The sequence below is a fragment of the Achromobacter sp. DH1f genome, from assembly GCF_000633435.1.
GTDB classification, from domain to species: domain Bacteria; phylum Pseudomonadota; class Gammaproteobacteria; order Burkholderiales; family Burkholderiaceae_B; genus Achromobacter; species Achromobacter deleyi.
Genome location: NZ_AYMF01000029.1, coordinates 279434 through 381132, shown reverse-complemented (window position 1 = coordinate 381132; position 101699 = coordinate 279434). Strand labels below are relative to the sequence as shown.

Genomic DNA, 101699 nt, shown 5'->3' with positions numbered 1-101699 from the left:
GGTCATGAACGTGGCGCTGGTCCTGTGGCTGGGCGAACGCGCCTTCAACGGGTGGCTGATCCTGGGCGGGCCGGGCCTGGTCAGCCTGTTCGTGGCGGGGTTGAACCTGCTCATGCTGCTGGGCTGGGAAATCGCCGCCCGCCGCTGGCGCGCCAGCACACTCGTCGGGCCGCGGGTCCTGGCCGCACTGGTGATCGGCGTGCTGGTCTCGGCGCGGATGGTCGGCGATTTCATCTTCGGCGGTTCCAACGCCACCAACGGCATCGCCTGGCTGGCCGTCACGCTGGGCCTGGGCTTCTACTATCAGCGCGGTCGGCGCGACCTGGTCATCCTGGCCATGCTGGCCGCCGGCGTCATCTGCGTGACACTGCCGATCGTGGGCGAATGGCTGATGCGCCTGGAACCCGGCGTCTGGGCCGCCCTGCCCCTGGCGGCGCTGCTGATCGCCGAAGCCGTCTTGGCGGCCCGCTGGCTGCGTGGCCTGGCCGCCCAGTCGCCACAAGCTGACGTGGCGCCCGCGGACGCCGAGCCTGCCGCCGCCTCGGCCGGCAACGCGGTCGACCCCGCCGAGGCGGGCGAACCCGTCGCCCAAGTGACCCCGCCCGCCGTGCCGCATACCGAACCGCCCTGGTACGTGCAGTGCCTGCTGGGCCTGAGCGCGTGGCTGGCGACGCTGCTGTTGCTGGTGTTCGTGGCGTTCTCCGGCATCATCAATTCAGAGGAAGGCGCGCTGATCGCCGGGCTGGTGCTGTGCGCGGCTGGCGTGGCGGTGCTGCGCAGCGACGCCGGGCCGTTCTGGCGCCAGTGCGGCACGGCCATGGCCTTTGCCGGGCAGATCCTCATCATCTACGGCATGTCCAGCTCGGCCTCGTTCGTCAATGCGTGCCTGTTCGTGTTGCTGCTGGCCACCGCGGTCTACGTGCTGGGACCGGACGTGATCCTGCGCTTTCTCAGCGGCCTGCTCATCGCCATGGCTGGCGCCGGCCTGATCTGGCGCGGCCTGGCGCCGGAACTGATACGCCGCGACATGCTGGACGCCCTGCTGGACTTCGACATGGCGCACGCCGCCTTCGTCTGGCTGCCCATCGCGGTGACCGGCGCCTGGGCCACGGCGGTGCTGCTGACCGTCAGCCATCGCCTGGGCGGCAAGCGCAGCCACGCGCTGCAACCGCTGGCCTGGGCTTTCCTGCTGTCGGTGCAAGGCATGGTCTGGCTGGCCAGCGGCCTGTCGGTGCTGCAGCTGCCGGCCATGTGGCAGGTCAATGCGCCGACCGCGGTGCTGGTGTGCGCGGGCGCGTTGCTGCCCGCGGCCGCGGCCCTGGCGGTGCTGTGGCCGCGTCGCCGCGTGCTGACGGCCGGCGTGACCGTTGGCGTGCCCATTGCCCTGTTGCTCCTGGCGCTGTTCTGGCTGCCCAGCCCTGGCGTGGGTTTCGCGCTGGCCTGGCTGCTGTTGGGCTTTGGCCTTAACCAGCCGCGGGTGGCGCTGTTCGGGGTGCTGAGCCTGCTGGCCTACCTGGGTATCTATTATTACCAGCTGGATGTGCCGCTCTTGCAAAAGGCCCTGTGGCTGGGCGGCGCGGCCGTGCTGCTGTTCGTGCTGCGCGGCCTGGTGTGGCTGGTGCCGCGCCTGATGCGCACCCAGGCGCCGTCGCATCGCGCGCCCCTGCCGCCGGTGTCCGGCGCCCTGCGCTGGCGCACCCTGGCCATCCTGGGCGGCCTGGCGCTGGTGCTGGTGGTGGCCAACGGCGGCATCTGGCAGCGTGAAAAGCTGCTGGCCACCGGCAAGGTCGTGATCCTGGAGCTCGCCCCGGTCGACCCCCGGTCCCTGATGCAGGGGGACTACATGGCGCTCAATTTCGCCGCGGGCCGCGAAGTCACCCGGATGCGGCTGGGCGGCGAGCGCAAAGACGACGACTCGGTCATGGGCTTCGAGCCCGACGGCTACGTGATGCTGACCGCCGATGCGCGCGGCGTGTCGCAGGCCGTGCGCATCCAGCCTGATGCGCAGCCGCACGCCGATATCGAAGTGCCGCTGCGCTACCGCGTGCGCGACAACGGCGTGCGCATCGTCACCAACGCCTACTTCTTCCCCGAAGGCCAGGCCGAACGCTACCAGGTCGCCAAATTCGGTGAACTGCGCGTGGCCGAAAACGGCGAAGCGCTGCTGGTGCGGATGCTGGGCGAAGACTTGCAGCCGCTGTAGCAGACGGGCCGCGGCGACGCGGTCGCCACCGCGCAAACCCGAGTCGGCACGCACGGCGCGTGTGGGTGCCGACAGGGCCTAGGGAAAGCGCGCCGCCCAGCCCGCCGTGGCCTCGCGCAGAAAGGCCGCCACGTTGTCGGCCTCCAAGGGCGCAAAGCCCAAGGCGCGCCAGGCGGCCTGTAGCGACGCCAGGGGCGCGTCGATGTCGATGGGCGGGGCCCCATTCTGCTTGGACAGTTTCAAGCCGCTGGCGGGGTCCAGAATCAGCGGCACGTGCAGGTAGCGCACCGGGGGCAGCCCCAGCAGCCGGCCCAGCACGCGCTGGCGCGCCGTGGAACTGAGCAGATCCGCGCCGCGCACCACGTCGGTCACGCCCTGGAAGCCATCATCCACCACCACCGCCAGCTGGTAGGCCCACAGGCCGTCCGCGCGTTTCAGGGCGATGTCGCCCACCGCCTGGGCCACGTCCTGCTCTTGCGGGCCCAGCCAGCGGTCGTCGAAGCGTTCCAGCCCGTCCGGCATCACCAGGCGCCAGGCGCGAGCCTCGCGGCCGGGCGGCAGGCCATGGCGGCAGGTGCCGGGATACGGGCGTTCGCCGTCCGCGCCGGGGGCGGTCTGGCCGCGCAGGGCGGAATCGGCGATTTCGCGGCGGGTGCAGCCGCAGCCGTACACCAGGCCGCGGGCCGCCAGCGCATCGAAGGCCGCCTGGTAGACGGCGCCGCGCTGCGATTGCCAGATGACGTCGCCATCCCAGTGCAGGCCCAGCGCCTGCAGCTGCTGCATGATGAATTCGGCCGCGCCCGGCACCGTGCGCGGCGTGTCCACGTCTTCGATGCGCAAAAGCCAACGGCCGTCATGGGCGCGGGCGTCCAGCCAACTGGCCAGGGCGGCGACCAGCGACCCCGCGTGCAGCGGGCCGCTGGGGCTGGGGGCGAAGCGGCCGGTGTAGGTCACGGTGCGGCGATGGGGATCAACGGGGTTGAGACGTGAAGGCGCCGCGTGCAAAGGCACGCGGCGCCTTCGAAATACAGAACCAGGCGCGGGCCGGCGCCTGTCGTTCAGTGCAGCAAGCGCACGCCGTCTTCGTCGAGCAGCTCTTCCAGGACCAGGTTGTCGATCTCGGCTTCCTGGCTCCAGAGAACCATGAGGGCGATGATCTTGATCTTGGACAGCGGCACCGGCGATTCCGGCGAAGCCAGGCCCCGGTCGATGACGATCTCGCGCAGCGGCGCGGGCAGCACGCCGGCCGATTCCAGGAAGGCGATGAAGCCGATGGATTCGGAACCCAGCTGCTGGTATTCGTTATCGGTGTAGATCCGGGTGCCGGTGGTGGGCGCCTGGGCGAGATCGACGCAACGTTCGGTGGTTTCGGCCAAGCCGTAAAGCCACCCGAGCGCATCGTCGATGTCTTCGTGCTCGAACCCGGCAGCGGCCAGCCGTTTGGCCAGCACGTCAGCGGCGGGACAGGCTTGCGGCGTGTAGTAATTCTCGTACAGATAAACCAGGATATCGAACATATGGCGCAGTTTTGTGCCTGTTTGCACAGTCGGCCCGCATATCGGCAGACCAGCAAACATGAATTTTACTTTACGCTGATTTATTTAGCCGGGCAACCGGCGAAAAGGCGGAATGGCGCGGGCCGTCGCCGGCCCGCTACAGTCACACATTCTGCGCCCCGATGCTGACAAAATAAGCGATTCCCCTACGCCAGGGGCAGCCTTTGAGGGTCTGCCCCTTTTTAACGCTCGGGCCCCTGGCGTCCCCCCTCAAGGGCCCACCCCTTCGGCCGCCTTGGGGGCGGCCTGCAGCTTGAGCTGGGCAAGCTGGCGGATGAACACCGGTATGCAGATGACCAGGCCGACCAGCCCGCTTGCCAGGCCCGGAATGATGGTCAGCAGCGCGCCCACCGTGCACAGCCAGCGTTCCCAGCTTTTCATGCCCACCAGCATGTAGCGCGAGAACGCCGCCGACAGCAGCACCAGGCCGACCATGCAGCCGAACAGCGTCACGAAGAAGTCGTACCAGGTGAAGCCCTGCACCGAAATCAGCAGCGATGGCGAAAACACGAACACGAACGGCACGATCAGTTTGGTGATGCCCAGCCTGAACGCGGTGTTGCCGGTCTTGAATGGATCGCTGCCTGCCATGCCCGCCGCCGCGTAGGCCGCCAGCGCCACGGGGGGCGTGATGTCGGCCAGGATGCCGAAATAGAACACGAAGAAGTGCGCGGCAATCGGCTGCACGCCCAGCTGCACCAGCGTGGGCGCGGCCACCGCGACCATGATCAGGTAGTTGGCCGTGGTGGGCACGCCGCAGCCCATCAGGATGCACACCACGCCCGTCATGATCAGCGCGGCGACCAGCGTCAGCGACTGCAGGTCGGCTATGGCCTCGGGAAGCACCATTGCGGCCCCGCTGGCCAGCACCTGCGACGCCGCGATCACGATGTACGAGATCTTGAAGCCCACGCCCGTCAGTGTCACCACGCCGATCACGATGCCCACCGTGCCCGCCGCGGCGCCCACGGCCAGCGCGTATTTCGCGCCGGTCTCGAAGGCTTCGTACAGGTCGCGCCAGCGCAGCCGCTGGAACGGATTGAGCAGGCCCACCACGATGCAGCCTGAAATGCCGGCGAACGCCGCCAGGTACGGTGTGCGGCCGCTGGCCAGCACCCCGATCAACAGGAACAGCGGAATCAGCGTGGGCCAGCGCATCTTGAACGATTGCTTGAGCTTGGGCATTTCGGCTTCGGTCAGCCCGCGCAGGCCTTCGCGCTTGGCCTCGAAGTGCACCTGCATGAACATGCCGAAGAAATACAGAAACGCCGGGAAGATGCCCGCGATGGCAATCTGCTGATACGGAATGCCCAGGAATTCGATCATCAGGAACGCGGCCGCGCCCATGATGGGCGGCGTGATCTGGCCGCCGGTGCTGCTGGCCGCTTCGACCCCCGCCGCAAAATGCCGTGGATACCCGACGCGGATCATCGCCGGAATCGTCAGCGAGCCCACGGTCACGGCGTTGGCCACCGACGAACCCGACAGCATGCCGAACATGGCCGAACCGAACACCGATACCTTGGCCGGGCCGCCGGCATAACGCCCCGCAATGGTCGAGGCCACGTCCAGGAACAGCTGCCCCAGCCCGATGCGCGTGGCCAGCACACCGAACAGCACGAAGTGAAAGACGTATGTCGCCACCACGCCGACCGCCACGCCGTACACACCCTGGCTGGTCAGGTACATGTGGTTGACGATCTGGGACCAGTTGTTGCCCGCATGCTTGAGCAGCCCGGGGAAATACGGCCCGAACATCGCGTAGGCCATGAACACGATCGCAATGATGGGCAGCGGCCAGCCCATGGCGCGGCGCGTGGCTTCCAGCAGCCCGATCAGCAGGATCGACCCCATGAATACATCGATCGGCAGCGGATTGCCGACCCGGAAGGCCAGGTCTTCGAAGATGTACGGGATGTACAGCACCGACAGCGACAGCGCCGCGGCAATGATCCAGTCGTACAGCGGAATGCCGCCCGGCGCGTACCAGGTCGAACGCGGCTCGCGCTGGTAGTGCGATTTGGAAAACCCGAACACCAGGAAGATCAGGCTCAGCACGAAGGCCAGGTGCACGCCGCGGTGCGTGGCTTCGCGCAGCAGGCCGAAGCCCGCCGTGTAGTAGTGGAACAGGGACAGCGTGACGAGCAGGCCCGACACGATCCACGTGGCGGTCTTGTCCAGCGGCCGAAAGCGAATTTCCGAATCGTACTTTTCCGCCAACTGCTGGGTCTTCTGGTGGTCGATTTCCATGGCCAGGGTTCTCGGCAAGGGCTGCGCGGGCAGGGCCGCATGGCCCTGCCCAGACGCCGCGCGGCAATGCGCGCGGGGTATTGCGGTCCGGTCTCAGGCCTGCTGGTCGCGGCCTGCGGTGCGCGGACTGCGCTCGCGGACTACCGCGGACTACTTCAGCAGACCCACTTCCTTGTAGAACTTCTCGGCGCCCGGATGAAACGGAATGCCTGCGCCCTTGACCGCGTTGTCACGCGTGATGAGCTTGCCCTTGGCGTGGCCCGAATCCAGCGTCTTGCGGGTGGCGTCGCTGTACAGCGCCTTGGTGACTTCGTACACCGTCTGCTCGGGGATCTTGGCCGACGTGACCATCTGCGCGTTGACCGAGATGGTCTTCACCTCGGGCACGTTCTGGTACGTGTTGGCGGCAATCACGTCAGGCGTGAAGAATTCCTGCTTGGCCCGCAGCGCGTCGATTTCAGGCCCCACCAACGGCACCAATTCGATGCCGCCGGTGGACGCCAGTTCGGCAATGGCGCCGGCGGGGGCGCCGCCCACGAAGAAGAACGCGTCCAGCCCGCCGTCCTTGAGCTTGTCGCCCGCCTGGTTGGGCTTGAGGTATTCGGCCTTGATGTCCTTGTCGGTCAGGCCGTAGGCGCCCAGGATCAGGCGCACGTCGACCAGCGTGCCCGAACCGGGCTCGTCCATCGACACGCGCTTGCCCTTCAGGTCGGCCACGCCCTTGATGCCCGCGCCCTTGCGCGTCACCAGGTGGATGCTTTCCGGATACAGCGTGGAGATCAGGCGCAGGTCTTGCGCCTTGGGCTTGCCTTCGAACGTGCCGGTGCCGCTATAGGCCCAGAACGCCACGTCGGATTGCGTGAAGCCGGCTTCAAACGAGCCGCCGATGATGCCGTTGATGTTGGCGACCGACCCGTTGGACGCCACCGCGGTGGCGATCAGCTTGCCAGGCTGCGATACCGCGTTGCCGATGATGCCGCCGATGGGGTAGTAGGTACCAGCGGTGCCGCCGGTGCCGATGCGGAAGAACTGCTGCGCCTGCGCCGTGCCGGCCGCGGCCGTCAGGGACAACGCCAGGGCCAGGGTGGTGATCCAGCTTTTTGATTTCATGCGAGCTTCTCCAGGGTTCGATAAGGGGCATGCTTTGCGCTGCGTTGCCGTTTCGTGACCTGGCCCCTCTATCGAGCAAAAGGCCCGCTTGTCGCGGGCCCGCCGTGAGGGGCTCTATTTGTGGTGAAATTCTGGCATGGCGGCACCCCCCAGCCAATGCTTGCAGGGCTATCGTTTACCTGGGGGTGGCGACTTCTCTCGCACAGCAGAAAACGGAGTTTCCAGATGTCCCAGGAAGTCATACGCGGCATCGCGCTGCCCCCGCCCGCCCAGGTGGGCGACCCCTTGGCCAGCGTCGATACGCCCAGCCTGGTGCTCGACCTGGCCGCGTTCGAGGCCAACCTGCGCGCCATGCAGGCCTGGGCCGACCGCCACGAGGTCGCGCTGCGCCCGCATGCCAAGGCCCACAAATGCCCCGAAATCGCCCTGCGCCAACTGGCGCTGGGCGCGCGCGGCATCTGCTGCCAGAAAGTCAGCGAGGCCCTGCCCTTCGTGGCTGCCGGCATCCGCGACATCCACATCAGCAACGAAGTCGTCGGCCCCGCCAAGCTGAAACTGCTGGTCCAGTTGGCGCGCGTGGCCAAGATCAGCGTCTGTGTCGACAACGCCGCCAACCTGGCGCAGATCTCGCAAGCCATGGCCGCGGCCGGCGCCCAGGTCGACGTGCTGGTGGAAGTGGACGTCGGCCAGGGCCGCTGCGGTGTCGCGGACGACGCCACCGTACTGGCGCTGGCGCAACAGGCGCGGGCGCTGCCGGGCGTGGAATTCGCCGGCCTGCAGGCCTATCACGGGTCGGTGCAGCATTTCCGCACCCGCCAGGAACGCGCCGAGGTCTGCCGCCAGGCCGCGCGCATCGCCGCGTCGTACCAGCTGCTGCTGCGTGAAAGCGGCATCGCCTGCGACACCATCACGGGCGGCGGCACCGGCAGCGCCGAATTCGACGCCGCCAGCGGCGTCTTCACCGAATTGCAGGCCGGGTCGTACGCGTTCATGGACGGCGACTACGGCGCCAATGAATGGGACGGCCCGCTCACCTTCAAGAACAGCCTGTTCGTGCTGTCCACCGTGATGAGCACGCCCGCGCCCGACCGCGTCATCCTGGACGCGGGCTTGAAATCCACCACTGCCGAATGCGGCCCGCCTGCAATCCACGGCACGCCGGGCCTGAAGTACGCGGCCATCAACGACGAGCACGGCGTGGTGCGCGTCGCCGAAGGCACGCAGCCCCCCGCGCTGGGCGACACACTGCTGCTGGTGCCGTCGCACGTCGACCCCACCTTCAACCTGCACGACGGCCTGGTGGTGGTTCGCGACGGCATCGTGCAAGACATCTGGGAAATCTCGGCGCGCGGCTTATCGCGCTGATGCCAGGTTGCCTGGGGCCGGCGCCGCGATGCGTCGGCGCCGGGCGACTGGCTATCGCACCAGATCCGTCATCCCCAGAAACTGCCTCAGTTCCGGCGTGGCCGGCGACGTGAACAGTTCCTCGGGCGGCCCGATCTCGTGCACCTTGCCCTGGTGCATGAACACCACGCGGTCGCAGACCTCGCGCGCAAAGCGCATTTCGTGCGTCACCATCAGCAGCGTCATGCCGTCGGCGGCCAGCTCGCGCACTACCGCCAGCACCTCGTTGACCAACTCCGGGTCCAGCGCCGACGTGATTTCATCGCACAGCAGCGCCAGCGGCTGCATCGCCAGCGCGCGGGCAATCGCCACGCGTTGCTGCTGCCCGCCCGACAATTCCTCGGGCCAGGCATCGAACTTGTGGCCCAGTCCCACGCGCGTCAGCATGGCGCGCGCCAGGTCCGCCGCCTGCGCTTCCGGCAGCCGCTTGGCCACCATCGGCGACAGCATCACGTTGCGTCCCACCGTCAGGTGCGGAAACAGGTTGAACTGCTGGAAGATCATGCCCACCTTGAGCCGCAAGGCGCGCAACCGCAATTCGTCATCGCCCAGCTGCGCGTCGGCCACCATGATGGCGCCGCTGTCGATCTGTTCCAGCCCGTTCACGCAGCGCAGCAGCGTGCTCTTGCCCGAGCCGCTCTTGCCGATGATGGCGATCACCTCGCCAGGCTCTACGCGCAACGTCACCCCTTTCAGGACTTCGTTGTCGCCGAACTTCTTGCGGACGTCTTCAAGGGCGATGAGGGGCATGCAACTTCCTTTCCAGCAAAAGGCTGAGGCGCGACAGGGGCCAGCACAGCGCAAAGTAGATGAGCGCGGCGCAGGCATAGACGGTGAAGGGGCTGAAGGTGGCGTTGGTGATCACCGTGCTGGCCTTGGACAGCTCGGTGAAACCGATGATCGAGGTCAGCGCCGTGCTCTTGACGATCTGCACGGCAAAGCCGACGGTGGGTGCCACGCCAATGCGCAGCGCCTGCGGCAGCACCACGTAGCGCATCTGCTGCACGTAGCCCAGCGCCAGGCTGGCCGAGGCCTCCCACTGCCCTTTCGGAATCGCCTCGACGCAGCCGCGCCAGATCTCGGCCAGAAAGGCGCCTGACCACAGCGTCAGCGCCGCGCCGGCGGCCAGCCACGGCGGCACCTCGAGGCCCGCCAGCGACAGCCCGAAGAACGCCAGGAACAGCTGCATCAATAGCGGCGTGCCCTGAAAAAGCTCGATGTAGGCGCAGCTCACGCGCCGCATCAGCGCCACGCGCGACGTGCGCATCATCAGCGCCAGCGACCCCATCAGCGCACCGCCCACGAACGCCACCAGCGACAGCACGACGGTCCAGCGCGCGGCCAGGAGCAGGTTGCGGACGATGTCCCAGGTAGAGAATTCGATCATCGCACCGCCTTGCGGAACAGCCGCTTGCCCGTCATGCGCAGCAATTGGCGCAGCAGCACCGACAGCGCCAGATAGATGCCGGTGGTCACGAAATACACCTCGAACGCGCGGAAATTGCGCGACTGGATGAAGTTGGCCGCAAACGTCAGGTCCTCGGCCGCGATCTGCGAACACACCGCCGAGCCCAGCATCACGATCACGATCTGCGACGACAACGCCGGCCAGATGCGCGCCAGCGCGGGTTTCAGCACGATGTGCCGGAACACCTGCCCGCGCGTTAGCGCCAGGCTGGCGCCGGCCTCGTATTGGCCCTTGGGCGTGGCGTCGATGCCGGCGCGGATGATCTCGGCGCTGTAGGCGCCCAGGTTCAGCGCCATCGCCAGGCAAGCCGCCTGCATCTCGCCCAGCTGGATGCCCAATGACGGCAGGCCGAAGAACACGAAGAACAGCTGGATCAGGAAAGGCGTGTTGCGCACCGCCTCCACATACGCGGCGACCGGCGCGCGCAGCCAGCGCGGGCCATGCGTGCGCACCCAGGCGCAGCCGATGCCCAGCGCCACGCCGGCCACGGCGCCAAAGGCGATCAGCTCGACCGTCACGCCGATGCCCTTGATGAGCACCGGCGTGTAGTCGAACACGGAAGCGAAGTCGAATTGGTAAGCCATCAGGACGCCCCGGCGCTCGCGCCTGCCTTACAGGTCCTTGGGCAGGTCGGCGCCCAGCCATTTCTTGGAGATCGCCGCCAGCGAACCGTCGCGCTTGGCGCCCGCCAGAATCTCGTTGACCTTGGCGCGCAGCTTCGGCTCGTCCTTGTTCAGGCCGATGTAGCAAGGCGAATCCTTGATCAGGAACTTGGTCTCGGGCTTCTTGGGCGGATTGCGCGCCAGGATGGCCGCGGCCACCACGTTGCCCGTCGCAATCAGCGGCACCTGGCCCGACAGGAAAGCGGTGATGGTGCCGTTGTTGTCTTCATAGCGCTTGAGCGTGGCCGTGGGCGGCGCGATCTTGGAGAGCTCGATGTCTTCCACCGCGCCGCGTGTCACGCCGATGGTCTTGCCTGCCAGGTCGGCGGCCGACGCCACCTTCAGGTCGGCCGGGCCGAACACGCCGTTGAAGAACGGCGCATACGCGTCCGAGAAGTCGATCGCCTTCTCGCGTTCCGGGTTCTTGCCCAGGCTGGAAATCACCAGGTCCACCTTGCGGGTCTGCAGGTACGGCACCCGGTTGGCGCTGGTCACCGGCACCAGTTCCAGCTTCACGCCCAGCTGCTTGGCGATCAGCGCGGCGGTATCGATGTCGTAGCCCAGCGGCTTCATGTCCGCGCCCACCGACCCGAACGGCGGGAAGTCCTGCGGCACGGCGATCTTGATGGTGCCGCTCTTGACGATGTCGTCCAGCGTGTCGGCATGCGAAAGCGGCGCGGCCAACAGGCTGGCGGCGGCGCAAAGGGACAGCAACAGGGTTCTACGCTTCATGAGGAACTCTCCAGGGCGCGCCGTCCCCGGACGGGGATCGGCGTTGCACACCAATTCGGTATACAAAACTGGAAAAGCAAGTTCCGTGCCATTTCGGCGCTGCCGTGGGCGGGATGAAGCAGGCTCCCGGATACGCACCAGTGTGGTGCCCGCTGCGTCGTCACGGCGCATCGTGCGCACCGCAATGGCACCGGCGCCAGGCAGCCCTGGTTTCAGCATAAACCAACCATTATGGTTGGAAAAATACCAATTTGGTTTAATATGGCCATGCACACCCCGTTCTGGGAATGTGCCTGGCCCGGGATGCAGACCGCGGGCCGGATTGTTCGAACGACCAGGAACCCGCATTGACCCGCTTTCGTATCCCGTCCGCCCGGCAGCGCCCTGCCCGCAGGCCTGGCACGGCCCGTCACCCTGGATCCTTGAAGATGGCCCTGGCGCTGGCGCTGCTCATCGGCCTGGCCGCCTATCTGTGCCTGGCAGAGCCGCCGCCCCGCGTGGTGCCCTTCGTCGGCATCATGTCCGCCCTGCCCCGCGCAGCGCTATAGGGCCGCATCAGGCAAAATGCGCCGTACCGGAAGAATCGACCATGCCCAAACCCACCAAATCCGAAATAGACGCCGAGATCCTCGACCGTGCCGCCGGCCTCTTCGCCCGCCACGGTTTTGCGCACACCTCGCTGCAGCAGATCGCCGACGCCGTGAACTACTCCAAGGCCGGCCTGCTGCACCACTACCCCAGCAAACAGGCCATCTACGAAGCGGCGCTCAAGACCGGTTCCGACCACATGCAGGCCCTGCTGGAAAGCGTCCAGGACATCCCCGTCGGCATCGAACGCGACCGCGCGGTGGTCGAAGCCTCGGTCGACTTCACCTACGACTGGCCCGGCCTGTCCGCCCTGGCCAACCGCTTGTCCGACCAAGGCGCCGATGTCGAACCCGAACTGATCAAGATCGGCGTCACCTTGTACGCCGCGCTGGGCATCGACATGGCCAACCTGGAACTGGAACGCGTGGTCCGCGTCACCAGCGCCTTCTGTGGCCTGGGCATCGCCGCCCTCACGGCCGCGCGCATGGACGTCAAACGCGAATGGCGCGGCCATATCATCGCGTCCGCCATGGATGCGCTGGGGCACACAGTAAAAAGCGCCCGCAAGGGGCGCTGATCATCTAGCGGGTCGGTGGGGTTGGGATTGCATGCCAGACCCGCGACGCTGGCGGGCCTGTCATCACCGAGATTCAGCGGCCGATCAATCCACCTGCGCGCCGGATTGTTTCACCGCCTTGCCCCACTTGTCGACCTCGCCGGCAATGAACGTGCCGGTGGCCTCGGGCGTCAGCGGCATCGGTTCTGCACCGCGGTCACGGAAGAACTTCTGCATCTCCGGCGTGCTCAGCACATGGCCGATCTGCTGGCTGAGATAGCCCGTCACCGCCGGCGGCGTGCCGCGCGGGGCCAGCACCGACGCCCAGCCAATCGCCTCAAAACCCGGATAACCGCTTTCCGCCACCGTCGGCACGTCCGGCAGCTGCGGCAGGCGCTTGGCCGTCGTCACCGCCAACGCCACCGCCTTCTTGCTTTGCACGTGCGGCAGGCCCGCCGTCACCGAGTCCACCATCAGCGGCACCTGGTGCCCCAGGAAATCCGCCTGCGCCGGGCCGCTGCCCTTGTACGGAATGTGGCGGATATCGATATTGGCCGCCGCCTTGAACATTTCGGCCGACAGATGCTGCGTGCCGCCGATACCCGCGCTGGCGTAGGCCAGCTCACCCGGGCTGGCGCGCGCCTGCGTCACCAGTTGCTTGAGCGACGTAATGCCCGAAGCCGGCGTCGCCAGGAACATCAGCGGTACCGAAAACACCCCCGACACCGGCGCGAAATCGTTCGTCAGGCTGTAGTTGATGGTCTTGTACAGCGTCTGGTTCACCGCCGCGGCCGAGCCCGCGATCACCAGCGTGTAGCCGTCCGGCGTCGCGCGCGCGGCCTGCTCCATGCCGATATTGCTGCCGGCGCCCGCGCGGTTTTCCACCACGATGGGCTGCTTCAGCGCCGTGCCCAGCTTTTCGGCCAGGGCGCGGGCAAAAATGTCGGTGGCCTGCCCCGGCGGGAAAGGCACGATCAGGCGGATGGGACGGTCGGGATACTCGGCATGCGCCGCGGTCGCGGCCGCGGCCAGCACCAGGCCGGCAGCGAGACTGGAAAGAATTCTTGTCATGATCGGTCAGTAAAAAGCGACAGAAGGCGCCGCGCAGGGCCGCGCCTGTTGCATAAAATAGAGAGCCCCGCGCTGGCGGCCCTTTTGGGGCGGCCCTGGGGCGGATCGGCTGGGGGTGCGTCACGATAGCATTCCCCCGCCGGTGCTAAATTCACCTTTTAGCGTTTCCCACCCTTTTTCAACCCCTGTTCTCTCATTCCGCAGGAACCGCCATGGAATTCAGCCAGTTCAACGTCAACGCCCTCATGGAGATCACCTCCCGCCCGGACCTCGTGTTCGTGCGAGGCCAGGGATCCTGGCTGGAGGATCACGCGGGCAAGCGATACCTGGACTTCGTCCAGGGCTGGGCCGTCAACACCCTGGGCCACAGCGCCCCGGAAATGCAGAAAGCCCTGCTCGAGCAGTCCAAGCTGCTGATGAACCCGTCCCCGGCGTTCTACAACCTGCCGTCCATCGAGCTGGCCCAGCGCCTGACTGGCGCATCCGTCTTCGACCGCGTCTTCTTCGCCAACAGCGGTGGCGAAGCCAACGAAGGCGCCATCAAGCTCGCCCGCAAATGGGGCCAGGTCAACAAGAAAGGCGCCTACAAGATCATCACCATGAACCACGGCTTCCACGGCCGCACGCTGGCGACTATGTCCGCGTCGGGCAAGCCGGGCTGGGACAAGATGTTCGCGCCGCAGGTGGAGGGTTTCCCCAAGGCCGAGATCAATGATCTGGAATCGGTGCGCGCGTTGATCGACGACCAGACCGTCGCGATCATGCTGGAACCCGTTCAGGGCGAAGCCGGCGTCATTCCCGCCACGAAGGAATTCATGCAAGGCCTGCGCAAGCTGGCTGATGAGCACAAGCTGCTGTTCATTGTGGATGAAGTGCAGACGGGTATGGGCCGTACGGGCACGATGTTCGCTTATCAGCAGTCGGATGTGGTGCCGGACATCATGACGCTGGCCAAGGGGATTGGTGGTGGTGTGCCGCTGGCTGCGCTGTTGGCTCGTCAGGAAGTCTGCGTGTTCTCGCACGGCGACCAGGGCGGTACGTATAACGGCAATCCGTTGATGGCGGCTGTGGGTGTGGCGGTGTTTGATGCGCTGGCTGCGCCGGGTTTCATGGAGTCGGTTAATGCGCGTGCCAAGCAGCTGTCGGAAGGGTTGCTGGCCTTGTCGGCTAAGTACGGCATGAAGGGCGAGCGTGGGATGGGTCTGCTGCGCGCGCTGGTGATGGATCGCGATGATGGTCCGGCGATTGTTGAGGCTGCGCGGAATCTGGCTCCGGCGGGGTTGCTGTTGAATGCGCCGCGTCCGAATTTGCTGCGCTTTATGCCTGCGTTGAATGTGACGGGTGAGGAGATTGAGACGATGCTCACGCAGCTGGATGGGTTGATTGCACAGGTGCATAAGGGCTGACTCGCATTGGTTTCTGAATAATCGTGAACAAGGGCCGCTATATGCGGCTCTTGTTTTTGGGCAACAGTTAGGCAGGATGCCCCCGCTGAAATTAACAGAATATCTGTAGGCGCAACCCGTGCGGTAAATGGGCAGCACTGCGTTTAAATTTCTGTACTTGAAGCCCGGGCGCTCGCACTTATCGAGGTTTCCCTACATATTTACAGACATATAAAAACAACAACTGTGCTTACGATCAGATGGAAGATCCTCGGTACATCTGCAAATTCCCCTAGATAGGTTACGATGCTATACAAATAAATACTAATGGAGGCGTCTGTGGCAAAGAAAAGGAACGTGTTTATTAGCCATGTGCATGAGGATGACCATGGGCTACAAAAGCTGAAAGATTTGTTGGATCCAAAAGGATTAGAGATTCGAGACTCCTCTATCCATAAAGGAAAGTTCAACAAGGCTACAGACGAGCACTACATCAAGACGCAGATCTTGGCCCCGGCAATAGCTTGGGCTGGTGTGTTTATTTGCTATGTATCTCCGCAAACAAAAAATAGCGAGTGGGTGAACTGGGAGATTGAATATGCGGCGAAGCAAGGCAAACGTATTGTTGGCGTTTGGGAGCACGGCGAGAAGGAATGTGAGCTTCCGCAGGCTTTAAAGGAATATGCTGATGCTCTAGTCGGCTGGAACGGTGATGCAATCATCGATGCAATCAATGGGAAAGACACATGGGAAAAGCCTGATGGCGAGGAGTGTGCTTCGGTCCCGTTAAAAAGGCACCCATGCTAATGGCACGCATCCATTCCTACGTGGTGAGATATGACAGTGGCTTCGCGCCCAACCCCTTCTATGGCTACTGCACACTCGCGACCTGCAAGCCAAGTATCCGCCGGGGCGCTAATCTTGGCGATTGGATTGTAGGGAGCGGTAGCGCTAGTAGTCGCGTTAGGCGTGGTGGCTGTTTAGTCTTTGCAATGCGAGTTACCGAGACGCTGACAATTGATGAATATTCAACCGATTCACGGTTTGAATTAAAAAAGCCTTATCGCACCGGTTCCCGAAAGCAGAGTTGCGGGGACAATATTTACTTTAGGGCTACGCCAAAAGAGGCTTGGCAACAACGTGATTCTTTTCATTCCAGTGAGCTCGGTACAAACCATCCTGAACACGTAGCTCGCGATACAGGTCCAAATCGTATTCTCGTAAGTAACCAATTTGTGTACTTTGGTGGAGAGGGGCCGAAATTTCCTGCAAATCTCAGGGATTCTCAGGGACGTTCTCTTTGCAAAAATGGAATTGGTTTGACAATTTTCGATGATCCTCAATTGATTGCGGACTTCGAGTTGTGGATTGGTAGCCTTGGAGTGAGTGGATATCAAGGTGCACCGCATGAATGGCTTAGTCTCCGGAGATAGTCTATGCAGAAAGATGGCTCCCTTTTGTTTTCGGAATATTCTTCGGAGATTGCGGCTACAGATGTGCTCGGAGCAGATATTAGTCCCGTTCTTCAAGGGCTCTATGGAGAAGTTGGCGGGATAATGGCCACTGCGAAGAAGCACGTACGCGAAGAGTCTGCGTATCCAGGCTTCAGACGGGCGGCAGAAGAAGAATTTGGTGATACGCTTTGGTATCTGGCTGCAGTCTGCCGGCGCATACGAGTTCCACTTGAGGATATATTTTCGGAAGCAGCCAATCACGGAAATTTCAAAAATGTCGGCGCTGCAAGTGATATTTCTACGGGTGTATTGGCATATATTGCCATGCCGATAGCGGCACCGAGCTCAATTGACGTAACATTGGTACACCTCGGAAAAGCCGCTGCTGCACTTTTAGGAAGTGAACCTACAAGGGACGGAGTAGTGGCATTTGCCAGAGCTTATCTGGATGCTATCCATGCCGCCAAATTAGTATTCTCCGATGTCGCTCGCTCGAATTTACGTAAGGCCCGTGGGGCATTCTTAGATCCGCAACCCACGGATTTAAAAGATATTGATTTCGATAGTTGCTTTGGTGTTGAAGAACAGATTCCCAGAAGATTCAATATTAGGATTAATCAACGGGGAAGTGGTAAAAGTTATCTTCAGTGGAATGGTGTATTTATCGGTGATCCATTGACGGATAATATTGCGGATAGAGATGGTTACCGGTTTCATGATGTATTTCATTTTGCCTATGCAGCTATCTTGCACTGGTCGCCCGTTACTCGTGCATTGATTAAGCACAAACGGAAAAGCAGTCCGCTATATGACGAAGAGCAGGACAGTGGGCGAGCTATTGTCGTCGAGGAAGGGTTGACTGCTTGGATTTTCTCCCGGGCGAAAGAGTTGAACTTTTTTGAGGATCAAAAGAAAGTATCTTTGGGAATTTTGAAAACTATTAGTGAATTCGTGAGTGGATATGAAGTGGAAAAGTGCCCTCTTAAGTTGTGGGAGAAAGCAATTCTGGATGGTTATGCTGTATTTCGCCAACTCAAAGCTAATCAGGGTGGATGGATAGTGGGAGATAGAGAGGCGCGTACTATTGCTTACTTACCACTTGAATAAAAAATGAAGATTCATCCTTTTGTTAAAGCAGTTGCATCATTGCGGTTTGAGGACTGCTTTAATCCATATTCGGATCGTTGCGCGGTTCATGACTGCTTCGATGCTCCGCGGCGACGGACCATAAACCTCTCTGAAATGTTGCGCTGTGCCTTGGAGGAGCCAGTTGATGCGATATGGATCGGCCGAGATCTGGGATACCGCGGCGGACGTCGAACAGGCTTGGCTTTGACCGACGATGTCCACATGTCAAACCATGCAAAGCGTTGGAATCTAGAATTGGCGGCAGGACGGCCTACAATAGGCAATGCAGTCGCAGAACGCACTGCTGCTGTCATTTGGAATATGCTGGAGCATATTGATGCCCGAATTTTCTTGTGGAACGTCTTTCCGCTGCACCCGCACGAGTCTGGTGACCCATTTACCAACCGGCAACATAATGCACGCGAACGTCGGGCCGGAGAAGAGATATTAAGTATGCTAATCGAGCTTCTGAGGCCATCCCGTATCGTTGCCATTGGAAATGATGCTGCGGTTGCCGCACATAGAATAATTAGTACGGTACCTATTGTGTGTGTGAGACATCCAAGCTACGGTGGTCAGACTCAATTTCAGAATCAGATTTCCGAGCTTTATGGATATAGATCGGGATCCCTTTCATTATTTTGATTGGGTGTTTTACGAGTTGGGTTTCAGTCCCCTCATTCGACGCCAATCTGGCGCACGGAATTTCTAAGAAATGACTTTCCAATTGTCAAAAGAGGTTGACTCTTTCATAAAAGCATACGTGAAAGATTTGGAGGAAGGCGTTGCTGCGGTGTTTGCCGGCGCCGGACTTTCGCGTACTTGCGGATTTGTAAATTGGAAAGAGTTGCTGAGTGAGATCGCTGAAGAGTTAGGTCTGTCGACTGAAAAAGAAAGCGACTTAATCTCAGTCGCACAATATCACGTCAATAAAAAAAATAGCCCCACTGGACTGGCAAGAAAAATTCTCGAGGAATTTTCCGAGCAGGCGGAGCCATCCGACTCTCACAGGATTCTCGCGCGCCTCCCGATTAAGACTTATTGGACAACCAACTATGACACCTTGATTGAGGATAGCCTTAAGTCGAGCTATCGAGTCGCGGATGTCAAACGCAAAGTCGATGACCTTATCACCACTCGTCCGAAGCGGGATGCTGTTGTATATAAAATGCATGGGGACGTGGAGTCGCCAGGGGCCGCCATTCTATATAAATCACAGTATGAGCAATATTATAAAACCCATGAGTCTTTTGTTACGGCTTTGAGTGGGGATCTGATATCAAAGACTTTTCTTTTCATCGGATTTAGCTTCTCTGATCCTAACCTTGATTACGTGTTGAGCCGTCTTCATGTTCCAGAGCAACATCGAAGAACACATTATTGTTTCTTGCGAAAAGAGTCGGCCGAGGTTCAAGGGGATGAAGATGCGAGTTCTGCAATATACCGAAAATGTCGACAAGAACATCATGTACGCGATTTGCTAAGATTCGGCATTCAGGCGGTGTTGGTTGATGAGTACGATGACATACCTCTTATCTTGAGTGAAATTGAAACTCGATTTCTTAAGAAGACAATATTTATATCTGGTAGTGCTGAAGAGTATGGGGATTGGGGTAAGCAAAGTGCTTTAGATTTTGTCCATTCTCTTTCTGCGGGGCTAATTAAGGCGGGTTATCGGGTTGTTAATGGATTTGGATGGGGCATCGGGAGTGCGGTGATTAACGGTGCCTTAGATGCCATTTATGGGAAGCCGGAAAAATACTCTGAAGATCAACTCGTTATTCGGCCCTTTCCACAAGTTGCGACGGATAATAAGGATCTGCCCGCTTTATGGGAAGAATATCGAAGACGCATGATCGGGCTCTCTGGCATCGCTCTTTTTCTCTTTGGAAACAAATTGGAGTCTGGCGATATTGTTAATGCTACAGGGGTGCGTAGAGAGTTTGAGATTGCTCGGGAAACGGGAGCTACTGTGCTTCCACTTGGTGCTACGGGGTATATGGCTAAGGAACTGGCCGACGAAATGCTCGCAGATCCGACTAAGTATTTTGCACAGTATCGTTGGCTGGAGAAGGAGGTGAGCCATCTCTCGGAGACTACTGATGATCATAAAAAAATAGAAAAGCAGATTCTTGCTGTTATAAAAAGAATAGCGAATTGATTGTCATTTTCCATGCGACAGAATGCTGGTCCAAGCGGGGAACTATCAGCGTTTTACAGAAGGATTGGCGCCCGGCTGGGCGGTAGCAGAGGGCGAATGCTGCCCCATGTGGGCTGATTAGTTCTGCAGACGATCTGGTCTAGTGTCCACGACCGAGTCTGTCGCCGTATACTCCCTCCACTACCGCACCACCGGTAGCCCGGTTTGGAAGCCGGCAATGTCTTTGGCGGACTGCCGCCGCTCTGGCGGCTTTTTCATGTCCGAGCGCCTTTGCACGTCCCTATGGGCGGGCCTTGGCGAGGGTGCGTTCGCGCACGCCGGTTTCCAAAGACGCCGGTCTTCCAACCTTGCCTCGTGCCCGCCCACCCCATTTGGAAGTGGGGAGCGGGCTTCATCAGTCTTTGGAGCCTTTCATGCAATCCCACCCCCTCACCCAAAACCCGTGGCTAATCGACACCGATCCTGAACACGGCCTGGTTCCCCTTGCCCCGCTCTACAACATCGAACGCGCCCGCTTCGCGATCGAGACCATTGCGCGTCTTATCGGCAACAGCGCCTCTGAGCCTGACGCGACCGGTGCACAGCCGCTGGATGCATGGGCCGTCGCCGCCTTGATGGGAGGTGTAGAAGGCTTGTGTGCTCATGTGGGCACGTTGACCGATGCCCTGCTGGAATCGGCGCGAGCCTGCGCGGATGATGCAAGTTTCAGCTGCCCTACCCACGACGCGCCCAGGTCGATGCAATAGGCCTGCGATGACGGCTTGGGCCTGACAAGGCAACACGCATCAAGCCCCAGTCGTCATCCTCGAGTCGTCATCCCGGCCGCCACCCAGCCCTCACCCAACCCCTCACCCCACCCTTCGAAACGCCCGTCGATACATCATCGGGCTCGTCCCCACGATCCCCAAGAAATGCTCCCGCAGCGACACCGCTGACCCAAACCCCACCTCCATCGCGACCCGCTCCACCGGCAGGTCGGTCGTCTCCAGCATCCCCCGCGCACGATTCACTCTGGCCTGAATCACCCACTGCAGCGGACTCACCCCCAGCAATTCCTGAAACCGCCGATTCAAAGTCCTGACGCTGACCGCAGCCTGGTCGGCCAGCGTGCGCACGGTCAGGTTCTCGTCCAGCCGGCCCTCTATCCAATGCAGCAACTGCGTCAGATCCGTATGCGATGCGGGCGTCGGCCTGACGATGAACTGCGCCTGCCCGCCCGCGCGTTCCAACGGCACTACCGCCAACCGCGCACTATTGGCCGCGACGGTCGCGCCGTGATCGCGCTTGATCATGTGCAGGCACAGATCCATGCCGGCCGCCGCGCCCGCGGACGTAAGCACCTTGCCGTTGTCGACGAACAGCACGTTGGGGTTCACCTGAATCTTCGGATAGCGCTGTGCCAGCAGGTCGGCGGCCTTCCAGTGTGTGGTGGCCTTCAGGCCGTCCAGGATGCCGCTGGCGGCCAGGACAAACGCGCCGGTGCAGATGGAGGCAATCCGCGCGCCCGCGGCATGGGCGTGCCGCACGACGTCCACGATGTCTTTCGGTATGTCTTGCCTGGGGTCTGCCAATCCGGGAATGACGACGGTGTCCGCCGTGCGCGCCACGTCCAGACGCACGCGAACGTGCAAGTCGTAGGCATGCGTCTTGACCCGTGGCCGGCTGGCGCAGACGTCGACCTGGTACGGCAAACGTCCGTCCAGCGTTTCGGCTAGCTGGAAGATCTCGCAAGGCATGGCGAGGTCGCCCGCGACCAGGCCGTCAAAGGCGAGGACGGCGACGCGGTGGGGGGCTGGCTTGGGCATGCATCAAGTTCCGAGGGGTTGCGCTGGAGGGCCAGTTGGGACGGCAGGGGCCGGCAGAGCAGAGGGCCAGACCCGCTTGGGATGGCAGGGACAGGCGAATCTGGGCGCCAGGCCCCCTTGGGGCGGCAATAGCCGCCGGATAAGGACGCCAGACCCACTTTGGACGACAGAGGCCGACGCATCCAACGATAAAACCCACTTGGCCGATTTCTTTCGAAGATTGGCATTTTGGACAATGGCCGTCAATGCCGCCACCCCCGACAATGCGGCTGATCCCATCTCAAGCCACAACCGCCATGCCCCTGAAAGACGCTGACCCCTCAACCCCTGCCCTGTTCAAGTGGGCCGCCATGCTGGAAGGCGTGACGCTGCTGGTGCTGCTGGGCATCGCGGTGCCGCTCAAGCACCTGGCCGGTGTGCCCAATGTGGTGTCGTGGGTGGGGCCGGTGCATGGGGTGGCGTTCATGGTCTACCTCGCGCTGGCCTGCAATGTGGCGGCGGCGCAGGGCTGGCCGCGCAAGCGCTTGGTGTGGACGCTGGTGGCGACGGTGGTGCCGTTTGGTGGATTCGTGATTGCGCGGTCGCTGGGCCGCACGGTGCGGGGGTAGGCGATGGCGTATCTGCTGATCAAGTCGCTGCACCTGGTGCTGGTGCTGTTCTGGGTGTCGGGGATGGTGGTGCAGGCGTTCGTGCTGGCGGCGGCCGACAAGCTGCCGGGGCCGGCGTTGCCGCAGGAACTGGCGCGGCTGCGTTTGCTGCGCACGTGGGAGCGCATGCTGACGACGCCGGCGATGGTGGGCGCGCTGGCCAGCGGGGTGTATCTGGCGACCAGCGCGGGGTGGTTTGGCAGCGCGTGGCTGTCGGTGAAGCTGGCGCTGGTGCTGGTCTTGGCAGCAGTGCATGGCATGCAGGCGGGGCGGCTGCGGCGTTTGGCGGAAGCGGCGGGGGATGCGGGCGAGGTGGGACGCGGACGGCTGTTGCCGGTGGTGCTGACGGCGCCGGTGTTGATCATTCTGCTGGTGGTGGTGAAGCCGTTCTGATGCAGGGATGGGACGCCGGGGCGGCAGTTCCTCGGACAGCAACGAGCAAGGGCAAGGCCGCCCTTCGCCTGTAGCCCATCAATCCCCCTATAATGTGAACAATTCCCATTCACATTCCCTGCCCCCATGCCAGTCAAGCCCAGCGCCCGCCCCGACGCCGGTATCGCGACGCTTTACCGTGACCATCACGCCTGGCTGCACGGCTGGCTGCGCCTGAAACTGGGTGATGCGCACCGCGCGGCGGATTTGGCGCAGGACACCTTTGTGCGCTTGCTGTCGGCCAATCCGTCCGACGCGAAAGCCTTATCCAGACCGACCCCCGACACCGCCCTGCGTGAACCGCGCGCCTATCTGCGCACCATCGCCAACCGGTTGCTGGTAGACCACTGGCGCCGGCTCGAGATCGAACGCAGCTATCTGGCGGTGTTGCAGACCTATCCGCAGCAGCACTGGCCATCCGAGGAATCGCGGCTGCTGATCCTGGAATCGCTGGAGCAGGTGGCGCAGATGCTGGGCCGCCTCAAGCCCGAGGTGCGCGACGTGTTTCTGCTGGCCCAGATGGACGGCTATACCTGCCCGCAGATTGCGCGACAGGTGGGCAGGTCGGTGGCGACGGTCGAGCGCTACCTGGCGCAGGCGCTGGGGCATTGCTATCGGCTGGTCTATGAGTCTTGAAAGGACGGGCGTGCGAGACGCAGGCCAGGCCCACGCCAGCGCAGGAAGCGATGGCGCGGCAGACCCGGCGGTGCTGGACGCGGCTATTCAATGGCGCATCAAGCTGCAATACAACACGGCCGACGCGGGCGCCTGGCAGGCGTTTGACGCATGGCTGCACGCCATGCCCGCGCACGCCGTGGTGTGGGAACGCCTGCAGGCGTTGGGGGCGCGCTTGCAGCGCCCCGCGGACGGTATGCCGCCGCAGGCCGCCACGCGCATTCTGCGGCAGACCGGCGCGGCGCAGGTGCGGCGCTCGCGTCGCAAGGTGCTGGCATCGTTGGGCGCGTTGGCGGCGGGCGGCTGGATGGCGTGGCGGCTGGGCGAGGCGCCTGCGGTGCAACAGATGCTGGCGGACGTGTCCACGGCGCGGGGCGAGCGGCGCGAGGTCCGCCTGCCCGATGGTGGCACGCTGGTGCTCAACAGCGATACGGCGGTGGATATCGACTATGGCGGTACGGAGCGCCGCATACGGTTGCTGGCCGGCGAGGTCTATCTGATCTCCGGGCACGAACCGCTGTCGCGTCCGTTGTTCGTGGAAACGCGCGATGGCCGGGCACAGGCGCTGGGTACGCGCTACCGGGTACGTCAGCGGGACGACTACAGCGAGGTCGCGGTGGATGACGGCGCGGTGGCGCTGTTGCCGCGCGACGCGCACATCAGCACGGCGGCGCTGACGTTGCGCCCGGGCGAGTCCGCACGCCTGACGCCGACGGGCGCCGAGCCGATTGCGCCCGAGGCCGCTCGCATGATGGATGGCGGTGCGTGGATCGAGGGCGCGCTGTCGGTGCACGACATGCCGCTGGACGCGTTTCTGCGCGAACTGGCGCGCTATCACGGGCCGATCGAATGCGATCCGGCGGTGGCGCGGTTGAAGGTGTCTGGCGTGTTCCAGCTGGACGACACGCGCAATGTGCTGGCGCTGCTGCGCCAGATTCTGCCGGTGGAGCCGCAGGCCGGGCGCCTGTGGTGGGGCGGGCGGGTGACGCGGGTGCGGGCGCGCGGTTGAGTCCGCGTGCCGGTTACAAAGAATTTGAGGGGATGGGCGAAGTCGTTCGTCATACCGGGTGCAGCAGTGCGCACTGCCCCGCATCGACCGACCCTCAATGGAGTATCTCTTGTGAAGACCCACAGCCTCCGGGCCGCGGCCACGCCGCCCGGCGACCGGGCTTGCTTGCGCGCCTGCCCCTCCCTTCCCTACGTTGCGCTGCTGCCGTTGATGGTGGCGTTGGGTGCGTTGACGACGGCCGCCCCTGCCCGCGCCCAGGCCGCACCTGCCGCGGCAGCGCAGCCGGCCGCCGCGCGCGTCTACGCGATTGCGCCGGGCCCTTTGAATGATGCGTTGTCGGCGTTTGCGCGGCAGGCGGGTATCTCGTTGGCCTATTCTTCGGCGCAGTTGGCGGGGGCGCGCAGCGCCGGGCTGAACGGCGCGTTCGACACGGCGGACGGTTTGCGTGCGCTGCTGGCAGGCACCGGTTATCGCGCGGTCCAGGTGGACGGTGGTATCCGTATCGAGGCCGAGCCGCGCACGGGCACGAGCACGCTGGCGCCGGTGTTGGTGACCGGAACGTACCACGCGCAGACCGAGGGGTCGCAGTCATACGCCGCCAGTGCGGCGACCATCGGCAAGACCGAGCAGGCCCTCAAGGATATTCCGCAGTCGGTGACGGTGGTGACGCGCAAGCGCATCGACGACCAGAATCTGGCGACCATCAGCGAGGTGCTGGAGAACACGACCGGCGTGACGATCAGCGAAGTGGCGGACGGCGGGCGCAATTTCTATTCTCGCGGTTTCAAGATCAGCAATATCCAGTACGACGGCGTGCCGCTGTCGCGCAGCTTCTATGCGGTGGGCAACAGCTTTACCGGCAGTACGGCCTATCTGGATCGCGTCGAAGTGTTCCGCGGCGCGCAGGGCCTGTTCGAAGGCGCGGGCCAGCCGGGTGGTTCGGTCAACCTGGTGCGCAAGCGCCCCACGGCCGAGACGCAGGTGCTGATGGAAGCGCGCGCCGGCTCGTGGGATCACTACGGCGGGATGCTGGATGCGGGCGGGGCGCTGAACGCCGACGGCAGCCTGCGGGGCCGCGCGGTGCTGGACTACGACACGAAGGGGTCGTTCATCGACGTCGTCAAGGAACGCGATACCAATCTATATGCCGCGCTGGACTACGACCTGTCGCCACGCACGACGGTGGGCGCAGGCGTGCTGGTGTCGCGGTTGCGATCCACGCCTTTCTTCGGCGGCCTGCCGCGCTACAGCGACGGCAGTTCATTGGGCCTGAAGCGGTCGACCTACCTGGGGGCGGACTGGAACAAGTGGGACCGCGACGAGACGCAGTGGTTTGCGGATCTGACGCATCGCTTCAACGACAACTGGCGCCTGAAGATCGCCGCGACCTACGTGAAGGAGGAAAGCCTCACCACAGCGCTGGACGCGACGGGCGCGGTGGACCCGGTGACGTTGATGGGGCCGATGCGCAATGCCTGGAACTACGACAAGTCGGCCCGGCACGTAGGCTTTGATGCCAACGTGAATGGCCGCTTCACCACGTTCGGCATGCAGCAGGACCTGGTGGTGGGCGTGAGCCTGTCGCGGCTGAAATCCACCGACCGCATCGAGTACGCGTCCAACTATCTGCCGCTGGATGTGTTTCACCCGAATTCACGCGTGCCCAAGCCCGACAGCTTTCCGGATTCTCAGCGCACGTCACGCTACGAGCCGCATGTGCAGAAAGGCATTTACGCGCAGTTGCGCAGCAGCCTGACGGATGACCTGACGCTGGTGTCGGGCGGCCGCTTCAGCTGGTTCGAAAGCCGCTACACGACGCAGGCGGCCACCTGGAGCGATGTCAGCACCAGCAAGGCCAGCGCCGAGTTCACGCCTTTCCTGGGGCTGGTGTACGCGTTGACGCCGAACTGGTCGGTCTACACCAGCTATGCCGACATCTTCGAGCCGCAGACGGCCACCACGCTGGACGGCAGCATCCTCAAGCCGATCGTCGGCGCCAACTACGAGGCCGGTATCAAAGGTGAGTTGATGGATGGCAGGCTCAACACGTCATTCGCCGTCTACCGCATCGATCAGAAGAACCGCGCGGTGCAGAATTACGAAGCGGGTCCGGTCTGCAACGGCGGCTATTGCTCGCGCGCGGCGGGCAAGGTACGTAGCCAGGGCTTCGAGGCCGAAGTGAGCGGCGAGGTGATGGCGGGCTTGCAACTGGCAGCCGGCTATACCTTCAACAGCAATAAGTTCCTGAGCGACCCCGACCGCGAAGGCCAGACGTTCAGCGAGGAAACGCCGCGCCACCTGCTGCGCGTCTGGAGCGAATACCGTCTGCCTGGCGACTGGAGCCGCGTGAGCCTGGGCGCTGGCGTCAACTGGCAGAGCGCGTTGACCAACAGCGTGTCGAAGGTACGCCGGGCGTCGTACAGCGTGTGGAATACACGGGTGGCGGTCGACCTGACGTCGCACTGGACGGCAGCGGTGAACGTCAACAACCTGTTCGACAAGGTGTACTACGAGTATCCGGGGTACGCCGAGAACCGGAACAACTACGGTGCGCCGCGTAGTGTGCTGTTGACGCTGCGGGGGCGGTTCTAAAAAGAACGGCCTCGGCTGGATGAGGAACCGTAGCGCTCATCCAGCCGGCGGGCACGAAAAAGGATGGCGAATCGGACCTGTGAAAAATCGGACGATATACCGGAAAAATAACCGGCAATTTCCATTGCAATAAGATTGTCGATTTAAGATAAAAATCGTTTGTATTCAATAATTTATATGAATATAAAGCTATAAAGTAAACCGGCAAAATCTAGATGGCCGCTTGCACGACTCACCGCATCAATTCCTTCCGCTGCTGGCTTGCGCACATCAGCGCATGGCCTGGATGCACCCGTTCGTCGATGGCAATGGGCGGGCGACGCGCTTGCAGACCCATGCCGCCATGCTGCCGATCACGGAGGGACTTTGGTCCGTCAACCGCGGTTTGGCGCGTGACGCCCCACGCTACTACAGCAGCCTCGCTTGCGCGGATGCACCGCGTCAAGGTGCGTTGGATGGGCGCGGCAATCTTACCGAGCGCGGCTTGGTGGACTGGATCAATTACTTCCTGGACATATGTGACGACCAGGTGCAGTACATGTCCGAGATGCTTGATCTGGACGCGATGAAGGGCAGAATCGCGGCCTTGATCCTGGCCGAAGTGCATGGCAGCAAAAAGCGATTCCGCCAGGAAGCGATTTTGCCGCTCTATCATTTGTTCGCAGCGGGTCCAGCGTCGCGCGGTGAATTTGTCCAGATGACAGGCTTGGGCGAACGCACAGGCAGAAACTTGCTGTCCGAGCTTGTGAAGTCGGGTCTGGTGGCGTCAAGCTCGTCCCATGCTCCCGTGCAGTTCGCGTTCCCACTCTTCGCGCAACCTACCCTCTTTCCGGCCCTTTACGGGCAAGCGGTGTGAGGGGATGCTGGCATGTTTGGGCGTACAGGGGCGCCTCGCGATTCCGACGCGACTACCCCAGCCTGAAGCCCCGTCGATCTGGCCGCGCACAGTATTCCTGCGTAAACTCCCCGCATGCTACGCATCGAAAACCTCACCAAGCGCTACGGCGACTATCTTGTCTTCCAGGGCCTGACGCACACGTTCCCGCCGGGCTGCGTGGCGCTGTGCGAAGAAGACAGCACGGGCAAGTCCAGCCTGCTGGGCATCATCGCGGGCGTGATCGCCCCGGATGCCGGCGACGTCTGGATCGACGGCCATTCGTTGACCCATGCGCCGCAAGCAGCCCGTGCCCGGCTGGCCTATGTGCCCGACAACTGCCTGACGGCGCCGATGCAGACGGGCCGCGGCTTGCTTGAGCAGGTGGCCGCCGAAAAAGGCGTGCCGCTGGACGACGCCACGCTCGACCTGGCCCGCCGCCTGGGCCTGGAGCCACACCTGGACAAGCGCTTCGAGCAGATGTCGACGGGCACGCGCCGCAAGGTCTACCTGACGGCGGCCAACCTGGGGCATCCGGCGGTGGTGATTGCCGATGGCGCGAGCAACGGGTTGGATACGGCGGCACGCAATGTGCTGGCCGATGTGTTCAAGACCTGGGCCAAGGACCGCGTGGTGCTGTTCGCCAGCCATGATCCCGAACTGGTGCAGGCGTGCGGCGCCCGCTCGGTTGAAGTTGCGGCGCTGCGCTAGCGTCAGGCGTCTTCCAGAAACCCCAACGTTCGCAGCTCGGCAATCGCGCCCAGCTCTTCGTCGCGCCGCTTCTTGGGCGCGGCCAGCGACGCGGCCATCAGCATGGCGGGGCGGTCGGATTCGTCGAATCCCCTGAGTACGCTGTCGGCGACGGGAAAGGCCTGGGCAAAGCGTTTGTCCAAGGCCTGGTGGCCGGGATAGCGGCCGCGCTTGTCCAGAATGACCTGGGTCTGCGGATCGCGCTTGATCAGGTGCAGGGGCACGCCTTCGCAGCGCAGGCCCAGCAGCTTGGCGTCGCTGATGTCCAGGGCCCAGTCGGTGTCGGCGTAGAACGCGGCGCGGGCGGCGTCGAACTGCGCCAGGCGCGGGGCGTCTGTGCAGAAGGCTTCGGGCGTCAAGTTGAGGTTGATCTTGCCGATCTTGCCGACCAGTTTCACGCGCCGAAAGAACGAGGCCCATACGAGCAGGATGGGGTTGGTGGTCAGGTCCTGCACCACCACGTCTTCGAACACGCAGGGCATGATCATCGAATTGACGGCGCGGCAGCCGGACAGGTGCACGTGCTGCACCCGCGACATGCGTGCGGGAATCTTCACCATCGACAGGCTGCAGTTGTCGAACGTGCAGTCGTGCAGATGCAGGTCTTGAAAGTGGGATTGGCCCTTGTCGTGGGCCATCTGGAATGTCGCGCCTTCGATTTTCTGCATCGTTCGCTCGCGCTTTGATTCGCATGGCGGCCGGGCATGGCCGGCTGCCTGCTTGCAGGGCCCGTCTGTGGATGCTTACTTCTCGGCGTACTTCTTCGTGGCCGCGTCGTAGACGTACGTGACCGTATCGGCCGCGCCCAGCTGACGCGTCTTGCCCGGCCCGGTGATCATGGTGCCGCTGGGCGTGACGGTCAGGCGGGGCATGTCGCCGCCGGCCTGTGCAGCAAAGCCCAGTTTGCCGCTGCGGGTGGCGCAGGGCATGACGTCGCCGCCGTCGCAGGCCGCAGCGTTGTCGTCGCCGGTGAGAATGCTGCCGACGTAGGTCCAGACGTTTTCCTTGATCTCGTCGCGCGGGCCGATGTTGAAGACGAACAGGGCGTAGCCTTCGAAGCTGACGCCGTTCTCGAAGCCTTCGGTGGGCACGGCCAGCACCAGTTTGCCGGCGGGCGTGCGGTATTCAAGGGGCTTGCGGCGGGTGTCGACGTTTTCGGGGCGCTCGTAGGCGCCGAATTGGCCGATCGTGTGCTCCATGCCGCGGAACTTCCAGGGGCGTTCGGGCGACGAGCCGGTCAGGGTGAAGGTGGCCTCGGCCAGGTTGACCTGGGTGTCGGGGCCGACGTCGTCTTCGCCGGGCTTGCCGTATTTTTCACGGGTGTCCCAGGCAAAGCCGGTGAAGTAACGGGTGCCGTCCAGGTCGAAGGCGTGGCCGAACCAGTAGGTGGCGACGCTGCCGTTGGCGACCTCATAGGAATCGGCGCCTTTGCCGTCGATCTGGTAGATGAAGTACAGGACGGTGGGGCCGTCGGGCGGCGTCACGGCGGCGGCCTGGGCGACGTCCAGCTTGGGGGCGGCCGGTTCGGCGGCGTGAGCGGCAGGGGCGAATGCGGCGGCCAGCGTGGCGGCGCACAGGCCGGCCACGGCGGTGCGCAGGCGGGCGGAAAAGCGGGCGTTCAGACGGGTGTACATGTTGGATATCTTCTTGTCGGACTCGTGAAAAGCGCCTTGTGCTTGCCTGCCCTTGCATTGGGTTGCAAGAGGGTGCCCCTCCCGGGAGACGGCCTGGATCGTCAGGGCCGCCAGCGGCTTGGCGCAATCTGCGGCGCCATGTTAGTGGGCCGCCCGGTTACGCGTCGGACAGCAGTTTGCCAATTGTGTCGGACTGCAATAGCTGGGCATGGCTTACGGATCGCCGGGCCGGTGCCGGCCGTTGATATCGGCCTGCGCCGCTGCGTGGTCAGGCCAGCAACGACAAGGCGTGATCCAGCGACAGCACGTGCGTGCGCGAGGCAAAGGCCGTGGCAAACAGATGTTCGTGCACGACCGGGTCCGGATCGTAGCAACAGTCCTTGACGGTGTAGAGCTGGAAGTCCGCGTCGCTGGCGTAGGCGATGGACGACAGCATGACGCCGGTGGACGCGATGCCGACCATGATGAGGGTATCCACGCCCTGGGCGGACAGGCGCAGTTCCAGGTCGGTGCCGAAGAACACGCTGGCGCGGTGGGCAATGATGACGGGTTCGCTGATCTGCCGACCCAGTTCGTGGGAGATTTCGTCGTCGGTGAACAGACCCATCTGTTTGATGCCCTGCCCGTTCTTGTTCAGCGGGCTGACCTCGGGGTAGTCGGGGCTGAAGTGGATCTTGGCGAAATAGACGGGTATGCCGGCGCGCCGCGCAGCATCGCAGAGCTGGCGCGTGTTGGCGAGCAAGGTGGGGGCAACCGACGGGAACAGCGTGGTGATGTCGGTCTGGTAGTGCATGACCAGCAAGGCGGTTTTTGCCGGCACGAGGGTATGGCCGGATTCAACGCGTGAGGACATGGCGGGTATCCGATAGGAAGGTCCTGGGAACGGGGATGACGTTCTGGCGGCCGGCCGCGGGTGGCAGGGCCGGCGCGTTATTGATCATAAGGGGGAAACGGGGCGGTGGCACAGCAGGCCGCCTACGGGTTTTACCCGGGTGCTACCGGTCGGTCTGGTCTGCGATCAACGCTTGGAAATGACCTGACAGTGGCTTGTTGTGTTGCTTGGTCTGATATCAGCAGTGTCAGGGCAAATTGTGGGGAGATGGCTTGCACAATGATCGGCTGAAGACGTTCTGGATCGCTCGCTGAGCTCGGCGGCGAGCGATCGATCTGTAAATGGCTCGCATGCCGCAACGGTGCGGGAGCGTCTTAACCCTATCAATAAATTGTTAGTACAATAAATTATGCTGACCGTGATCGAAACCGATGAATTCAGCACGTGGGCGGCCAAGGTTTGGAGCGATACCGAACGGGAAGCCTTTGTGGATTGGATCGCGGTTAACCCAGAGGCCGGTGATGTCGTGCCAGGCTCCGGGGGGTGCAGAAAAGTTCGATGGTCGCGCGCTGGCATGGGAAAGCGCGGTGGTGTCCGTGTGATCTACTACTTGCGACTAGCGAGCGGTGAGGTGGTGCTTCTGGTCGTATACGCCAAAGCCAACGCCGATAGCATTTCTGCCTCCGTACTCGCCAAACTCAAGGAGTGCTTTGATGCCCAAGAAACGCGATGAGATATCTGAGTTGGAAGCCGCGTTGTTGCGTAGTGCCAAGCAAGCCGTCAATGGTCAGTATGCGCGTGTGCACACGCCTGAGGAGATCGTGCGGCGGCGCGGTCGGCCGATAGGCAGTACCGCGGCTGTCCGCAAAGCGGCCACTACCATTCGTCTTGATGAGGAAGTCCTTGCCGCGTTCAAAGCAACGGGGCAAGGCTGGCAGACGCGCATCAACAATGCGTTGAAAGACTGGCTGAAATCTCATCAGCCCATTTGATTGCCAACCGCGTATCGAGCTACCGGTCGGTCTGGTCCGCGATGACGCGTGCCACAGCCGTCAATGACCGTCGCAGGTCATCCAGCCCCACCGACCCCAACGCCAGGCGGATGGCGTGCGGCACGTGCGTGACGGCGAAGGGATGCGCGGTAGAGACCGAGATCCGCTCTCGCATCAAGGCCATCGCGATGGCGTCGGCACGCACTTCTTGCGCCAGCGGCAGCCAGACGAAGTAGGACGTGGGGTGGCTGACGGGGCCGAGTCCACCCAGGATCTCGGCGGCGATGCGTTGGCGCTGCGCTGCGTCGCGTCGCTTCTCGGCTTCCAACCGCGCGACCGTGCCGTCTTCGATCCAGCCGCAGACGATGACCGTCATGGTGGCAGGCGTGTTCCAGGTGGTGGCGCGGATGGCGCGTTCCAACTTGGGCACCCAGGCGGGCGGCGCGCTGATGGCGCCCACGCGCAGGCCCGTGGCCACGCTCTTGGACAGGCTGGATACGTAGACGGTGGCTTCTGGCACTCTTGCCGCGAGGGGCGGCGGCGCGTGTTCCGCCAGAAAGGCATAGGCGCCGTCTTCGATCAGGATCAGCGCGTGCCGGCGAATGATGGCCGCCAAGGTTTCGCGCCACGCGTCGCTGGCGACCCAGCCCAGCGGATTGTGCAGGGTGGGCATGGTGTAGACCGCCCGCACGCGCCGACGACGGCACAGGTCCGCCAGGGCATCCAGATCCATGCCGTCTGGCGTTGCCGGCACGGGCGCCAGTTCCAATCGCGAGAATTCCGCCGCCAGCTTGAAGCCGGGGTACGTCAACGCGTCGACGGCCACCACATCGCCCGGTTCGAACAAGGCCATGGCGGCGATGGTCAAGCCATGCTGCGCGCCGCTGACCAGCAAGGTTGAGTCCGCGGATGCCGGTACGCCTCGGGCCGCCATATGGGCTGCGGCGACCGCCCGTTCGGCATCGCTGCCGCCGTGGGGCCGATAGCGCAGCAGCGCATCGGCATCGCCCTTGGCGGCCAGTCGGCGCAGCGCGGTGCGGTACAGGTTGGACTGGCCCGGCAGGGTCGGGGAATTGAAGGTGAGTTCGGTGGTGTCGTCATTCCAGGCGCGCAGGTCGATGCCGTGGCCGCGTGGCAGTGCTTCCTTGACGAAGGTGCCGCGGCCGGACTCGCCGCTGACCAGTCCCATCACCTGCAGTTCGGCGTAGACGCGCGTGGCGGTGGCCAGCGCCAGCCCTTCGCGGGCAGCCAGGTCGCGGTGCGTCGGCAGGCGTGTGCCAGGCCGCAGGCGGCCGGCGCGGATGTCGGACGCCAGGCGATCCACCACTTCTTTGTAGCGGGACAGAGGCACGGAAAGCGTATCCATGACGATTATTTGGATGTGCCGATTATCGGGCCTAGGATGGCGTCGCACAACGCACCGGGCGGTGCGTATCCGATCTTCAGTGTCAGCGGTTCTCAATCATGGATTTCAGTTTTCAGGTCATCGCGGTATCCGTCGCCGCGGTCGGTGTTATCGGCTTCATGAAGGGGGCGTTCGGCGGTGGCTTCGCCATCATCGGCATTCCCTTGCTGGCGTTGGTGATGGACCCGATCAAGGCAGGCAGCCTGCTGGCGCCGATCTTCGTGGCGACCGATTTCTACGCGTTCAGGTACTGGCGTCCGCGCACGTGGTCGCGGCCGGATCTGGCGTACCTGGTGCCAGGGCTGCTGGTGGGGGTGGTGGCCGGCTATGTCGTGCTGCGCCACGTGAACCGGCACGTGGTCGAGATATTGATGGCCGTCACCACCCTGCTCTTCGCCTGGCTGTGGTGGCGCGGCGGCGCGGTGGCGGGCCAACGCCCACGCTCGAAGAACAAGGCGCTGCTGGCCGGCAGCGCGTCCGGCATCACGACGATGGTGGCGCATTCGGGCGGGCCGCCGCTGGCCATGTATCTGCTGCCATTGGGCCTGTCCAAGGAAATGTACGGCGGCACGACCAGCATGTTCTTCACCATCGGCAACTTGCTCAAGGCGGGGCCTTGGCTGGCGGTGCGGGAACTGACGGCGGGGTTCTGGGGGCTGGTGGCGATCTGCCTGCCGGCGGCGTTTTTTGGGGTGTGGGCGGGGTGGCGGCTGCACCATCGGCTGAATCAGGCGCAGATGGTGCGAGCTTGCTATGGCTTGCTGGTGGTGACGGCAGTGAAGCTGTTGTGGGATGGGGTGGCGGGGGCCATTCAATAGACATCGGTTTCGCTACGCGGGTCGACCCGCGTCGATCCATCGCTGCACTTGCTCCATCGGCAGCCTGTAGCGGGCGCAGTTGTGCAGACCCAGCACGCGCAGCTCTTGCGCCAGCAGCGGGCGGAAGGCTTGTGCATCGTCTTCGGACAAGGCCAGCGCTGCGATGGCTGCGTCAATCGTGTCGCGTTCACGGATTACGCGGCTGATCGCTTCGTTCAGTTGTTCCCGAAAGCGTAGCCGTACGGGATCGGGCACGCCCACGGCGTCCAGCTGTATGGCGTACTTGCGGATCGAGCGCCGATACGCCCAGGTGAAAAGATCGGCGGCGAGCGACACGTCGCAGTCTTCGTAGACGCCCACCATGGCGTAGGCATAGTCTTGCGCCTCTACGTCCAGAAAGGACAGTGGCGCGCAGTTGTAGAGCATCAGCGGAATGTTGGCCGACAGACGACTCGTGCGCTTATTGCCATCCTCGAACGGTTGCAGATAGGCGAGGTTCACCCAGAGAAAGAACGCCGCCTCTACCGGGTTCTTGATCAGTTGCGCCTTTTCGACAATGAGGTCGAACATTTCCTGCAGCAGCATCGGCGCCTGCAAAGGCACGTAGGTGGTATCGCCGATGTTGACGACGGTCTGGCGGATGCGGCCCAGGCCTTCGGCATCGGCCAGCAGATCCTGCATCAGCAGTGCGTGCAGATTGCCGATCACGGCCGGCGTCAGGCCGTATTGGGGCGCGGCATCGACCATGAATTCGATTGCCGCCTTGTGGTTGAGCAGCATCACCGCATCGGGGTCGTCGCCAGCGGTTCCTCGTTTGAAGAGTTCTTGCGTGGCCAGCAGTGAATAGCGGTTGCCTTCCAGGCGTGACGATGACCAGGAAAGGTCGAGCAGCAACGGCTCAAGTACCTTGCGCGCGTAGGTGCCGGCTGGTTGCCGACCACGCATCCTGCCTTCATCGGCCAGCGCCTGGGCCACGGCCGGGGATAACAGCGCGCTCTGGTTCGGAACATAGTCTTCGACGAATGCGCGTTGGTATCCGGCGGGTGCACGGGCGGCCAGGGGTTGCTGGAGCCGAGCCAACAACGCTTGGCCATTGTTTGACCAACGGACTGTGTCGACCGCGGATGCGGGACTGGCGGGTGAGGCCTCAGCGCCGGTTGCCGAGGTCGAAGGCGCGTCCACGATCCGATAGCGTGTCGCGCGGGTCTGGCCGTCGCGAAACACCAAGCCCGCCTTGATCAGAGCATTCAGTTGCCGCTTGGCGGTGGACCAACTGACGTTGATCTTGTCGGCGATCTCGCGCGAACCGAGCCCTGGCGAGGCCGCCTGCCGCTGGTCACGGAGAAGCTTGAGGATGTCTTCGCGGTCGGTCATGGCAAGGGCCTGGGATTGGAGTCAGCCCAATTTAGCTCAACTTAGCTCATTTCAGCTCATAATTTGAGCTGAAATGAGCTGAAAGGGGTAGGATTGGGCTGATTCGAACCGACTTGCCCCTCACTTCCCCCCCGTCGCATCCAAAAACGTCCCCGTCACAAACGATGCTTCCGCGCCCGCCAGCCACAGGATCGCGCGCGCCACTTCCTCGGGCTGACCGCCGCGCCCCATCGGGATCGAATCCTTCACTCGGTCCACCCTGCCCGGCTCGCCGCCGCTGGCGTGCATCTCGGTGTAGATGTGGCCGGGGCGCACGCAGTTCACGCGGATGCCTTCGCGCGCCACTTCCTTGGCCAGGCCGATGGTGAAGGTTTCCAGCGCGCCCTTGGACGCGGCGTAGTCGACGTATTCGTTGGGGCTGCCCAGCCGCGCCGCGCCCGATGACACGTTGACGATGGCGCCGCCGCGGCCGCCGTGGCGCTGGGACATGCGCTTGATGGCCTGCTGGGCGCACAGGATGGGGCCGATGGCGTTGACGGCGAAGATGCGTTGCATGCGCTCGTAACCCAGGTCTTCCAGCCGCGATTGCTGCGCGATGATGCCGGCGTTGTTGACCAGCACGTCGATGCGGCCGAATTCGCGGTCGATGGCGGCGAACAGCTCGGTGACCTGGCCGGGGTCGGCGCTGTCGGCGCGCACGGCCAGCGCGCGGCGGCCATGGGCTTCGACGTGTGCGGCGACGTCATACGCGGCAGACTCGTTCGAGACAAAGCTGATGGCGACGTCGTAGCCCTGCTCGGCGGCCAGGCGCGCGGTAGCGGCGCCCACGCCGCGGCTGCCACCTGTGATCAGGATCAACGGGGCTTGGGAAGAAGCGGTCATGGCAAGAACCTCCAGGTGATGATGAAGCAATGGCGAGGCGCCGTAACGGGCCGCCCGCAGCCCGCCGCGCAATCCAGGGATCGGATGCTCGGGCATAGAATAATGCGTTCGATGCAGTGCCTTCGCTCCGGCAGCGGGTTAGCGGGGGCAATGGGCCGAACGATCCACGCCGGAGCGCACCATGTTCAACCCCGAAGAGATCCTTGTCCTTACAGGCCCGCCCGGCTCGGGCAAGACAACGGCTGCACGCCGCATTGCGCAGTTGCCGGGGTGCCCCAAGGTGCATCTGCATGCGGATGATTTCTGGCGTGTCATCAAGGCCGGCGCGATTCCTCCGTGGCAGGTGGATGCGCATGACCAGAACGCGGTCGTGATCGACGTGCTGGCGGGAGCTGCGGCGCGCTACGCACAGGGTGGCTACTTCGTGTTGGTCGATGGCATCGTCGGGCCGTGGTTTCTTGATGCGTTTCGTCGTTTGCGGTGCGCGGTGCATTACGTCGTGCTGCGTCCTACGCTGGACGAGGCGATCCGGCGTTGCCGCGACCGCGGGGGTGATGAGTTGTCCGACCCCGGGCCCATTACGGCCCTGCATCAGCAGTTTGCGCAGTTGGGCGAGCTGGAAAAGCACGTGTTGCCGGTGGCGGGCCTGGATGCCGCGCAGACGAGCCAGGCGATCTGTCGGGCGGCACAGGGCGGCCATTTCCGGCTGGCGTAGCCAGCATTCGGAAAGTCGCAACGGATGGGCCGCGCTAGACCGGCGCCGAATCCCCATGCAGGCTCTTGAGTTTTCTCAGTTCAGGAAACAGCCGCATCCACAGCCCCGCCACCGCCATGGTGCCGACGCCGCCGATCACCACCGCCGGTACTGCGCCGAACAGCGCGGCCATGACGCCGGATTCAAATTCCCCCAGCTGGTTCGACGCGCCGATGAACAGCGTGTTCACGGCGCTGACGCGGCCCAGCATGTGGTCGGGGGTGTTCAGCTGCACCAGGGACGAGCGCACCACCACGCTGATGGCGTCGGCCGCGCCCAGCACGACCAGCGCGCCGATCGACAGCGGAATGGACGTGGACAGGCCGAACACGGTGGTGGCCAGTCCGAACAGCATCAGCGCGCCGAACAGCAGGCGGCCCACGTGTTCGCCCAGGCTCAGGCGGGCCAGCGTCAGCGACATCAGCATGGCGCCGCAGGCGGGGGCGCCGCGCAGCGCGCCCAGCGCCCAGGGGCCGGCATCCAGGATGTCTTTGGCAAAGATCGGCAGCAAGGCCGTGGCGCCGCCCAGCAGCACGGCGAACAGGTCCAGCGACAGCGTGCCCAGCAGCAGGCGCCGCTGGAAGATGAAGGTGATGCCGGCGAACAGGGTGCGCCAGGTGGTGGGTTCCTTGCGCGGGGGCGCGCGGTCGATCGACATGCTGGCGATAGAAGCGAAGCCGCACAGGTACAGCGCCGCGGCGACACAGTAGATCCAGCCGGCGCCCAGGCCGTAGCCGATGCCGCCCAGCGCCGGGCCGGCGATCTGCGCGATCTGGCCGGCGGACGAGGACAGCGCGGTGGCGCGCGGCAGCCATTCGCGTGGCACCACGGCGGGGATCAGGGTGGACAGGGTGGGCGATTCGAAGGCGCGGGCCGAGCTCATGATGATGAGCGTGGCGTAGATCAGCGGCTTGCCGCCAAAGCCATGCAGGGCGGCAATGGCCAGCAGCAGGGTGGCCAGGGTTTCGATGGCCATGCAGATGGCGACGATCTTGCGGCGGTCGTAGCGGTCGGCCACGTGGCCGACCACCAGGGTCAAGGCCGCCATGGGCAGGAACTGCGCCAGGCCGATCAGGCCCAGGTCGAGGGCGCTGCCGGACAGGGCGTAGATCTGCCAGCCCACCGCCACCGAGACGATCTGGAAGGCCAGCGACGCGCCGATGCGCGCGGACAGGAAATGCAGGAATGCGGGACGGTACAGCGGACTGGGGGAGTCTGGGGCAGGCATTGGCAAAGCACGCGCGGCAGGCGCGCGGGCGGCGCCGGAAAGCGCATTCTAGGCAGAACACGCTGACGGGAAACTAAGAGGGCCGGGCAGACGGCTGCAACCGTCCCCTGCCCGGCCGATCCTAGACTTTGGGCCAGTAGGTGCCGAAGCTCCACAGGTTGCCTTCCGGGTCGCGGCAGGCGAACTCGCGGCTGCCGTACGGCGTGTCGTAGAGCTCGGTCTCGATGGGGGCCCCGGCGGCCTTCACCGTTGCGTGCAGCGCATCCGGATCGTCCACGGCCAGGTACAACGCATCGGTGCGCCGGCCCTGCGGCGAACCGACCAGCTTGCCGTAGGCGTCGTCGCGGTCCTGGCCCAGCATCAGGATGGACGAGCCATAGGCAAGTTCGGCGTGCTGGATGGTGGTGCCATCGCGATAGACCGAGACTTCGGCAAAGCCCAGTATGTCGATCAGCCAGCGGACCATTGCGTTCGCGTCGCGACAGCGCAGGGTGGGGAAAAGACGGGGGGCGGATTGGGGCGTGGTCATGGCAGGAACTCCAGAAAGAGAGGGAGTGCTGATGGTGCGCGCCACGGGGCCATGGGTCTTGAAGATTTGTTACCTGGGGTCGTGCGGTTCGGATTCCCGGCTGGGCGGCCCCGGCGCCAGGCTCAGCCGCCTGGCCCAGGCTTGCGGCGCATCGCCGCTCATTTCGGTGAACTCGCGGGTCATGTGGGCCTGGTCCGCGTAGCCGGCCGCGGCGGCGATCTGGGCCCAGCCCGGGTCGGTGCCCGCGCGGGCCACGAGGCAGGCCTGGTGAAATCGCAGCATGCGCGCCAGGGCCTTGGGCCCCAGTCCCATCTGGGCCCGGAACTGCAACAGCAGGTGTTTGCGGCTCCAGCCGATTTCGCTGGCCAGGGCCCCGATGGACAAGCACCCCCTGTGCCGCAGCAATTGCCGATACGCATGCGCGACAGGGTCCGAGAGCCCGTGCCCAATGCGCAAGGCGATGAAGTCTTCGACCTGTTCGAACCGCTGTGGCCAACCGGGTGTGTTGCCCACGCGTTCACGCAGTTGCAGCCCGGCGGCGCCCAGCACGTCGCCCAGGTCGATCATGTGGTTGGCCAGGTCCGCGACCTTGCCGCCAAAGAAGCGATAGGCGCCCGGCAAGGTGAAGTCGACCTGCAGGCATTCGGCCGCCCCGTCCGACGAAATGTAGACGGGGCCGGCGTAGAGGCCGGACGCGAAGCTGGCCCAGCGCGCCGATGCCAAGGGGTCGCCCAGGGCGATGTGAAACGGCGTGCCGAAGCTGATGATCAGCGGCACCGCCAGGGGCGCGCTTTCCTGCCACTGGAAGCCCTTGCCGCGATGGCGTTCCCGGTAACCCACCATCTGCGTCACCACGCCGGCCAGCCGTGCCGAGGGCGGGTAGCGGACCACGTCGAAATCGGGTGAACCAGTCATCGGGGCCTCCCCCTGCGTGACAAGCGCGGTTGCCGATACGGTCGGCAACCGCGTGGCGGCTATTGGCCGATGGCCACCAGCTCGGCGCCTTCAGTGACCTGGTCGCCCACGGCATAGAACAGTTCTTCGACCTTGCCGTCGGCGGGCGCCGAGATGGTGTGCTCCATTTTCATGGCCTCCATTACCAGCAGCGGTTGGCCCTTGGTGACGCTGTCGCCGGCCTTGACGGCGATGGAGATGATCTTGCCCGGCATGGGGGCGGTCAGGCTGCCGCCATGCTCGCCCTGGGTGTCCTGGGCGTGCGCCAGCGGGTCATACAGGTCCAGCACATGGGCGCCGCCGGCGTCCCCGGTACCGAACACGTGGGCCTTGTCGGCATGAAGCACTACCGTGCCGGCGCTTTCCAGGCCGCCCAGGGTGACGCGCAGGTCATGGACGAAACCGGGCGTGCCGGCGGCGTTGTCGGCCTGCACGCGCCAGGTGAACGGCTGCGCACCGGCGCCGCTGTCCAGGGTCCAGTCGCCGCCCTGGCGCGTGACCACGACGTGGCGGGTCTCGCCGTTGTCGATCCATTGCAGCGTGCGCTGGTAGCGGTTGCCCAGGCGCCAGCCGTCGCGGGCGTCCCAGGGGTCGGCGGGGCGCGGGGCCGTGGCCGGGGCATGCGGCTGCGCCAGGCCTTGGCGTACCAGCACCGCGGCCGTGGCCAAGGCCAGCGCCGACGGGGCGGCAGGCGTGGGCTCGGGCAGCAGCGTGGCGCGCTGGCGTTCGATCAGGCCGGTGTCCAGGTCGGCCGCGGCGAAGGCGCTGTCGCGCATCAGGCGCGACAGGAAGGCGACGTTGGTCTGCACGCCTACCGCCTGGGTCTGCGCCAACGCCTGCAGCATGCGGGCGCGGGCCTGGTCGCGGTCGGCGCCGCGCACGATCAGCTTGGCGATCATGGGGTCGTAGAACGGCGTGATGGTGTCGCCGGTGCGCACCCCGCCATCGACGCGGATATCGCCGTTGGCAAACGCCGTGTGGGCCGGCAGCCCCAGGTAGGCCAGCGTGCCGATCGACGGCAGGAAGCCCTTGTCGGGGTTTTCGGCGTAGATGCGGGCCTCGATGGCGTGGCCCTGGATGCGCAGGTCTTCCTGGCGCGCCGGCAACGGCTGGCCGGCGGCCACGCGCAGCTGCCATTCGACCAGGTCGTGGCCGGTGATCATTTCGGTCACCGGGTGCTCGACCTGCAGGCGGGTGTTCATTTCCATGAAGTAGAAGCGGCCATCGGGCTCGGCGATGAATTCCACCGTGCCGGCGCCCACGTAGCCCACGGCGCGGGCCGCGGCAACGGCGGCTTCGCCCATGGCGCGGCGGCGCTCTTCGGTCATGCCGGGCGCGGGGGCTTCTTCGATGACCTTCTGGTGGCGGCGCTGCACCGAGCAGTCGCGCTCGAAAAGGTAGACGCAGTTGCCATGGGTATCGGCGAATACCTGGATTTCGATGTGGCGCGGCTTTTGCAGGTAGCGTTCGATCAGTACGCGGTCGTCGCCGAAGCTGGATGCGGCTTCGCGTTGGCAGGATGCCAGCGCGTCCAGGAACGCGGCCGACGATTCGACCACGCGCATGCCCTTGCCGCCGCCACCCGCGCTGGCCTTGATGAGCACGGGGTAGCCGATGCCGTCGGCCTGCTCTTTCAGGAACTGCGGGTCCTGGTTGTCGCCGTGGTAGCCGGGCACCAGCGGCACGCCGGCCTTGTCCATCAAGGTCTTGGCGGCAGACTTGCTGCCCATGGCGGCGATGGCCGATGCCGGCGGGCCGACAAAGGCGATGCCGGCTTTTTCGGCGGCTTCGGCGAAGGCTTCGTTTTCCGACAGGAAACCGTAGCCGGGGTGGATGGCGCCGGCGCCGGTGTCGCGCGCGGCCTGCAGGATGGCGTCGGCGCGCAGGTAGCTGGCGCGCGGTTCCGGGCCGCCAATGTGCACGGCGATGTCGCAGGCGGCCACGTGGCGGGCGTTGGCGTCCGCGTCCGAGTACACGGCAACCGTGCGGATGCCCAGGCGGCGGGCGGTGGCGGCGACGCGGCAGGCGATCTCACCGCGGTTGGCAATCAGCAAAGTGTCGAACATGAATGTGATCCTGGCTGGAATTCGTCGTGAACGCGTCGTGGGGCGGGGGCGCCGCCCTACATCCGGAAGACGCCGAAGCGCGTGTCTTCGATGGGCGCGTTCAGCGCGGCCGACAGGGCCAGGCCCAGCACGCGGCGCGTGTCGGCCGGGGCGATGATGCCGTCGTCCCACAGCCGGGCGGTGGCGTAGTACGGGTGGCCTTCGTGTTCGTACTGCTCGCGGATGGGCGCCTTGAAGGCGGCCTCTTCGTCGGCCGACCACTTGCCGCCGCGCGCCTCGATGCCGTCGCGCTTGACGGTGGCCAGCACGCTGGCGGCCTGTTCGCCGCCCATGACCGAGATGCGGGCGTTGGGCCACATGAACAGCATGCGCGGCGAATAGGCGCGGCCGCACATGCCGTAGTTGCCGGCGCCGAACGAGCCGCCGATGAGCACGGTGAACTTGGGCACGGCGGCGGTGGCCACTGCCGTCACCATCTTGGCGCCGTGGCGGGCGATGCCTTCGTTTTCGTATTTGCGCCCGACCATGAAGCCGGTGATGTTCTGCAGGAACACCAGCGGAATCTTGCGCTGCGCGCACAGCTCGATGAAATGCGCGCCCTTTTGTGCCGATTCCGAGAACAGGATGCCGTTGTTGGCCACGATGCCTACCGGCATGCCGTGGATGTGGGCAAAGCCGGTGACCAGCGTGGGGCCGAAGCGGGCCTTGAATTCGTCGAACTCCGAGCCGTCGACGATGCGGGCGATGACCTCGCGCACATCGTAGGGCTTGCGCGTGTCGGCGGGAATGATGCCGTTCAGTTCCTGCGGGTCGAAGCGCGGTTCGCGCACCGGCACGGTGGCCAGCGGCGCGGGCTTCTTGCGATTCAGGCGGGCCACGGCGCCGCGCGCCAGTTGCAGCGCATGCATGTCGTTGGCGGCCAGGTGGTCGACCACGCCGGACAGGCGCGTGTGCACGTCGCCGCCGCCCAGGTCTTCGGCGCTGACTTCTTCGCCGGTGGCGGCCTTCACCAGCGGCGGGCCGCCCAGGAAGATGGTGCCCTGGTTCTTGACGATGATGGACTCGTCGCTCATGGCGGGCACGTAGGCGCCGCCGGCCGTGCACGACCCCATCACCACGGCGATCTGCGCAATGCCTTGCGCGGACATCTGGGCCTGGTTGTAGAAGATGCGGCCGAAGTGGTCGCGGTCGGGAAAGACTTCGTCCTGCTGCGGCAGGTTGGCGCCGCCCGAGTCGACCAGGTAGACGCACGGCAGGTGGTTCTGCGCGGCGATTTCCTGGGCGCGCAGGTGCTTCTTGACGGTCATCGGGTAGTAGGTGCCGCCCTTGACCGTGGCGTCGTTGCAGACGATGACGCATTCGGTGCCGGCGATGCGGCCGATGCCGGTGATGACGCCCGCGCCGGGGGCGTCGCCGTCGTACATGCCGTGCGCCGCCATGGGCGACAGTTCCAGAAAGGGTGAACCCGGGTCGATCAATTGTTCCACGCGGTCGCGTGGCAGCAGTTTGCCGCGCGCCACGTGCTTGGCGCGCGAGGCTTCGCTGCCGCCCAAAGCGGTCTGCGTCAGCTGCTGCGCCAGGTCATCCAGCTGCGCCTGCATGGCGCGGGCGTTGTCGGTGTAGTCCTGCGACCGCGGATTGATGCGGGATTCGATGATGGGCATGGGGTTCCACCCGTCCTGCTTGATTGGAATTTGAAGGCGCTCTCGGGGTGAGAGCGGTTTGTCTCGCTGCCCGGTGGGCCGGGCGTTTCTTGTCAATGACTTATCGGTCTTCGGTATGCATTCCTGTGCGCCCTTCCTGCACGGCCCGCGGCCGACCCGCCGCGGACAGCGCCATGCCGGAAAGGCGCAGCGGAATGCATGCCCGCCAGGCGGGCAGTCCACGACGCTGAAGGCCCCGTCCTGCCGAAAATTCGGGTACAGCGGGCATATCAGCGTCGTGGGGCCGTGCTTAGACCATTTCGATGGCCATGGCCACGGCTTCGCCGCCGCCGATGCACAGCGTGGCAACGCCGCGCTTGCCGCCGGTCTTGCGCAGCGCACCGACCAGGGTTGCCATCAGGCGGGCGCCGGACGCGCCGATCGGGTGGCCCAGGGCGGTGGCGCCGCCGTGGACGTTGACCTTTTCGTGCGGCAGCTTGAAGTCGGCCATGGCGGCCATGGTGACCACGGCGAAGGCTTCGTTGATCTCGTACAGATCCACGTCCTCGGCCTTCCAGCCGGTCTTGGCGAACAGGTTCTTCAGCGCGCCGACGGGGGCGGTGGTGAACCAGCCCGGCTCTTGCGAATGCTGGCTGTGGGCCACGATGCGGGCCAGCGGCTTGACGCCGAGCTTCTCGGCGGTAGACGCGCGCATCAGCACCATGGCGGCGGCGCCGTCGGAGATCGACGACGAGTTCGCGGCGGTGATGGTGCCGTCCTTCTTGAAGGCGGGCTTGAGGGTGGGGATCTTTTCCGGCATGGCCTTGGTGGGGGCCTCGTCGGTGTCGATCACGGTGTCGCCCTTGCGGCCGGCCACGGTGACGGGAGCGATTTCCCACTTGAAGGTGCCGTCTTCGGTGGCGGCGCGGGCGCGGCGCAGCGATTCCAGCGAGAAGGCGTCCTGCTGCTCGCGGGTGAACGAGTACTTGGCGGCGCAGTCTTCGGCGAACACGCCCATGGCCTTGCCCTTGTCGTAGGCGTCTTCCAGGCCGTCCAGCGCCATGTGGTCATACACGGTGTTGTGGCCGAAGCGGTAGCCCTGGCGTGCCTTGAGCAGCAGGTAGGGGGCATTGCTCATGCTTTCCTGGCCGCCGGCGACGATGACGTTGGCCGAACCGGCCGCCAAAAGGTCGTGGCCGAACATGGCGGCCTTCAGGCCCGAACCGCACACCTTGTGGATGGTGGTGCACGCCACGCCCAGCGGCAGGCCCGCGCCCAGTGCGGCCTGGCGAGCAGGCGCCTGGCCCTGGCCGGCCTGCAGCACGTTGCCCATGATGACTTCTTCGACCTGCTCGGGCTTGATGCCCGCGCGTTCGACGGCGGCCTTGATGGCGACCGAGCCCAGCTCGTGCGCGGCCAGGCCGGACAGGCTGCCCAGCATGCCGCCCATGGGCGTGCGGGCGATGGAAACGATAACAACGGGATCTGACATGACTAGCTCCTGTGAGGGTCGGGACAGCGTCTGCTTACGGGGCCGCGCCGGCTGGTGCCGGACGCAGGCGCCTGTCCGTATCGTAAGGGAAAAATTCTTCAATCCGGCCCTGCGCCACCTGGGCGCGGCAGGCCTGCCACCAGGCCGGTTCCAGCAAGTCGGCGTGATGGCGCAGGAAGGCGCCGCGCACCCGCGCGTCGCCCAGCAGGAAGCGGCCGAATTCCTCGGGAAACACGTCGTTCGGGCCGACGGCATACCAGGGCTCGGACGCCATTTCCGCTTCTTCGTTCGGGGCGGGCGGAATCCGCCGGAAATTCATTTCGGTCATGCGCTGGATTTCGTCGTAGTCGTAGAACACGACCCGGCCCAGGCGCGTCACGCCGAAGTTCTTGTAGAGCATGTCGCCGGGGAAGATATTGGCCGCGGCCAACTGGCGGATGGCGTCGCCATATTCCCGCACGGCGGGTTCGAGCAGCGCGTCAGGCGCCTGCGTCAGGTAAAGGTTCAGCGGCGTCATGCGCCGTTCGATGTAGACGTGGCGGATGACGACCGTGTCCCCGGTTTCTTCGATCAGGCTGGGCACCAGACGCCGCAATTCGTCCAGCAAGGCCGGCGCGAAGCGGCTGCGCGGCAGCGCCACCTGCGAGTATTCCCAGGTGTCGGCCATGCGGCCGACGCGGTCGTGCAGTTTCACCATCTGGTATTTGCGCCGCACGGTGGCGTGGTCCATGCCGTCTTTGTCGATGCGGTCCTTGATCAGCTTGAACACGTACGGGTACGAGGGCAGCGTGAACACGCACATCACCATGCCCTTGATGCCGGGGGCCACGTCGAAGGCATCGCGCGAATGCGCCAGGTGATGCAGGAAGTCGCGGTAGAACAGCGTCTTGCCCTGCTTTTGCAGGCCGATCATGGTGTAGAGCTCGGCCTTGGGCTTGCGCGGCAGCAGGCTGGACAGGAAATTGACCACCGCGGCGGGCGTTTCCATGTCCACCAGGAAATACGCGCGGGTGAAGCTGAACAGCGTGCTCAGGTCATCCGACCCCAGCAGCAGCGCATCCAGCCGCACCTGCCCGGCCGGGTTGCGCGTCAGCGCCACGGCAAAGGGGTAGACGGTGGTCTGGTTGACCAGGCGGCCGACGATGTAGGCGCCCTTGTTGCGAAAGAACAGCGAGCCCAGCGCATGCACCTGGCAATCGCTGGCGATGCGGCGGCCGACGTGCCGGGGCAGCAGCGTGCGCAGCTTGTGCACCGCGGTGCGGGCCAGCAGGCGGGCATCGCGCGTCAGGTCTTCGAAGGGCAGCGCCAGGCCAAAGTCGGCCACCATGCGGATCAGGCTTTTCTGCAGCCCTTCGCTGGCCGGGTAGTAGACCCGGTACGACGGCATGCGGCTGTCCAGGTACTCGGTGGCCACTGCCGGCCGCACGAACAGGAAGTCGTTGTGGAAGTAGTCGCGGTGCAGCAGCCGGCACGACACCGAATTGAAAAAGGTCTCGGCGCATTCGGGCTGGCGGTGCTCGGCCAAGAGGCCCACGAATTCCTGCTTGATCTGCTGCCAGTAGGCGGTCTGCGTCTCGGTCAGCGCCGGGCTGGTCGCGCCGTTGGCACCCACCGCGCCTTCAGGCCGGCCGCGCAGCACGCCTTCGAGCTGGGTGGCGCATTCGCGCACCCGCATGTCGTAGTACTCGATGCGTTCGCGCGACAGGTGCTGGATGCCGTGCCAGTCGCCCGATTCGAACAAGGCCTTGGCGCGCTGCGCGCTGTAGCGAAACAGCGCGTAGTGGCGGTCGAACCCGGCCAGGATCAGCCGCGCGACGTCCAGCGGCGAGGGGCCCTTGGCGGGCGCCTGCTCGATGTGCTGGACGTCGGACGTGCGGATCATGGCGCGGCGCGGTTCAGGCGGTTTCGTTGAACAGTTCGCGGCCGATCAGCATGCGGCGGATTTCGCTGGTGCCGGCGCCGATCTCGTACAGCTTGGCGTCGCGCCACAGGCGGCCCACCGGGTAGTCGTTGATGTAGCCGTTGCCGCCCAGGATCTGCACGCCCTCGCCCGCCATCCAGGTGGCTTTTTCAGCCGTGTACAGGATCAGCGCGGCGCAGTCCTTGCGCACCTGGCGCACGTGTTCGGCGCCCAGGCGGTCCAGGTTCTTGCCCACCTGGTAGCAGAACGCGCGGCTGGCCTGCAGGGTGGTGTACAGGTCGGCGACCTTGCCCTGGATCAGCTGGAATTCGCCGATGGCCTGGCCGAACTGCTTGCGTTCATGGATGTACGGCACCACCACGTCCATCACGGCCTGCATGATGCCGACCGGGCCGCCGGACAGCACGGCGCGTTCGTAGTCCAGGCCGCTCATCAGCACCTTCACGCCGCCGTTGACCTGGCCCAGCACGTTTTCTTCGGGAATTTCGCAGTCCTGGAACACCAGTTCGCCGGTGTGGCTGCCGCGCATGCCCAGCTTGTCCAGTTTCTGCGCCACCGAAAAGCCCTTGAAGCCCTTTTCCACCAGGAAGGCGGTGATGCCGCGCTGGTGTGCTTCGGGGTCGGTCTTGGCGTAGACCACGAGAGTGTCGGCGTCGGGGCCGTTGGTGATCCACATCTTGGTGCCGTTCAGCACGTAGCGGTCGCCCTTCTTGTCGGCGCGCAGCTTCATGCTGACGACGTCCGAACCGGCGCCGGGTTCGCTCATGGCCAGGGCGCCCACGTGTTCGCCCGAGATCAGCTTGGGCAGGTACTTGGACTTCTGCGCCGCGGTGCCGTTGCGGTTGATCTGGTTGACGCACAGATTGGAGTGCGCGCCATAGGACAGGCCGATGGAGGCGCTGGCGCGAGAGATTTCTTCCATCGCGACCATGTGGGCCAGATAGCCCATGTTGGCGCCGCCGTACTCTTCGCCGACCGTCATGCCCAGCACGCCCAGGTCGCCGAATTTGCGCCAGAGATCCATGGGGAACTGGTCGCTGCGGTCGACTTCGGCGGCGCGCGGCGCGATCTCGGCCTGCGCGAAGGTGCGCACGGCGTCGCGCAGCATGTCGAGATCTTCGCCCAGGTCGAAATTCAGGCCGGGAAGGTTCATCGCTGTCTCCGTGATAGTGGGTACTTACATTTTTATGGGCGCCAGCTACCGCGCCACGGTTCGTCGCGTGATCCCATGATGCGCCGATCGGCGGGGGCTACGCAATGATGCACCGCAAATATTACGTTTACGTAAACGTAAATTTGAGTCGGGTTTTCCCTAGGCAAATGTTTGCGTCCCGGGGGAAGCGCGCTGGGTACTATTCCAGCCGATCCTTGAAACCTGAAATTTTGTGACGGAGTAAGCGGTGCTCGAACTATCCGATCTGGACGATATTGTGGCGCTGCGGCGTGACCTGCATGCCCATCCCGAGCTCTGTTACGAAGAGCACCGCACCGCCAAGGTGGTGGCCGACGCCCTGCGCGGCTGGGGCATCGAGACGCACACCGGCATCGCCAAGACGGGCGTGGTCGGGGTGATCAAGCGCGGCACCTCGGACTGCGCCATCATGCTGCGCGCCGACATGGACGCCCTGCCGATGCAGGAAGAGAACCAGTTCGACCACCGCTCGCGCCACGACGGCAAGATGCACGGCTGCGGCCACGACGGCCACACCGCCATGCTGTTGGCCGCGGCCCGCCACCTGCAGCAGGCCGGCGGTTTCGACGGCACGGTGTATTTCTGCTTCCAGCCCGCCGAAGAAGGCGGCGCGGGCGGGCGAGCGATGATCCAGGACGGCCTGTTCGACCGCTTTCCCTGCGAAGCCGTGTTCGGCATGCACAACTGGCCGGGCCTGGCGGCCGGCACGTTCGGCGTTTGCGCCGGCCCGATGATGGCGGCGGCCAACGGCTTCAAGATCACCGTGCGCGGCAAGGGCGGCCATGCCGCCGCGCCACACGATTGCGCCGACCCGGTGCCGGCGCTGTTTGCCATCGGCCAGGCGTTCCAGACCATCCTGACCCGCAGCAAGCGGCCGCTGGACGCCGCCGTGCTGTCCATCACCCAGGTGCAGGCCGGCGGCAGTGTGATCAACGTGATTCCCGGCAGCGCCTGGCTGGGCGGTTCGGTGCGTGCGTACAGCACCGACGTGGTCGACCTGATCGAACGCCGCATGCACGAGATTGCCGGCAGCATCGCCGCGGCCCATGGCTGCGAGGCCGACGTGTATTTCGAACGCCGCTATCCGGCCCTGGTGAACACCCCAGCCGAAACGGATTTCTGCATGGAGGTCATGCGCGACGTGGCCGGCGCCGACGGCGCGCGCGTCATCGAGCCGGTGATGGCGTCCGAAGACTTCGCCTTCCTGCTGCAGGCCAAGCCCGGCTGCTACGTGTTCCTGGGCAATGGCGACGGCGAGCACCGCATGGCGGGCCACGGCCTGGGGCCATGCATGCTGCACAACGCCAGCTACGACTTCAACGACGCCCTGATTCCGGCCGGCGCGGCCTATTGGATCCGCCTGGCGCAGCGCTATCTCGCGGCCTGATTCCGACATCACCCCGGACGCCGAGGCGCCCTGACGCTTTTTTTTGCAACACGCTTTACCTGACGCAGTGCTACGCAACATCACAAGGAAGGTATGAAAAAGAAGATGCTGTTCACGGCCGCGGGGGCGGCCCTGGCAATCATGGCGGGCGGGGCAATGGCCCAGACCTGGCCGGCCAAGCCCATCACGCTGGTCGTGCCCTACACCGCTGGCGGCAGCGCCGACGCGATCGGGCGCCGCCTGGGCGACGTGCTGCGCAAGGAAGCCAACGCCACGGTCATCGTGGAAAACAAGCCGGGCGCGGGCGCATCCGTGGGCACCGATTTCGTGGCGCGGGCCCAGCCTGACGGCACCACGCTGCTGCTGGCCTCGACCAGCCCGCTGACCATCTTTCCGCACTTGGCCAAGACCAACTACGACCCGATGAAGGACCTGACGCCGGTGGCCAGCGTGGCCGTGGCGCCTGTCGCCATCGTGGCCACCAAGGCGTTGCCGGTGAAGGACTTCGCCGGCCTGATCGACTACGCCAAGTCGCACCCGGACGGCGTGCGCTACGGCACGCCGGGCCAGGGCACCGTGGCCCACATCGGCATGGCGGCGCTGACGGCGCAGACCGGCACCAAGATGCTGCACGTGCCCTACCGCGGCAACAGCCAGGCGCTGACCGACGGCCTGGGCGGCGTGGTGGAACTGCTGGTGGTGAACACCGACGTGGTGTTGCCGCACGTGGCCAGCGGCGCGCTCAAGCCGCTGGCGGTGATGGCGCCCGAACGCCTGGCCGCCTGGCCCGACGTGCCCACGATGGCCGAACTGAAGCTGCCGCAGGCCCAGTACTACTCGAACTTCGGCATCTTTGCGCCGGCCAACCTGCCGCCGGCCGTGTCCGGCCCCTTGCAGGCCGCCCTGGCCAAGGCCGTGGCCAGCCCGGAATTCAAGGACCTGCTGGCCAAGTCGTACCTGCAGCCGGGCACCGCGTCGGGCGAGGCCTTCGCCAAGCAGGTGCAGGCCGAATTCGCCAACAATGCCCGCCTGATCAAGGAAGGCAACATCAAGGCTGAATGATCGGGGGCGCTTGAACAGGCGCTACCAAGAAAAAAAGCGCGCGTTCCTTGCGGATCGCGCGCTTTTTTCCTGAAGCCGGGTCGAGGCCGCGAGGGGACGATGCGTCAGCCGCCGCGCGGCCCGAACATGATGACCAGCATGCCGGCCAGGCACAGGCCCACGCCGACGTAGTCGCTGGCGCTGGGCCGCACGCCGTCCACCGCCCACAGCCACAGCAGCGCCATGCCGATGTAGACGCCGCCATAGGCCGCATAGACGCGGCCGGACGACGTGGGGTGCAGGGTCAGCAGCCAGGCGAACAGCGCCAGGCTGAGCGCGGCGGGCGCCAGCAGCCAGATGGAATGGCCGCGACGCAGCCACAGGTAAGGCAGGTAGCAGCCGACGATTTCGGCCAGGGCCGTCAGGATGAAGAGCGCCAGCGTTTGCAGCATGCCCATGGTGCCACCCTCAGGGATGCTGCGCGAGCAGGTCGCGGCACTGGCGTTCCTGCATCGCGATTTCCTGCAAGGTGTCTTCGATGTCGCGGCGCTGCTGTTCGAGCGTGGCGCGGTGTTGTTCCAGCACGGTCAGGTATTGGCGCAGCTGCACTTCGGTGTCGCCCGGACCGTCGTACATGTCGATCAGCGTCAGGATCTCGGACAGCTGCAAGCCCAGCCGCTTGCCGCGCAGGGCCAGTTTCAGGCGCGTGCGGTCGCGCGGCCCGAAGATGCGGTTGCGGCCCTCGCGCGCCGGGCTGACGATCCCCTGGTCTTCATAGAAGCGGATCGTGCGGGGCGTGACGTCGAACTCGCGGGCGAGCTCGGAGATGGTCCAGGTTGACGAGGGCATGCGGCGTGTGGCAGTTTACGTAAACGTAAATTATGATGACTTGACCCGATCGTCAAGCGTGGAGAGCGAGGCAATGAACCCCAACGAACAGAAGCTGCAGTATCCCTGGGCCGATTTTCAGCCCGAGGCCGGCCGGGCGCACACGGTGGCCGAAGGCGTGAAATGGATCCGCATGCCGCTGCCGTTCGCGCTGGATCATATCAACCTCTGGCTGCTGCGCGACAACATCGACGGCCGCGACGGCTGGACCATCGTCGACTGCGGTATCTCGCGCGACGAGGTCAAGGCGCTGTGGGAAGACGTTTTCAAGAGCGAACTTGAGGGCCTGCCCGTGCTGCGCGTGCTGGTCACGCACATGCATCCGGACCACATCGGCCTGGCCTATTGGCTGTGCGAGCGCTGGAACGCCCGGCTCTGGATGACGATGACCGACTTCATGGTGGCGTCGCTGTGGTCGTCGCGCCGCAACGAGGCCGGCGGCGGCCCTGGCGGCCAGTCCGCCGTGGACCACTTCGCGCGCCACGGCCTGACCGACCCGGACGCGCAGGAACAGATCCGCCAGCGCGCCAATTACTTCCCGAACCTGGTGCCGGCCGTGCCGTCGCGCTACACCCGCATCATGCACGGCGACCAGGTGCGCATCGGCGGGCGCGATTGGCGCGTCATCGTGGGCTACGGCCACGCGCCCGAGCACGCCTCGCTGCATTCGCCGGACCTGGGCGTGCTGATCTCGGGCGACATGGTGCTGCCGCGCATTTCCACCAACGTCAGCGTGTTCGACTACGAGCCGGACGCCAACCCCCTGCCCCTGTACCTGCGGTCGCTGGATGGCTACGCCGACGTGCCGCGCGACACGCTGGTGCTGCCTTCGCACGGCCGCCCCTTCAAGGGCCTGCATGAGCGCATCGCGCAGCAGCATGAACACCACCGCGACCGCCTGGCCGAAGTGCTGGAGGCCTGTGCGGTGCAGCCGCAGTCCACCTCGGACATCGTGCCGGTGCTGTTCAAGCGCAAGCTGGACCTGCACCAGCTGACCTTCGCCATGGGCGAGGCGCTGGCGCACTTGCACGCGCTGTATTTCGAAGGCAAGTTGACCCGGGCGGAAGGCGCCGACGGCATCGTGCGGTTCTCGGCGGTCTGATTGCCGCCGTTGTCTGCACCGGGGTTCTGGGCAGGGCCTGGCGCGAACGCCCGGCCCGTGCCGAACAGCGTGGCTAGCGCGACGACGTGGCCAGGCGCACCGCCAGGCCCACGAACACCAAGGCCGCAATGCGGTTGAGCCAGCGCTTGGCCGTGACCGAGCGCTGCAGCAGTTCGCCGAACGCGCCCGAGAAGAAGGCGATGGCGCCGAACACCAGCAGCGTCGCCAGCATGAACACGGCGCCCAGCTGCACGGTCTGCCAGCCCACCGGGCCCAGCTTGGGCGAGGTGAACTGCGGCAGGAACGCGAAGAAGAACAGCAGCACCTTGGGATTGGTCAGGTTCATGACGATGCCGCGACGATACAGCGCCGACGTCTTCATCGGCGCTGGCCGCTGGCCGTCTTCGGCATGCACCGGGGCGCGCAGGATCTGCCACGCCAGATACGCCAGGTAGGCCGCGCCGGCCAGCTTGAGCACGGTGAAGGCCACCGGCGACGCGGCGAACAGCGCGGCCAGCCCCAGCGCCACCGCGGCGGTGTGGCCCATCAGGCCCGTGCACAGGCCCAGCACCACGAACAGCCCGGCCTTGCGTCCCCAGATGGCCGATTGCATCAGCACGAACAGGTTGTCGGGGCCGGGCGTCAAGGACAGCAGCACGGCAATGCCGAAGAACGCGGTCAGGGATTCAAGGGGCAGCATGAGGGTCTCGCGAAGGTCGGCCGGCGCCTTGCGCGCCGGAAATGAACTGGCATCATACGAGGAAATAAATGCGAAGCCACGAAGGAGACACCATGTCCGCTGTACCGGAATCCGCCGCGCGACCCGACGCCGTGCTTGAAGACTGGCTGCGTGCGCGCCACAGCTGCCGCGCCTTCCTGCCCGATGCGGTGCCGCGTGCAGTCATCGAACGCATCCTGACGCTGGCCGCGCGCACCGCGTCGTGGTTCAACTGCCAGCCTTGGCAGGTGACGGTGGCCTCGGGCGAAGGGGCCCGCCGCTTGAGCCAGGCATTGCAGCAACGTGCGCAGCAGCCGGGCTTCACGCCCGACTTTCCGTTTCCGCGCGAGTACCAGGGCGACTACCTGGCCCGGCGCCGCGAATCCGGCTTTCAGCTGTACAACGCGGTGGGCGTGGCCCGTGGCGATCGCGAAGCCTATCGCCGCCAGGAACTGCGAAACTTCCAGCTGTTCGATGCGCCGCACGTGGCCATCATCACGACCGACGAGGCCTTGGGCGAATACGGCGCCATCGATTGCGGCGGATACGTCGCCAATTTCCTCCTGGCGGCGCAAGCCAATGGCGTGGCCACCGTGGCCCAGGCGTCGCTGGCGATGTACCCCGAGGTGCTGCGCGACGCACTCGGCCTGGCGGCCGACCGCCGCGTGGTCTGCGCCATTTCGTTCGGCTATGCCGATGCCGCCCACCCCGCCAACAGCTACCGCACCAGCCGCGCGGACCTGGCGTCGACGGTGCGCTGGGTCGACTAGGCCTGCTCGTTCACAAGGGCATGGAGCGACAGCCCCGCCCGCTCCTGATATGGTTCTGGATTCTCGTCCTAACGCCAAGCATTCCCCTCTGAAGATGCCTACCAAACACATCGATACGGTTCTGCAGCATGCGGGCACCGCCCCGTTCAATCCCGAGACCGGCACGGCGCCGGTGCCGCTGCCGCCGATGCGCGCCAGCACCGTACGGTTCGAGAACCTTGCTGCGCTGGAAAAAGCCCAGCGCAGCAAGGCCGCGGGCGGCCGCGCTACCACCTATGGCCGCATGGGCATGGACACGCACGCGGCGCTGGAACAGGTGTTTGCGCAGCTGGAAGGCGGCACGCATGCCTACCTGGCGCCGTCGGGCCTGTCGGCCATGACGATGGTGATGCTGGCGCTGTGCTCGGCGGGCGACCACGCCCTGATTTCCGACTGCGTCTACGGCCCGATGCGTGAGCTTGACGATGCCGTGCTCAAGCGCATGAACATCAACGTGACCTACTTCGCCGCGGGCGAAGACCTGGACGCGCTGGTGCAGCCCAACACCAAGCTGCTGTATGTGGAATCGCCCGGCTCGCTGCTGTTCGAGATGCTAGACATGGGCGCCATGGCCGCGTTCGCGCAGCGCCGTGGCCTGGTGCTGGCCACTGACAACACCTGGGGCTCGGGCTACATCTACCGGCCGCTGACGCTGGGCGCGCAGGTGTCCATCATTGCCGGCACCAAGTACGTGGGCGGCCATTCCGACCTGATGCTGGGCGCGGTGGTCACCAACGACGAAAAGATTGCCAAGCAACTGAACCGCACGCAGTACGCGATGGGCTATTCCATCAGCGCCGACGATGCCTGGCTGGCGCTGCGCGGCGTGCGCACCATGCCCATCCGCATGGCGCAGCATGCGCGCCACGCGCTGGAAATCTGCGCGTTCTTCAAGAGCCGTCCCGAAACCGTGCGCCTGTTCCATCCCGCGCTGCCCGAAGACCCGGGCCACGCCCTGTGGCAGCGCGACTGCACCGGGTCGAACGGCATGCTGTCGGTCGAACTGCGCCTGTCGCCGGCGGCCGCGCGTGCGTTCGTCGATGCGCTGGAACTGTTCGGCATCGGCTTCTCGTGGGGTGGCTACGAAAGCCTGGTGCAACTGGTGTCGCCCAAGGACCTGTCGCATCACCGCTATTGGGGCGAAGGCCAGAACGCGCTGGTGCGCCTGCACATCGGCCTGGAGTCGCCGCTGGACATCATCGCCGACCTGACGCAGGCGCTGGAAAAGGCGGCGACGGTACAAGGTTGACGTCGTTCATGGGGCGCAACGGGCTAGTCCGCCTTCAAGCCGCCTCGGCCCGTATCCAGCCGCCGATGCGCGCCGCAATGTCGTCGCTGTTGTCGTCCATCATGGGCATGTGCGAATTGCCCGCGATGCCCATGTCGGCCAGGCGCCACGTCGCGACGTGCGCGCCGTGCGCCGCCAGTTGTTCCGCATAGGCCTGCCCCGCCTGGCACAGGCGGGTCCAGAGCGGCGTGGCGTCCAGATAGTCGCCATAGACGAACAGGAACGGCTTGCCCGCCACGCTGGCGGGCGCCACCGCTTCCGAGAACCCCGACGGCTCGATGCCGATCACCCCTTGCACCAGGTCTGGCCGCGCTTGCAGTGCACGGTAGGCGACTTCGCCGCCATGGCTGTGCGCCAGCACCAGGCACGGGCCGATGCGCTCCAGCGCCGCGCAAAAGCCCGCCAGTGCCGCATCGTTGTTGCCCAGCCAGCGCGGTACGGCGTGGCGGATGAAGCTATCGAAGGCCTGCACCGGAAAGCGCTGGCCATCGAAGGCGCTGCGCCGCGCATAGTCGCTTGCATGGCCAAAGCGAAACAGCGACCAGCTTTCTTCGGCGTTGCGCACGATGGGCGGTTCGGGCCACACCTCTTCGAACGGCGTCCAGCCCGCGCGGCCGCGTTCGACGTTGTCGACCACGTACACCGCATGGCCCTGCCGCAGGAAGTGCTGCACCCAGCCGGGCCGCCCGTCAGGCGTCTGTTCCCACATGGCGCCGGTCATGCCGCCGCCATGCAGCAGCACCAGCGGCAGCGGGTGCCGCCGCTCGGCGGGAATGAAGTACTGCACGTAGGCCTGTTCCACGTGATACAGCCCGTTGGGGTCGTACGGCAGCGACGCGGTGCGGGTAAAGGCGATCTCGCGCGGCGGGCGCCCTTCGATGCGCACCTGCCGCCCGCCGGCGTAGAAACTGCCGAAATCGGCCAACGCCAGCGGTGGGGAAAACGTCTGATTTATTTCTTGACCAGCGGGCATTGGCTTTCCGACAGGGGCCAGGCAAGGGTATCGCCCGGTATGGTGCGCACGATGTTGTAGTAGTCCCAGGGCGCCTTGGACTGGGCCGGCGATTTCACCTGCGCCAGCATCATGTCGCGCACCACCAGGCCGTCTTCGCGGATGTGCGCGTTCAGGCTGAAGGGGTCGTCGATGGGCAGCGATTTCATCTTGGCCATGACGGCGTCGGAATTCGTCGTGCCGGCCGCCTGCACGGCGCGCAGGTAGTGGCGCACCGAGCTGTAGACCCCCGCTTGCAGGAAGGTGGGCGGACGGCCCAGGCGGGCTTCGAATTTCTTGGTGAAGGCGCGCGTGCCGTCGTTCATGTCCCAGTACGACGGCACCGTCAGGTAGGTCTGCTGCGCGGCTTGCAGGCCCAGGCTGTGCACGTCGGTGATCAGCAGCAGCATCGCCGCCAGCTTCTGGCCGGCGCCGGTGATGCCGAATTCGGCTGCCTGCTTGATCGCCGAAATCGTGTCGCCGCCCGCATTGGCCACTGCAATGATCTGCGCCTTGGATGCCTGCGCCTGCAACAGGAACGAGGCGAAGTCCGACGCGTTCAGCGGATGGAACACGGTGCCCACGACCTCGCCGCCGTTGGCTTTCACCACCGCCTCGGTGTCGGCGGCCAGCTGCTTGCCGAAGGCGTAGTCGGACGCCAGGATGAACCAGCGCTTGTTGCCTTCGTTGACCACGGCGGTGGCCGTGCCGCGCGACAGCGCATAGGTGGTGTAGGTCCATTGCACGCCATAGGGCGAGCATTGCGCCTGGGTCAGTGCCGTGGTGCCAGGGCTGGAAAACAGCACCAGCTTTTTCTTTTCGCGCGCAATGCCCTGCACCGCCAGCGCCACCGACGAATTGGGCACGTCCACCACCACGTCCACGCCGTCGGTGTCGTACCACTTGCGCACCATGCCGCTGCCGATGTCGGGCCGGTGCTGATGGTCGCCCGAGACCAGCGAGACGGGTTTGCCGAGCACGGTGCCGCCCAGTTCTTCGATGGCCAGGCGAGCCGCCTCGACGGACCCGCGGCCGGTGGCGTCGGCGGTGACGCCGGCCATGTCGGTCAGGACGCCGATCTTCACGCCGTCGGCGTCATTGGCCAGTGCAGAGGCGCCGGCAAGCGCCAGGCACAGGCCCAGCGCCGTGCGGCGCAGGAATTGCTGTCTCATGTGTCTTCCACCCTTGGATGCCGCCGTCGGCGGCGAATTATTGTGGGGGAAGTGTAGCCCGCGTCGGGCGCTGTTGAACGCAGTCTGGCCTTAGGGACGACCCCATGAAAAACGCCCCGGCCGATGCGGCGCGGAGCGTTCTTGAACTGCGATTCAGGTGCGGGTCAGTTGCCGCGTGCCATCGGGATCAGTTGGTTCACTTCCTTCAGGGCGCCTTCGTAGCTGTTGCCTGCCAGCACCGGCGACGTCATGAACTTGCCGCCCACGGCGAACGAGGGCGTGCCGTCGATGCGGTAGGCCTCGGCCAGCTGGTTGGCGCGTTGCACCTGGGTCTGGACGCTGAACGAATCGAACACCGAGTCGAACTTGGCGCGGTCCACGCCTTGCGCGGCGGCCCAGTCGCCCATGGCCTTCTTGTCGATCAGGCGCTTGTGTTCGCCGTGGATGGCGGTGAAGACCTTGGCGTGCAGGTCGGGGCGGTCCAGCGCGATCAGGGTGTAGTACAGCTGTTGCAGGGGCTTCATGCCGGCATTGAAGGCGATCGGCACTTGCTTGAGCACCACGTCGGCCGGGGCCGTCTTGGCCCAGTCTTCAACCATCGGTTCCATGGCGGCGCAATGCGGGCAGGTATACGCGAAGAATTCCAGCACTTCCACCTTGCCCGGGGTGTCGGACGGCAGCGGCGGATTGATGGCGACGTAGGCCTGGGTGCCTTGGGCGTGGCTGACCGGGCTGAAGAACGCGGTGGCGGTCAGCGCGGCGGCTGCCAGGATGCGGATGAGCTTGGGGGACAGCATGGATGATGTTCCTGAACAAAAAGGTTACAGACAGGGCCGGGCCCGGATAAGTTCAATCAAAAAGCCATGATCGGCGCGCCGTGTTACTGGCGCACCACCGCTGTTTCAATCTTGTTTTCGCCCAACCGGCCGCGGGCGCGGTTCATGTCGTCCAGGCGGGCAAACGGCCCCACGCGGACGCGGTTGATGGCCTTGCCGTTCACTTCGGCCTTTTGCACTGCCACGGGCAAGCCCAGCAGGATGATGCGGGCCTTCAGGGATTCAGCATCGTCCTGGCCGCGGAACGCGCCCGCCTGCAGGTAGTACGAACCATTGGCCGATGCCGCCGGGGCGGACGAGGCGGCCGGCGCCTTGGCTGCGGGCGCCGGGCTGGGCGCCAGCTTGGCAATTGGCGTGGGCGGCGCGACGGCGGCGGGCGCAGGGGCCTGTGCCGGGGCGGCCGCGGGGGCGTTGTTGGACGTCGGCAGCGTGGCGATCAGGGCGCCCAGGTCGTCGGACTTGCCGGCCGGCGCGGTGCCGGCCCCCGGCAGCGGCGCGGGCGCCGTGGCGGTGGGGCCGCTGGGCGGCGTGCCCGCCGCGCCGTCGCGGCCATACAGGCCGGCGTTGGGGTCCGGCGCCTGGCGCGGGTCGGGCAGCTTGCCTGCGTCGCCCTGCCGGCTGGCGCGGTCCACGAAGGGCACGGGCGCCTTGGTGACGTAGAACGCCACGGCAGCGGCCACGATCAGCCCGATGAGCAATCCGGCCAGCGCCCCGTACAGGGTGCTGCCGCTTTCGCCGGAACGGCGGGTAGGTTTGCGCTTGGTCGCCATGTACCGATGTTACATCCGCTCGGGGGCGGACACGCCCAGGAGCTCCAGGCCGTTGGCCAGCACCTGGCGCGTGGTCGAGGCCAGGCGCAGGCGTGCCAGCTTCAGCGCGGTGTCGTCGACCAGCACGCGTTCGGCGTTGTACCAGGCGTGGAAGTCGGACGCGCAGTCGCGCAGCCAGAAGGCGATGTGGTGCGGGGCCAGTTCCTGCGCGGCCAGGGCCACGATCTGGGGGAACTCGGCCAGGCGCTGCATCAGCGCGAATTCGGTCGGGGCCGTCAATAGGGACGCATCGGCCGCCGCCACGTCCGCCGCCGGCATGCCGGCGTTGTTCACGACCGAGCAGATGCGCGCGTGGGCGTACTGAATGTAATAGACCGGGTTTTCGTCGCTCTTGGACAGGGCCAGGTCGACGTCGAACACGAATTCCGTGTCGGCGCGGCGCTGGATCAGGAAGTAGCGCACCGCATCGCGGCCGACCCAGTCGATCAGGTCGCGCATCGTGACATAGCTGCCGGCGCGCTTGGAGATCTTGACCTCTTGCCCGCCGCGCATGACCTTGACCATCTTGTGCAGCACGTAGGACGGGTAGTCCTTGGGGATGCCCTCTTCCAATGCCTGCAGACCGGCGCGCACGCGCGCCACGGTGCCGTGGTGGTCGCTGCCCTGGATGTTCACGGCGCGGTGAAAGCCCCGTTCCCATTTGGCCTTGTGGTAGGCCACGTCCGGCACGAAGTAGGTGTAGCCGCCTTCACTCTTGCGCATGACGCGGTCTTTGTCGTCGCCCGTGCCCAGTTCGGTGGTGCGCAGCCACAGCGCGCCGCCTTCTTCATAGGTATGGCCGCCGGCGATCAGCGCCTGCACGGTGGCTTCGACGCGGCCCGACGTGTAGAGCGAGCTTTCGAGGTAGTAGTTGTCGAACACCAGGCCGAACGCTTGCAGGTCCAGGTCTTGCTCGCGGCGCAGGTAGGCCACGGCGAAGACGCGGATGTCGTCCAGGCTGTCGATATTGCCGGTGGCGGTGACGGGTTCGCCGTCCGAGGCCTGGATGGTCTTGCCGGCCTGGAAGTCGCGGGCGATGTCGGCGATGTAGTCGCCCTTGTAGCCGTCGGCGGGCCAGTCGGGCGAGTCGGTCGTCAGGCCGCGGCCGCGGGCCTGCACGCTGATCGCCAGATTCTCGATCTGGTTGCCGGCGTCGTTGTAATAGAACTCGCGCGTCACGTCCCAGCCGATGGCGTCGTACAGGCGGCACAGGGCATCGCCCAGCGCGGCCTGGCGGGCATGGCCCACGTGCAGCGGGCCGGTGGGGTTGGCCGACACGAATTCGACCAGGATCTTCTCGCCGGCGCGCGGGGCGCGGCCAAAGGCGGCGCCTTGTTCGGCCACGGTCGCGATGACGGCCTGGCGGGCGGCGGCGGTGACGCGCAGGTTGATGAAGCCGGGGCCGGCGATTTCAGCGCTTTCGACCAGGTCGCGGGCGCCGGGCTGGGCCAGCAGCGCTTCGACGATGGCCTGGGCCAATTCGCGCGGGTTGCGTTTGGCCGGCTTGGCCAGCTGCATGGCCACGTTGGTGGCGACGTCGCCGTGGGCGGCGACCTTGGGGCGCTCCAGCAGCACAGTGGGCTGGGCGTCGGGCAGGCTCTGCGCAACGGCGGCCTGGATCAGGGAAATAAGCTGTTTTTGTTGCTCGGGGAGCATGGGCGTCTGGAGTAGTTCTGGGTGGGTGACGAAGGCGGCGACGGGTCGCGGCCGGGCCGGTGGCCCGCGCGAACGCCCTGGCGCAGCCTGGGGGGCGGGATCGGTGCGGCCGGCGAGGCGCAACCGCATGCGGGCGCCGGATTCTCGGCCGCCGGGGATCCTGCCGTCACGGGAATCTCCTGAATCATAGCTTGATTTGGCGGCGGCCACCGGGGCCGGGGCCCGCCCCAGGCGGCCTTGCGCGCCGGGTCAGTTGGCATCCCCGGGCCGTTGCGGTAGTGTAGAGAAGGCATTCTATGTAGGAGACGGGAATATGCTGATTACATTTCATTCCAAAGTCGTGGCAGAAGTCCTGATGCTTACCGACCATGCCGGCGCCCTGTTGCAGGCCGCAGGCAAATCCTTCGGCGACAAGATTCCCGAACGCGGTGTGTTCACCGTCGACCAGCTTGGCCCGGCCATCCAGGGCATCGAGCGGGCCATCGAAGAATCCCTGGGCCAGGGCCACCCCGCCGACGAAGAAGACGAAGACCAGGCCCCGGTGGCGCCCATGGCGCGCGCGGTCGGCCTGAAAGAGCGGGCGTTTCCCTTGCTGGACATGATGCGCCAGTCGCAGGCCGCCGGCGCCGAAGTCACCTGGGAAGTGTCCCGCGGCTGGTAGGCAATGTCGCCGGACGGACAATCTGTCCGGCGCTTTTTGCCTATCTTCGTGTTGCCGTCTTTTTGCGGCTGACGCCCTTTCAAGGAATCCCTGCCATGCGCAGCGACATCACGATCGTTTTCGACACCCGGCGCTCGCTGGACCTCTCGGCCAACGTCGAACCCAGCCCGCAGCGCCAGAACCAGGCCCGCGACTGGTTCGACGGCGCCTGGGAAACCCTGGGCTGCGAGCCCCTGCGCCCCAGCGGCAAGGTGCTGCTGCTGGACAAGGTGCTGGGCGTAGCCGACGCGCTGGGCTACGACACGCTGTCCACCGACGAAAAAGAAGCCCGCGAATTCGCCGAGAACCTGGCGCTGGCGCTGGAGCGTCCGCGCATCACCGTGGACCTGCCCGGCCTGACGGTCGGCTACTGACCTGACCTGACTGGGCGGAGTTCGCCCAAGGAACCAATCCTGGCTTGCCGTTACTCACGGGCAAGGACGGCCTGCGCCGTCCCTTGATTCCTCCCCTTGCGGAACCCGTGACATGAGCCAGGATCGCTATCTCGCCCTGTTGCGCGCCCACGCGCGCCGCCACCCCGACCACGCCGATGTGGTGCAGGCGCAGGCGGTCGTCATCGACGGACGCCGCATCAGCCTGTGGTTCGAGCCCGCCGTGCCCGACGCCGACCCGGACGACGGCCAGTTGCTGTGCCGCACCGACGTGGCGCGCTTTCCGGGCGGCCCGTCCAACGCGGTCTGCCGGCTGGTGCTGCAGGCCAACAATCTTTGGGCCGGCACCCACGGCGCGACCTTGGGCCTGCGCGGGCAAGACACCGTGATGCTCAGCGCCGCGCGGCGAATCGGTTCGTTGACCCCGGCCACGCTGGATGCCTTGCTGGCCAGCCTGCAGGTGGACGCGCTGACCTGGGCCGCGCAACTGACGCGACCGGCCGGCGCCCTCCGCACGGACGCCGACCCCGGCCTGCTGCATCTGCGCGCCTGATCCCGACCCCCTACGCGCTGGAGCCCCACGCCCATGTCTGAACAACGCTATCACGCAGCCCTGGCCGACCTTGCCCATCACATCGGTGTGGACGGGCAGGCGCTGGGTACCCGCCAGGAACTGGTCATCGACGGCGCCGCCATCGCGCTGGCGTATGTCGACGACGGACTGGGCGGCGCCATGGAAGGCGCCTGCCGCGTCGGCGCCCATCCCTTGCCGGCCGATCCGCCCGCCGGCCTGCTGACCTGGTTGTTGCAGGCCAATACCCTGGGCCCCGCCACCCGCGGCGCCACGCTCGGCCTGCAGCAATCCGGCCATCTGGTGCTGGCGCGCCGGCTGCCGCTGGACCTCGCGCCCGAGGGCCTGGCCCGCGCCTGGCGCGACCTGGCCGAAGCCTCGGCGCAATGGTCCGCCGCCATCGACCAAGGGCTGGGCGGCGACGCCGGCCCCCGCTGAACCCGCTACGCGACAGGAACGAACCATGTCCCGCTATCAGACGCTGCTTGAAGACTATGCCCGCCTTGCCGGCCTGTCGCCGGTCGAAGACCTGGTGGCCCATCAGGAATTGGTCATCGCCGACATCGTCGTCGGCCTGTCGGCCGAGGGCGATGCCGACGCGGGCGATATCGCCTTCTTCGCCACCCTGGGCCGGCCGGCGCCGCAGGTGGCCCGCGACAAGCTGTTGCAGCTGATGCTGGAAGCCAATGCCCTGTGGGTCGGCACCGGCGGCTGCACCCTGGGCCTGCAACCGGGCACCGGCGCGGTGCTGCTGTGCGCCCGCGCCCCGCTGGCCCTGTGCGATGCCCGGGCGCTGGCCGCGGCCCTGGACGCCTTCGCCGATGTCGCGCTGCTGTGGCGGGACGTCGTGCAGGGCCGGGTCACGCCGGAACTGCCGCAACTGGCCGCCTGAGCGGGAGCGCCATCATGTTCATCAATCCCAATGCGAGTCGCGTGGTGGGCGGCGAGGCGCCGTCGCCGCAGGACACGCCCAGCGGCATGGCGTCCCGGATCGGATCGTCGCCGCAACCCGGCCAAGGCGGGCTTCAAGGCACGATGGTGTCGGTGGGCGAAGGCGGCACGGCCGCCCTGCGCGATGATGCGGCGCAGAGCCGCGGCTGGTTCGGCGGCGTGTTTTCCGCCCTCTGGCAAGCCGCCGAGGATTTCACCACCGCGATGCATGGCGACCCGCTCGAGGACGAGGATTCGGTCCACGATTCGGTCCACGCCGACAGCGATGTAGCGGACGATGTCCGCAGCGAGGTCGACGAAGACGGCACGCTGACCGAGGTGGATGACGACGACGAAGAGTTCTTCGACTGCGATGACGATGGCGTCGCCGCATACAACGCCCGCCAGCAGGAACGCCAGGCGGTATCGGGGGCGGTATCGGGCGGGCCGTCGGGCCAGCCCCAATCCGTGGACGACGTGCCGATCCTGCCGCTGTCGTCCTTGCTGGGCGATGTCGGCGAGGCGCAAGGAGTCCAGGTCCAGGCCGATACGCTGCCCGCTCGCGAGTCGGTGCAGCAGCAGACGCAACAGCAGCAGGAAGGCATCATGGGCCGCCTGCTGCGATACGGCGGCAATGCGCTGGGGGCGGTCACGTCGACGGTGGCCAGCACCGCGTCGAGCGTGGCGCGCACGGTCGGCGGCTATCTGCCGGGCGGGGGCACGCCGGTGGCCGAAAGCGCCAGCGTCGCCGCCAGCACCCCGGTATCCGAGCGCAATCTGGCGCGCGCGGGCGAAGTCGCGGGCAAGATCGACGAGCAGATGGCCAAGCTCAATGAGCAATTGCGTCGCATGGGCGGCGGCGGCGATGCGCTGCGCGTGCCCGACGGCGAGCGGCTGAACTCGCCCACCCTGTCGACCTGGGACACGCTGTCGCGCTGGAACCACCAGGCGCGCGGCGCGTTGTCGGCGGGCTTGACCACGCTGGGGTGGACCACCGCCGCCGTGGCCATACCCACCGCGACCAGCGTCATCACCACGCCGATGGCGTTGTCGCCAACGTCCATCGGCATCAACGCCACCGCCATGCTCGGGGGCGCCTACCTGGGCCTGACCGCGCTACGCGATTTTCCGGAGCTGGCCAGCAACCGGGCGGCGCTCAGCCTGGTCGAGAGCACGCTGCAATCGCTGCAACCGCAGTTCAAGGAACTGGACAACCTGATCGCCCAGGAGGCGTCGCGCCAGACCGCCACCGACCGCACGATGCTGGTGTCGCTGGAACGCGCCCCGCGTATGGACGCACTGCAACGCGAATTGGCGCAGGTCGGCGAAGCGCTCAAGACCGCGCCGTCGGCGCCGGCGCAAGGTGTCGAATCGCGCCACCCCGTCGCCTTGGGGGATGGCCAGGCACGCACGCAGACGCTCAGCCTGGCCGCGCGCGCCAAGTCGGCGTTCCAGTCATTCTTCGGCTCGATTGCGCGGGGGCTGTCCAGCGCCGGCCGCTTCCTGGCCGATTTGCCCAACGTGCCGGGCCGCCTGCTCGAACGCCGTGCGGCGGGCAAGAGCGAACTGGCCTACACCCAGGGCGCCGGCCGCAGCGCGCTCGGCATCCTGTCTGCCCCGCGTGACGGTGGCATCGTGCAGGGGGGCGTCGACGTGCGCGTGATGCAGCGCGCCGCCGATGCAGGGGGCGCCAGCCTGGCCCTGCCCGACGTGCGTCGCCAGATGCATATCGGCGAAAACCTGACGCACGCTTTGCGCGCCAGCGACAAGCCCGCTTTCGGCGCGATCGCGGTGGGCGAAGGGACGCAGCAGGTCGCGGCCACCGCCAACCTGACCACGGCGCGCGCCATGGCCTGGTATTTCGCCGCCGCCGCGGATGCGCAGGAAAGCGGCAATACCCAGCCGCCCACCGTTACCCGCAACACCGACGGCAGCCTGTCGGTGGCCGACCCCGACCGCAAGCTCTACAGTTTCCTGATGCATGCGCCGTCGGTACACACCGGCGCCATGGCGGGCGAAGACGGCACGCGTGAACCGGGCCGGTTGACGCTGGACGACCATCGCCGCGGCTTTCCGGACGGTGCGCGCGGCATGCAATTCGAAACCGCGCTGAACGCGGACGGCGGCGCCGAGCTGCGCATCCGCTTCGTGGCCGAGCGCGCGCAGCCGGTCTTCACGCCGCTGGCCAACGAGCGTGACGTGTTGCTGTCGATGTACCAGGCGCTGCACAGCCCGGCGCAAGCGGGCGAGCCGCAGGCGGATTTTTCGGGATGGTCGCGTGATCGGTTGGAGGCGCACCAGTCGTCGCTGATCGCGGCCTTGCAGCGCGAGACGACCTTGATGGCCGGCGACCAGCAGCAGATCCGCGAGCTGCGGGATTGGCAGAACCCGGCTTTCCTGGCGGGCAGGGCCTAGCGCTCGCAGGGGCGGGACGTCAGTCCCGCCCCGTGCCCGTCAGCGGATACCTGCCCGCATGAACGACTGCACGAACTGGCGCTGGAACAGCAGGAAGGCGATCAGCAAGGGCGCCGCCGACATCAGCGTGGCGGCGGTGATCACCGACCAGTCGATGCCCTGGTCGGTCGACGAGAACACCTGCAGTCCAACCGTCAGCGGCCGCGATTCGACTGAGTTGGTGATGATCAACGGCCACAGGAAGTTGTTCCAGTGGTGGCTCACCGACACCAGCCCGTAGGCCACGTAGATCGGCTTGGCCAGCGGCACATACACCTTCCACAGGATCTGCAAGGCGTTCGCGCCTTCCATGCGCGCGGCCTCTTCCAGTTCGCGCGGCACCGTCTTGAACGTCTGGCGCAACAGGAAGATGCCGAAGGCCGACGCGAAGTACGGCAGGCCGATGGCGAACACCGTGTCGCGGATGCCCAGCTGGCTCATCGAACGGTAGTTTTCCACCAGCAGGACGTCCGGCATGATCATCAGCTGCAGCAGCACCAGCATGAAGACGAAGTCACGGCCGCGGAACTCGAAGCGGGCAAAGGCGTAGCCGGCCAGCGTCGACAGCACCAACTGCGCGGCCAGCACCATCGTCACCAGCAGGAAGGTGTTGGCGAAATAGCGCGGAAACGGCGCGGCCTGCCAGGCCCGTGCGAAGTTATCCAGCGTCAGCGGGGCAAACAGGTCAAAGCGCGTGGCGTAGGCCGGCGGATGGAAGGCTGCCCACATGGCGTAGGCCAGCGGCAGAATCCAGAGCAGGCCCAGCGCCCAGGCGCCCAGGGTATCGAGCTTGTCTTTCATTGATAGTGCGTCCTGCGGTCCAGCCAGCGGAACTTGATCAGCGCGGTCAGTGCCAGCACCACCAGCAGCACGACGGTCAGCGTCGCGGCGTAGGCGGTATCCCAGAAGCTGAAGCCCACCTGGTAGATGTAATACAGCAACAGCGTGCTGGCGTTGTCGGGCCCGCCGCGGGTCATCACCACCACGTGGTCGACCAGCCGGAAGGCATTGATCAGCGCGTTGATCAGCACGAACAGCGTGGTGGGCATCAACAGCGGCCACAGCACGCGCCGGAAGTACTGCCAGCGCGACGCCCCTTCCAGCATGGCGGCTTCACGCAGCGACGGCGACACCGTCTGCAAGGCAGCCAGGTAGAAGATCATGAAGAAGCCCGATTCCTTCCACACGGTCACCAGCATCAGCGCGGGCAACGCGGTTTCGCGGTTGCCCAGCCAGTTGGGGCCAGGCGAGCCGAACAGCTGCATCACCTGAGCGATTAGCCCGTACTGCGGCGTGTAGAAGAACAGCCAGATGTTGGCCACCGCCACCATGGGCAGCACGGTCGGCGTGAAGTACGCCATCCGCAGGAAGCCGCGGCCTTTCAGGTTGCGGTTCACCCATAGCGCCATGACCAGCGCGATGCCGATCGAGGTCGGGATGGTACCCAGCGCGAACCACAGGTTGTTCCACAGCGACTGCCAGAACACCGGGTCGTCGCGCATGACCGCATAGTTGTCCAGCCCGACGAAGCGGGCCGGGCGCGCGCCCTTGGGGGTTGAATAGAAGCTGTGCCAAAGCGTCGCCAGCGCCGGGTAATGCGTGAACGCGGCGAGCAGCACGATGGCTGGCAGCAACAGCAGCCAGCCATAAAGCGCATTCAAAGAGCGGCTCATCGTGCTTGGCGGTCTACTTGTAGGAACGCAGGATGCGGTCGGCTTCGCGCTGGGCGTCCGTCAGCGCCTGCTGGGGCGTCTTGGAACCCGTCAGCGCCGCTTGCAGGGCGTCGTTCAGGGTCTTGGTGACGCGCTGGTTCTCGTGGGTCGAGAATTCAGCCACGCTGACTTGAAGCTGGTCACGCGCCACGGCGGCGGCCGGCACTTCCTGCGCGTACTTCTTCATCTTCTCGGTCTGCCAGGCGGCCGGCGTCACGGCGACGTAGCCGGTGGCGATGCTCCAGTCAGCCGCGCGTTCCGGCGTGGTGGCCCACTGCGCAAACTTCAGCGCGGCCTGCTGCTGTTCGGGCGTGCCGCTCTTGAAGATGTAGAAGTTGCCGCCGCCGGTCGGGCTGCCGCCGCGCTTTTGCTGCGGCATCATCGCCACGCCGAACGGGAAGTCGGCGTTCTTGCGGATGTTGGTCAGGTTGCCGGTGGTGGTCCAGATGATCGCGGCCTTCTTTTCCAGGAAGTCCTTGGGCGTGGTGCCCCAATCGATCGTGCCGGTGGGCATGACCTTGTGCTTGGCCGACAGGTCACGCCAGTACTGGGCCGCTTCCACCACGGCCGGCTTGTCCAGGTAGACCTCGTTGCCGGCCTCGTTCATCAGGATCGCGCCGTTGGGCGTGGTCAGGGCCTGGAACAGCCAGTAGGCGAACGCGCCGCCCGACGGGATCTCGATGCCCCACTGCGTGGTGTTGCCGGAAGCGTCCTGCTTGGTCAGTTTCTTGCCGTATTCGACCAGTTCGGCCCAGGTGGCGGGCGCGCGCTCCGGGTCCAGGCCGGCGGCCTTGAACAGGTCCTTGTTGTAGTACATCACGATGGTCGAACGCTGGAACGGAATGCCCCAGGTATGTCCGCCCGTGCGGCTGTTCTGCATGAAGGCGTCGTAGAAGCCGCCCAGCCATTGCTTGTCGGCGTCGCTCTTGGCCAGCGAATCCACCGGTACGATCGCGTCCTCGTCGATCAGGGTGAACATGTCGGTCGACAGCAGCACGGCCAGTTGCGGCGGCGTGCCGCCCTTCAGGGCGGTCAGGGCCTTGGCGATCGAATCCTGGTACGAACCCGCGTAGATCGGCTTGATCTTGATGTTGGGGTTTTCTTTCTGGAAGTCCGCCACCATGTCGTCGACGATCTTGGTGATGGGGCCGCCCACGGCGACCGGGTAATAGAACTCCACTTCGACGGGCTTTTGCTGTGCCTGCACGGGCAGCGACAGGCAGGCGGCGGCAAGGCTGGCGGCCAGGGTCTTCAGTACGATGCGTCGCATGATTGCGTTTCCTTTCCTGTGGATTGGGCGTCTTCAGCGCCCGACGGTGTTGATGACCGCCGAATCGGCGGCAAAGAAATGCTGTTGGTCCGCGGGCCACGACAGCCGCAGGGCTTCTCCGGCGCGGGCGCGCAGGTGTCCGCCCACGCGCACCGCCACGCCGCTGGTATCGCCGACCCGGCACACCACGATGGAATCGGCGCCGAAGTATTCGACGCTTTCCACGGTGGCGGCGATGCCGTCGCCGTCGATGCGGATGTGCTCGGGCCGCACGCCCAGCTTGGCGGCGCCGGCCGGTGCGCCGGCCACGGCGGGGCCGTGGGTGCCGGCGATCACCGTGGCGCCGTGCAGCGTCGTCAGGCCGATCAGGTTCATGGGCGGCGTGCCGATGAAACGGGCCGCGAATTCGCTGGCCGGGCGGGCGTACAGGCCGTCCGGCGTGTCGTGCTGTTCGATCTGGCCGCCGCGCAGCAGCACCACCTGGTCGGCCATGCTCATGGCTTCGGTCTGGTCGTGCGTGACGTACACCATCGTGATGCCCAGGTCCTGCTGCAGCGCGCGGATCTCGCGGCGCATTTCATGGCGCAGCTGGGCATCCAGGTTGGAAAGGGGTTCATCCATCAGGCACACCGGCGCTTCGGAAATCACCGCGCGGCCCAGCGCCACGCGCTGTTGCTGACCGCCCGACAATTGCGAGGGCTTGCGGTCCAGCAGATGGCCCAGGCCCAGCAATGACGCCACGCGCTGCAGGCGGCGGTCGAAATCGCGCGCCGGTTCCTTGCGGACCTTCAGGCCGAACAGGATGTTCTCGCGCACCGACAGATGCGGAAACAGCGCATACGACTGGAACACCATCGAAATGCGGCGCTTGGCCGGTGGCAGTTGCGTCACGTCGCGGTCGCCGATGTGGATGGTGCCCGAGGTGGGCGTGTCCAGGCCGGCGATCATGCGCAAGGTGGTGGACTTGCCGCAACCCGACGGCCCCAGCAGTACCGTGAAGCTGCCTGCCGGCACCGTGAAGCTGACGCCGTGGATGGCGGCCGCGTTGCCGTACTGCTTGGTGAGGTTATCCAGAACGATGGATGACATGCTGTCTCGTAGATCTAATTGTTAGATCCGCCCCGTGTCGCGTGCAATGAAATCCTTTTCATTGTGCAGCGCAAACATGACGGACATATGGCATTGTGTTTGTAATCGAGAATCCCGCTTCAGGCGAAGGGATACGGGCCGGGGTATTCCCCAATCACCGCGTGGTGCGTGACCAGTGCGTCGTCATGCCACCAGTGCAGCTGGTAGCCCGGTGGTTCCATGATGTATTGCAAGGTCGGGCGCTCGCCCAGTTCCAGCGCCAGCTGATGCGCGGTGCCCGGACAGGTCGATGCAATGGTGCCGCCGAAGCGCCGGAAGATGGTGCGGTGCAGGTGGCCGCACAACATGCGTTCCACGTTCGGATAACGCGCCACGATCTGTTCCAGTTCAGGGGCACCTGCCAACAGGCCGATGGCATCCATGTGCTCGATGCCGGTCACGAAGGGCGGGTGGTGCATCAGCACCAGCGTCGGTCGGCCGGGTTGTTCCGCCAGGCGCGCCGCCAGCCAGCCCAGGCGGTCGGCGCACAGCTCGCCATGGCTTTTCATGGGCACCACGGTATCCAGCGCCAACAGGCGCAGCGGATAGGTCTCGACCGCGTACTGGATGAACGGCCCCTGCCCTTGCAGGTAGCCGTGGTCCGGGAACGCGGCGCGCAGTTCGGCGCGGTCGTCGTGGTTGCCGGGCAAGAGGAAATACGGAATCTCCAGGGCCTGCAGTTGGTCGCGCAGCGCCTGGTATTCGTGGGGCTTGCCCAGGTCGGTCAGGTCGCCCGTGATCAGCACGCAATCGGGGCGCGGCGTCAACGCATTGAGCGCGCGCACGGCGGGCCCCAGGAAGGCGGCGGGGTCGATGATGCCGTAGGCCTTGTCGCCTGGCGTGCGCATGTGCAGGTCGGTTATCTGGGCGATAAGCATGGCGTGGATCTCTTGCGGGGTATCTTGAAAAAGGGAAATCAGCGGCGCACGGGCGCGGCGGTGCCGCCGACGACGATGCAGTGCGGCAGGCGATTCGATTGCGGCGGCTGGCCGTGGATCTGCGCCAGCAGGTTCGAACAGGCGGCCTGGCCGATGCCGTCGCTGGGTTGCGCCACGGTGGTCAACGGCGGCGTCAGCAAGGCGCCGAAGCGCATGCCGTCAAAGCCGCAGACCGAGATGTCGTTCGGCACCGACAGGCCCAGCGCCACCAGGTCGGCGATGACAGCCGTGGCCAGCAGGTCGTTCGAGCAGAACAGCGCGGTAGGCGCCTGCTTGCCGCGCAGCGCGCCCTTCAGGGCCTCGGCGTCGCTGCCCGTGTGGGAATTCATGGCGATGTGCTGGATCGGTTCCAGGCCCAGCTTCTTGGCGCAGGCGCGGGCGCCCATCAGGCGGCGGCGCGCGCGGTCGGACGCCGTCAGCGGGCCGGTCACGATGGCGATGCGGCGGTGCCCCAGTGCCGCCAGGTGCGACACCATGTCGATGGCGGCGGCGCGATTGTCGACCGACGCATACGGATGGGCGGCCGACTCGTTGTAGACCAGCACATAGGGCATGCCGGCGCTGTCCAGGTCGTCCAGCGTGGCGCTGCGCGCGGCATCCGCCACGGTCAGGATCAGGCCGTCGACCTGGTGGTCGATCAGGCCCTGCACCGCGGCCGATTCCACCGCGGGGTCGTAGCCGGTGGCGGTCAGCATGACGCTGTAGCCCGATTCGCGGGCACGCCGTTCGGCGCCTTCGAAGCATTCGGCGAAGACGGGGTTGGACAGCGTGGGCAGGATCAGGCCGATGGTGCGCGTGCTGCCCGAACGCAGGCTGCGGCCCACGCGATTGGGCCGAAAGCCCGCACGCTTGGCGATGGCGCGGATATGCGCCAAGGTATCGGGGTGCACGATTTCCGGCTGGTTGAAGGCGCGCGAAACCGTGGCCGGCGACACCCCTGCTTTACGGGCCACTTCGATAATGGAAAAGCGGGGCGATGCGCGCGACGCCATGTCTACATTGCTGCCGGTTTGCTGAAAACGTTTTCATCTTACAAGACAATTATGACCTTTGTGTTGCACGCGTTTGCGCTATGCTGATAACAACGCAACAACATAAGGCCAAGGCGCGACGCGCGCGGAAATGCCCCGAAAAACGCGGTTTTTCAGTGCTTTTCCTAATTGACGCGACGCGCACAATGGCTGGGTTTGTCACAACCGGCGCGCATCATGCCGCGGCGGATCGGGATAAACCCCAGGTCAAGGGGACCGGGTGCGGAAGTGTCAGTACCGCGCATATCGCGCGGCACCGGGATAGAGGAAAGGATCATGTCTACTGCCTTAAACAGACTTGGCGCGCTTGAAGCGGCGCGCAAGCTGCAACGGCGCGAATTGACTGCGGTGCAATTGGTGCGCGCCTGCTTTGCGCGCATCGAGCAACGCGAAAACACCATCCATGCCTGGACGGCGCTGCAAAAGCAGGCTGCCCTGGATCACGCCGAAGCGCTTGATCGCGGCGCCCTGCGCGGGCCGCTGCATGGCTTGCCCATCGGCGTGAAGGACCTGTTCGATACCGCCGACCTGCCGACCCGCTACGGCTCGCCCATCTACGAGCGGCACAATCCAGGCCTGGACGCCGCCGCCGTTGCCTTGTGCCGCCATGCCGGCGCCGTGGTCATCGGCAAGACGGTCACCACCGAATTCGCCACTTACCAGGCGGGGCCCACGCGCAATCCGCGCAACGAAGCCTACACGCCGGGCGGCTCGTCCAGCGGCTCGGCCGCGGCCGTGGCCGACGACATGGTGCCGTTCGCGCTGGGTTCGCAGACTGCGGGCTCCATCATCCGCCCCGCGTCGTACTGCGGCATCGTCGGCTTCAAGCCCACCTTCGGCGCCATTCCGCGTGCCGGCGTCAAAAGCCTGGCCGAATCGCTCGATACCGTGGGCGGCTTTGCCCGCTCGGTGCCCGACGTCGCCTTGTTCGCCTCCGTGCTGATGCGCGACCCGCGCATGCTGGACCTGGCCTACGACGGCAAGCCGCGCGTCGGCATGTATCGCAGCCTGCAGTGGCGCCATGCGCAATCCGAAACCAAGGAAGCTTTCGCCCAGGCCGCGGCCACGCTGTCGCGCGCCGGCGCCCACGTCGAAGAAGTACCGCTGCCGCCCGAAGACTGCATGCTGGTGCAGCTGCATTCGGACATCATGGCGTTCGAAGCCTCGCAGTCGCTGGCCTACGAACGCCTGGAACACGCCGCGCAGCTCAGCGCCAAGATCCAGGCGGTGCTCGAAGCCGGCGCGCAGATCACCGCCGAAGCGCACATCAAGAACCTGGCACGCGCCGCGGAATCGCGCGCCCGCGTGGAACAGTGGTTCGACAAGTACGACATCCTGCTCGCGCCCAGCGCCAGCGGCGAAGCGCCCTTTGCCGATCTGGGCACGGGCGATCCGCAGTTCTCGCGCGCCTGGACGCTGTTTGGCCTGCCGTGCCTGAACCTGCCCTTCGCCACCGGCCCGCAGGGCCTGCCCGTGGGCTTGCAGCTGATCGGCCGGCGCTATGACGACCACCGCACGCTGGCGATTGCCGCCTGGGTGCACGAGCGCCTGCTGGCCGCCCGCGAGCCGGACATCGGCGCCTCCGACATGTGGCCGCGCGGCTGATTGCCTGCGGTGCTGTGCTTCATGCAAAAAGAAAGCCCGCCGGATAAAGGCGGGCTTTTTGTTGTGCGGCACGGCCTCATGATAAGAGGCCGGCGTGGGGGGTGACGGCGGTAAGCCCACCCCCTGCTTCCGGGTTGCGGATCACGCGGCCTCGGCGGCCTCTTGTTCGGTGGTGACGGCGCCCGCGTTGATGTGGCGGTTCACGGCGCTCAGCACGGCCTGGAAGGACGCGGTCACGATGTCGCGGTCGATGCCGACGCCGAAGCCCGTGCTGGATTCACCGACGCGCAGTTCCACGTAGGACGCGGCGCGGGTGTCGGTGCCGGTGCCGATGGCGTGCTCGTGGTAGTCCATGATGCGAACCGGCACGTCCAGCGCAGCGACGAAGGCCGAGATCGCGCCATCACCCTTGCCCGTCACGATGCGGCGTTCGCCGTTGTATTCGAGTTCGGCTTCGATGCTGAAGTGCTGGCCTTCGCCGGCCGACGGGTTGCCGTCGATGCGGTGGCGGATCAGCTTCCACGGCGTCTTCTGTTCGAGGTATTCGCGGTTGAAGATCGTGTGCACGTCGTCGGCGGTAACTTCACGGCCGGTCTCGTCGGTGACGCGCTGGATGGCGCGGCTGAATTCGATCTGCAGGCGGCGCGGCAACACCAGGCCGTGTTCCTGTTCGAGCAGGTACGACACGCCGCCCTTGCCCGACTGGCTGTTCACGCGGATCACGGCGTCGTAGCTGCGGCCGAGGTCGGCCGGGTCGATCGGCAAGTACGGCACTTCCCAGACGGCGTCGGCCTGCTGCAAGGCAAAGCCCTTCTTGATCGCGTCCTGGTGCGAACCGGAGAAGGCCGTGAAGACCAGGTCGCCGGCATACGGATGGCGCGGGTGCACGGGCAACTGGTTGCAGTACTCGGCGCAGCGGCGCACTTCGTCGATGTCCGAGAAGTCCAGGCCCGGGTGCACGCCTTGGGTGTAGAGGTTCAAGGCCAAGGTCACCAGGTCGACGTTGCCGGTGCGCTCGCCGCTGCCGAACAGGCAGCCTTCGATGCGGTCGGCGCCGGCCATGACGGCGAATTCGGCGGCGGCCACAGCCGTGCCGCGGTCATTGTGCGGGTGCACGCTGAGCACGATGCTGTCGCGGCGCGCCAGGTTCTTGTGCATCCACTCGATCTGGTCGGCGTACAGGTTGGGGCTAGTAGCTTCGATGGTGGCGGGCAGGTTCAGCACCATCTTGCTTTGCGGCGTGGGCTGCCATACATCGGCCACGGCGTTGGAGACTTCCAGCGCGAATTCGGGTTCGGTGGTGCTGAAGACTTCAGGCGAATACTCGTAGCGCCATTGCGTTTCGGGGCGCTGCGCCACGTATTGCTTGATCAAGCGCGTGCCGGTGGTGGCGATGTTCTTGATCTCGTCCTTGGACATGTTGAAGACGACCTTGCGGAAGGCCGGCGCGCAGGCGTTGTACATGTGCACGATGGCTTGCTTGGCGCCCGCGGCGGCTTCAACGGTGCGGCTGATCAGGTCTTCGCGCGACTGGGTCAGCACGATGATGGTCACGTCGTCGGGAATGCGCTTTTCTTCGATGAGCTTGCGCACGAAATCGAAGTCGGTCTGCGAGGCCGACGGGAAACCCACTTCGATTTCCTTGAAGCCGATCTTGACCAATTGTTCGAAGAAGCGGACCTTGCGCTCGACGCTCATCGGTTCGATCAAGGCCTGGTTGCCGTCGCGCAAGTCGGTGCTCATCCAGATCGGCGGCTGCGTGATGCGGCGGCTGGGCCAGGTGCGTTCGGAAAAGTCGCGGGCAAACGGCGCGAAGGGGACGTATTTGGTGGCGGGGTTGGCAAGCATCATCACTACACCTCGATCAGTTTCTTTCGGTTTGACGCTGAATCCGGATGGCATGCGGCCGACAGGCGCTCTGATGCCAAGGGGTTCGCCGAGTCTGGCGAGGGGATTCAGTTTTGAAAAAGGGAAATCGCGTGTGGCAAGCGTGGCTGCCGAGCTACCACGGGGACACTAGGCCCGGCAACCGATCGGTAGGTATAGCGATAGCGCGATGGACGAGATCGAAGCGCGCAGGCCGGCAACCGGAGCGGCAAAGCGTCCGGTGGCAATCGCGAGGGAGGTGCGGTAAGCGGCCATAGGGTGCTAGTCAAACATACTTTTCGGGCAAGCGCAAATGAAAGCGCGATAAAAAAGCCGGGGACAGATCTGCCCCCGGCATGGCTTATTGCGTCTGCATGTGGCCGTTTTTCACGACCTTGCCCAGACGTTCGCGTTCGTTGGCGGCAAATTCAACGAAGCTGGCGCGCGAGCCGCCGCCGGGTTCGATGCTGCTCTGGCGCAGCGCATCCTGCACTTCCTTGGTCTGCAGCGACTTCTCGATGGCGGCGTTCATCTTGTCCAGCACGTCGGCAGGCGTGCCGGCCGGCGCGTACAGGCCGGCCCAGTGGCCGATGCGGATGGCGGGGAAGCCCAGTTCGGCGGTGGTGGGGATGTCCGGCGCGCTGGCCATGCGCTTGTCCCAGGTGGTGGCCAGCGCCTTGAGCTTGCCGGCCTGGATCAGGGGCAGCGTGACGATGCTGGCTTCGGACGTGGCGTCGACCTGGTTGCCGATCACGGCGGTCACGCCTTCCGAGCCGCTCTTGTAGGCGATGGGCTCGACCGGCAGGCCGGTGGCTTCCTTGACCATCTCGGCCACGAAATGCGGCGTGCTGCCGTTGCCGGCCGTCGAGAACGTGATACGGTCCGTCTTGGCCTTCTTGGCGCGTTCGACGAAGTCCTTCAGGTCTTTGGCCGAGTTGGACGGGTTGGCCACGATCACCGACGGGGTCACCGTCAACAGCGCGACCGGGGTCAGTTCCTCGTCTTTGTAGGGCTGGTCCGAACGGATCAGGCTGTTGGTCACCGTGCCGTTGCTGCCCACCAGGTAGGTGTAGCCATCGGCGGCGCTGCGCGCGACGTGCGCGGCGCCGACCACGCCACCGGCGCCAGGACGGTTTTCCACGATGACAGGCTGGTTCAGGGTCGAGCCCACCGCCTTGGCGATGATGCGTGCGACCAGGTCGTTGGCGCCGCCAGCGCTGAACGGCGCGACGAACGTGATGGGTTTGTCGGGCCAGGCGGCGGATGCCGGGGCGGCGGCGAAAGCGGCCGAGCAGGCCAGCAGCAAGCCGGCGGCATACCGGACAGGGGTGCGGAACATGAAAAACAACTCCAGGGGGCCGGCCGCGCATCCGGCGTGTCTCGTCAGCCGGGTGGTTTTATTGGAAGGGTGCGCAGCCCGCGGTTGCGCGAGCCTGGAGGGCCAGTATAGGGGAGCCCGGCTGGCAGGGCACTGAAACAATCAGGCCGCCTCGTGGCGGCCTGAAAGCAGGAAAAGCGTCTGAGAAAAAAAGGCCTTAGCGAGCTGGGCCGCCGATGCGCGGTTCGATGTAGCGTTCGCGTTCGCCACGGGGTTCCGCGCGTGTGTCGCGGCGATCGTCGCGGGGCGGCTTGGCGGTCGTGCCTTCCAGGATCTCGGCCTGTTCGGCCACCATGGCGATCTTGCCGATGCGGTTGTGGCGGATTTCCGACAGCGAGCGTTGCAGGTCGCCGACGGTGAAGGGGTCTTCGCGGGTGCCCCAGGTCCAGCGCAGCACGCCCAGGGATTCTTCGGACAGCTGGGGCGCCAGGTCGGCCAGCACGCCGGTGCTGACGGGCGTGGCGCGGCCGGAGGCCAGGCTGGCCGAGAGCCAGGCGCGCACGATGAAGAAGACGATCAGGGTCCAGATGCCGGCGGCGACCCACCAGATATACGGATTGACCTTCTGGACCATGTCCATGGTGGGCTGGCCCAGCGAATGCAGGAATTCGTAATTGACGCGCTTGCCGAAATCCAGGATCCAGGAGGCGGCGAGATACCAGACGATCACCGCGACGGCGATCACGATCGCACGCACGAGGACTCTGGGAAGCGCCAGTTTGAGCAGGGTCTGGCCGATCAGTCGGCAATCCTGGCGAACGCGTGCGGGCGAAGTCTGATTCATCATGCAAAATATTGTACCTATGACCCGTCCAATTTTAGAACTGCGGCCTGGCCAGCATCTGACGCTGACCCCTCAACTGCAGCAATCCATCCGGTTGCTGCAGCTGTCTACGCTCGATCTCGAGGCGGAGATCTCGCAAGTGCTTGCGGATAATCCGTTGTTGGAACGCGACGATGAGCCGTCGTCGGTCGAGACGCAGGCGGAATCCGAGCGCGAATCGTCGGTGCAGGACGATGAACCCGCCGCCGAACGCGAGACGCCGGTGGACGAAATGCCGGGTTCGGGCGGCGTCTATCCCGACGACGATTCCAGCCTGCCCGAGGCCGCCCGGCCCGACACGCTGCGTGAATACCTGCTGGGCCAACTGGTGCTGACGCGCGCGGCGCCGCGCGACGCCACCCTGGCGGCGCTCTTGATCGACGAGCTGGACGAAAACGGCTACCTGGGCTCGCCCCTGGAAGAGATCCTGGGCTGGCTGCCGGCCGATTCCGAGCCTGACCTGGACGAACTGCGCGCCGCGCTGTCGTTGTTGCAATCGTTCGATCCCATCGGCATCGGCGCGCGCGACATGTCGGAATGCCTGCTGTTGCAATTGCGCAACCCGGACCTGTCACGGCTGCCCGAGGCGGCCGATCCCAAGGTGCTGGCCTGCGCCCGCCTCATCTGCAGCCAGCACCTGGCGCTGCTGGCCACCGGCAACAACGCCCGCCTGTGCGCGGCGGTGGGCTGTGACGAGGCCACGCTGCGCGCGGCCCACAGCCTGATCCTGCGTCTGGAACCCCGCCCCGGCCGCGCCTGGACCGTGCCGGCGGCCGATTACGCCGTGCCCGACGTCATCGTGCGCAAGACGCGCCGCGGCTGGCAGGTGACGCTGAACAGCGCCGCCGTGCCGCGCCTGCAGATCAACGGCCTGTATGCGCAGATGTTGAGCAACCAGAAGGAATCCGCCCACGCCGGCCTGCAATCGCAACTGCAGCAGGCCAAGTGGATGATCCGCAACGTCGAGCAGCGCTTTGACACCATCTTGCGCGTCGCCCAGGCCATCGTCGAACGCCAGACCGCCTTCTTCAGCCAGGGCCCGGCGGCGATGCGGCCGCTCATCCTGAAAGACATCGCCGGCGAGCTCGGCCTGCACGAATCCACCATTTCACGGGCCACAACGCAGAAGTACATGCTCACTCCGTTCGGCACGCTGGAGCTCAAGCGCTTCTTCGGCGCCGGGGTCTCCACCGATGGCGGCGATGCCACGTCGGCCACGGCGGTGCAGACCTTCATCCGCCAGATGGTGGCCGACGAGAACCGGGCCAAGCCCCTGTCGGACAGCCAGATCATGGAGAAACTGGCCGATCAGGGCATCGTCATCGCCCGCCGGACGGTGGCCAAATACCGCGAAGCCCTGCGAATTGCACCGGCCGCGCTGCGCAAGGCGCAGGCTTCGGCGCGCTGAATCGGGGACGGACGGTTTCGAAAACGTCCCTTATTTCAACGGGTTGCGTGACAAATCGGTTGCAAATTTTTTTGCATGCGGGGACTTGCCAGTATCGGAATAATTTTCGATAATTATTCTCATGTACATTTGCGTATGTAATGCCATCACCGAACGCCAAGTCCGCGCCAGCGTGGACGCGGGCGCGACGTCGCTTTCCGACCTGCAGTTCGAGCTGGGCGTAGCCACGTGCTGCGGCTGCTGTGCGGCCACCGCCGCCGAATACCTGCCGGGCGGCCGCTGCTCCAGCGTGTGCGATGTGCGCTCGATCGCCGTTCCGGTCAACCCGCCGGCCGCCATGGCCGAACCGGGTGCGGCCGCGGCGAACAGCAGCTATCCGGTCATCCAGGTCGCCGTCGCCTGAACGGCGTCGCCCTCCACGGCTCGCAGGCTTTGCCCCGCGAGCCGTCGCATTTCTGCTTCACAAAACTCCCTGATCGTCTCCGCCAGGTGGCGCACCGGTTCACGCGCCGGTTGCACCACGCATAGCGCCAGCTCGGACGACGGCACGACGGGAAATGCCTCATCCACCTGCCGATGGCCGGCCGCCATGCAGCGGCGCTCCAGCAAGGCCACCCCCAAGCCTCCAGACAGCGCAGCCTGCAAGCCCGTCAGGTTGGGGCTTTCGTAGGCGATGCGCCACCGGCGTCCGGCCTGTTCCAGCGCGTGAATGGCGCGGTTGCGGTAGATGCATCCCTGCGGAAAGGCCACCAGCGGCACGGGCTCACCGGCGGCCGGTAGTTCGCCGGGGCCGGTGATCCAGTGCAGGTGCTCGGGCCAAGCCGCCAGCGCCGCACCCGCGCCCGGTTCGCGCTTGAGCAGCGCGATGTCCAGATCGCCGCGTTCCAGGCCGCGTGTCAGGGCGACGGTCAGGTCGCAACGGACCGACAGCCTCACGGCCGGCCGGGCGCGGGCAAATTGCGCTACGACGGCCGTCAGCGTATCGGCCGCGAAATCGTCCGGGATGCCTAGCCGAATCACTTCGACCCGCTTGCGCCCGCTGACGGCCTCGCGCACCTCGGTGGACAACGCCAGCATGCGCCGCGCATAGCCGAGCAGGCGTTCGCCGTCTTCGGTCAGGTGCACCTGGCGGCCATCGCGCACGAAGAGCGCGCATTCCAGCGTTTCCTCCAGTTTGCGGATCTGTTGGCTGACGGTGGATTGGCTTCGGTGCACGCGTTCGCCGGCACGCGTGAAGCCGCCTGCGTCCACCACCGATACAAAACTGTGCAAGAGATCGAGATCCAGCATGGCAATCGCCTTCTCATTGGTTTTTCAAATACTTTTGATCCAAATAAAGCGTTTGTCAATGGATAGGGCCGCGCCCAGAATGGGCTCCTCATTCCTGCCTGTCTACCTTGGACCTGCCCATGAAGGCCTCCTCTGCCCTTCCCGCTTCGCTCCCCGCGGCCTCACCCGATGGCACGCCCATGGGCGTGGCCTGGGCGCCCATCGCGGCTTTCTGCTTTTTGTGGAGTTCTGCATTCGCCGCGGCCAAGATTGCGGTGCGCGACTGTCCTCCGCTGACGCTGCTGACGGTGCGCTTCCTGATCGCGGGAATACTGATGCTGGGGGTGGCGGTGGCGAGCGGCCGCTGGGCGCGTCCCACTGGCCGTGACGTCGCGTCGTTGGTGCTGCTGGGCGTGCTGAACAACGCGCTGTACCTGGGCTTGAGCTGGAGCGGCATGACCACGGTGTCGTCTGCCTTCACGGCCGTGCTGATCAGCACCAATCCGTTATTGATCGGCGTGTTGGCCGGACCTGTGCTGGGCGAGCGGCTGGGCTGGCGCAAGTTGCTGGGTCTGTGCCTGGGCCTGGCCGGCGTGGCGCTGGTGCTGCGATCGCGCCTGTCGGGCATGCAAGAGGACCTGCATGGCACGCTGCTGGTCACGGGTGGCCTGCTGGCGCTGGTGGCAGGCACCTTGCTCTACAAGCGCCTGAAGCCCACGACAGGCCTGTGGACCGCCACCGGCATTCAATCCTTGGCGGGCGCCGTCGCGATGCTGCCCATTGCCCTGCTGCACGATAACCTGGCCGAAGCGCGTTTCACGGCCAGCTTGTTCTGGAGCATGGCCTACATGATCGTGGCGGTGTCCATTGGCGGCTACTACCTGTGGTTCATGATCCTGGGCCGCGCCAGCGCCACCGCGGCCAGTGCGCTGCATTTCCTGATGCCGCCTCTGGGCCTGCTGTTCGGCTGGCTGGTGCTGCGCGAATCGGTGTCGTGGCTGGACTTGCTGGGTATCGTTCCGATCGCGTTCGGCATCTGGCTGGCAACGCGGCGCGCGCCTTGATGGGCAAGGCGTTGCCGCGGGTTGTTCAGGCACAACGTGGCGCGTCGGCGGACATCGATGCACAAAACCGCCGAGTGATGATGTGAGTATCGCGTGATACCGCCGTGAATATGGGCGGATTCGCGCGATGCGCGTGCTTGCAAGGCGCGAATAACCTGCGCCGTGCCTGCAAATCATCACGCACACATACTCATTCTCATTTGTCTGTCGCTTTCTTGTAGCGCTCGTAAAGCGGTTTACCAAATGCACGCCAAGGCTAGTCGCGGCCCTGCGCAGGATGGTAGTCTGCCGGGGTTGCGTACTCGCGGCATCGTGCGCTTCTTGTCGCGATGCGATGCGCGTCGCGCCTGACTGCAAGGAGTCCATTATGAAAGGCGATAAAACCGTCATCCAGTTCCTGAACAAGCAACTGACCAACGAACTGACGGCCATCAACCAGTATTTCCTGCATGCCCGCATGCTGAACCACTGGGGCTTCGACAAGCTGGGCAAGCACGAATACGAAGAGTCCATCGGTGAAATGAAGCATGCCGATCGCCTGATCGCGCGCATCTTCATGCTCGACGGCCTGCCCAACCTGCAAGACCTGCATAAGCTGCTGATCGGCGAAGACGTGCCCGAGCTGCTGGCCTGTGACCTGAAGCTGGAACAAGCTGCCCACGCCACCGTGCGTGAAGCCATTGCCCACTGCGAATCCGTGCGTGACTACGTGTCGCGCGATCTGTTCCAGGACATCCTGGACGACACGGAAGAGCACATCGACTATCTGGAAACCCAGATCGACCTGATCGACAAGGTCGGCCTGCAGAACTACCTGCAAAGCCAGATGTCCGTGCCCGAGTGATTGTCATCGCGGCATGAAAATGGCGCCCCTGGGGGCGCCATTTTTTTTTACCTGCGCGCCATGCGCGGCAAGGGGGATCGGCTTACTGCGGACGAGCCGGGCATTCGGCCATCGTGCCCCAGGCGCGGTTGGGCGCACAGTACTTGTTGCGCGCCGCCCAGGAACACGAGGGGCGCTCGAAGAAGCCTTGGGAGGCGCACTGCGCCAGTTCGCGCTTGAGCGCATCTTGCCAACCGGGTGCGCCCGGTGCGGGCGATGAGTTGGGCGGGGGCGGCTGCACCAGTTGCGGATTGCCGTAGCCGCCGGCCTGAACCTGGGCGGGCGCCTGCTGGGTTTGGCCGCCATTGACGGCGGTGCCGGTGCCAGGGGCTTGCAGGTCGAGCGTGCTGACGTCGGACGAGCCCTGCGGCAGCGGCACTTCGGAGGCGGCAGCGATTTCGCGCGCCTGTTCCTGGGTGATGCGTTCGCGCGAGAGCTTCACGGCCGGGTCGCTGACGGTGTCGAACAGGGACACCGTGTTGATGGCCCATTCGCGATCGGAGGGCTTGTCGGGCACGCCGAGCGTGCCGTCGATGCGCGGCTGCGGCGGCTGGGCCACGTAGGGACGCCCGTTGGCGTCGAGCACGGGCTGCTGCGACGCGGCCGCATCCTGGCCGGGCGCAGGCACGGCGGGCGGCGCATGCGCCACCAGCCAGTCACCCAATTGAATACCGCCCCAGGCCGACGCGCCGAGCGCCAGCAGAAGCGTTGCGAATAATAAACGCCAAGACATTGCTACCCTCATGTGCCGTGCGGTACCCGAACGGGTCTACGCCTTGTCTCCGAAGACCTTGCCGCCGTGCTCTCGCATGGCGTGGAATTTCACATCCGGATACAGTTCTTCGGCTACGCGCAACTGCGCAGGAGAACTGATCAAAAACGCCGCCGCATCGACCACATCATAGGCGATATGAGCCGCATTGGCATCCATGAACTTGCGCAGCGCCTTGGGGTTTTCAGACGTAATCCAACGTGCCATTGTGTAGCGCGAAGGCAGCATCCGGGCGTCTACGCCGTACTCGGTTTTCAAGCGGTGGGCGACCACTTCGAACTGCAGCTGGCCGACCGCGCCCAGCAGCAGCGAGCCGCCGGCGGCCTCGGGGCGGAACACCTGGATGGCGCCCTCTTCCCCCAATTGGGTCAGGCCGGTGCGCAATTGCTTGGTGCGCAGCGGGTCCTTCACTTCGACCGCCTGGAACAGTTCCGGTGCGAAGAACGGCAAGCCGGTGAACTGCAGGGTTTCGCCTTCGGTCAGCACGTCGCCCAGTTGCAGCACGCCGTGGTTGGGAATGCCGATGACGTCGCCGGCATAGGCTTCGTCGAGCAGCTCGCGGCGTTGCGACAGGAACGACACCACGTTGTTGGGGCGCATTTCCTTGTTGGTGCGCGCGACCTTCAGGCGCATGCCGCGTTCGAAGCGGCCGGAGCTGACGCGCACGAAGGCGACGCGGTCGCGGTGGGCCGGGTCCATGTTGGCCTGCACCTTGAAGACGACGCCCGTGAACTTGGGTTCTTCGGGCTGCACTTCGCGTTGCAGGGCCATGCGCGGGCCGGGCGGCGGGGCCTGCTCGACCAGGGCGTCCAGCACTTCCTGCACGCCGAAGTTGTTGATGGCCGAACCGAAGAACACCGGGGTCTGCTTGCCGGCCAGGAACTGGGCGCGGTCGAACGCGGGGGCGGCTTCGTTGATCAGTTCGATCTCGCCGCTGGCCTGATCGAAGGCCGAGCCGAAGCGGCGGCCGATCTCGGGATTGGTCAGGCCTTCGATGAAGTCGTCGTTGTCCGAGCGGCGCTCCTGGCCGGGGCGGAACACGCGCATGCGGTCGCGGCGGATGTCGAACACGCCGCCGAAGGCCTTGCCCATGCCGACGGGCCACGAGAACGGCACGGCATCCATGCCCAGGTGGCCTTCGATCTCGGACAGCAGTTCGAGCGGTTCGCGCACTTCGCGGTCCATCTTGTTGATGAACGTGATGATGGGCGTGTTGCGGGCCCGGCAGACCTGCAGCAGGCGGATCGTCTGCGGCTCGACGCCGTTGGCGGCATCGATCACCATCAGCGCGGCGTCAACGGCCGTCAGCACCCGGTAGGTGTCTTCGGAGAAGTCCTGGTGGCCCGGGGTGTCGAGCAGGTTGATGACGCAGTCGCGGTATTCCATCTGCATCACCGAGGACGCCACGGAAATGCCGCGCTGCTTTTCGATTTCCATCCAGTCGGACGAGGCGTGGCGCGACGCCTTGCGCGCCTTGACGCTGCCGGCGATCTGGATCGCGCCTGCGAACAGCAGCAGCTTTTCGGTCAGCGTGGTCTTGCCCGCGTCAGGGTGGGAAATGATGGCGAACGTGCGGCGCCGCGCGACTTCTTGAGGGATGTTCATGATCGGAGGATTCTACTCAACGCCGCATTTCAGTCCGGCGCGGTCCGGTATCGTGCATCAAAACAAGCGGGGCACGCGCCGCTGCCGGCGCGTGCCCCGCGCGAAAAAATTCAGGAATGGCGACGGAACGACGCCAGGAACACGCCGGCCAGGATGAACAGCGAACCGAAGGTGCGGTTCATCCAGCGGATGTGCTTGGCGTCGCGCAGCAGGCGCAGCACGCGGGCGGCCAGCAGGGTGTAGACACCCATCGCGACCAGGTCGGTGAACGCCAGCGTGCCCGCCAGCGCCGCGTACTGCGGCGTCAGCGGCAAGGCGGTATCCACGAACTGCGGCACCACGGCCAAGAGGAACACCGTGCCCTTGGGGTTCATGGTGTTGATCAGGAAGCCGCGCATGACCAGCTCGCGGATCGAGGCCTGCTTGGGATCGCCCGCGTCCACCGCGACGGGCGCGGCGTCGGTGCGGATCTGGCGCACGCCCAGGTAGATCAGGTAGGCCACGCCCAGGTACTTGACCACGTTGAAGGCCATCTCGGACGTGGCCAGCACCGCACCCAGGCCGACAGCGACCACGACGAACTGGAACAGGATGCCCATGATGAGGCCGGCCGTGTTCCAGTAGCCGCGCGCGAACCCGTATTTCAGGCCGGAAGACATGGCCGAAATGGCCCCTGCGCCGGGAGAGAACGAAATGGCCCAGGAGGCCAGGAAGAACGTCAACCAGGTTGAGAGGGGCATGATGGCGCGGGTCCGTGGATCGCTGTGGAAGGGTTGCCTGGAATATTACTTGGACAGCAGCGCAGCGCGGGGGGCCCCTGCCGGACGGCCCGAGCCGCCGTTGCCGGCGGGACGTGCCGAGCCTTCGGGGCGGCGGTGGTTCTGCTGCGGGCGGGCCTCGTTGCGGCCGGCGTGGGCCGGACGCTCGGCGGGCTTGCCATCGCGCGGGGCCTGGCCGCCACGGCTTTCGCCGCCGGCGCGGGCCGGCGCCGGCGCACGGCCGCCACCGGCGCTGCGGGGCGCGGCGTTGGCCGGGCGCGAGCGGCGGTCGCCGCCATTGCCGTTGCCACCGCGGCCGCCGTTGCGGTTGCCGCCGCGCGGGGAGCGCGCGTCTTCATCGCGTTCCTGGCGGTCAAAGGCGGCCGCGCTGGTGGCGGGCGGGGTCCAGTCCAGCACCGGCTTGCGCTCGATGGTCTTCTTGATCAGGCGCTCGATGTCCTTGAGCAGCTTGATTTCGCTGTTGTCCACCAGCGAGACCGCGGCGCCCGTGGCGCCGGCGCGGCCGGTGCGGCCGATGCGGTGCACGTAGTCTTCCGGCACGTTGGGCAGCTCGAAGTTGACCACCTGGGGCAACTGGTCGATGTCCAGGCCGCGGGCGGCGATGTCGGTGGCCACCAGCACCGTGACGGTGCCGTCCTTGAAGCCGGCCAGCGCGCGGGTGCGGGCCGATTGGCTCTTGTTGCCGTGGATGGCGGCGGCGGTCAGGCCGTCTTTCACGAGCTTTTCGGCCAGGCGGTTGGCGCCGTGCTTGGTGCGCGTGAACACCAGCACCTGGTGCCAGCCGCTTTCGCGGATGATGTGGCTGATGAGGTCGCGCTTGTGATGCTGTTCGACCAGGTGCACCGTCTGGGTGACCAGCTCGGTGGCGGTGTTGCGCGGGGTGACCGAGACTTCGCCCGGATCATTCAGCACGCCGCGGGCCAGCGAACGGATCTCGTCCGAGAACGTAGCCGAGAACAGCAGGTTCTGGCGTTGCTTGGGCAGCAGGGCCAGGATCTTGCGGATGTCGCGGATGAAGCCCATGTCCAGCATGCGGTCGGCTTCGTCCAGCACCAGGATCTCGACGCCGGACAGGTCGACCGTCTTTTGGCCGCAGTGGTCCAGCAGGCGGCCGGGCGTGGCCACCAGGATGTCCAGCGGCTTGCGCAGCGCGGAGATCTGGGGGTTGATGTTGACGCCGCCGAACATCACCATGGACGTCAGCGAGGTGTGCTTGCCGTAGGTCTGCACCGATTCGGCCACCTGCGCGGTGAGTTCACGCGTCGGGGTCAGGATCAGGCAACGGGGGCGGCCGGGCTTGCGGGCCTCGAGCTTTTTCTGCAGCAGCAGATGCAGGATGGGGAGCGTGAAGCCAGCGGTCTTGCCGGTGCCGGTCTGGGCGGCGGCGAGCAGGTCGCCGCCTTTCAGGACCTGCGGAATCGCCTGGGCCTGGATGGGGGTGGGTGCGGTGTAGCCGGTGTCGGCAATGGCGCGCAACAGGGAATCAGCCAGCCCGAGGTCGGCGAAAGAGGAAGAGGTAGTCAAAACAACTCCAGCGGCAGCCCGTCGCTCAAGTTGAGAGACTCCAATCCAGGCGGACGAATAAGGAGAAAAGGGAAGCGCCCTGATTGGGCGAAGCTTGGCGGCGAAGTGCCTAGCGGACGTGTGCAGATTGGCAAAGCACACGCGGCGATTGTAGCTGATGCCGCGCTGCAACACTCGCGCAAATCCGCGATGGATGTATAACTAAGTAACATTTAGCAGCGGCTATTACGATTTAGGTGTAATCCCTAGGGCGATGCTCCCTATAATCCGAGCGCTTATCTCCCACATAAAGAAATAAAGGGTTGCTATGAAAAAGGCGGCAGTAGCGGGTTTGGTCGTTGCGCTGGGCGCAATCTGGACGGGCACGGCCTGGTACACCGGTCAAAAGGCCGAAGCGTTCGTCAAGCAATCGATTGACGACGGCAACGTCGAACTCAAGAAGGTCGCCGACAAATGGGGCGTGAACGCCGTCATCGAACTGATGTCGTTCGAGCGCGGCGTGTTTTCCTCGTCCGAGCGTTATCGCGTGAAGTTCACGTTGCCTGCCAAGGATGGCAAGCCGGCCGAAGAGCACGAAGTCCAGTTCACCGAGCAACTGGATCACGGCCCCTTCCCGCTGTCGAACCTGACGTCGGGCAAGCTGGCGCCGGCCATGGTCGCCAGCCGCTTCAAGATCGAGGAAACCCCTGCCGTCAAGGGCTGGTTCACCGCCACCAAGGGCGTGACCCCGCTGTCTGGCGCCTACAGCGTCAGCTATGGCAAGACCATCTCGGGCACGTTCAACCTGGCCCCGGCCGAAGCCACCAGCAACGCCACCACGCTGACCTTCGCGGGCATGACGGGTGACGTCACCTACGAAACCGGCACCAAGCACGGCATCTTCGCCATGAAGAGCGACAGCGTGGCGCTGTCGGGCCCGGCCGACGAAAGCGACATCGTGGGCATGGCCATCAAGGGCATCACGTTCAACAGCGACTTGACCCCGGGCAAGAGCGACATGCTCATGGGCAGCCAGAAGATGACCTTCAAGGACTGGACGATTTCGTCCAAGACCCGTCCGCCGGTGCAGTTCAAGGACACCACCGTGGCCGTGGACCTGGCGGAAGCCGACGCGGGCATCAGCGGCAAGCTGATGCTGGATTTCGGCATGATCAATGTCGAGAAAAAGGACATGGCGGGCATGCAGCTGGCCCTGGGCCTGACCAATCTGGACCCGAAGGCGCTCAAGGCCCTGAACGACGTGTATGAAGGCGCCTCGCGTCGCATGATGCAGAGCGGCGACGTGCAGAAGTCGCCGGACTTCACGCCGGAAGAGCAGCAATTGCTCAAGACCAATGCCGAACTGCTGCTGGCGGGCAACCCCAGCCTGTCGGTGTCGCCGCTGCAACTGCGCACCGCCAACGGCACGTCGACGTTCAACCTGGACGTCAGCCTGACCAAGCCCGCATCGGTGGACCGCCCCGCGTCGGAAGTGGCCATGCAGGCGATCCGCAAGCTGGACGCCAAGCTGGTGCTGTCCAAGGGCAACATGGCCGACCTGATGTCGATCCAGCCGCAGCTGCAAGGCGTGCCGGCCGACCGTGCCGTGCAGACCGCCAAGGGCCAGGCCGAAATGATCGGCACCATGGCCACCGCCATGGGCGTGGCCAAGGTTGAAAACGACAACATCGTTTCCTACCTGAACTATGCCGACGGCCAGGTCGACTTCAACGGCAAGAAGATGCCGCTGCAGCAGTTCATGATGATGGTCATGAGCGGCGCCATGGGTGGCATGCGCTAAGCCATTCAGGACACTGATCGGATGCGTCGGCGTGATGCCGGCGCCCATTGCGGGCTGCGGCGCCTTCGGGTGCGGCAGCCCGTTTTTCATGTGACGATCACAACACCAAAAGGGGCATCATGAGAAAGTGGGTATCGACAGGCTGCGCGGTGGTGGCGCTGGGTGCGATCTGGACCGGCACCGCCTGGTACACGGGCAAGCAGCTGGAGGCGGGGCTGGGGCCGTTGGCCGAGACGGTCAATGCGCAGGCGCGGCAGATCGGCTTCACGGCGATGGGTCAGTCCGTGTCGTTCGAACAGGTGTCGTTCGAGCGGGGCGTGTTCACATCGCACGCCCGCTATCGCGTTCTGGCCGCGCCGTCCGAGCGGGACGGCGTTGCCGACAAGCAGGACGTCCAGTTCGTGGCGCGCATCGATCACGGCCCCTTTCCCCTGTTCCGGCTTGCCGAAGGCCATTTCCTGCCCGCGATGGCTGCCGCCCGCGTGCAGTTGGCCGAGACGCCCTCGACCGCGGCGTGGTTCAGCGGAGCCAAGGGCGCGGCGCCGGCAATGGCCGAGGCCGTGGCCAGCTATGGCCGGGTGGTATCGGGCACGTTGACGCTGGCGCCGGTGGATTATGCGCAGGACGGCACCACGGTCAGCTTCTCGGGCCTGCAGGCCCGGGCCAGCGTGGCGCCGGATGGCAGGCACACGACGTTTGCCGTTGCGGCCGAGAAGATGGATTCCACCGAGCCGTTCGACGAAAAGGGCGTCACGCGTACGCGCCGGCTGTCCCTGCGCGGGCTGGACTTCTCGCACGAATCGACCCAGGCTGCCGACGGCGCGGTGACCAGCGCCAGCCAGGCGGCGATCAAGCACTGGGCGGTGGAGATCGACGATCAGCCGGTCACGTTGCGCGATCTGGTCGTGACGGCCGACGCCAGCGGTACGCGCAATGCCATGAACAACACGCTAAAGGTGCAGGTCGCAGGGATCGATGTGCGCGGCACGCAGGTGGCCAGCGTGCGCATGACGGCCCGCGCAGCCAACGTGGACCTGGCCTCGTTCGAGGCCTTTCGCGGCACGATGGAGCAGGTCGAGGGCGGCGCATCGATGGGCGAGAAAATGGAGGGCATGGCGCATCTGATGAAGTTCCTGCTGGCCAAGCCGGCCTTTTCGGTGGACACCTTGCAGGTGGACACGCCCAGCGGCCCGGCGACGCTGCGGCTGGAGGTGGCACTGGATGCGCCTACGCTGTGGAACCGCGCGCCGGCCGCGATCATCAAGGAAACCGTGAAGAAGCTGGACTTGCGCCTGAGCGTGCCCGCCGGGAGCCTGGTGGACCTGATCTCGGTGCGTGGCCTGGCAGAGGGGCAGTCTGCCGAGGTCGCGCGCGAGGCGGCGCGTCAGCAGGCGGATGCCATTCGCGACCGGTTCCTGCAGAGTCAATGGGGGCGTCAGGACGGCGACAAGCTGGTCACCAATCTGAACTTCGAGGGTGGCCAGGTGGATATCAACGGCGAACGCATGACGGTCGATGCGTTCATGACCCGGCCGCTGATGCCGCGCTATCGCTGAGGCGCCGCGGACCCGCGCCCGGGGCCGCGTCGGCGGAATCTCAAGCCGGCAAGGCCCCCGCCGCCACGTCGCCGTTACGCAGTACCGCCACGTGCGAGCGCTTGTCGGCGGCCTTCATGATGTCTTCGGTGGGGTCGCCCTGCACCAGCAGCAGGTCGGCCACGTTGCCTTCCAGCACGGCGCCGTGCCGGTCCATGCCCATCAGATCGTGGCCGCGGGATGTGCCGGCGATCAGCGCGTCGATCGGCGTCATGCCGAATTCGACCATATAGGCCAGTTCCATCGCGTTGTCGCCATGCAGGTTGAAGGGCGTACCGGCGTCGGTGCCCAGCGCGATGCGGCCGCCGGCCTTGTAGTACATCTGGATGGATTCGCGGTGGCGCTGTTCCACCGCGCGGGCCTTTTCCACCGCGTAGGCGGGAATGCCGTTGTCGGCGTTGGCTACGATGTTGCGCACGGCCGCGATGGTCGGGACCAGGTAGGTCTGGGCCTCCAGCATTTCACGCAGGCAGTCTTCGTCCATGAAGATGCCGTGCTCGATCGAGTCGATGCCCGCGCGCACGGCGTTCAGGATGCCCTGGGTGCCCTGCGCGTGGCTGGCCGTGCTTTTGCGAAAGCGCTTGGCCTCGTGTACCCCGGCCTTCATTTCGTCGAAGCTGTAGTGCGCATCCATGGGGCTGACGCCGGGCGTCATGACACCGCCGGTGGCCATGATCTTGACGAGGTCGCAGCCGGCATGCACCTGCTCGCGCACCGCCTTGACCACTTCCTCGCAGCCGTCGGCCACGCGGCCGATCCGGTTGCCGTGGCCACCCGTCATGCAGATGATGCGGCCCGAGGCCTTGATGGTCGGGCCGGGAAAGACACCCCGCGCAATGGCGTCGCGCACGCCGAATTCCAGGTAGTCCTTGCCGCCGCAATCCCGCAGCGCCGTGCAGCCGCCGCGCAGCGCCGCCTGCGCGTTTTCCAGTGCGGTCAGCGTGATCTGGGCGGGTCCCTGCCTGGCCATCTGCGTCTGCGGATCGGCGCCGCCGGTGTAGACCAGGTGCACGTGACAATCGGCCAGGCTGGGCATCAGCGTCATGCCGCTCGTGTCCACCCGCCGCCCGGCGAAGCCGGTGAACTCACCGGCCGGCGCCACGCGCACGATACGCTCGCCTTCCACCAGCACGCCGTGATTGGGCAGGATCTTGCCCAGGCCATCGAACACCTTGCCGCCGATGAACAGGGTTTGCCGCGTTGCCGTCATGTCTCGCTCCTTGGGGGGTAGAGGCCCTAGCCGATCACTTCCAGCCCCTCGCGGGACATCGCCTGCAATCGAGGCATCAGCCCCAGCAGGTGCTGGCTATAGGGGTGCTGGGGATGTTCGAACAGCGCTTCCGTATCCGCCACTTCGAGCAGTTCGCCGTAGCGCATCACGCCGACGCGATCGCACATCTGGCGGATCACCGGCAGGTCGTGGCTGATGAAAAGCATGGTCAGGCCCAGCTGTTCCTGCAGGTCTTTCAGCAGGTTCAGGATCTGCGCCTGGATGGACACGTCCAGCGCCGACGTGGGCTCGTCGCAGATGAGAAAGCGCGGCCGCGTGGCCAGGGCGCGCGCAATGCAGATGCGCTGGCGCTGCCCGCCCGAGAATTCATGCGGGAAGCGCTCGGCGGCGCGGTCACCCAGCCCCACCACGTCGAGAAGGTCGGCCACCACCTGGCGGGTTTCGGCTTCGTTGGCCGCCAGCTTGTGAAAGCGGATCGGCTCGGCCACGATGTCCAGCACGCGCATGCGCGGATTGAGCGACGAGAACGGGTCCTGGAAGATCATCTGGATCTGCCGGCGAAACGGATTGAGCTGCTTTTCGCCCTTGATCGCCGTGAGGTCGGTGCCACCGAAATTGACCGAGCCTTCGCTGGGCGTATACAGCCCCGAGATCAGCCGCGCCACGGTGGACTTGCCCGAGCCGGATTCGCCCACCAGCCCAAACACCTCGCCTTCGCCGATCGAGAAATTGACGCGTTTGACGGCATCCAGCGTGCGCTGATTGCGCTTGAGCAGCGCGGCCTTGAGCACGAAGCGCATGGACAGGTCCTTGACCTGCACCAGCGGGCCGCCGGTGGCCGCGCCGAAGTCGCGGCGCTGCCCCAGCCAATGCGTGGCAAGGTCCAGCGGCTTGGCGGGCGTCTTGACGTCTTCGATGTAGGTGACCAGCGGAAAGCGCTTGAGCTTGATGTCCGGCCGCGGCACGGCCGAGATCAGGCTGCGGGTGTAGGGGTGGTCGGGGTCGCCCAGGATCTTTGTGGTGGGGCCTTGCTCGACCAGCTTGCCGTGGTACAGCACGGCCACCCGGTCGGTCACGTCGGCGATCACGCCCATGTCGTGGGTGATGATGATCATGCCCACCTGTTCCTGGCGGCACAGCTTTTTCAGCAAGTCCAGGATCTGCGCCTGGATGGACACATCCAGCGCCGTGGTGGGCTCGTCCGCGATGATCACTTCGGGTTCGCAGCACAGCGCCAGCGCGATCACCACGCGTTGCCGCATGCCGCCCGAGAACTGGTGGGGATACTGCTGCACGCGCAGCTCGGGCTGGTCGATGCCCACTTGGGCCAGCAACTGCACGGCGCGCTTCTTGGCGGCATCGTGCGTCAGGTCCAGGTGTACCAGCATGGTCTCGACCAGCTGGCTTTCCACCGTCTGCAGCGGGTCCAGCGAGGTCAGCGGGTCCTGGAAGATCATGCCGATGCGGCGGCCGCGCACTTTGCGCTGTTGCGCCGGGGTGAGCGTGTCGATGCGTTCGCCGTTGAGCAGCACCGCGCCGCCCGCCAGGCGGCCGGGCGCTTCGAGCAGGCCGATCACGGCGTTGCCGATGGTGGACTTGCCGGCGCCGGACTCGCCGACCACACCCAGGATTTCGCCTTTCTCCAGCGACAGCGATACGCCGTCCACGGCCACCAGGGTGCCGCGGCGGCTGGGAAATTCAATGCGGATGTCTTCGATGTTGAGCAGGGCCATGACGTCCTCAGCGCAGCTTGGGGTTGAGCGCGTCGCGCAGCCAGTCGCCCAGCAGGTTGACCGACAGCACCAGCGCCACCAGCGCGATGCCGGGGAAGATGGAGATCCACCACATGCCCGAGAAAAGATAACTGTTGCCGATGCGGATCAGCGTGCCCAGCGAGGGCGCGGTGGGCGGCAGGCCCACGCCCAGGAACGACAGGGTGGCTTCGGTGATGATCGCGATGGCCAGGTGGATGGTGGCGATGACCAGCACCGGTCCCATCACGTTGGGCAGGATGTGCCGGCGCAGGATGGTGATGCGGCCGATGCCGATGAGCCGCGCCGCCTGCACGTATTCCTTGTTGCGCTCGACCAGCGTCGAGCCGCGGACTGTGCGCGCATACTGCACCCAGCCGGAAATGCCGATGGCGAAGATCAGCACGTACAGCGCCAGCTGGTCATGCATGTCGCGCGGCAACAGGCCGCGCGCCACGCCGTCGATCAGCAGCGCCACCAGGATGGCGGGAAATGACAGCTGCACGTCGGCGATGCGCATGATGAAGCTGTCGACGCGGCCGCCGGCATAGCCGCTGATGAGACCCAGCGTGACGCCCAGCACCATCGAGAACAGCACCGAGGCAAACCCCACCAGCAGCGATACCCGCGAGCCATACATCACGGCCGACAGGATGTCGCGACCCTGGTCGTCGGTGCCCAGCAGGAAATCCGGGCTGCCGCCCTCTTCCCAGGCGGGCGGCGTGTTGGCGTCCATGATGTTCACGGACGCGAGGTCGAACGGGTTGTGCGGGGCGATCAGGGGCGCGCCCAGCGCGCCCAGAAAAATGACCAACGTGACGGCGGCGGCGACGATGGCGCCTGGCGAACGCTTGAAGCTGTGCCAGAGGTCGCTGTCGGCGGCGCGCGAGAAAAAGGGAGCGATGCGGGCGATCATTGGGGTTCCCTTATTTGCTCTGTACGCGCAGGCGCGGGTCGACGGCGAAATACAACAGATCGACCACCAGGTTGATGACGACGAACATGAAGGCGATCAGCACCAGGTAGGCGGCCATCACAGGGATGTCGACCATGCTGATGGCCTGGATGAACAAGAGGCCCATGCCCGGCCACTGGAACACCGTCTCGGTGATGATGGCGAACGCGATGATGGAACCCAGTTGCAGGCCGGTGATGGTGATGACCGGCACCATGGTGTTCTTGAGGGCGTGGCGGAAATTGATGAGCCGTTCGGGCAGGCCGCGGGCGCGCGCGAACTTGATGAAATCGGCGCGCAGCACTTCCAGCATTTCGGCGCGCACCAGCCGCATGATCAGGGTCATCTGGAACAGCGCCAGCGTGATGGCCGGCATGATCAACGCCAGCAGGCCGGACTTCGTCAAAAAGCCCGTGGTCCACCAGCCCAGCCCCACCACGTCGCCGCGACCAAAGCTGGGCAGCCATCGCAGCTGCACCCCGAAGAACAGGATGAGCAGGATGCCGATGAGAAAGGTGGGCAACGAAATGCCGGCCAGCGAGATCGCCATGAAGGCCTTGGACAGCACGCCATGGCGCTTGAGCGCGGTGTAGATGCCCATGGGGATGCCGAGTGCCAGCGCCATCACGGCGGACACGAAGGACAGCTCCAGCGTGGCGGGCATGCGTTCTTCGAGCAGTTCGCTGACGGGGCGGCGGTGGCGGTACGAAATGCCGAAGTCGCCGCGTACCGCGTTAGCGACGAAATGCGCGTACTGAACCACGAACGGGTCATTCAGGCCGAGCTGTTCACGCAGCTGTACGCGCTGTTCGGGCGTGGTGTCCTGCCCGACCATGCTGGCGATCGGGTCGCCCACATAGCGGAACATGGAGAACGCGATCAGCGCCACCGTCAACATCACCAGCACCGACTGGATCAGCCGCTGCGCAATAAAGGAAAGCATGGTTGGATGCCCTCTTGGTCGGATAACGCCGGGCCGCGCGTTGCCGGGGTCGGCAAGCGGGGCTGGGCCGGGCGCGCCCGGGCGGCATGCGGCCGCCCGGAGATCGCATCATCGAAGGCCGGCAGGCGCCTTGCGGCGCTTGCTGGCCTTTGGGGCTACGGCAGGACGACGTCGCGCAGGTCCAGCACGTCATCGGCGCGCTGGATGACCTTGATGTTGTCCTTCACGCCCCACGACATCGGCTGCTGGTGCAGCGGCAGATAGCCGAAGTCGCTGCGCACGATGCCGAAGGCTTCCTTGATCATCGCGTTGCGCTTGGCCTGATCGGTTTCAACGCCGATCTTGTTGGTCAGGTCGTCGACCTTCTTGTTGCAGTAGCCGCCCAGGTTGAACTGGCCCGCGGCCGTCTTGGCATCGCGGCACGACGTCAGGTTCAGCAGCGTGTTGTGGGCGTCGGTCGAACTGGGCGTCCATCCCAGCATGTACATGCTGGTCTGGTTGCCGGCCTGCAGCAGGATCTTGCCGAAGTACTTCGACTTGGTCTGCGCCAGCAGGTTGATCTTGATGCCGACCCGCGCCAGCATGCCGGCCACCGCCTGGCAGACCTTTTCGTCATTGACGTAGCGGTCGTTGGGGCAGTCCATGGTGACCGTGAAGCCCTTGGGGTAGCCGGCTTCGGCCAGCAGCTTCTTGGCGCGTTCCGGGTCCGGCTTGTAGGGGGCGCCGAACGATTCGTCGTAGCCGTTGATGGCCGTGGCGATCAGCGAGCCCAGCGGCTTGGCCGCGTTGCGCATGATCTTCTCGTTGATGGCCTTGGTGTCCACGGCCAGCACGACGGCTTCGCGCACCTTCGGGTCCTTGAAGGGGTTCTTGCCCTTGACGTCCGAGAACAGCAGTTCGTCGCGGTCCTGGTCCATGCCGATGAAGATGGCGCGGGCTTCGGGTGCGGTCAGGGGTTTCACGCCCTTGGCGTCTTCCAGGCGCTTCCAGTCCTGCACCGGCACTGGCTGCACCAGGTCCATTTCACCGGAAATCAGCGCGGCCACGCGCGTGGCTTCCTGCGTGATGGGCTGGAAGATGACTTCGTCGACGTTGGTCTTGATGTCCTTGTTCCAGTAGCCGTCGTAGCGCTTGAGCACCGTCTTCACATCCGGCTGGCGCGAGACCAGCATGAACGGCCCGGTGCCGTTGGCGTTCAGGTTGGCATAGTTGCCCTGGTTGTCGCCCTTGACGTTGGTGGCTTCGGTGGTCTTGTTCTTTTCCGACCACGACTTGCTCATGATGTACAGGAACACCCATTCGCGCGGCAAGATGGGATTGGGCGTGGGCGTGGTGACTTCGATGGTGTAGTCGTCGACCTTCTTGATGTCGGACGCCTTGGCGCCGTAGCCCTTCATGTCCGAGCCAGGCGTGAGGCTGCGCTTCCAGGAGAAGATGACGTCGTCGGCGGTGAAGGGCGAGCCGTCATGGAACTTCACGCCTTTGCGCAGCTTGAAGACCCACTTGGTGGGCTCGGGGTTTTCCCAGCTTTCGGCCAGCAGCGGCGTCAGTTTCAGGTTGCCGTCGTAGCCGGCCAGCGTTTCGTAGATGTTGCCCTGAAAACCCAGCGTGAAGGTTTCGTTCAGCGCCATCGGATCCATCGATGTGGCGTCGCCTTGGTACGACCAATGGAAGGTCTTGGCGGCCGCGCCGGCGCTGAATGCCAACGAGGCAGTCAGTGCAGCCGCCAGCGCCGCTTGCTTGATGTGGGGAAAAGTACGCATAGCCCTCATGCTCCGTAATGCGCGGATAGCGCGACAGACGTGATAGGGCCCTGGCCCCACCGGGAGCCGGGGCATGGCGTTGCTGCTTACGACGAAAGGCGGTTCACGGTAGATCCAACCCCTTGTGATTGTCATTGGCGGGGACGGACCGCACCGATGCAGATCGAATCTTATAGACGCATTCGTTTAAGCGTCAATCGGTTTGGATTGGGGTTAGTCCTTGCTTGCTTCACGCTGGGAATGGTGCGTTTGGCGGGTGGCGCGGGCGCGCGGACTCAAGGCGCTGGCGTGGGGCCCGAAGCAAGGGTTTTCGCCAATTCGCGCACCACTTGCTTGCGGCGTTCGCTGTCTTCGTGGCCTTTGGCCAGCGCCGACCATTCGGGCCGGCTGCGCGCTTCCTTGAGCGCGTCGGGCAAGGGGCCGCGGCGCAGGGATTCGTCGTCGGGGCGTTGCAGCCGCAGCGGGGCGCGGGCGGCATGGCCGCGGCGTTCCAGCGCATCGATCAATTGGCGCTGGCGCAGCGCCAACAGGCGCAGCACGGCGTCGTCCACACTGATCTCGCGCCAGCCGCGCAGCTTGCCCGCCACGCGCTTGCCGAGCTTTTCCACGCCCTGCCACAGGCCACCGGCGGCGGCGCCGATCAGCATGCCGGTGCCCAGGCTCAGGCCCGCGCTGAACAGGTCCACGGCGGCGCCGGCCATGGCACCCGCTGCGGCGCCCATGCCGACCTGCACGCCCATGTCCTTGAGTGCTTGGGGGTGGAACAGGTCCATGCCCCAGCGTTCACCTTGCAGCGGCAGCGCATCATCCGAAAAGTCGGACGCACGGAAGTTGTACAGCGCCAGCAGCGCGGTGACGCAGGCTTGTTCGCGTTGACGCACCTGTTCGCGCAGGCGCTGCGACGCATCGGCCAGCGCGGTGTCGTCGCCTGCGCTGGCGATGTGCAACGCGGCCACATCCACCAGCAGGTCGGCGAGCAGTTCGTACGCGGCGGCGTGGCGTTCGCGCCGCTGCCGGGCCAGGCTGTCGGCCAGGCGCGCGAGCGTATCGGCGTGGCGGTCCAGCAGCACGCCAAGCTTGGTGTAGAGCTGCTGCTCGCCATCCAGCGGTGGCGCGACGGTATCGAATTCGACCGCAGCATGCAGGCCCAGGCGTGCCAGGGCGTCGCGCCATTCGGCGGCGCGGTGGGCGGGCGCATTGACGAAGTTCAACACGGGCAGCAAGGGGCGGCCGCAGGCGGCCAGGATGGCGAGTTCGTCGCGGTGCTTGCTGAGCACGGGATCGCGCGCGTCGATGACGTACAGCGCGGCGTCGCAGTCCAGCATCTTCTTCAGAACGCGGGCTTCCTGCTCGTAGCGGCCATGGGCCTCGGGCGTATCGAGAAAACGCCGGATGCGGGCAGGGCCGTCCAGCCGTTCTTCGGGAGGCGCCAGGCGTTCCAGGTATTCGAGCAAGGCAATGCTGTCTTCCATGCCGGGCGTGTCGAACCATTCCAGCACGGCGCGGCCGTCCAGCCGCAGGCGGGCGCCTTCGACATGGCGGGTGGTGCCGGGGCGGTCGGCGACCTCGCCAAAGGTGGTGTCGCGCGTCAGCGTGCGCAGCAGGGACGTCTTGCCGGTGTTGGTGTGCCCCACCACCGCGATGCCGATGACATGATCAGGCATGGTCGTGCTCCAGCCAGGCCAAGGGGGCGTCGGTGCTGTCCAAAATGGCGCCCGCAGCCAGCCCCAGAGCGGCCAGGCGTTCGCGCCACAGTGGCTCGCGCGTGTCGGCGTTGGGCGGGGCCAGCAGCCAGACGCGTGTCTGGCCGGCGTGCGCGGCCAGTTCCGCAATCAGCGCCAGGGTACCCCGGTCGGGGGTCTGGCGGGCATCGCAGGCGATCAGCAGGCGCGAGGCAGCGGCCTGAGCCAGGGCATCCAGCACGCGATGGCGCTGTTCGCGGGTATCCAGCTTGCCGGCATCGCGGATGGTCGCGGGCAGTTCGGCCGGCGGCCAGGGCAGATCTGCGGGCAGCTCCAGCCCCAGCAGTACGGGCTGGCCGCCCAGGACCAGCGGCGCGGCCGGCGCCACGCGCGGTTCGTGCAGCGGATCCACCGGTCGGTCGATGCCGGTGGATTGGACTGGCGGGTCCAGCCGGTCGCGCAGCGCCGCATGGCCTGCCAGCGTGGGGTCGATGGCCAGGGTGCGCACCGCCCGGCGGGCAACGGCCAGGCAGGCCAGCCAGGCCGCGAAGCGCGGCAGGATGCCGTAGACCACGACCACGCCGATCAGCCAAACCGACCATTGCACCTGGGCGTCGGCGGCCAGCGCCTGGGCGCCATCGCTGGCGCGCACCATGGCGGCGTCAGGCAGTGCAAAGCCTAGCTTGGATGGCAGCCAGCCGATGGCCTGCGTCAGCCAGACGAAGGTGTCGGGCGCCAGCAGCGTGGTGGCCCAGATGAAGCGGTAGCTGGCGGTGGACAGCAGTACCAGCAACGTTGCCAGCGCCGCACCCAGCCCGGCCAGCCACAGACCATGGCTGACGGCGCCGAACAGCCCGCGCAGGGCGCCGGCGCGCGCCATCAGGTTCAGGAAGGCCTGGGGCACCAGCGCGCCGTCCGGCCCACGCGCCAGCTTGCGCGTGGCCCAGAGCCACAGCCGCCCCAGTGGCGTCATGGCGGCGGGCCGCAGCAGGAAGCTGGCCAGCCACAGCAGAAACGTCAACGCATGCAGGCCGAGCAAGGCCCCCAGCGCCCACAGCACGTTCACGGGCCGCGTACCGTCGCCCAGGGCGCCCGCGGCCACGCCCACGCCGGACACCAGCGCCAGCAGCAGCAAGACTGCCAGCACGGCGAGCGCGCTGCGGCGCCAGCCATCGATCAGGGGAATCAGGTTTTCGCGTTGGGCCAGCCGTTGGGCGCGCGCCAGGATGCGGTCCGGCAGCGGGACATCCTGCTGGCGCACCTGCCGCACCACGCTGGCGTCTTCCAGCGGCCCCCAGTGGGCTTCGCGCAGCCGGATGAGTTCGGCCAGCCAGTGGGCGCGCACGGGCGACTGGCCAGGGGCGTCGAGGGAGTAGGAAAGGTCGCGGGAAGTCGGCGATGGCATCGCGGGCAGGGCAGGCGATCAGGCCGCGAAGGGCGATGGGCCATTGTAGACCGCCCGCGTGCGGGGGCCGCCTGGGGATCAGTGGCGGCGGCGGGCGGCGCGGTACTGGCCGGGCGTGACGCCGACCGCGTCGCGGAACACGCGCGACAGGTGGCTGGCATTGCCAAAGCCCGAGGCCTGCGCGATGCCGGCCAGATCGCCCTTGCCGGCGGCCAGCAGTCCGCGCGCATGGGCCAGCCGGCGGCCGCGCACCCAGGCGTGCGGCGGCTCGCCGAAAGACGCGTGGAACATGCGGGCGAAGTGATAGGTGGACAGCGCAGCCACGCGGGCCAGCTCGTCCAGCGTCAGGGCGTCGGCCAGATGCGCATCGACGTAGTCCATCACGCGCCGCCGCACGGCGGGCGCCAGGCCGCCGCGCGCGGGGACGGCGGCGCGGCGGGTCACGCCCTGGTTCAGCAGGTGGTGCAGCACGGTTTCGGCCGCGCTGCTGGCGGCCAGCCGGTCGGCGGGCGCGGCCCAGTCGGTGCCCAGCAGGGTCCGGCAGACATCGGTCAGGGAATCGTCGTGGATATAGGTGCGGTCACGCAGTTCCAGGGTGCGTGGTTCGCAGTCCAGCCGCATCACGGCTTCGCGCGCCAGGCGTTCCGGGGCAATGTACAGATGCAGGAAATGCACCGTGTCGTTCATGCTCCAGCGCGAATAGTGTTCGGCGGGCAGCACGCAGAACTTGCCGGCGCCGCCATGTAGCGGGTTGCCGACGCGGAACGATTTTTCACCACCGTGCAGATAGAGCGACAGCGTGTGGTGCCCCGGCGTGTCGTAACCCAGCGTCTCGCAGGCGCTGCGGCCCCATTGCGAGATGGCGATGCCCTCGCCCAGCGAGGCCGCGCGTTCCAGCGTCGCGGTGGAGGCGGACAGGGTGCGAAAGACGGAGAAGTCGGACGGAGCCGAAGCAGTGGTGCCCATGGAACCGAAATGCTACTGCGATCCACGCGTGCGCGGCAGGTACAGGCGAAGAAAAAACCGCAAGAACCGGCAATTTTTCGGACTTCGTTCGAGGCAGACTGGGCCTTGCTGCCGGCCGCTGTCCGCAGGTCTGGCCCTCATGTCTTTTTCTGCCCTGCGGGGTGTCTCAAAGTGAACCTTTTCCTGTATTTCCTGACTGTCGTCATCTGGGGCACCACCTGGATCGCCATCAAGCTGCAACTGGGCGTGGTGGCCATTCCGGTGTCCATCTTCTACCGCTTCGCACTGGCCGGCCTGGTGCTGTTCGCCGTGCTGCTGCTGACGCGCAAACTGCAACGCCTGGACCGGCGCGGACATTGGCTGTGCCTGGGCCAGGGCCTGTGCCTGTTCTGCTTGAACTTCCTGTGCTTCTACACGGCCACGCAATGGATTCCCAGCGGCCTGGTATCGGTGGTGTTCTCGGCCGCGACGCTGTGGAACGCGTTGAACGCGCGGGTGTGGTTCGGCACCCGCATCGCCCCGCGCGTGATGGTCGCCGGCCTGGTGGGCTTTTCCGGCCTGGTGCTGCTGTTCTGGCCGGAACTGTCGGGCCAGCAGGCCA

The 101699-nt window shown here is 65.6% G+C and carries 94 protein-coding genes and 1 pseudogene (1 of these 95 cut by a window edge); 41 read left to right on the top strand and 54 right to left on the bottom strand.

Annotated elements, in window-relative coordinates; all coding sequences use genetic code 11:
* A partial coding sequence (locus U858_RS0125965; protein WP_029954309.1) for a GDYXXLXY domain-containing protein occupies positions 1-2203 on the top strand: 2203 nt, incomplete at its 5' end.
* A gap of 78 nt (positions 2204-2281) precedes the next feature.
* Here the strand turns inward: U858_RS0125965 and gluQRS are convergent.
* The 4 genes from gluQRS to U858_RS0125945 form a co-directional block, all read right to left on the bottom strand.
* A complete protein-coding gene (gluQRS, locus tag U858_RS0125960) occupies positions 2282-3157 on the bottom strand; it encodes a tRNA glutamyl-Q(34) synthetase GluQRS (protein ID WP_025140044.1) in 876 nt (291 codons plus the stop codon).
* Between the two features lie 104 nt (positions 3158-3261).
* Complete coding sequence (locus U858_RS0125955) at positions 3262-3720, bottom strand: DUF494 family protein (protein ID WP_025140043.1); 459 nt, start codon at positions 3718-3720, stop codon at positions 3262-3264.
* 249 nt (positions 3721-3969) lie between these two features.
* Positions 3970-6009, bottom strand: a complete 2040-nt coding sequence (locus U858_RS0125950) for a TRAP transporter permease (RefSeq protein ID WP_025140042.1) — start codon at positions 6007-6009, stop codon at positions 3970-3972.
* Between the two features lie 150 nt (positions 6010-6159).
* Positions 6160-7119, bottom strand: a complete 960-nt coding sequence (locus U858_RS0125945; RefSeq protein WP_025140041.1) for a TAXI family TRAP transporter solute-binding subunit — start codon at positions 7117-7119, stop codon at positions 6160-6162.
* Positions 7120-7344: 225 nt separating this feature from the next.
* Here U858_RS0125945 and U858_RS0125940 point away from each other — a divergent pair, with 225 nt between their 5' ends.
* On the top strand, positions 7345-8484 hold the full coding sequence (locus U858_RS0125940; RefSeq protein ID WP_025140040.1) for a DSD1 family PLP-dependent enzyme: 1140 nt from the start codon (positions 7345-7347) through the stop codon (positions 8482-8484).
* A gap of 51 nt (positions 8485-8535) precedes the next feature.
* Here U858_RS0125940 and U858_RS0125935 read toward each other — a convergent pair whose 3' ends face one another.
* Genes U858_RS0125935 through U858_RS0125920 form a run of 4 tightly spaced genes read right to left on the bottom strand, consistent with a single transcriptional unit; the run spans position 8536 to position 11385 of the window.
* The gene (locus tag U858_RS0125935; RefSeq protein ID WP_025140039.1) at positions 8536-9273 is read right to left on the bottom strand and encodes an amino acid ABC transporter ATP-binding protein; all 738 of its coding nucleotides are present in this window, start codon (positions 9271-9273) and stop codon (positions 8536-8538) included.
* Positions 9254-9910, bottom strand: coding sequence for an amino acid ABC transporter permease (locus U858_RS0125930; RefSeq protein ID WP_025140038.1), 657 nt, complete (start codon positions 9908-9910; stop codon positions 9254-9256). Before U858_RS0125930 ends, U858_RS0125935 begins: the two co-directional genes overlap by 20 nt.
* On the bottom strand, positions 9907-10575 hold the full coding sequence (locus U858_RS0125925) for an amino acid ABC transporter permease (RefSeq protein ID WP_025140037.1): 669 nt from the start codon (positions 10573-10575) through the stop codon (positions 9907-9909). Before U858_RS0125925 ends, U858_RS0125930 begins: the two co-directional genes overlap by 4 nt.
* A 27-nt stretch (positions 10576-10602) precedes the next feature.
* Positions 10603-11385, bottom strand: a complete 783-nt coding sequence (locus tag U858_RS0125920) for a transporter substrate-binding domain-containing protein (protein WP_025140036.1) — start codon at positions 11383-11385, stop codon at positions 10603-10605.
* Between the two features lie 422 nt (positions 11386-11807).
* Here U858_RS0125920 and U858_RS36415 point away from each other — a divergent pair, with 422 nt between their 5' ends.
* Both U858_RS36415 and U858_RS0125910 read left to right on the top strand, forming a co-directional pair.
* Positions 11808-11933: a hypothetical protein gene (locus U858_RS36415; protein WP_255358817.1), complete on the top strand. Its 126-nt coding sequence runs from the start codon at positions 11808-11810 to the stop codon at positions 11931-11933.
* 41 nt (positions 11934-11974) lie between these two features.
* Positions 11975-12550, top strand: coding sequence for a TetR/AcrR family transcriptional regulator (locus U858_RS0125910; protein WP_025140035.1), 576 nt, complete (start codon positions 11975-11977; stop codon positions 12548-12550).
* An 84-nt stretch (positions 12551-12634) separates the two neighbouring features.
* Here the strand turns inward: U858_RS0125910 and U858_RS0125905 are convergent, their stop codons facing one another.
* Positions 12635-13600, bottom strand: coding sequence for a tripartite tricarboxylate transporter substrate binding protein (locus U858_RS0125905; protein WP_025140034.1), 966 nt, complete (start codon positions 13598-13600; stop codon positions 12635-12637).
* 212 nt (positions 13601-13812) lie between these two features.
* Here U858_RS0125905 and U858_RS0125900 point away from each other — a divergent pair, with 212 nt between their 5' ends.
* The 7 genes from U858_RS0125900 to U858_RS0125890 all read left to right on the top strand — a co-directional run bounded on the left by U858_RS0125900 (position 13813) and on the right by U858_RS0125890 (position 20474).
* Entirely contained in the window at positions 13813-15006 is a 1194-nt protein-coding gene (locus U858_RS0125900; RefSeq protein ID WP_025140033.1) for an acetylornithine transaminase, read from the top strand.
* Between the two features lie 318 nt (positions 15007-15324).
* Positions 15325-15792 carry a TIR domain-containing protein gene (locus U858_RS34440; RefSeq protein WP_051593694.1) on the top strand — a complete coding sequence of 156 codons (468 nt, stop codon included), beginning with the start codon at positions 15325-15327 and terminating at the stop codon, positions 15790-15792.
* Positions 15786-16418: a hypothetical protein gene (locus U858_RS34435; protein WP_369797727.1), complete on the top strand. Its 633-nt coding sequence runs from the start codon at positions 15786-15788 to the stop codon at positions 16416-16418. Before U858_RS34440 ends, U858_RS34435 begins: the two co-directional genes overlap by 7 nt.
* 3 nt (positions 16419-16421) lie before the next feature.
* Complete coding sequence (locus tag U858_RS33960; RefSeq protein WP_042885541.1) at positions 16422-17546, top strand: nucleoside triphosphate pyrophosphohydrolase family protein; 1125 nt, start codon at positions 16422-16424, stop codon at positions 17544-17546.
* Positions 17547-17549: 3 nt separating this feature from the next.
* Positions 17550-18212, top strand: a complete 663-nt coding sequence (locus U858_RS34430) for a uracil-DNA glycosylase (RefSeq protein ID WP_051593682.1) — start codon at positions 17550-17552, stop codon at positions 18210-18212.
* Between the two features lie 70 nt (positions 18213-18282).
* Positions 18283-19728 (top strand): SIR2 family protein, encoded by a 1446-nt coding sequence (locus tag U858_RS33955; RefSeq protein ID WP_042885539.1) that lies wholly within the window; start codon positions 18283-18285, stop codon positions 19726-19728.
* Positions 19729-20141: 413 nt separating this feature from the next.
* Complete coding sequence (locus U858_RS0125890) at positions 20142-20474, top strand: hypothetical protein (protein WP_025140032.1); 333 nt, start codon at positions 20142-20144, stop codon at positions 20472-20474.
* A 102-nt stretch (positions 20475-20576) separates the two neighbouring features.
* Here U858_RS0125890 and U858_RS0125885 read toward each other — a convergent pair whose 3' ends face one another.
* Positions 20577-21533, bottom strand: a complete 957-nt coding sequence (locus U858_RS0125885; protein ID WP_025140031.1) for a GlxA family transcriptional regulator — start codon at positions 21531-21533, stop codon at positions 20577-20579.
* Positions 21534-21829: 296 nt separating this feature from the next.
* Between U858_RS0125885 and U858_RS0125880 the strand changes: the two genes are divergently transcribed.
* From U858_RS0125880 to U858_RS0125850, 7 genes and pseudogenes are all read left to right on the top strand, one after another.
* Positions 21830-22141, top strand: a complete 312-nt coding sequence (locus U858_RS0125880) for a DUF3817 domain-containing protein (protein ID WP_025140030.1) — start codon at positions 21830-21832, stop codon at positions 22139-22141.
* Between the two features lie 3 nt (positions 22142-22144).
* Entirely contained in the window at positions 22145-22573 is a 429-nt protein-coding gene (locus tag U858_RS0125875) for a CopD family protein (RefSeq protein WP_025140029.1), read from the top strand.
* Between the two features lie 126 nt (positions 22574-22699).
* Positions 22700-23248 carry a sigma-70 family RNA polymerase sigma factor gene (locus U858_RS0125870; protein ID WP_025140028.1) on the top strand — a complete coding sequence of 183 codons (549 nt, stop codon included), beginning with the start codon at positions 22700-22702 and terminating at the stop codon, positions 23246-23248.
* Positions 23238-24296 carry a FecR domain-containing protein gene (locus U858_RS0125865; RefSeq protein WP_029954307.1) on the top strand — a complete coding sequence of 353 codons (1059 nt, stop codon included), beginning with the start codon at positions 23238-23240 and terminating at the stop codon, positions 24294-24296. The genes U858_RS0125870 and U858_RS0125865 overlap by 11 nt, the downstream gene beginning before the upstream one ends.
* A 111-nt stretch (positions 24297-24407) precedes the next feature.
* The gene (locus tag U858_RS0125860; RefSeq protein WP_232786605.1) at positions 24408-26888 is read left to right on the top strand and encodes a TonB-dependent receptor; all 2481 of its coding nucleotides are present in this window, start codon (positions 24408-24410) and stop codon (positions 26886-26888) included.
* 220 nt (positions 26889-27108) lie between these two features.
* Positions 27109-27744: pseudogene (locus U858_RS0125855) on the top strand (Fic family protein); the annotation flags it as partial.
* Positions 27745-27858: 114 nt separating this feature from the next.
* Positions 27859-28473, top strand: a complete 615-nt coding sequence (locus U858_RS0125850) for an ATP-binding cassette domain-containing protein (protein ID WP_025140024.1) — start codon at positions 27859-27861, stop codon at positions 28471-28473.
* A gap of 2 nt (positions 28474-28475) precedes the next feature.
* Here U858_RS0125850 and U858_RS0125845 read toward each other — a convergent pair whose 3' ends face one another.
* The 3 genes from U858_RS0125845 to U858_RS0125835 all read right to left on the bottom strand — a co-directional run bounded on the left by U858_RS0125845 (position 28476) and on the right by U858_RS0125835 (position 30999).
* The gene (locus tag U858_RS0125845) at positions 28476-29180 is read right to left on the bottom strand and encodes a hypothetical protein (RefSeq protein WP_025140023.1); all 705 of its coding nucleotides are present in this window, start codon (positions 29178-29180) and stop codon (positions 28476-28478) included.
* 75 nt (positions 29181-29255) lie between these two features.
* A complete protein-coding gene (locus tag U858_RS0125840; protein WP_025140022.1) occupies positions 29256-30146 on the bottom strand; it encodes a hypothetical protein in 891 nt (296 codons plus the stop codon).
* A 268-nt stretch (positions 30147-30414) separates the two neighbouring features.
* Positions 30415-30999, bottom strand: coding sequence for an isochorismatase family cysteine hydrolase (locus U858_RS0125835; protein ID WP_025140021.1), 585 nt, complete (start codon positions 30997-30999; stop codon positions 30415-30417).
* A gap of 388 nt (positions 31000-31387) precedes the next feature.
* Between U858_RS0125835 and U858_RS0125830 the strand changes: the two genes are divergently transcribed.
* Positions 31388-31711, top strand: a complete 324-nt coding sequence (locus tag U858_RS0125830; protein ID WP_025140020.1) for a transcriptional regulator — start codon at positions 31388-31390, stop codon at positions 31709-31711.
* A complete protein-coding gene (locus U858_RS0125825) occupies positions 31692-31970 on the top strand; it encodes a BrnA antitoxin family protein (RefSeq protein WP_025140019.1) in 279 nt (92 codons plus the stop codon). The genes U858_RS0125830 and U858_RS0125825 overlap by 20 nt, the downstream gene beginning before the upstream one ends.
* Positions 31971-31989: 19 nt before the next feature.
* Here the strand turns inward: U858_RS0125825 and U858_RS0125820 are convergent, their stop codons facing one another.
* Entirely contained in the window at positions 31990-33321 is a 1332-nt protein-coding gene (locus U858_RS0125820) for a PLP-dependent aminotransferase family protein (protein ID WP_025140018.1), read from the bottom strand.
* Between the two features lie 113 nt (positions 33322-33434).
* On the opposite strand from U858_RS0125820, the gene U858_RS0125815 reads away from it, so the two are divergent.
* Entirely contained in the window at positions 33435-34193 is a 759-nt protein-coding gene (locus U858_RS0125815) for a sulfite exporter TauE/SafE family protein (RefSeq protein ID WP_025140017.1), read from the top strand.
* Positions 34194-34205: 12 nt separating this feature from the next.
* On the opposite strand, the gene U858_RS0125810 is transcribed toward U858_RS0125815, so the two are convergent.
* Entirely contained in the window at positions 34206-35567 is a 1362-nt protein-coding gene (locus U858_RS0125810) for a Fic family protein (RefSeq protein WP_025140016.1), read from the bottom strand.
* Positions 35568-35687: 120 nt separating this feature from the next.
* On the bottom strand, positions 35688-36449 hold the full coding sequence (locus U858_RS0125805; RefSeq protein WP_025140015.1) for an SDR family oxidoreductase: 762 nt from the start codon (positions 36447-36449) through the stop codon (positions 35688-35690).
* 181 nt (positions 36450-36630) lie between these two features.
* Here U858_RS0125805 and U858_RS0125800 point away from each other — a divergent pair, with 181 nt between their 5' ends.
* A complete protein-coding gene (locus U858_RS0125800) occupies positions 36631-37164 on the top strand; it encodes an AAA family ATPase (protein ID WP_025140014.1) in 534 nt (177 codons plus the stop codon).
* 34 nt (positions 37165-37198) lie between these two features.
* Here U858_RS0125800 and U858_RS0125795 read toward each other — a convergent pair whose 3' ends face one another.
* The 8 genes from U858_RS0125795 to U858_RS0125760 form a co-directional block, all read right to left on the bottom strand.
* Positions 37199-38431, bottom strand: coding sequence for an MFS transporter (locus tag U858_RS0125795; protein WP_025140013.1), 1233 nt, complete (start codon positions 38429-38431; stop codon positions 37199-37201).
* A gap of 121 nt (positions 38432-38552) precedes the next feature.
* A complete protein-coding gene (locus tag U858_RS0125790) occupies positions 38553-38960 on the bottom strand; it encodes a VOC family protein (RefSeq protein WP_025140012.1) in 408 nt (135 codons plus the stop codon).
* A gap of 69 nt (positions 38961-39029) precedes the next feature.
* Positions 39030-39875, bottom strand: coding sequence for a helix-turn-helix domain-containing protein (locus U858_RS0125785; RefSeq protein ID WP_025140011.1), 846 nt, complete (start codon positions 39873-39875; stop codon positions 39030-39032).
* 59 nt (positions 39876-39934) lie between these two features.
* Positions 39935-41980, bottom strand: a complete 2046-nt coding sequence (locus U858_RS0125780) for an acetyl/propionyl/methylcrotonyl-CoA carboxylase subunit alpha (protein WP_025140010.1) — start codon at positions 41978-41980, stop codon at positions 39935-39937.
* Positions 41981-42036: 56 nt separating this feature from the next.
* A complete protein-coding gene (locus tag U858_RS0125775) occupies positions 42037-43644 on the bottom strand; it encodes a carboxyl transferase domain-containing protein (RefSeq protein WP_025140009.1) in 1608 nt (535 codons plus the stop codon).
* A 289-nt stretch (positions 43645-43933) separates the two neighbouring features.
* A complete protein-coding gene (locus U858_RS0125770; RefSeq protein ID WP_025140008.1) occupies positions 43934-45115 on the bottom strand; it encodes an acetyl-CoA C-acetyltransferase in 1182 nt (393 codons plus the stop codon).
* Positions 45116-45149: 34 nt separating this feature from the next.
* Positions 45150-46997, bottom strand: a complete 1848-nt coding sequence (aceK, locus tag U858_RS0125765) for a bifunctional isocitrate dehydrogenase kinase/phosphatase (RefSeq protein ID WP_025140007.1) — start codon at positions 46995-46997, stop codon at positions 45150-45152.
* Positions 46998-47010: 13 nt separating this feature from the next.
* A complete protein-coding gene (locus U858_RS0125760; protein ID WP_025140006.1) occupies positions 47011-48189 on the bottom strand; it encodes an isovaleryl-CoA dehydrogenase in 1179 nt (392 codons plus the stop codon).
* 247 nt (positions 48190-48436) lie between these two features.
* Here U858_RS0125760 and U858_RS0125755 point away from each other — a divergent pair, with 247 nt between their 5' ends.
* Both U858_RS0125755 and U858_RS0125750 read left to right on the top strand, forming a co-directional pair.
* The gene (locus U858_RS0125755) at positions 48437-49615 is read left to right on the top strand and encodes a M20 aminoacylase family protein (protein ID WP_025140005.1); all 1179 of its coding nucleotides are present in this window, start codon (positions 48437-48439) and stop codon (positions 49613-49615) included.
* A gap of 93 nt (positions 49616-49708) precedes the next feature.
* Positions 49709-50677, top strand: a complete 969-nt coding sequence (locus U858_RS0125750) for a tripartite tricarboxylate transporter substrate binding protein (protein ID WP_025140004.1) — start codon at positions 49709-49711, stop codon at positions 50675-50677.
* A gap of 104 nt (positions 50678-50781) precedes the next feature.
* Here the strand turns inward: U858_RS0125750 and U858_RS0125745 are convergent, their stop codons facing one another.
* Positions 50782-51114 (bottom strand): YnfA family protein, encoded by a 333-nt coding sequence (locus U858_RS0125745; RefSeq protein ID WP_025140003.1) that lies wholly within the window; start codon positions 51112-51114, stop codon positions 50782-50784.
* Positions 51115-51124: 10 nt separating this feature from the next.
* Complete coding sequence (locus U858_RS0125740) at positions 51125-51505, bottom strand: MerR family DNA-binding transcriptional regulator (protein ID WP_025140002.1); 381 nt, start codon at positions 51503-51505, stop codon at positions 51125-51127.
* Between the two features lie 73 nt (positions 51506-51578).
* Here U858_RS0125740 and U858_RS0125735 point away from each other — a divergent pair, with 73 nt between their 5' ends.
* Positions 51579-52646, top strand: coding sequence for an MBL fold metallo-hydrolase (locus tag U858_RS0125735; protein WP_025140001.1), 1068 nt, complete (start codon positions 51579-51581; stop codon positions 52644-52646).
* A gap of 73 nt (positions 52647-52719) precedes the next feature.
* Here U858_RS0125735 and U858_RS0125730 read toward each other — a convergent pair whose 3' ends face one another.
* On the bottom strand, positions 52720-53346 hold the full coding sequence (locus U858_RS0125730; protein WP_025140000.1) for a LysE family translocator: 627 nt from the start codon (positions 53344-53346) through the stop codon (positions 52720-52722).
* Positions 53347-53438: 92 nt separating this feature from the next.
* Between U858_RS0125730 and U858_RS0125725 the strand changes: the two genes are divergently transcribed.
* Together U858_RS0125725 and metC are read left to right on the top strand one after the other, a co-directional pair.
* A complete protein-coding gene (locus U858_RS0125725) occupies positions 53439-54134 on the top strand; it encodes a nitroreductase (RefSeq protein ID WP_025139999.1) in 696 nt (231 codons plus the stop codon).
* Positions 54135-54228: 94 nt separating this feature from the next.
* Positions 54229-55422, top strand: coding sequence for a cystathionine beta-lyase (metC, locus tag U858_RS0125720; protein WP_029954299.1), 1194 nt, complete (start codon positions 54229-54231; stop codon positions 55420-55422).
* A 34-nt stretch (positions 55423-55456) separates the two neighbouring features.
* On the opposite strand, the gene U858_RS0125715 is transcribed toward metC, so the two are convergent.
* The 5 genes from U858_RS0125715 to argS all read right to left on the bottom strand — a co-directional run bounded on the left by U858_RS0125715 (position 55457) and on the right by argS (position 60925).
* Positions 55457-56434: an alpha/beta fold hydrolase gene (locus tag U858_RS0125715; protein ID WP_025139997.1), complete on the bottom strand. Its 978-nt coding sequence runs from the start codon at positions 56432-56434 to the stop codon at positions 55457-55459.
* Complete coding sequence (locus U858_RS0125710; protein ID WP_025139996.1) at positions 56413-57624, bottom strand: ABC transporter substrate-binding protein; 1212 nt, start codon at positions 57622-57624, stop codon at positions 56413-56415. The genes U858_RS0125715 and U858_RS0125710 overlap by 22 nt, the downstream gene beginning before the upstream one ends.
* A gap of 164 nt (positions 57625-57788) precedes the next feature.
* A complete protein-coding gene (locus U858_RS0125705) occupies positions 57789-58421 on the bottom strand; it encodes a thiol:disulfide interchange protein DsbA/DsbL (protein WP_025139995.1) in 633 nt (210 codons plus the stop codon).
* 83 nt (positions 58422-58504) lie between these two features.
* Positions 58505-59230 (bottom strand): SPOR domain-containing protein, encoded by a 726-nt coding sequence (locus U858_RS0125700; protein WP_025139994.1) that lies wholly within the window; start codon positions 59228-59230, stop codon positions 58505-58507.
* Positions 59231-59239: 9 nt separating this feature from the next.
* A complete protein-coding gene (argS, locus tag U858_RS0125695; protein WP_025139993.1) occupies positions 59240-60925 on the bottom strand; it encodes an arginine--tRNA ligase in 1686 nt (561 codons plus the stop codon).
* A 313-nt stretch (positions 60926-61238) separates the two neighbouring features.
* Here argS and U858_RS0125690 point away from each other — a divergent pair, with 313 nt between their 5' ends.
* From U858_RS0125690 to U858_RS0125665, 6 genes are all read left to right on the top strand, one after another.
* Positions 61239-61586 carry a DUF1840 domain-containing protein gene (locus U858_RS0125690; RefSeq protein ID WP_025139992.1) on the top strand — a complete coding sequence of 116 codons (348 nt, stop codon included), beginning with the start codon at positions 61239-61241 and terminating at the stop codon, positions 61584-61586.
* 95 nt (positions 61587-61681) lie between these two features.
* Positions 61682-61999 (top strand): hypothetical protein, encoded by a 318-nt coding sequence (locus tag U858_RS0125685; protein WP_025139991.1) that lies wholly within the window; start codon positions 61682-61684, stop codon positions 61997-61999.
* Between the two features lie 112 nt (positions 62000-62111).
* Positions 62112-62570 (top strand): type III secretion system chaperone, encoded by a 459-nt coding sequence (locus U858_RS0125680; RefSeq protein ID WP_025139990.1) that lies wholly within the window; start codon positions 62112-62114, stop codon positions 62568-62570.
* 33 nt (positions 62571-62603) lie between these two features.
* Positions 62604-63026 carry a type III secretion system chaperone gene (locus U858_RS0125675; RefSeq protein WP_025139989.1) on the top strand — a complete coding sequence of 141 codons (423 nt, stop codon included), beginning with the start codon at positions 62604-62606 and terminating at the stop codon, positions 63024-63026.
* 25 nt (positions 63027-63051) lie between these two features.
* Positions 63052-63480 carry a CesT family type III secretion system chaperone gene (locus tag U858_RS0125670; RefSeq protein WP_025139988.1) on the top strand — a complete coding sequence of 143 codons (429 nt, stop codon included), beginning with the start codon at positions 63052-63054 and terminating at the stop codon, positions 63478-63480.
* Positions 63481-63494: 14 nt separating this feature from the next.
* Entirely contained in the window at positions 63495-65933 is a 2439-nt protein-coding gene (locus U858_RS0125665) for a hypothetical protein (protein ID WP_025139987.1), read from the top strand.
* Between the two features lie 39 nt (positions 65934-65972).
* On the opposite strand, the gene U858_RS0125660 is transcribed toward U858_RS0125665, so the two are convergent.
* From U858_RS0125660 to U858_RS0125635, 6 genes are all read right to left on the bottom strand, one after another.
* Positions 65973-66773 (bottom strand): carbohydrate ABC transporter permease, encoded by an 801-nt coding sequence (locus tag U858_RS0125660; protein WP_025139986.1) that lies wholly within the window; start codon positions 66771-66773, stop codon positions 65973-65975.
* On the bottom strand, positions 66770-67645 hold the full coding sequence (locus U858_RS0125655; RefSeq protein ID WP_025139985.1) for a carbohydrate ABC transporter permease: 876 nt from the start codon (positions 67643-67645) through the stop codon (positions 66770-66772). The genes U858_RS0125660 and U858_RS0125655 overlap by 4 nt, the downstream gene beginning before the upstream one ends.
* A 13-nt stretch (positions 67646-67658) precedes the next feature.
* Positions 67659-68954: an ABC transporter substrate-binding protein gene (locus U858_RS0125650; protein ID WP_025139984.1), complete on the bottom strand. Its 1296-nt coding sequence runs from the start codon at positions 68952-68954 to the stop codon at positions 67659-67661.
* Positions 68955-68987: 33 nt separating this feature from the next.
* Positions 68988-70043 carry an ABC transporter ATP-binding protein gene (locus U858_RS0125645; protein ID WP_025139983.1) on the bottom strand — a complete coding sequence of 352 codons (1056 nt, stop codon included), beginning with the start codon at positions 70041-70043 and terminating at the stop codon, positions 68988-68990.
* Positions 70044-70162: 119 nt separating this feature from the next.
* A complete protein-coding gene (locus U858_RS0125640) occupies positions 70163-70960 on the bottom strand; it encodes a phosphodiesterase (RefSeq protein ID WP_025139982.1) in 798 nt (265 codons plus the stop codon).
* Positions 70961-70998: 38 nt separating this feature from the next.
* Positions 70999-72012, bottom strand: coding sequence for a LacI family DNA-binding transcriptional regulator (locus tag U858_RS0125635; protein WP_025139981.1), 1014 nt, complete (start codon positions 72010-72012; stop codon positions 70999-71001).
* Between the two features lie 315 nt (positions 72013-72327).
* Here U858_RS0125635 and U858_RS0125630 point away from each other — a divergent pair, with 315 nt between their 5' ends.
* Positions 72328-73656 (top strand): amidase, encoded by a 1329-nt coding sequence (locus tag U858_RS0125630; RefSeq protein WP_025139980.1) that lies wholly within the window; start codon positions 72328-72330, stop codon positions 73654-73656.
* Positions 73657-73797: 141 nt separating this feature from the next.
* Here the strand turns inward: U858_RS0125630 and leuA are convergent, their stop codons facing one another.
* The 3 genes from leuA to U858_RS0125615 form a co-directional block, all read right to left on the bottom strand.
* A complete protein-coding gene (leuA, locus tag U858_RS0125625) occupies positions 73798-75507 on the bottom strand; it encodes a 2-isopropylmalate synthase (protein WP_025139979.1) in 1710 nt (569 codons plus the stop codon).
* Positions 75508-75883: 376 nt separating this feature from the next.
* A complete protein-coding gene (locus U858_RS0125620; protein ID WP_025139978.1) occupies positions 75884-76861 on the bottom strand; it encodes a tripartite tricarboxylate transporter substrate binding protein in 978 nt (325 codons plus the stop codon).
* 196 nt (positions 76862-77057) lie between these two features.
* The gene (locus U858_RS0125615) at positions 77058-77687 is read right to left on the bottom strand and encodes a hypothetical protein (protein WP_025139977.1); all 630 of its coding nucleotides are present in this window, start codon (positions 77685-77687) and stop codon (positions 77058-77060) included.
* On the opposite strand from U858_RS0125615, the gene rpoN reads away from it, so the two are divergent.
* Both rpoN and U858_RS0125605 read left to right on the top strand, forming a co-directional pair.
* Positions 77686-79131, top strand: a complete 1446-nt coding sequence (gene rpoN, locus U858_RS0125610; RefSeq protein WP_051593681.1) for an RNA polymerase factor sigma-54 — start codon at positions 77686-77688, stop codon at positions 79129-79131. The genes U858_RS0125615 and rpoN overlap by 2 nt on opposite strands.
* 121 nt (positions 79132-79252) lie before the next feature.
* Positions 79253-79534 carry a bacterioferritin-associated ferredoxin gene (locus U858_RS0125605; RefSeq protein ID WP_006392288.1) on the top strand — a complete coding sequence of 94 codons (282 nt, stop codon included), beginning with the start codon at positions 79253-79255 and terminating at the stop codon, positions 79532-79534.
* On the opposite strand, the gene U858_RS0125600 is transcribed toward U858_RS0125605, so the two are convergent.
* Positions 79504-80421, bottom strand: a complete 918-nt coding sequence (locus tag U858_RS0125600; protein WP_029954298.1) for a LysR substrate-binding domain-containing protein — start codon at positions 80419-80421, stop codon at positions 79504-79506. The genes U858_RS0125605 and U858_RS0125600 overlap by 31 nt on opposite strands.
* A gap of 119 nt (positions 80422-80540) precedes the next feature.
* Between U858_RS0125600 and U858_RS0125595 the strand changes: the two genes are divergently transcribed.
* Together U858_RS0125595 and bfr are read left to right on the top strand one after the other, a co-directional pair.
* A complete protein-coding gene (locus U858_RS0125595) occupies positions 80541-81464 on the top strand; it encodes a DMT family transporter (RefSeq protein WP_025139975.1) in 924 nt (307 codons plus the stop codon).
* A gap of 367 nt (positions 81465-81831) precedes the next feature.
* Positions 81832-82308 carry a bacterioferritin gene (bfr, locus tag U858_RS0125590; RefSeq protein ID WP_025139974.1) on the top strand — a complete coding sequence of 159 codons (477 nt, stop codon included), beginning with the start codon at positions 81832-81834 and terminating at the stop codon, positions 82306-82308.
* An 82-nt stretch (positions 82309-82390) separates the two neighbouring features.
* Here bfr and U858_RS0125585 read toward each other — a convergent pair whose 3' ends face one another.
* The 4 genes from U858_RS0125585 to U858_RS0125570 all read right to left on the bottom strand — a co-directional run bounded on the left by U858_RS0125585 (position 82391) and on the right by U858_RS0125570 (position 87027).
* Positions 82391-83092 carry a hypothetical protein gene (locus U858_RS0125585; protein WP_025139973.1) on the bottom strand — a complete coding sequence of 234 codons (702 nt, stop codon included), beginning with the start codon at positions 83090-83092 and terminating at the stop codon, positions 82391-82393.
* 24 nt (positions 83093-83116) lie between these two features.
* Complete coding sequence (locus U858_RS0125580; RefSeq protein ID WP_025139972.1) at positions 83117-84724, bottom strand: peptide chain release factor 3; 1608 nt, start codon at positions 84722-84724, stop codon at positions 83117-83119.
* Between the two features lie 110 nt (positions 84725-84834).
* Positions 84835-85464: a LysE family translocator gene (locus U858_RS0125575; RefSeq protein ID WP_006386996.1), complete on the bottom strand. Its 630-nt coding sequence runs from the start codon at positions 85462-85464 to the stop codon at positions 84835-84837.
* A gap of 45 nt (positions 85465-85509) precedes the next feature.
* The gene (locus U858_RS0125570; protein WP_025139971.1) at positions 85510-87027 is read right to left on the bottom strand and encodes a DEAD/DEAH box helicase; all 1518 of its coding nucleotides are present in this window, start codon (positions 87025-87027) and stop codon (positions 85510-85512) included.
* A gap of 307 nt (positions 87028-87334) precedes the next feature.
* Between U858_RS0125570 and U858_RS0125565 the strand changes: the two genes are divergently transcribed.
* Together U858_RS0125565 and U858_RS0125560 are read left to right on the top strand one after the other, a co-directional pair.
* Entirely contained in the window at positions 87335-88807 is a 1473-nt protein-coding gene (locus U858_RS0125565; RefSeq protein ID WP_025139970.1) for a YdgA family protein, read from the top strand.
* A gap of 119 nt (positions 88808-88926) precedes the next feature.
* Entirely contained in the window at positions 88927-90363 is a 1437-nt protein-coding gene (locus tag U858_RS0125560) for a YdgA family protein (RefSeq protein WP_025139969.1), read from the top strand.
* 40 nt (positions 90364-90403) lie between these two features.
* Here U858_RS0125560 and U858_RS0125555 read toward each other — a convergent pair whose 3' ends face one another.
* The 8 genes from U858_RS0125555 to U858_RS0125520 form a co-directional block, all read right to left on the bottom strand.
* On the bottom strand, positions 90404-91612 hold the full coding sequence (locus U858_RS0125555) for an amidohydrolase family protein (RefSeq protein WP_025139968.1): 1209 nt from the start codon (positions 91610-91612) through the stop codon (positions 90404-90406).
* 26 nt (positions 91613-91638) lie between these two features.
* Entirely contained in the window at positions 91639-93366 is a 1728-nt protein-coding gene (locus U858_RS0125550; RefSeq protein ID WP_025139967.1) for an ABC transporter ATP-binding protein, read from the bottom strand.
* Positions 93367-93373: 7 nt separating this feature from the next.
* Complete coding sequence (locus U858_RS0125545; RefSeq protein ID WP_025139966.1) at positions 93374-94300, bottom strand: ABC transporter permease; 927 nt, start codon at positions 94298-94300, stop codon at positions 93374-93376.
* Positions 94301-94310: 10 nt separating this feature from the next.
* A complete protein-coding gene (locus U858_RS0125540) occupies positions 94311-95282 on the bottom strand; it encodes an ABC transporter permease (RefSeq protein WP_025139965.1) in 972 nt (323 codons plus the stop codon).
* Positions 95283-95437: 155 nt separating this feature from the next.
* On the bottom strand, positions 95438-97045 hold the full coding sequence (locus U858_RS0125535; protein ID WP_025139964.1) for an ABC transporter substrate-binding protein: 1608 nt from the start codon (positions 97043-97045) through the stop codon (positions 95438-95440).
* Between the two features lie 275 nt (positions 97046-97320).
* On the bottom strand, positions 97321-98709 hold the full coding sequence (locus U858_RS0125530) for a GTPase/DUF3482 domain-containing protein (protein ID WP_025139963.1): 1389 nt from the start codon (positions 98707-98709) through the stop codon (positions 97321-97323).
* Positions 98702-100132: a DUF2868 domain-containing protein gene (locus U858_RS0125525; RefSeq protein WP_025139962.1), complete on the bottom strand. Its 1431-nt coding sequence runs from the start codon at positions 100130-100132 to the stop codon at positions 98702-98704. Before U858_RS0125525 ends, U858_RS0125530 begins: the two co-directional genes overlap by 8 nt.
* Positions 100133-100210: 78 nt before the next feature.
* Positions 100211-101098: a helix-turn-helix domain-containing protein gene (locus U858_RS0125520; RefSeq protein WP_025139961.1), complete on the bottom strand. Its 888-nt coding sequence runs from the start codon at positions 101096-101098 to the stop codon at positions 100211-100213.
* A 171-nt stretch (positions 101099-101269) separates the two neighbouring features.
* Between U858_RS0125520 and U858_RS0125515 the strand changes: the two genes are divergently transcribed.
* Positions 101270-101699 carry the 5' portion of a DMT family transporter gene (locus tag U858_RS0125515; protein ID WP_025139960.1) on the top strand. Its footprint extends 464 nt past the window's final position, so the window shows 430 of its 894 coding nt (coding positions 1-430); its start codon is at positions 101270-101272; its stop codon lies off the right edge, out of view.

Coding starts and splice junctions, on each gene's coding strand:
- U858_RS0125955 (WP_025140043.1), bottom strand. CDS start 3,720: ATGTTCGATATCCTGGTTTATCTGTACGAGAATTACTACACGCCGCAA.
- U858_RS0125950 (WP_025140042.1), bottom strand. CDS start 6,009: ATGGAAATCGACCACCAGAAGACCCAGCAGTTGGCGGAAAAGTACGAT.
- U858_RS0125945 (WP_025140041.1), bottom strand. CDS start 7,119: ATGAAATCAAAAAGCTGGATCACCACCCTGGCCCTGGCGTTGTCCCTG.
- U858_RS0125940 (WP_025140040.1), top strand. CDS start 7,345: ATGTCCCAGGAAGTCATACGCGGCATCGCGCTGCCCCCGCCCGCCCAG.
- U858_RS0125935 (WP_025140039.1), bottom strand. CDS start 9,273: ATGCCCCTCATCGCCCTTGAAGACGTCCGCAAGAAGTTCGGCGACAAC.
- U858_RS0125930 (WP_025140038.1), bottom strand. CDS start 9,910: ATGATCGAATTCTCTACCTGGGACATCGTCCGCAACCTGCTCCTGGCC.
- U858_RS0125925 (WP_025140037.1), bottom strand. CDS start 10,575: ATGGCTTACCAATTCGACTTCGCTTCCGTGTTCGACTACACGCCGGTG.
- U858_RS0125920 (WP_025140036.1), bottom strand. CDS start 11,385: ATGAAGCGTAGAACCCTGTTGCTGTCCCTTTGCGCCGCCGCCAGCCTG.
- U858_RS0125910 (WP_025140035.1), top strand. CDS start 11,975: ATGCCCAAACCCACCAAATCCGAAATAGACGCCGAGATCCTCGACCGT.
- U858_RS0125905 (WP_025140034.1), bottom strand. CDS start 13,600: ATGACAAGAATTCTTTCCAGTCTCGCTGCCGGCCTGGTGCTGGCCGCG.
- U858_RS0125900 (WP_025140033.1), top strand. CDS start 13,813: ATGGAATTCAGCCAGTTCAACGTCAACGCCCTCATGGAGATCACCTCC.
- U858_RS34435 (WP_369797727.1), top strand. CDS start 15,786: ATGCTAATGGCACGCATCCATTCCTACGTGGTGAGATATGACAGTGGC.
- U858_RS33960 (WP_042885541.1), top strand. CDS start 16,422: ATGCAGAAAGATGGCTCCCTTTTGTTTTCGGAATATTCTTCGGAGATT.
- U858_RS34430 (WP_051593682.1), top strand. CDS start 17,550: ATGAAGATTCATCCTTTTGTTAAAGCAGTTGCATCATTGCGGTTTGAG.
- U858_RS33955 (WP_042885539.1), top strand. CDS start 18,283: ATGACTTTCCAATTGTCAAAAGAGGTTGACTCTTTCATAAAAGCATAC.
- U858_RS0125890 (WP_025140032.1), top strand. CDS start 20,142: ATGCAATCCCACCCCCTCACCCAAAACCCGTGGCTAATCGACACCGAT.
- U858_RS0125885 (WP_025140031.1), bottom strand. CDS start 21,533: ATGCCCAAGCCAGCCCCCCACCGCGTCGCCGTCCTCGCCTTTGACGGC.
- U858_RS0125880 (WP_025140030.1), top strand. CDS start 21,830: ATGCCCCTGAAAGACGCTGACCCCTCAACCCCTGCCCTGTTCAAGTGG.
- U858_RS0125875 (WP_025140029.1), top strand. CDS start 22,145: ATGGCGTATCTGCTGATCAAGTCGCTGCACCTGGTGCTGGTGCTGTTC.
- U858_RS0125870 (WP_025140028.1), top strand. CDS start 22,700: ATGCCAGTCAAGCCCAGCGCCCGCCCCGACGCCGGTATCGCGACGCTT.
- U858_RS0125865 (WP_029954307.1), top strand. CDS start 23,238: ATGAGTCTTGAAAGGACGGGCGTGCGAGACGCAGGCCAGGCCCACGCC.
- U858_RS0125850 (WP_025140024.1), top strand. CDS start 27,859: ATGCTACGCATCGAAAACCTCACCAAGCGCTACGGCGACTATCTTGTC.
- U858_RS0125845 (WP_025140023.1), bottom strand. CDS start 29,180: ATGCAGAAAATCGAAGGCGCGACATTCCAGATGGCCCACGACAAGGGC.
- U858_RS0125840 (WP_025140022.1), bottom strand. CDS start 30,146: ATGTACACCCGTCTGAACGCCCGCTTTTCCGCCCGCCTGCGCACCGCC.
- U858_RS0125835 (WP_025140021.1), bottom strand. CDS start 30,999: ATGTCCTCACGCGTTGAATCCGGCCATACCCTCGTGCCGGCAAAAACC.
- U858_RS0125830 (WP_025140020.1), top strand. CDS start 31,388: ATGCTGACCGTGATCGAAACCGATGAATTCAGCACGTGGGCGGCCAAG.
- U858_RS0125825 (WP_025140019.1), top strand. CDS start 31,692: ATGCCCAAGAAACGCGATGAGATATCTGAGTTGGAAGCCGCGTTGTTG.
- U858_RS0125815 (WP_025140017.1), top strand. CDS start 33,435: ATGGATTTCAGTTTTCAGGTCATCGCGGTATCCGTCGCCGCGGTCGGT.
- U858_RS0125810 (WP_025140016.1), bottom strand. CDS start 35,567: ATGACCGACCGCGAAGACATCCTCAAGCTTCTCCGTGACCAGCGGCAG.
- U858_RS0125805 (WP_025140015.1), bottom strand. CDS start 36,449: ATGACCGCTTCTTCCCAAGCCCCGTTGATCCTGATCACAGGTGGCAGC.
- U858_RS0125800 (WP_025140014.1), top strand. CDS start 36,631: ATGTTCAACCCCGAAGAGATCCTTGTCCTTACAGGCCCGCCCGGCTCG.
- U858_RS0125795 (WP_025140013.1), bottom strand. CDS start 38,431: ATGCCTGCCCCAGACTCCCCCAGTCCGCTGTACCGTCCCGCATTCCTG.
- U858_RS0125790 (WP_025140012.1), bottom strand. CDS start 38,960: ATGACCACGCCCCAATCCGCCCCCCGTCTTTTCCCCACCCTGCGCTGT.
- U858_RS0125785 (WP_025140011.1), bottom strand. CDS start 39,875: ATGACTGGTTCACCCGATTTCGACGTGGTCCGCTACCCGCCCTCGGCA.
- U858_RS0125780 (WP_025140010.1), bottom strand. CDS start 41,980: ATGTTCGACACTTTGCTGATTGCCAACCGCGGTGAGATCGCCTGCCGC.
- U858_RS0125775 (WP_025140009.1), bottom strand. CDS start 43,644: ATGCCCATCATCGAATCCCGCATCAATCCGCGGTCGCAGGACTACACC.
- U858_RS0125770 (WP_025140008.1), bottom strand. CDS start 45,115: ATGTCAGATCCCGTTGTTATCGTTTCCATCGCCCGCACGCCCATGGGC.
- aceK (WP_025140007.1), bottom strand. CDS start 46,997: ATGATCCGCACGTCCGACGTCCAGCACATCGAGCAGGCGCCCGCCAAG.
- U858_RS0125760 (WP_025140006.1), bottom strand. CDS start 48,189: ATGAACCTTCCCGGCCTGAATTTCGACCTGGGCGAAGATCTCGACATG.
- U858_RS0125750 (WP_025140004.1), top strand. CDS start 49,709: ATGAAAAAGAAGATGCTGTTCACGGCCGCGGGGGCGGCCCTGGCAATC.
- U858_RS0125745 (WP_025140003.1), bottom strand. CDS start 51,114: ATGGGCATGCTGCAAACGCTGGCGCTCTTCATCCTGACGGCCCTGGCC.
- U858_RS0125740 (WP_025140002.1), bottom strand. CDS start 51,505: ATGCCCTCGTCAACCTGGACCATCTCCGAGCTCGCCCGCGAGTTCGAC.
- U858_RS0125735 (WP_025140001.1), top strand. CDS start 51,579: ATGAACCCCAACGAACAGAAGCTGCAGTATCCCTGGGCCGATTTTCAG.
- U858_RS0125730 (WP_025140000.1), bottom strand. CDS start 53,346: ATGCTGCCCCTTGAATCCCTGACCGCGTTCTTCGGCATTGCCGTGCTG.
- U858_RS0125725 (WP_025139999.1), top strand. CDS start 53,439: ATGTCCGCTGTACCGGAATCCGCCGCGCGACCCGACGCCGTGCTTGAA.
- metC (WP_029954299.1), top strand. CDS start 54,229: ATGCCTACCAAACACATCGATACGGTTCTGCAGCATGCGGGCACCGCC.
- U858_RS0125715 (WP_025139997.1), bottom strand. CDS start 56,434: ATGCCCGCTGGTCAAGAAATAAATCAGACGTTTTCCCCACCGCTGGCG.
- U858_RS0125710 (WP_025139996.1), bottom strand. CDS start 57,624: ATGAGACAGCAATTCCTGCGCCGCACGGCGCTGGGCCTGTGCCTGGCG.
- U858_RS0125705 (WP_025139995.1), bottom strand. CDS start 58,421: ATGCTGTCCCCCAAGCTCATCCGCATCCTGGCAGCCGCCGCGCTGACC.
- U858_RS0125700 (WP_025139994.1), bottom strand. CDS start 59,230: ATGGCGACCAAGCGCAAACCTACCCGCCGTTCCGGCGAAAGCGGCAGC.
- argS (WP_025139993.1), bottom strand. CDS start 60,925: ATGCTCCCCGAGCAACAAAAACAGCTTATTTCCCTGATCCAGGCCGCC.
- U858_RS0125690 (WP_025139992.1), top strand. CDS start 61,239: ATGCTGATTACATTTCATTCCAAAGTCGTGGCAGAAGTCCTGATGCTT.
- U858_RS0125685 (WP_025139991.1), top strand. CDS start 61,682: ATGCGCAGCGACATCACGATCGTTTTCGACACCCGGCGCTCGCTGGAC.
- U858_RS0125680 (WP_025139990.1), top strand. CDS start 62,112: ATGAGCCAGGATCGCTATCTCGCCCTGTTGCGCGCCCACGCGCGCCGC.
- U858_RS0125675 (WP_025139989.1), top strand. CDS start 62,604: ATGTCTGAACAACGCTATCACGCAGCCCTGGCCGACCTTGCCCATCAC.
- U858_RS0125670 (WP_025139988.1), top strand. CDS start 63,052: ATGTCCCGCTATCAGACGCTGCTTGAAGACTATGCCCGCCTTGCCGGC.
- U858_RS0125665 (WP_025139987.1), top strand. CDS start 63,495: ATGTTCATCAATCCCAATGCGAGTCGCGTGGTGGGCGGCGAGGCGCCG.
- U858_RS0125660 (WP_025139986.1), bottom strand. CDS start 66,773: ATGAAAGACAAGCTCGATACCCTGGGCGCCTGGGCGCTGGGCCTGCTC.
- U858_RS0125655 (WP_025139985.1), bottom strand. CDS start 67,645: ATGAGCCGCTCTTTGAATGCGCTTTATGGCTGGCTGCTGTTGCTGCCA.
- U858_RS0125650 (WP_025139984.1), bottom strand. CDS start 68,954: ATGCGACGCATCGTACTGAAGACCCTGGCCGCCAGCCTTGCCGCCGCC.
- U858_RS0125645 (WP_025139983.1), bottom strand. CDS start 70,043: ATGTCATCCATCGTTCTGGATAACCTCACCAAGCAGTACGGCAACGCG.
- U858_RS0125640 (WP_025139982.1), bottom strand. CDS start 70,960: ATGCTTATCGCCCAGATAACCGACCTGCACATGCGCACGCCAGGCGAC.
- U858_RS0125635 (WP_025139981.1), bottom strand. CDS start 72,012: ATGGCGTCGCGCGCATCGCCCCGCTTTTCCATTATCGAAGTGGCCCGT.
- U858_RS0125630 (WP_025139980.1), top strand. CDS start 72,328: ATGTCTACTGCCTTAAACAGACTTGGCGCGCTTGAAGCGGCGCGCAAG.
- leuA (WP_025139979.1), bottom strand. CDS start 75,507: ATGATGCTTGCCAACCCCGCCACCAAATACGTCCCCTTCGCGCCGTTT.
- U858_RS0125620 (WP_025139978.1), bottom strand. CDS start 76,861: ATGTTCCGCACCCCTGTCCGGTATGCCGCCGGCTTGCTGCTGGCCTGC.
- rpoN (WP_051593681.1), top strand. CDS start 77,686: ATGCAAAATATTGTACCTATGACCCGTCCAATTTTAGAACTGCGGCCT.
- U858_RS0125615 (WP_025139977.1), bottom strand. CDS start 77,687: ATGATGAATCAGACTTCGCCCGCACGCGTTCGCCAGGATTGCCGACTG.
- U858_RS0125605 (WP_006392288.1), top strand. CDS start 79,253: ATGTACATTTGCGTATGTAATGCCATCACCGAACGCCAAGTCCGCGCC.
- U858_RS0125600 (WP_029954298.1), bottom strand. CDS start 80,421: ATGCTGGATCTCGATCTCTTGCACAGTTTTGTATCGGTGGTGGACGCA.
- U858_RS0125595 (WP_025139975.1), top strand. CDS start 80,541: ATGAAGGCCTCCTCTGCCCTTCCCGCTTCGCTCCCCGCGGCCTCACCC.
- bfr (WP_025139974.1), top strand. CDS start 81,832: ATGAAAGGCGATAAAACCGTCATCCAGTTCCTGAACAAGCAACTGACC.
- U858_RS0125585 (WP_025139973.1), bottom strand. CDS start 83,092: ATGAGGGTAGCAATGTCTTGGCGTTTATTATTCGCAACGCTTCTGCTG.
- U858_RS0125580 (WP_025139972.1), bottom strand. CDS start 84,724: ATGAACATCCCTCAAGAAGTCGCGCGGCGCCGCACGTTCGCCATCATT.
- U858_RS0125575 (WP_006386996.1), bottom strand. CDS start 85,464: ATGCCCCTCTCAACCTGGTTGACGTTCTTCCTGGCCTCCTGGGCCATT.
- U858_RS0125565 (WP_025139970.1), top strand. CDS start 87,335: ATGAAAAAGGCGGCAGTAGCGGGTTTGGTCGTTGCGCTGGGCGCAATC.
- U858_RS0125560 (WP_025139969.1), top strand. CDS start 88,927: ATGAGAAAGTGGGTATCGACAGGCTGCGCGGTGGTGGCGCTGGGTGCG.
- U858_RS0125555 (WP_025139968.1), bottom strand. CDS start 91,612: ATGACGGCAACGCGGCAAACCCTGTTCATCGGCGGCAAGGTGTTCGAT.
- U858_RS0125550 (WP_025139967.1), bottom strand. CDS start 93,366: ATGGCCCTGCTCAACATCGAAGACATCCGCATTGAATTTCCCAGCCGC.
- U858_RS0125545 (WP_025139966.1), bottom strand. CDS start 94,300: ATGATCGCCCGCATCGCTCCCTTTTTCTCGCGCGCCGCCGACAGCGAC.
- U858_RS0125540 (WP_025139965.1), bottom strand. CDS start 95,282: ATGCTTTCCTTTATTGCGCAGCGGCTGATCCAGTCGGTGCTGGTGATG.
- U858_RS0125535 (WP_025139964.1), bottom strand. CDS start 97,045: ATGCGTACTTTTCCCCACATCAAGCAAGCGGCGCTGGCGGCTGCACTG.
- U858_RS0125530 (WP_025139963.1), bottom strand. CDS start 98,709: ATGCCTGATCATGTCATCGGCATCGCGGTGGTGGGGCACACCAACACC.
- U858_RS0125525 (WP_025139962.1), bottom strand. CDS start 100,132: ATGCCATCGCCGACTTCCCGCGACCTTTCCTACTCCCTCGACGCCCCT.
- U858_RS0125520 (WP_025139961.1), bottom strand. CDS start 101,098: ATGGGCACCACTGCTTCGGCTCCGTCCGACTTCTCCGTCTTTCGCACC.